The sequence below is a fragment of the Micromonospora sp. NPDC049240 genome (assembly GCF_040647835.1).
Lineage (GTDB): Bacteria > Actinomycetota > Actinomycetes > Mycobacteriales > Micromonosporaceae > Micromonospora.
The window spans coordinates 1-115,343 of the sequence record NZ_JBEZCX010000021.1; the positions used below are offsets into that span (position 1 = coordinate 1).

The following is a 115,343-nucleotide window of genomic DNA, read 5'->3' on the forward strand; positions in this document are numbered from 1 at the left end:
GCTGAAGTTCATCGAGCCCCACGACGAGCCGAAGTCGTGCGTGGTCGCGTACACCAGGTGCTTGCCCTGGTAAGGGGCGACGGTGAAGTCCTTCAACGACGCCCAGCCGGACTTCGGCTGCGCCAGCGCGCCGGTCGACGACCACCGGTACGTCGACGGGAGGTTGCAGGTGCCGCTCGGCGGCGGCGTCGTGGTGGGCGGCGGGGTGGGCGAGCTGGTCGGCGACGTGGTGGGCGACGACGTGGGCGGCGTGGTGGGGGCGGTGCCGCCGGTGCAGGTGACGCCGTTCAGCGCGAAGCTGGTGGGGGCGGGGTTGCTGCTGGTCCACGCGCCGTTGAAGCCGAACGAGGTGGTGCCGTTGGTGGGGATGGCGCCGTTGTAGTCGACGTTCCTGGCGGTGACGTTCGCGCCGCTCTGGGTGACGGTGGCGTTCCAGGCCTGGGTGACGGTCTGGCCGGCACCGTAGGACCAGGTCAGCGTCCAGTTGTTGAGGGGGTCGCCGAGGTTGGTGATGGCGACCTCGGCGCCGAAGCCGCCGCCCCACTGCGACGACACGGTGTATTTCACCGAACAACCGGCGGCCGCCGCGCCGGCCGGCAGTGCCGCGACGACACCGGCCGAGGCCAGCAACGCGACACCGGCCGAGACCAGGCCGACATGGGCCGCTCTGGATCTGGACATGGGGCTTCCTCCTGTGGTGGTGGCGGCTCGCGCATTCGCGGGGGCGATTGTGATGTGAGCGTTAACAGCCGCGTCAGGTATGTTACGGGAGCGCTCCCATGACCTCAACGATAGAAATATGTGAATGATCCCCGGAGGGTCAGGACGTGGTGCAGGGGGTGCCGTCGGCGGCGCAGGACTCCGGGGCGTCGTGCAGCGGGTCCGGGTCCCGGACGTCGAAGCGGATGGTGGTGGAGCCCTCGGGCGGCAGCTCGGGGCCGGTGAACGTGACCACGACGCCGTCCTGCGCCGCCTCCGCACCGTTGACCGAGCCCACGCTTGCCCCGTCGCCGAGCGTCACGGTCACCGTCCACTCCGGCCGGGGGGCCGGTCCGGGATTGCGTAGCACCACCTCGCCCCGGTAGCCGAAGACCCGGTCGGTGACGGTCTGGTACGTCGCGGTCAGCCCGACGGCGGCCACCGACGGCGTCGGACTCGGCGTACGGCTGGGGGAGCGCGACGGCGACGGCGAGGGGGAGGCGCTGCGGCGGCTGGCGCTCGGCGTGGGCCGGGCGGTGGTGGGCCGCGGCGACGCGGCGGGCGCGGTGGTGGGCAGGACCAGCGCCGGTGACGACGGCGGCGGGGCGGCCGGCGACGGCGGGGTGTCCCGGGTCGCCCACAGCGACGCCCCGGCCGCGCCGGCGAGCAGCGTCACCGCGCCCGCGGCCAGCAGGACCCGCCGTCGGGGGCGACCGCGCTCGTCACCGAGCAGGCGGATCACCGGCAGCTCCGCGGTCAGCCCGCCCTCGGCGCGGCGCAGGTCCACCTCCTGGAACGCGAGCCAGTCGAGGATGGCCGGCAGTCGTCCGGTCAGCGCCCGCTCGTGCTGCTCGGCACGCGCGTCGGCGTCCCAGTCGCCCTCCTCCAGCACCTCGCGGACGGAGAGCCGGGTGCCGTGCCCGCTGGGGGTGAGGTCGCAGGCCAGCCGGGTGGCCCGGTCGCCCTCCCGGCACCGCACCACCAGCCGTCGGGGCGCGCGCAGCTCGACCAGCTCCACCTCGGTGTCGGCGTCGTAGCCGGGCAGCGCCGCGGTCGCCAGTGTCCAGTGGTCGTCCCGCGGTGTGCTGTCGGCGAACCACTTGGCCAGCAGCGCCCGCTCGGTCAACGCCCGCCAGATCCGGGCGGGCTGGTGGAACAGGTCGACCTCGGTGGCGATCTCGATCACCCGGAGACTCTACGGCCCGCGTCGAGCGGCGGATCGGCGCGGTCACTCCGACTCGCCGTCGTGCCACCGGGCCCGCCAGGCGGCCTCGTTTTCCTCGGCGCTGGCCCGCTCCTGGTGTACCGCCCGGCGCAGCGCCACGCGGGCGTCCGCGAAGATCACCAGCTCGACCGCGACCAGCGCCAGGCAGATCGCGGTGAGCAGGCCGAGCGCGCCGAGCGCGGACAGGTGACGGCCGATCGGCAGCGTGACCGCCAGCACGACAAGCGTGCCGAGCCGGGTCCACGACAGCGTCCGCAGCGTGCGCCACTGGAACGCCATGTTGGCGGCCAGGTAGACCATCACGCCGACGAAGAGCAGCGGCACCGCCGGCCCGTGGCCCCGCTCCGCCGCGCCGCCCACCGGGTCGGTGACGGTCCGGACCAGCTCCTCCGCGCCGAGCGCGAACAGGATCACCCCGGCGATCATGGGCAGGTAGAGATAGGCGTACGCGTCGCGCGCCATCGCCACCCGTGGGTGGCCTTGGGCGGCGTGCAACGCGATCCGGGCGGCCGGCCCGACCATGTCGAAGTGGGCCCACCAGAGCGCGGCGGTGAACAGGATGCCGAAGATCGCCGCCGGGATGGCCGGCCAGGTCACCGGCTTGCCGAGCAGGTTGCCGCCGACGCCGACCGAGATGACCGACTCGCCCAGCGCGATGATCAGGATCAGGTCGTAGCGTTCGGTCCAGTGCTCCGCCGAGGTGATCTTCCAGCCGTCGGTGCCGGCCAGCAGCCCGCTGCTGTACTGGATCGCCACCACGGCGATCCAGAGCGCGTCGCGCAGCCACGGCCCGGTCTCCGGGTCCACCTGCGGCGGCAGCAACGCGGCCACCAGCAGCAGGCAGGTGGAGAGCAGCACCTCGGGCAGGAACAGCCACATCTTGCGCTGGGCCGCAGGGTCGTCGCGGGTGGCGTACCAGTAGAGCGACGTGTGTACGACCCGGATGACCACGTAGCTGACCGTGACCAGGATCGGCCCGGCGGTGCCCTGGCGCAGGTCGCCGAACGCCTGCGGCAGGGCCAGCGCGAACGTGAACAACGCGACCATGCCGACCACCATGAGGATCGGCACGAAGCCCTCGCCCAGCCGCAGCCGGGCGGCCACCGCGCTGTGCACCACCCAGCACCACCAGAGCACGGCGAGCGCCAGCAGCGCGTGCAGCAGCTCCCGTCCGGTCACGTTGGCGGCGGTGGCCCGCGTGATGATGAAGAACGACACCACGAAGACGAGGTCGAAGAAGATCTCGAACTTGTCGACCCGGGTAGCCGGGGCGACCCGCGCCGAGGGCCCGAGCCCCTTGCGCCACCGGTCGCCGCCCACCGGCCGAGTGTGTCAGCCCAGCTCAGCCGCCATGCGGGTTTCATCGGGCAGTCCCCCGGCCACGGGGGTGGCGTGGGCGAGCACGTCGCGCAGCACGTCGCGCAGCGGCGCGTCCGGATGCTCGATCCACTGCTGGGCGGCGACGCGGAGCGTGGCCAGGAACGTGGCGGCCAGCACCCGCGCCCGCAGCGGCGCGTCGGCGCCGGTGAGCCGGCGGGTGATCTCGGCGGACAGCTCCCGCTCGATCGCCGTGTACGCCCCGACCTGGTGGGCCGCCAGGCTCGGGTGGCCGTGCAGCCGGCGGCGCCGGCTCAGCCACGGCTCGGCCGGGTCGTCGTACCCCTCGTCGGCCTGGGCCAGGGCGGCCCGGGTCAGCGCGGCCCAGGGCGGCAGCTCGGTGGGCTGCGCCGCGACCAGTTCCAGCATCCGACGCAGCCGCATCGTGTCGCCGTGGAAGAGTGCCTCCTCCTTGCCGGCGAAGTAGTTGGAGAACGTGCGCCGGGAGACGTTGGCGGCGTCGGCGATGGCCTCCACGGTGACCCGGTCCGGGCCGTGCTCGACGGCCAGCCGCAGGGCCGCCTCGTGCAGCGCCAGGCGGGTGGCCGCCTTCTTCCGCTCCCGCAGGCCGGTGCACTCGTCCATGCCGGCCAGCGTACGTGATCCTTTTCTCAACGGGCAAAGTTGCCTGATGGGCAACATTTGTTGATGATTGCTTGAGGCAACCAAGAGGCGACCTATCCGACACACCTGGAGGACCGCGCGATGAGCGCACCCACCGCGACGGCCGAGGCCGTGCCCATGAGCCGGCGGCAGACGCTGGAGGCACTCAGCGGGCTGCTGCTCGTGCTCTTCGTGGCCATGCTGAGCAGCACCGTCGTCTCGACGGCCCTGCCGAAGATCATCGGCGCGCTCAACGGCTCGCAGACGCAGTACACCTGGGTGGTCACCGCCACCCTGCTCACCGCCACGGCCACCACCCCGATCTGGGGCAAGCTGGCCGACCTGTTCAGCAAGAAGCTGCTGATCCAGGTCGCCATCGTGGTCTTCCTGGTCGGCTCCGTGGCGGCCGGCTTCTCGCAGAGCGCCGGCCAGCTCATCGCCGCCCGGGCCTTCCAGGGCATCGGCGTCGGCGGCCTCCAGGCGTTGGTCCAGGTGGCCATCGCGGCGATGATCCCGCCGCGCGAACGCGGGCGGTACAACGGCTACCTGGGCGGCGTCATGGCGCTGGCCACGGTCGGCGGCCCGCTGCTCGGCGGCCTCATCGTCGACACCTCCTGGCTCGGCTGGCGCTGGTGCTTCTTCGTCGGCGTGCCGGTCGCGATCATCGCGCTGTTCCTGCTCCAGATCACGCTGAACCTGCCCACCGTGCGCCGGCAGAACGTCAAGATCGACTACCTGGGCGCCACGCTGATCGCGGCCGGCGTCAGCGTGCTGCTGATCTGGATCTCCTTCGTCGACGACTCGTTCGCCTGGCTCTCCTGGCAGACCGCCGCCATGGTCGGCGGCGCGGCGCTGCTGCTGGCGCTCGCCGTCCGGGTCGAGGCGCGGGCCGCCGAGCCGGTGGTGCCGCTGCACATCGTCCGCGAGCGCACCACCGCGCTCGCCATCCTGGGCAGCCTCGCGGTCGGCATGGCCATGTTCGGCGGCGCGGTCTTCCTCGGCCAGTACTTCCAGATCGGCCGCGGCTACAGCCCGACCGAGGCCGGCCTGCTCACCATCCCGATGATGGCCGGCGTGCTGATCTCCTCGATCGTGGCCGGCCGGATGATCACCACCAGCGGGAAGATAAAGCCGTACATCGTGTTCGGGGCGATCGTGCTGGTGGCCGGATTCGCCCTGCTCGGCACCATCGACCACGAGACCTCGCTGGTCATCGTCGGGGTGGCCATGTTCGTCGTCGGCGTCGGCGTCGGCATGACCATGCAGAACCTGGTGCTCGCGGTGCAGAACACGGTGGCGCTCAAGGACATCGGCGCGGCCAGCGCCAGCGTGGCCTTCTTCCGGTCGCTCGGCGGCACCATCGGTGTCTCGGTGCTCGGCGCGGTCCTGGCCCGGCAGGTCACCGACCGGATCACCCACGACCTCGCCGCGGCCGGCATCCCCACCACCGGCGGTGGCGGCAGCACACTCAACCTGGACGCGCTGCCCGAGCCGGTACGCCAGATCGTCCGTGCCGCGTACGGGGACGCGACCGGGCACATCTTCCTCATCTCGGCCGCGATCGCGGTGGTCGGTGTCGTGGCGGCGCTCTTGCTGCGCCCGGTTACCCTGCGCTCCAGCCTCGACCTGCCGGACCCCGGCCGTGCGGTGGCGGTGGGTGCCGACGCGGTCGACGCAGCGCCCGCGTTCGACGGGGTGGACGCCGACCCGGCCGGCCGGGAGGAACACGCCCGCCGCTGAGCCGGTAACCCCAGGGCCGTCGCCGACCCCGGCGGCGGCCCTGGTCCGTGCCGGCCGGCCGGGCGGACCCAGGCGAAGGAGGAGCATGGACAGCAGGCGAGGCGCGTCCCGGCCCGGTGGCGCGCTGCGCCGGGCGGCCCGTGAACTGACGCTTGTCGCGGTGCTCTTCCTCGCCTACAAGGCGGGTCGGCAACTGGTCGCCGGACGGGCCGGCACCGCGCTGGCCAACGGGGAACGGATCTGGTGGCTGGAACGACTGCTGCACCTGCCCGACGAGGCGCTCGTGCAGGCCCCGCTGCTGGCGCACGAGCTGCCGGTACGGCTGGCCAACAGCTACTACGCGTACGTGCACTTCCCGGCCACCGTGCTCTGCCTGGTCTGGCTCTACCTGCGCCGGCCGGCCCACTACCTGCGGCTGCGGCGGGCGCTCGCGGCGCTCACCGGCGCGGCGATGGTGCTGCACGTCTGCGTCCCGCTCGCGCCGCCGCGACTGACCGCGCTCACCGGCCTGATCGACACCGGCCGCCGGTACGGCCCCAGCGTCTACGGGCCGCCCGACGCCGACCAGCTCAGCAACCAGTACGCGGCCATGCCCTCGCTGCACGTGGGTTGGGCGCTGGCGGTGGCGCTGGCCCTGGTGGCGGTCACCGCCGGGCGGTGGCGCTGGCTCTGGCTGGCGCACCCGCTGGTCACCATGGTCGTGGTCGTCGGCACCGGCAACCACTACTGGCTCGACGGGGTCGTCGCGGTGGCGCTGCTCGGACTGATCCTGGCCGCGCTGCCCCGACCGGCCACGGTGGACCGCCGGCCCGTCCCGCCGGTGGTGGGGCCATCCCGCCCGCACGTGGTGCCGCCGCCGCGCCGCGCCGGCCGCCGCCGGACCACGAAGGTCCCGACGGCGGCCGACGTCCGACTCCGCCCACCCGGCCGGGGCTGACCCCCGGCTCAGGGAGCGGCCCGCCGGCTCAGGGCCGGACGGTGCAGACCGTGCCGTTGAGCCGGAACACGCCGGGCGGCACGTTCGGCCCGCTGTACGACCCGACGAACCCGACGCTGGTGCTCCCACCGTCGGCGGCCAGCCGGCGGTTGTCGGCGGTCGGGGTCACCCGGACCTCCGTGCCGGTCTGCGTCCAGGTGCCGTTCCAGCCGCTGCTCACCTGCTGCCAGCCGGTGGGCCAGGTCCAGGTCAGCGTCCAACCGTCGACCGGGTCCGGACCGGTGTTGACCACCTCGACGGTCGCCACGTAGCCGTTGCCCCAGTCGGTGTCGTTGTGGAAGCGGACCGCGCAGCCGCTGTCGGCCGGGCTGCCGGTGGCGAACGTCAGCGGCGGGGACGACCAGGACACCCGGCCGGCGGTGTCCCGGGCCAGCACGTTGACCGTGTAGCGGGTGCCCGGTTCGAGGTTGCGCACCGTGAACGAGGTGCCGGCGGTCTCGCCGAGCTGCTCGCTGACGGCGCCGTACTGCCGGTACACCTCGTACTTCGCGATCGGCGCGGCGCCCACGGCGGCGGCCGGCCAGGAGAGGGTCGCGGCGCGGTCGGTCACCGCGCCCGCGGTCGGCCGGCCCGGCGCGCCCGGCCGCCCGGCGGAGCTGCCGGCCGGTCGGAGCACGAGCGTGGTCAGCGAGTACGGCGGCAGCGTCCGGGTGGTGGCGCTGCCGGAGCGGTCGGTGGTCACGCCGCTCGCGCCGTTGGTCAGCGTGTGCACGGTCGGCGCCTCGTCCGCCGGGGTGAAGCCGGCGTAGTCGACCGCCACCGGGTACGCGGTGTCCGGGTCCTTGTTGAGCAGCAGCACCGCGAGGCTGCCGTCCGGCCGACGCACCGCGTGCGCGCTGACCAGCGGCTGGTCGGTGCCGGCGCGGACGAACTGGTCACCGGGGCGGGCGAACGTGTTCATCATGGACAGCGCGTGGTACGGCGCGAACGGCGTGTTGAACGGTGGCTCGCACACCTCGCCGCCGTTGGCGCAGCCGCCGCTGGAGAGCAGCCCGAAGTCGCCGTAGTCGGTCTGGCCGGCGACCTCGGAGACGGTGCCGATGCCGTTGTGCACGTTCCACCACTGCACGGTGAAGACACCCTGCTCCAGCAGGCCGCTGTAGGCGTCGGCGAGGAACAGCGCGCCGGGTTGGGTGGTGCGGCCGGCGTCGACGTTCAGCTCGGTGAGGCTGATCCCGATCCGGTCGGCGTTCGCGCCGGCGTACCTGTCGATCTGCTGACGCAGCAGCCAGGTGGCGTCGGAGATCTGGTTGGTCCGGGTCAGCGACTCGGCGGCGGTGCCGCCCGGGTACCAGTGCACGTCCACGAAGTCGATCTTCGGGCCGGCGAGCGAGAGCACGGTCCGGTTCCACGGGCCCGGGTCGCCGCCAGCGGTGATGCCGTCCGGCCAGTTGCCGGGCATGGTGAGCACCGCGCCGACCTTGACGCTCGGGTCGACCGCCTTCATCGCGTCGGCGTACTCGATCACCAGCTTGGCGTACTGGGTGGCGCTCTTGTCGGCGTGGTCGTCGGCCTCCCAGGCAGAACCGTAGAGGCCGTTGCCGTAGTTCTCGTTGCCGACGGTCCACCACTTCGCGCCGTAGCCCTTGGTGACGTTGGCGTACCGCACCCAGTCGGCAGCCTCGGCCGGCGTGCCGGTGCCGTAGTTGGCGATGATCATCGGTTGCGCGCCGACCCGACGGGCCGCCGCCATGAACGTGTCGAAGTCGGTGTCCGGCGCGACGTAGCCGCCGGGCGCGGTGTGCGTCTTCCAGTGGTAGATGTCGGCGTACGAGCCGCCGGGGTAGCGCAGCATCCGCACGCCGGCGGCCTTGAGCAGGTCGGACGTCTCGGGGCTGCCGAGCTTCGCGTCCCAGATGGCGTGGTTGACGCCGAGCGCGGTGTCCGGCACGGTGGCCAGCCCGGCGCGGGCGTTCACGGTCACCGCGACCGGGTCGGCGGCGGCCTCGGCGGCGGGTGGTCCGACGGTGGCGAGCGCGGTGGTGACGAGCAGCAGGCTCGCCGCGTACGCGGTCCACCGGCGTGGGCGGGGCAGGGATCTCCTCATGCGGGTGTCCTTCGAGAGGCGGGTTCTCCCGGATCGGTGCCGCCGTCCTCCCGGATGCCTGCCGGCGTCCGGGTGCCCAGGGACGACGATCGGCTCCGCGCGCTGATCAGAATTCCACGCGTGGCGCGCTCGGCTCAAGGCTTAATTTATAGATAGGAGTCTTTACTGTTAACAAGGTTTAATTTATGTTCGTGACATCTCCCGTTCCCCCGAAGGAGTTGCCACGATGCGCCGAAGAATCACACTTCCGCTGCTCAGCGCCGGTGCCGTCACCGCGGCCCTGGCGCTCGCCGCGCCCGCCCAGGCCCACGGCTACGTCTCCTCGCCGCCCAGCCGGCAGGCGCTCTGCGCGCAGAACCGGGTGCCCGACTGCGGCCAGATCCGTTACGAGCCGCAGAGCGTCGAGGGGCCCAAGGGCCTGAAGAGCTGCCACGCCGGCATCGCCCAGTTCGCGGTGCTCAACGACGACAGCCGCAACTGGCCGGCCACCACGGTCGGCAGCACCGCCACGTTCACCTGGGTCAACACCGCCCGGCACGCCACCGCCAACTGGGAGTACTGGATCGGCAACACCCGGGTCGCGGTGGTCGACGGCGGTGGCCGGCAACCCGACGCCACCGTGTCGCACACCGTCAACCTGGGCGGCTTCTCCGGCCGGCAGAAGCTGCTCGCGGTCTGGAACATCGCCGACACCGCGAACGCGTTCTACGCCTGCGTGGACCTCCAGATCGGCGGCGGGGGCGGCAATCCGACCCCCACCCCGTCGCCGACCCCCTCGCCGACCCGCACCGCGACCCCGTCGCCCACGCCCGCCCCGACCGGCTCGCCGGTGCCGGGCGGCACGTGGACCGCCGGCCGCGCGTACCAGGTCGGCGACACGGTCACCTACGACGGCCGCAGCTACCGCTGCCGCCAGGCGCACACCGCGATCGCCGGCTGGGAACCCCCCAACGTCCCCGCCCTCTGGCAGCAGCTCTGACCCCGCTCACCCCCACCCCGCTCCCGGCTCGCACCTTCTCGGAAAGAGTGGCCATGCCCCGCGAAATGGCCACCCTTCCCGTGAATCAGCGGGGTGGGGGGAGAGGGCGTCTCGATTGGAGGAATGGATGCGTCGAGGTGTGGTGATGGTGGTGGTGCTGGTCGGGGTGCTCGGTGTGGGCGGGTGTGGTGGTGGGGCGGTGGCGCCCGTGGCATCCCGGCCCGCGCCGGTCGTCGACGACACTGCCAGCGGCATCGACGCGCTCTTCCTGGCCATGATGGTGGCGCACACCGGGCAGACGCTGGAGATCGTCGGCGTCGGCCTCGACCGGGCCACCGACCCGCGGGTGCGGACGTTGATCGCCGCGATCCGGGCCACCGAGACCGACGAGCTGGCCACCATGCGCCGCTGGCTGCGCGAGGCCGGCCCGTCGGCCGTGGCCGCCGCCACGCGGCACGACCACTCCGGGCACAGCGACGCCGCCGCCGGGCTGACCCGGCTGCGGGCCGCCCGGGCCGCCGACGTCGACCGGGTGCTGCTCGACGTGCTCACCCGGCACCAGCGCACCGCCGCCGCGCTGGCCCACGCCCAGGTCACGGCCGGCACCAGTGAACGGGTACGCGACCTCGCCACCCGCATCGACCGCTCCCGCACGGCCGAGATCGCCCTGATGGCGGACCTGTCCCCGGCGTGACGCGGCCGTCGACAGTGGAGCGCCGGCACCGCGCACCGGCCCCGCGGGAGCGGCCCGGTGTGCCGGTGCCGCAGCCGGCAAGGTGGCACGCCGCTGTCCCGGCGTCGGAACTCCGACATCGGATCCGCATCGACGCCGCGCCGTAAACATGACGTTCGTCACGGTGATGGACGGGTCCCGGACCGGTGGAAGGGCGTCGACGCGGGCGACGAATCCGGGCGTAGGGGTGGTTACGGTGCGGCTTCTCGGCAGCGAGAGGGCGGAACCCGGACGGCGTCCTGGGTGACGGGCGGGTGTCCGGAAGCACGGCCGTTCGCCTCTTGGCAAAACCGGCCGCACGATGTCGCACTCCGTGACTAGGCTTCCGTGCCGGGCGTCGCCCACCGCACGTCCGCCCGCGAGCCCCACGGCGCGCGGCATCGCCACCGCATCGAGCCGAACCGGAACCAGGAGACTGTCTGTGACCCAGCAATCCGTAGCGACATCGAACAAACTCGACGCCGCGGTGCTCAAGGTGGCCGGTGTCGTCGTGCTCGGCGCCGTCATGTCGATCCTCGACGTGACCGTCGTCAGCGTGGCCATCCCCACGTTCCAGCGCGAGTTCGACGCCTCCTACGCGCGCGTCGCCTGGACCATGACCGCCTACACCCTCGCCCTTGCCACGGTGATCCCGCTCAGCGGCTGGGCCGCGGACCGGTTCGGCACCAAACGGCTCTACATGGTGGCGCTGGCGCTGTTCACCATCGGCTCCGGGCTCTGCGCCACCGCCGACTCCATCGGCGAGCTGATCGCCTGGCGGGTGGTCCAGGGCCTCGGCGGCGGCATGCTCATGCCGCTCGGCATGACGATCATGACCCGGGCCGCGGGTCCGCACCGGATCGGCCGGTTGATGGCGGTGCTCGGCATCCCGATGCTGCTCGGCCCGATCGGTGGCCCAATCCTCGGCGGCTGGCTGATCGACACCGCGAGCTGGCACTGGATCTTCCTGATCAACGTGCCGATCGGCGTGGTCGCGCTCGTCTACGCCCAGCTCGCCCTGCCGAAGGACGCCCCCGAGCCCTCGGAGTCCTTCGACTTCCTCGGCATGCTGATGCTCTCGCCGGGCCTGGCCCTGTTCCTCTACGGCGTCTCCTCGCTGCCGGAGGCCGGCACGGTCACCGATCCCGAGGTCTGGCTGCCCATGGCGGCCGGCGCCGCGCTCGTGGTCGCGTTCGTCCGCTACTCGTTCCGGCCCCAGCACCCGCTGCTCGACCTGCGGCTGTTCCGCAACCGCAACCTGACCATCGCCGCGCTGACCCTGGTCGTCTTCATCATCGCGTTCATGGGCGCGGGCCTGCTGTTCCCGAGCTACTTCCTCCAGATCCGGGGCGAGAGCACGCTCAACGCCGGCCTGCTGATGGCACCGCAGGGCATCGGCGCGATGCTCACCATGCCGATCGGTGGCATGCTCGCCGACCGGGTGCCGATCGGCCGGACGGCGCCCTTCTCGCTGGTGCTCATCGCGGCCGGGTTCTTCACCTTCACCCAGGTCGGCACCGACACGTCCTACCTGCTGCTCTGCGGCTCGCTGTTCGTGATGGGCCTCGGCATGGGCGGCACCATGATGCCGATCATGACCTCGGCGCTGAAGACGCTGAACGCGGCCGAGGTGGCCCGCGGCTCGACGCTCGTCAACATCCTCCAGCAGATCGCCGGGTCGGTGGGCGCCGCGACGATGTCGGTGATCCTCACCAGCGAGCTGAACGGCTCCCGGCCGATCCCCGGCGTGACCGATCCGGGCACCGGCGCACCGGTCACCGAGGCCCAGCTCGCCATCGCGGTGCAGCAGCAGCCCGAGCTGGCGCAGCAGTTCCCGGTGCCGCCGTCGCTGATCGAGCGCGGGCTCGACTTCGCGGCCAACTCGTTCGCCACCACGTTCTGGGTCGCCTTCGGGCTGGCGGTGCTCACCTTCGTCCCGGCCGCCTTCCTGCCGCGCCGGCGGGAGCCGTCGCACCTGCTGGACGGCGAGTCGGGCGAGGAGCAGCGCCCGACGCCGGTACCGATGCACTGATCCGCCCTGTCCCGTGGGGGCCGACCGCCGACGGCGGCCGGCCCCCACGGTGTTTCCGGCGGCGATCCCGATTCCCGTCGGCGGCCGGCAGCGCGGACGGCGCTTCCGGCGGCCGATGCCGGATCCCCCACCGGCGGGCCGGGCAGCACCTAGGCTCGAACCGGGGGAGCCGGGGGAGAGGCGGGCGGGGTGAGCGCAGGCGGCGGGGGCCGGTCGGCGCGGCGGCGTACGCGGCTGCTGCTGGCGGGCCTGCTGGCCGTGGTCGGGCTGATCCTGCTGCTGCTCGGCCTCACCGTCGCCAACGGCACGGTCGCCGGGGTCGAGGTGGTGCTCGCGCTGGCGCTCCTGGTGGCCAGCTACGCCATCCAGCGCGTCGCCCGCCGGGAGATCATCTACCGCGACGAGCGGCGGCGCTGACCGGCGCGCCGGTCCGACCCCGCTAGGCTGGCCGACGTGGATCAGGAAGACCGAATCGCGCTGTTCCTCGACTACGAGAACCTGGCGCTGGGCGTACGAGACCATCACGGCGGTCGGCCGTTCGACCTTCGTCCGATCGCCGACGCCCTGGCCGAACGCGGCCGGGTGGTGGTGCGCCGGGCGTACGCCGACTGGTCGTACTTCGACGAGGACCGGCGGATGCTGACCCGGTCGCACGTCGAGCTGATCGAGATCCCGCAGCGGATGGGCTTCTCCCGCAAGAACGCCGCCGACATCAAGATGGCCGTGGACGCGGTCGAGTTGGCCTTCGAGCGGGGCTACATCTCGACGTTCGTGATCTGCACCGGGGACAGCGACTTCACCCCGCTCGTGCACAAGTTGCGGGAGCTGAACAAGCGGGTGATCGGCGTCGGGGTGGAGAAGTCGACCTCCGCGTTGCTGCCGCCGGCCTGCGACGAGTTCCTCTACTACGACCGCCTCGAAGGGGTGGACGTGCCGCCGCCCGCCGCCCGCCGCGCGCGCCCGAACCGGTCGGGCGGGCCGACGGTGGCGGAGCCGCCGCCCGAACCGGTGGTGGAGACCGCGCCGGGTGAGGAGGAGTCGCCGCGCGACGTCGACACGCTCGCCGTCCTGCTGGTGCAGACCGTGGCCGGCATGCAGGGCAGCGGCGGTGGCGAGGTGACCGCGTCCGGCCTGAAACGCGCGCTGCTCCGCAAGGACCCGACGTTCAGCGAGTCCAACTACGGCTTCCGCACGTTCGGGGAACTGCTGCGGCACCTGGCCGGGTCGAACGTGGTGGAGTTGGCCGCCGGCCCGGCCAAGGGCGACCCGGAGGTGTCACTGCCCGAGCGGGGCGACCGGGAGGTCACGTTCGGGCTGCTCCGCGCCGTGGTGGCGGACCTCGCCGGCGAGGGCGGCGCGGTGGCGCTCTCCGGCCTGAAGGACCAGCTCCGGCGCGCCCGGCCGGACTTCAGCGAGAAGAAGCTCGGGTACCGCAGCTTCCTCCAGTTCTGCAAGGCGGCTGCGACCGACGGCGTGGTGGAGCTGCGGTGGAGCCCGGACGACGGCGACTACCTGCTCACCCCGCAGTCCTCCTGAGCGCGGTCGTCGCCGTGCCGCACATCGTCCAGTTGCTGGCCTCGCCGGTGCACCGCTACGTGGGCCGGCCGGCGGACGGGCCGGCTCCGGCGCCGCCCGGTGAGCTGGTCGACCAGGTGCGGCTCCGCGCCGGGCTGGGCATCGTGGGGGACCGCTACTTCGGTCGGCCGGCGCACCGCGCCGCCAGCGTCACGCTGATCGCGCAGGAGTCGCTGCCGGCCGGCGCCGATCTCACCCAGCTCCGGCGCAACGTGCTGACCAGCGGCATCGCGGTGGACGAGCTGGTCGGGCGGGTGCTCACGCTGGACTCCGGCGACGGGCCGGTCAGCCTGCGGGTGCACCGGGCCGCACCGCCGTGCGCCTGGCTGGACGTGGTGGTCGCGCCCGGCACATGGAAGGCGCTGCGCGGCCGGGGCGGTGTCCGCTGCGCCCCGCTGACCGATGGCGTCCTGCGGGTCGGCCCGGTCGCGGTCTCCCTCGCCGACTGACCGCCGGCGCTCGGGAACTTTTCCCGTCCTCCGGCCGACCAATATCGGGCCACCCCGATCGTCGCGGTCGGTGGCCAGGTGACGGAGAGGACGCCAGGGATGAACCGAGCGAGCCCCGCATCCGTACCGTCCGGCATGACCGGGCCGGGCCGGCGGATGGGTTCGGGATGAGCCCGGACGCCGACGACGATCAGGTGACCCGGTGGGCGCACCGGGCCGGCCGGGGTGACCAGCAGGCCGCCGCCGCGTTCGTCCGCGCGCTCCAGGGACCGGTGTGGCGGTTCCTGGTCCACCTGGCCGGGCCGGCCGACGCCGAGGACCTCGCCCAGGAGACGTTCCTGCGCGCGCTGCGCAGCCTGCCCGGGTTCGCCGGCCGCTCCTCGGCCCGGACCTGGATCTTCACCATCGCCCGCCGGGTGGCCGTGGACCACGTACGGGCCGCGACCGCCCGCCCCCGGGTGGCCGCGCTGCCCGACTGGCAGACCGCCGCCGAGGCGGCCGGGGCGGTGACCGCCGGCGGGGACGACGGGGTGGCGCTGCGCGGACTCATCGCCGGGCTCGCCCCGGACCGCCGGGAGGCGTTCGTCGCCACCCAGGTGCTCGGCCTCTCCTACGCCGAGGCGGCCGAGGTGTGCGGCTGCCCGGTCGGCACCATCCGGTCGCGGGTCGCCCGCGCCCGCGAGGACCTGGTCGCCGCCTGGGCCGGGGACACCCGCGGTCGCCGCGCCCGCTGAGCCACCCGGGCGACGACAGGCCGAACGCGGTGGCGCCGGCCGGCCCGGGTGACCGGCCGGGCGCGCGCCGGCCGGTGCGGGGTACGGCGGGCCGCTCGCGGGTCAGGCGGCGCGGCGGTCGCGGGCCTGCGCGGGGTACGGGCCGGGCGGCACCAGCCGCAGCGGCGTCGGCGCGGCCGGCTCCTCGGCACGCAGCGTCCAGCGCGAGCCGGTCGACCGACCCCGTCCGGGCGGCGTGTCCCCGGGACGCCACCAGGGCCGGGACAGCACCAGCATCACCGCCCAGCCGACCAGCAGGAAGCCGTGACTGACCAGCCGGGTCATCGCCACCTGCCCGGTGATCAGGTCGTTCACCGACAGCAGCACCAGCGTGGCGACGAACGCGCTGAGCATCGGCAACAGGCCGGACGGGGTGGACCGGCGCACCGCCACGTAGAGGAAACCGGCGCCCACCGCCACGTTCCACGCCGCCGACTCGTGCCACAGGTGCTGGCCGGAGGCGTGCGCGTGGGCGACCACCGCCTCCCGGCCGATCTGCGCCAGGCCCAGCACCAACTGCACCGCGCCGAGCAGACCGAGCGCCGCGCGGAGCCCGAGCGCCACCCGCCGGCGTCGGCTCGGCCGGGGCGGCGGCGCGGCGGCCAGCACGGACGCCACCAGATCGGGCACCTGCGGGGCGAGCTGGGTACGGGCCCGGCGGGTGACCGCCGCCGCGGAGTCGAACCAGCCCCGGCAGCCGGCGCAGCCGGCCAGGTGCGCCTCGGCCGCCTCGCTCTCCGACCGGGACGCCTCACCGTCCAGCTCGGCCGACAGGATCTCCCGCCACTGCTCACACGCCATGTAGGGATAGTCGTCCGGGTCGCCCGCCTGGTTCCCGGCGGGGTGCCGATCACGTGGTTGACCACCCGAGCTGGGCGCGGGTCAGCGGCCCGGGCCATGGGGCAGGGGAGGAGCTAGCCTGAGCCGGTGACCTTCGACGGCACGCTCACCCGCATCAACGATGGCGTGCAGTTGCACCATCAGCACGGCCGGCGGGAGGTCGCCCGCGACCTGTTCGAGCAGGTTTGGCACGAGATCGGTGAGGAGCGGGGCGACGGTAACCCGGCCGCCGCACGGAGATCGTGACGCCGCGTACAGGAACCCGCCCAAGATCCGCCGTGGGTGGAACACCATGGCTGTCTCCGACCCGGTATGACAGCCATGGTGTTCCACCGGCCGCTTTCCCGGTCACCGGCAGCGATGAGTTCGGCGAGGGGCACCGGTCTACCTCCCCGACCGAGATGACCAGACGACCGGAGCACGCGCCATGGGACTGATCCACATCGAGTTGTTCGCCACCCTCGACCTCGTCGGGCAGTCGCCGGGCGGTCCGGAGGAGGACCCGGTGGGGTTCCCGTTCGGCGGCTGGCAGGCGCCGCTGCTGGACGAGACCACCGGCGCGCAGGTGACGGCCGCGTACCAGGGCACGGACGCGCTGTTGCTCGGCCGGCGGACGTACGACATCTTCGCCGCCTACTGGCCGCACCAGGAGGGCGGCGAGGACAACGAGATCGCCACGCTGTTCAACCGCGTCCCGAAGTACGTGGCCTCCCGTGGCCGGCCCGACCTGTCGTGGCAGGGATCCACGGTGCTCGGCCCGGACCTGGCGACGGCGGTACGCGAGGTCCGGGACCGGCACGAGCACGTGAAGGTCGTGGGCAGCCTGAACCTGGTGCAGACGCTGCTGCGCGAGAAGCTGTTCGACCGGATCGACCTCTGGGTGCACCCGATCGTGCTGGGCGTCGGCAAGAAGGTGTTCGACGGTGGCGCGGTGCCCACCAACGTCACGCTCCTCGAACCGCCGGTCGCCAACCGGAAGGGCACCGTCTATCTGCGCTACGGGCTCGCCGACGGCACACCGGGCACGGGCGACATGACCGCGCCCGGCCGCGACGACTGATCCCGGGTCGACGGCGGCCGGCCAGGGTGGCACCCACCACGGAGATCACCCCGAGCAGTTGCGGCCCGGCCAGCAGTTCGCCGAGGAACAGCGCGCCCCCGTCCGGGGAAACGGGTTGAAGTCCGGTGCGGTCGTGCGGAAGGCTGGCGCACATGGTTTCGGTTCTCCAGAACGTGGCGATCGACTGTGCGGACGCCTACGCGCTGGCCCGGTTCTGGAGCGACGTGACCGGCCGTCCGCTGCATCCGGAGTCCCGGCCGGGTGACCCGGAGACCCAGGTGCTGCTGGCCGAGGGTCCGGTCCTGCACTTCAACCAGGTGCCCGAGCCCAAGCGGGGCAAGAACCGCCTTCATCTGTGCCTGCGTCCGGAGACGTCGCGCGACGAGGAGGTGGCCCGGCTGCTGGCGCTCGGCGCCACCTTCGTCGCCGACCACCGGAATCCGGACGGTTCCGGCTGGGCGGTCCTCGCCGACCCGGAGGGCAACGAGTTCTGCGTGCTGCGCAGCGCGTCCGACCGGGCCGCGACGGGTGCGGGGGAGTAGGTTGCGATCATGGCCTGTCGGATCAGCGAACTCGTGCTCGACTGCCGTGACCCCGAGGCGCTGGCGCGGTTCTGGTGCGAGGTCCTCGACTTCGTGGTGCTCGACCGCGAGGGCGACGGGAGCATCGAGATCGGGCCGCGCGACGGGTTCGGCGGCCCGCAGCCGACGATCATCCTCAGCCCCACGGCCGAGCCGGAGCGGGCGAAACCCCGGCTGCACATCGACGTCAACGCCACCGACCGCGACCAGGACGCCGAACTCGACCGCCTGCTGAAGCTCGGCGCCCGTCCGGCCGACGTCGGCCAGACCGGCGAGGAGTCCTGGCACGTGCTCGCCGACCCCGAGGGCAACGAGTTCTGCCTGCTCAAAAGGCGTCTCGCGCCGCTGTGACTCAGAGGCCGAAGAAGTCGAGGTAGCCGTCGATCTGGTGGGTCAGCATGGGCTCACCGGGATGCGCGGACAGGCCCCGGTCGCGGGCGGCGCGCAGCAGCGTCGTCTCCGCCGGGGTCATGATGATGTCCGCGACCACCGCCCGCGCCGGCAGCTCCGACACCGGGAACGGCGGCGGGTCGGTCGGGCGCAGCCCCACCGGCGTCGCGTTGACCGCGAGGTCGGCGTCGGCCAGTCGCGGCCGGGACGCCGCATCGACCCGGCCGGGGTACGCGGCCGACAGCCGCCCGCCGAGCGCGGCCAGCCGGGCCGGGTCGGTGTCGGCCAGGTGCAGCGCGGCCACCCCGGCGTCGAGCAGCGCCACCGCGATGGCGCTGCCCGCGCCGCCGGCGCCCACCACGCAGACCCGCCGGCCGCGCGGGTCGTGTCCGGCCGCGACCAGTCCGCGGACGAACCCGTCGCCGTCGAACGTGTCCGCCGACCAGGTGCCGTCCGCCTCGCGGCGCAACGCGTTGACGCTGCCGGCCCGCCGGGCCCGGTCGGTGGCCCGGTCGGCGAGGTCGAGCAGGGCCGCCTTGTGCGGCACGGTCACCAGCATGCCGTGCAGGTTGGCCACCTGCCGCAGCCCGGCCACCACCTCCGGCAGCGCGGCGGCGGGCACGTGCACCGGCACCAGCACCGCGTCCGCGCCGCGCCGGGCCAGCACCGGGTTGAGCAGGCCGGGCGCGCGCACCTGCGCGATCGGGTCGCCGAGCAGCGCGTAGAGGCGGGTGGCGCCGCCGATCGCGATCATCGCACCGGTTGCGGGCGGCGCAGCGTCCGCAGCGCGCCCGCCCACGCCACCACCTCGTCGAGCATGGTGCCGACCGCCTCCCGCTGGTGCGGGCCGGGGCGGAAGTCGCGGAACGCCACGAAGTCGGTGTGCAGGGAGAGCGCCACCTGGGAGCGGACCACCGGCACCGACACCTGCCCGAGCACCAGCCGTAGGTGCTCGGCGGCCCGGGTGCCGCCGTGCGCCCCGTAGCCGACCAGCCCGGCCGGCTTGTGGTGCCACTCCTGGTAGAGCACGTCGATCGCGTCCTTGAGCACGCCCGGGATCGAGTGGTTGTACTCCGGGGTGACGAAGACGAACGCGTCCAGCGCGCCGACGACCGCGCCCCACCGGCGGATCGCCGGACGGCTCGACGGCGCCATCGACGGGGGCAGCGGCTCGGCGAAGTGGGGCAGCGGATGGTCCGCCAGGTCGACGAGTTCCGCGTCGACGTCCGCCCGCGCGGCGGCGATGTCGCACACCCAGCGCGCCACCGCGTCGGCCTTGCGGCCCGGGCGGGTGCTGCCGGCGACGACCCCGATCCTGATCATTGGCTGTTCTCCCTTGGTCGAGCCCCGGTCCCGGGCGGGACCGGGACGCCCGCGAGGTCGCGGGCGAGGTGGAGCGCGCCGTGCAGCGAGGAGAGCCCGCCGAGCGCGGCGGCGACGACGCGGGGGGCGGGCCGCCCCGGACGGCCGACGGTGAGGTGCCCGACCAGCGGCACGAAACCGGGCAGGCCGGTGGCGAACCCGCCGCCGACGATCGCCAGGTCGGCGGCGAGCAGCTCGCCGAGGCTCACCACCGCGGCGGCCAGCGCGGCGCAGGCCGGCTCGATCGCCGCCACCGCCCACGGCCGGCCGTCGTCCAGCCCGGCGCGCAGCCGGTGGTGGTCGACCGGCCCGCCGCGTAGCCGGGCGGCGCGGCGCAGCGTGGCCGGCCCGGACGCGACCGCCTGGAGGCAGCCGGACCGGCCACAGTCGCACCGGTCCCCACCCAGGTCGACCACCATGTGCCCGACCTCGGCGGACGCGCCGGCCGGGGCGTTGCGCCCGCCGAGCACGATCCCGCCGCCGACACCGGTGCCGACCCCGAGATAGAGCACGTCGGCGCGGCCCGCGTGCCGGGCCTCGGCCAGCGCCGCCAGGTCGCCGTCGTCGGCGTACCCGGTCGGGGTGCCGGGGAACAGGCCACGCAGCGCGCCGGCCAGGTCCAGGCCGACCCAGCTCGGCCGGCCGGGCCAGGCCACGACCGCGCCGGCCCGGTCGACGGTCGCCGGCATGGCCACGCCGACCGCGTCGACCGGGCCGAAGCCGGCGCGCAGCGCGGCCACCTCGGCGGCCAGCACGGCCAGGTCGGCGGCCGGGTCCGCGCCGGCCGGCCAGGTGACGATCCGTTCGTACGCGGGCCGGCCGGCCGCCTCGGCGCGCAGCGCGACCTTGGTGCCCCCGACGTCGACGCCCAGCAGCGTGGCGTCCGGCCCGCCCGTCACGCCGGCCTCAGTGCGCCAGCAGGTGCAGGAACGCCAGCGCGGCCGAGGCGAACGCGAAGAACAGCGGCACCATGATGACCTTGCCGTCGTCCTTGGCGCGCAGGTGGTAGGCCACGGCGGCGATCAGCAGCACGGTGATCGCCACCGCGGCGACCACGCCGAGCTGCCAGAACTTCAGGCCCAGCAGCAGCCCGGCGACGCCGGCCAGCTCCAGCAGGCCGATGACGCGGGTCAGCCCGGCGGAGACGCCGAGGTGCGACATCCGCTCGCGCATCTGCGCGTTGCCGGTGAGCTTCTGCACGGCCAGCGGAATCAGGATGATGGCCAGCAGGATGGTGAGAACGATGATCGCGACGGTCACGGGGTTCCTCGGGGGTCGGGTCGCCGCGGCGGACGACCGGTACGGGTGCGACGGGGTGGACGGTCAGGGCACGGTCGCGACGAGCGCGCGGGCCGCCAGCCGGTAGCCGAGCGCACCGAGGCCCACGATCACCCCCGAGGCCAGCGGGGCGAGCACCGAGTCGTGCCGGAAACTCTCCCGGGCCCACACGTTGGACAGGTGGACCTCCAGCCACGGATGGGGATAGTTGGCCAGCGCGTCGCGCAGGCTCCAACCGGCGATCATCAACGCTCCCGGGTTCACGATCGCGCCCACCGTCTCATAACTGTCCTGGATGGTACGGATCATCTCGCCCTCGCAGTCGTGCTGCCTCGCGACGACCCGCCACCCCCGTCCGGCGACCTCCTCGCCGACCGCCCGCTCGATGTCCGCCACCGTGTCGGTGCCGTAGATCTCCGGTTCCCGTTTGCCGAGGATGCCCAGGTTCGGGCCGTTGAGCAGGAGCACCTCGGGCACGTTGCACCTCACCGGAATCGGACGACGACAGGTCCTCGGAGTATCGACCCCGTCCCCGGTGCGGACCCCCGCCGGCAGGGGGCGGTTAGGGGCGGCTAGGGGCCGTTAGGGGAGGTCAGCGCCGTGCCGGCTCGGTTAGCGTCCTGCCGGGCCGTTCCAATCTGGATCAGGGAGTGGGACATCATGAGTGATCTGTCGGCACCGGAGTTCCCCGAGTGGCCGCAGTTCGGCGACGAGGAACGGACCGGCCTCATCCGGGCCCTGGAGCAGGGCCAGTGGTGGCGTGTCGGAGGCAACGAGGTCGACACGTTCGAGGCCGAGTTCGCCGCGTACCACGGGTCGTCGCACGCGCTGGCCGTCACCAACGGCACGCACGCGCTGGAGGTGGCGCTGGAGGTCCTGGGCGTCGGACCGGGCACCGAGGTGATCGTCCCGGCCTTCACGTTCATCTCGTCGTCGCTTGCCGCGCAGCGCCTCGGCGCGGTGGCCGTGCCGGTCGACGTGGACCTGGACACCTACTGTGTCGACCCGGACGCGGTGGCCGCCGCGATCACCGACCGGACCCGCGTGGTGATGCCGGTGCACATGGCCGGGCAGTTCGCCGACATGGACGCGCTCGACAAGATCACCTCCGACGCCGGCGTCGCGTTGCTCCAGGACGCCGCGCACGCGCACGGCGCGCAGTGGCAGGGCAGGCGGGTCGGTGAACTCGGCTCCGTCGCCGCGTTCAGCTTCCAGAACGGCAAGCTGATGACCGCCGGCGAGGGCGGCGCGGTGCTCTTCCCCGACGAGGAGAGCTACGAGAAGGCGTTCCTGGTGCACAGCTGCGGCCGGCCCCGCACCGACCGGGACTACCTGCACCGCACCACCGGCTCGAACTACCGGATGAACGAGTTCAGCGCCGCCGTGCTGCGTGCCCAACTGTCCCGGCTGGACGGTCAGATCGCGGTGCGCGAGCAGCGCTGGCCGCTGCTGGCTAGCCTGCTCGCCGAGATCCCCGGCGTGGTGCCGCAGGGACGCGACCCGCGCGGTGACCGCAACCCGCACTACATGGCCATGTTCCGGATCCCCGGCATCACGTCGGAACGCCGCCGGGTCGTGGTCGACGAGCTGATCGCCCGGGGCATCCCGGCGTTCGTCGCGTTCCGCGCCATCTACCGCTGCGACGGCTTCTGGTTGGCCGGCGCGCCGGACGAGACCGTCGAGCAGATCGCCGAGCGGTGCCCGAACGTCGAGCAGATCCACGCCGACTGCGTCTGGCTGCACCACCGCACGCTGCTCGGCACCGAGGAGCAGATGCACCAGATCGCCGCCGTGCTCGCCGACGTGCTGGCCGGATGACCGGGCCGCAGCCGGCCGCCGCGCCGGGGCGTACCGTCCGGGTCGCGGTGGCCGGTCTCGGCTGGGCCGGGCGGCAGATCTGGCTGCCCCGGCTCGCCGCGCACCAGCGGTTCACGGTGACCGCCGTGGTCGACCCGGACGCCGCCGCCCGAGACCGGGCCCGCGCGGCGCACGGCGTGCCCGACGCGTACGCCGACGTGGCCGACCTACCCACCGACGCCGCCGACCTGGTGGTGGTGGCGGTCCCCAACCACCTGCACGCCGCCGTGGCGGCCCGGCTGCTGCGCCGGGGCGTACCGGTGTTCCTGGAGAAGCCGGTCTGCCTCACCTCCGCCGAGGCCGACGAGCTGGCCGACGCCGAACGCGCCGGTGGCGCGGTGCTGCTGGCCGGCAGCGCCGCCCGTTACCGCGCCGACGTGCGGGCCCTGCTGCGGGCCGTGGTCGACCTCGGACCGGTCCGGCACGTCGACGTCGCCTGGGTACGCGCCCGGGGCGTGCCCGACGCCGGCGGCTGGTTCACCCGGCGGGACCTCTCCGGCGGCGGCGCGCTCGTCGACCTGGGCTGGCACCTGCTCGACACGGTGCTGCCGCTGCTCGGCCCGGCGCCGATCGCGCACGCGGTGGGCAGCGTCTCCGACGACTTCGTCAACGACGGCGCCGCCCAGGCCGCCTGGCGCGGCACCGCCGGGCCCGGTGGACGCGGCGACGTCGAGGACACCGCCCGCGCGTTCCTGCTCACCGCCGACGGCGCGTCCGCCGCGCTGCACGCCTGCTGGGCGTCGCACGAGGCGACGGACCGCACCACCATCTCCGTGCACGGCACCCACGGCTCGGCGACGCTGCGCTGCACGTTCGGGTTCAGCCCGAACCGGGTCGACGCGCCGGAACTGACCCGTACCCGCGACGGCGAGACCGTCGCGCTGCCGCTGGCCGCCGAGACCATCGGCGCCGAGTACGACCGGCAGCTCGACGCGCTGCCCGGCCTGCTCGCCGACGAGGCCAGCCGGGGCGTGGCCGCCGCCGACGCCCGCCGCACCATCGACGCCATCGAACGCGTCTACCGCTGCGCCCGGCCCACCCCGCCGGTGCCCGCGCTGGCGGGAGCGCGCGACCGGTGAGAACCACCGGGCGACCTCACCTTCGGGAGCAGCCATGAGCCAGCCGCCGTCGACCGTCGGCGCCACCGTCCTCGCCTGGCGTACGGGTCCGATCCGCGCGGTCGTGTTCGACCTCGACGGGGTCGTGGTCGACAGCTCGGCGGTGATGCGTGAGGCGTTCAGCGTCGCGTACGCCGAGGTGGTGGGCGGCGGACCGGCGCCGTTCGAGGAGTACAACAAGCACATGGGACGGTACTTCCCGGACATCATGCGGCTGATGGGGCTGCCGCTGGAGATGGAGGCGCCGTTCGTCCGGGAGAGCTACCGGCTGGCGCACCGGGTGCCGCTGTTCCCCGGCGTCCGCGAGACGCTGGAGGCGCTGCACGAGCGCGGCGTCCGGATGGCGGTCGCCACCGGCAAGAGCGGTCCCCGCGCCCGGTCCCTGCTGGACCTGCTCGGCGTGCTCGCGCTCTTCGACCACGTGATCGGCTCGGACGAGGTGCCGCGGCCGAAGCCGGCGCCGGACATCGTGCTGCGCGCGTTGGAACTGCTCGACATGCCGCCGGGCGTGGCCATGATGGTCGGTGACGCGATCACGGACCTGACCAGCGGCCGGGAGGCCGGCGTGACCACGGTGGCCACCACCTGGCACGGCGGTGACGTGACCGCGCTGCTGGCCGCCGGCCCCGACCTGGTCGCGCACAAGCCTGAGGAGCTGTTGACGCACTGCCCGGCGGTGCGCTGAGGCACGACCCGGCGATGGTGAGGGTTGGCGCGGTCCACCCGAGTGTCACGGTGCGTGAGGGCCACCAGGAGATGTCAGCGACGAACGATATGCCTTCAGGTCATAATTATGACCAGCGGTCATATTGCCCTTGAGTAATCTCCTTCCTCGTCGCCGACACGCCCGAGTGCCTGGCCTCGACCTACCTACGTCGCGGATCGCCCCTGAGTCCCGTACCGCCTACATCTCGGCCAGGGCGGCGCGGACCTCGGTCTCTGGCACGTCGGCGACCAGTTCCGGGCCGCTCGCGCCGTCCAGCACGAAGGTCAGGCCGGCGGTGGACTTCTTGTCGCGGCGCATGAACGCGATCAGCTCGTCGTGCGTCACCCCCGGCGGCAGGGCCGTCTCCAGGCCGTAGCCGGCCACCACCTCGTGGTGCTCGGCCACCCGGGCGGGAGTGATCCGACCGAGCCGCCCGGCCAGCCGCCCGGCGAACACCGTGCCCACGCCGACCGCCTCGCCGTGCCGCAGCCGGAAGTCGGTGGCCCGCTCCAACGCGTGACCGAGCGTGTGACCGTAGTTGAGGATGTGCCGCAGCCCGGCGTCGCGCTCGTCCGCGGCGACCACCCGGGCCTTGAGCGCCACGCACGCGGTGATCTGCTCGGTCACCGTCCGGCCGCGCAGGTCGCCGGCGCCGATGAAGTGCGCGCGGGCGATCTCGCCGTAGCCGTTGCGCCGCTCCACCTCCGGCAGCGTGCCCAGGTAGTCGGTGTCGCAGAGCACCGCGCGCGGCTGCCAGTAGACGCCGACCAGGTTCTTGCCCTCCGGCAGGTTCACCGCCGTCTTGCCGCCCACGCTGGCGTCCACCTGGGCCAGCAGCGACGTCGGCAGGTGGAGCACCGCCACGCCCCGGTGGTAGAGGCCGGCGGCCAGGCCGACCACGTCGGTGGTGGTGCCGCCGCCGCAGGAGACCACCGCGTCGGCGCGGGTCAACCCGAACTCGGCGAACGCCCGGCACAACGCCTCCACGGTGGCCAGCGTCTTGTCGTGCTCGCCGTCGCGGGCCGGCACCACCCGGTGCGCCACGCCCGGGTCGGGCGTCCACTCCGGCGGCCGGGCCGACACCACCACGACCCGGCGGGCCCCGATCCGCGCCACCTCCGCGGCCAGTCGGTGCCGCACGCCCGGGCCCACCAGCACCGGGTACGCGCGGTCGCCCAGTGCCACGTCGACCCGTTCCACGACGGTCATCCGACTCTCCCCTGTGGTGCGGCGACGGTGTGCCCGGCCAGCCGCAACGCCAGCGCGGCCAGCGAGTCGACGGCCGGGTCGATGCCCCAGCGACGGTGGCTGAGCTGGGCGTGTTCGGCGATCAGGAAACCGCGCGGCGCGGCCGGATGGTCCTCGGCCACCAGCTCGGTGACCCGGTCCAGGTAGCGCCGCCAGGCCGCCGACACCGGGTCGTCGGCGAGCGGCAGGTCGGCGGCGGCCAGCACGATCTTGTCGGCGCCGGCGTGCGCCTGCGCGGCGAGGTCCCGGCGCTGCGCCCCGGTCAGCTCGCGACTGCGGTCCTGCCAGTGCAGGAACAGGAAGGCCGCCCGGTCGCCGGCCGGCAACAGCCCGCACAGGTGCCGCAGGTGCGCCACCGCGAGCGGCAGCTCCAACCCGGCCAGCCACGGCGGCTCACCGCCGAGCAGGCCCAGCGCCACCTCGCTGCCGGCGTGGGCGAGCGGTCCGCCCCGGGCCGGGTCGCGCACCGCGTACGCCGGGGGCGCCGGCCGGGCCGACGGGCCGAGCCGGTCCCGCGCCAGGTCCAGCGCGGCGGGCCCGGCGTGCAGGCCCAGCCGCAGCCGGGTCGGGCCGGGGGAGTCGAGCCGGTCGAAGAACCAGCAGCCGCCCGGGTCGGCGGCGCGCAGCTCGGACACCAGCCCCGCCAGCACCGTGCCGACCAGCTCGGCCGCCCGCGCGTCGACGCATCCCCCACCGGGCACGGCGAGGTCGGCGAACAACCAGGAGCGTTCCATGGCACCTCGACTGTCGGCGGTGGTACGCGGCGTCCTCGGGGCGTGCCCATCATCACCGCGCCGGCCCGCCGGAGGGCCCGCACGCGGCCGGGAACCGGGGTCCGGTTAGGGGGCGACAGGGGTAGGTCACCGCCGGGCCGCTGGCCAGACTTGGGCCGTTACGGCGAAGGACGGATGTGCTGACATGCTTCGGAGTGACCTGGTCCAGCCGTTGCCCGAACTGCTCCGGGCCCACGCCGGCCGGCTGCCGGACCAGGTGGCGTTCCGCGACGCGGACCGGGCGGTGTCCTGGGCCGCGCTGGAGGCGGTCACCGCCCGGCTGGCCGGCCACCTGGTCGACGCGGGCGTCGGCCGGGGCGAGCGGGTCGCGTTCTGCCTGGGCAACCGGGTGGAGACGGTGGAGACCTGGCTGGCCGTGACCCGGGCCGCGGCGGTCGGCGTACCGCTGAACCCGCGCAGCACGGACGCCGAACTGGCCCACCTGCTCGACGACTCCGGCGCGGTGCTGGTGGTCACCGACCCGCAGCACCTCGACCAGTTCCTGCGGCTGCGCGCGGACCGGCCCGACCTGCGGATCTGGGTGACCGGCGACGGGCCGTACCCGGACCCGGCGACGGCCTGGCCGGCGCTCGTCGACGCGGCGCCGGCCGCCGACGCCCGTGACGACCTCGGCCTGGACGAGGTCGCCTGGATGCTCTACACCTCCGGCACCACCGGCCGGCCCAAGGGCGTGCTCTCCACCCAGCGCACCTGCCTCTGGTCGGTGGCCGCCTGCTACGTGCCGGTGCCCGACCTGACCGCCGCCGACCGGGTGGTCTGGCCGCTGCCCTTGTTCCACAGTCTCTCCCACATCGGCTGCGTGCTGAGCGTGACCGCGGTCGGCGCGAGCGCCCGCCTGGTCGACGGCTTCGCCGCCGCCGACGTGCTGCGCGCGGTCGCCGAGGACGAGGCGACCGTGCTGGCCGGCGTGCCCGCCATGTACCACCACCTGGTCGACGCGGCCCGCGCCGACGGGTTCCGCGCGCCCGCGCTGCGGGTGTGCCTGGTCGGCGGCGCGATCACCACCGGGGAGCTGCGCCGCGCGTTCGAGGAGGTCTTCGACGCGCCGCTGCTCGACGCGTACGGCAGCACCGAGACGTGCGGCTCGATCGCGGTGACCCGGCCGGACGAGCCCCGGGCCGAGGGTTCCTGCGGCCGGGCCGTGGACGGCGTGCAGGTGCGCCTGGTCAGCCCGGACACCGGCCGCGACGTGCCGACCGGTGACGAGGGCGAGGTGTGGGTCCGCGGCCCGGGCGTCATGCTCGGCTACCACGGGCTGCCCGAGGCCACCGCGGCGGCGCTGCGCGACGGCTGGTACCGCACCGGGGACCTGGCCCGCAGCGACGCCGACGGGAACCTCTTCGTCACCGGCCGGCACCGGGAACTGATCATCCGGGGCGGCGAGAAGGTGCACCCGGTCGAGGTGGAGGACGTGCTGCGCGCGGTGCCCGGCGTGGCCGACGTGGCGGTCACCGGCCGCCCGCACGAGGTGCTCGGCGAGGTGCCGGTCGCGTACGTGGTGCCCGCGCCGGAGGGTTTCGCGCCGGCCGCCGCGTACGCCGCCTGCCGCGAGCGGCTCGCGTACCACAAGGTGCCGCAGGAGCTGTACGAGATCGACGCGGTGCCGCGGACCGCCTCCGGGAAGGTCACCCGGCGGCTGCTGGCGGAGACGCCGGCCCGGCTGCGCGCGGTCAACGGCACGCACCACGAGGCGCTGACCCGGCTCACCTGGCGTCCGCTGGCACCTGTCGACCGCGCGCCCGGCCGGCGCTGGGCGGTCGTCGGGCCGCACGCCGGTGCGGTCGCCGACGCGCTGACCGCCGAGGGCGAGGACGTCCACACCGGCGCCCACTCCACCGACACCGACGCGGACGTGCTGGTGCTGGCCGGCGTCGACCCGGCGGCGCTGCCCGGCTGGCTCGACGACGCGCGCTACGCGACCGCCCGGGTGGTGGTGCTGACCAGCGGCGCGGTGGACGCGTCCACCGCCGACACGCCCGACGACCCCGACCTGGTCCCGGCCGCCGCCGTCGCCTGGGCGCAGGCGCGCTGTCGGCAGGCCGCCCGGCCGGACCGGATCGTGCTCGTCGACGCCGATCCCGCCTCGGCGGCGTTGCTGCCGTCCGTGGTGGACGCCGGCGCCGCCCAGGTCGCGCTGCGCGCCGGCGCCGCCCGGTACGCGGCGCCCGCGCCGGCCGCCGCGCCGGCCCCGGAACACGCCGCCACGGTGCTCGACCCGGCCGTGCCGGCGGTGCTGGCCGGCGCGGACACCGCCGAGCGGGCGGCGCTGGCCCGACACCTGACCGGCGCGTACGGTGCCCGGTCGCTGCGGCTGCTGCCGGTCGACGGCCCCACCACCGACCTCGCGACCCGGGACGGGGAACCGGTCGGGGCGGCCGTGCTGCGGGTCCGCGACGCCGACCTGACCGACCACGACCGGAGCGCCCGGCTGCTCGACCTGGCCGGCCGGCTGGACCGGGACACCCGGCACGCCGCCGCCACCGCGTACACCGTGCTGGTCCCCGCCGGCGTGCTGCTCGGCGCCGCCGGACGGGAACCGGCGGCGGGCGCGGTCGCCGCGCTGCACGCGCTCGTCGCCCGGCGGCACGCGGCCGGACTGCCGGCCCGGCTGATCGGGGTGACCGGACCGGCGTGGGCCGAGACCGCCGCGTTCGACGTCGCGCACGACGGCGACGACCTGGTGCTGGTGGCCGGCCCGGCCGAGCGGGTGGCCGCCCACCCGGCCTGGCGCGGCCCGACCCGGCCCGACGACGACGCGGACACGCTGCGCCGCCGGTTCGCGGCGCTCACCACCGCCGACGGCGACCGCCTCCTGGCCGACCTGGTCCGTGCCGCCACCGCGGAGGTCGCCGGGCTGCCCGGCGCGGGCGCGGTCCGGCCCGGCCGGGCGTTCACCGAACTCGGGTTCACCTCGGTCCGCGCGGTCGCGCTGCGCGACCGGCTGAACCGGGCCACCGGCGCCCGGCTCTCCGCCACCGCCGCGTTCGACCACCCGACACCCGCCGCGCTCACCCGGCACCTGGCCACGCTGCTGCGCGGCGCCGGCCCGACCGGCCCCGCCGCCCGCGCCGCGGACGCCGCCGCCGGGACCGGCCCGGTCGCCGCCGACGACCCGGTGGCGATCGTCGCCATGGCCTGCCGGCTGCCCGGCGGCGTCACCGGCCCCGACGAGTTGTGGGAACTGCTCGAATCCGGCGGCGAGGGGCTCACCGGGTTCCCCACCGACCGGGGCTGGGACCTGGCGCACCTGTTCGCCGACGACCCCGACCGGGCCGGCACCTCGTACGTGCGGGTGGGCGGGTTCCTGGCCGGCGCCGGGGACTTCGACGCCACCCTGTTCGCGATCAGCCCGCGCGAGGCGCTCGCCATGGACCCGCAGCAGCGACTGCTGCTGGAGACGTCCTGGGAGCTGTTCGAGCGCGCCGGGATCGACCCGACCGGGCTGCGCGGCAGCGCCACCGGCGTGTTCACCGGCGTGATGCACCACGACTACGCGGCCAACGTCGGCCAGGCGCCCCCCGGCACCGAGGGCTACCTCGGCGTCGGCACCGCCGGCAGCGTGGTCTCCGGGCGGGTCGCGTACGCGCTGGGCCTGGAAGGGCCCGCGGTGACCGTGGACACCGCCTGCTCGTCGTCGCTCGTCGCGCTGCACCTGGCCGCGCAGGCGCTGCGCGCCGGGGACTGCGCGCTCGCGGTGGCCGGCGGCGTCGCGGTGATGGGCACCCCGCAGGCGTTCGTCGAGTTCAGCCGCCAACGCGGACTCGCGCCGGACGGCCGGTGCAAGGCGTTCGCCGAGGCCGCCGACGGCACCGGCTGGTCCGAGGGCGCCGCCGTGCTGCTGCTGGAACGGCTCAGCGACGCCCGCCGCCACGGCCACCCGGTGCTGGCGCTGCTGCGCGCCAGCGCGGTCAACCAGGACGGGGCGTCCAACGGGCTCACCGCCCCGAACGGGCCGGCCCAGGAACGGGTCATCCGGCGGGCGCTGGCCACCGCCGGCCTCGGACCGGGCGACGTGGACGCCGTCGAGGCGCACGGCACCGGCACCCGGCTCGGCGACCCGATCGAGGCGCAGGCGCTGCTCGCCACGTACGGGCAGGGCCGGCCGGCGGACCGTCCGCTGCTGCTCGGCTCGCTCAAGTCGAACCTCGGGCACACCCAGGCGGCGGCCGGCGCGGCCGGGGTGATGAAGATGGTGCTCGCGCTGCACCACGGCACGCTGCCGCGCACGCTGCACGTCGACGCGCCGACCCGCGAGGTCGACTGGTCGGCCGGCGCGGTCGAGCTGCTCACCGACGCCCGGCCGTGGCCCGACGTGGACCGGCCCCGCCGCGCCGGGATCTCCTCGTTCGGCATCAGCGGCACCAACGCCCACGTCGTCGTCGAGGCGGCCCCCGCCACGCCCACCCCGCCGCCGGTCACCCGGCAGCACCCGGCCGGCGTCGTGCCGTGGCTGCTCTCCGCGGCCAGCCGCGAGGGCCTGCGGGACCAGGCGGCCCGGCTGCTGAGCCGGCTCGACCGGATCGACGCCGACCCGGCCGACGTGGCGTACGCGCTGGCCACCACGCGGGCGGCGCTGGACCACCGGGCGGCGCTGCTGGTCGGCGACCCGGCCGACGCCCGCGCCGCGCTGACGGCGCTGAGCCGTGGCGACACCGACCCGGCCGGCGTGCTCACCGGCCGGGTCTCCGACGGCCGGCTCGCCGTCCTCTTCGGCGGGCAGGGCGGGCAACGCGCCGGCATGGGCCGGGAGCTGCGCGCGGCGTACCCGGTCTACGCGGAGGCGTTCGACGCCGCCTGCGCCGAACTGGACCGGCACGTCACCGGGCAGTCGGTCGCCGACGTGGTCCTCGCCCCGGACGGCGACACGCGGGCCGCGCTGCTGCACGAGACCCGCTACACCCAGCCGGCGCTGTTCGCCGTCGAGGTGGCGCTGCACCGGCTGCTCGAATCCTGGGGCGTCCGCCCGGACCTGCTGCTCGGCCACTCGATCGGCGAGATCGCCGCCGCGCACGTGGCCGGCGTGCTCACGCTCGCCGACGCCGCCGCGCTGGTCGCCGCGCGGGGCCGGCTCATGCAGGCGTTGCCGGCCGGCGGCGCGATGGTCGCGGTGGAGGCCGACGAGACCGAGGTGCTGCCGCACCTGACCGACCGGGTCGGGCTGGCCGCCGTGAACGGGCCGACCGCCGTGGTGCTCTCCGGCGACGCCGACGCGGTCGAGGCGGTCGCCGCCACGCTGCGCGCCGCCGGCCGCCGCACCAGCCGGCTGCGCGTGTCGCACGCGTTCCACTCGCCGCGCATGACGCCGATGCTGGACGCGTTCCGGGAGGTCGCCGCCGGGCTGACCTACCGCGCGCCGCAACTGCCGGTGGTGTCCACGTTGACCGGTGCGCCGGTCGACGCGGCCCGGCTCACCTCGCCCGAGCACTGGGTGGCGCACGTCCGCGACACCGTGCGCTTCGCCGACGGCGTCCGCGCCCTGCACGCCGAAGGCGCCACCACGTTCCTGGAGATCGGCCCCGGCGGCGTGCTCGCCGCGCTGGCCGCCGAGTGCCTCGCCGACGCGGGCGACGACCTGGCGTTCGTGCCCACGCTGCGGGCCGGCACACCCGAACCGGCGGCGCTGCTCACCGCCGCCGCCCGGCTGCACGTGCGCGGCGTGCCGGTGGACCGGGCCGCGCTGGCCGGCCCCGGCCCGCACCCGCCCGTCGCGCTGCCCACCTACGCGTTCCGGCACCGGCACTACTGGCTGCCCGCCACCCCCGGCGCACCCACCGGCGACGCCGGGCACCCGCTGCTCGCCGCCGTGCTACCGGTCGCCGGCACCGGCCAGGTGCTCGCCACCGGCCGGTTCACCGCCACCCGGCCGGCCACCCCGGACGGCGCCGCGCCGCTGCTGCCCGCCACCGTGCTGCTCGACGCGCTCGGCCACCTCGGCGAACGACTCGACACCCCGGTCCTGGCCGACCTGCGGATGCCGGAACCGGCGCCGCTGCCCGCCGGCCTCGCGGTCGACCTCCAGTTCGACGTCGCCGGCCCGGACGCCGCCGGCCGACGCGCCGCCCGCTGCCACGTCCGCGCCGGCGAGCACGAGCCGTGGCGGGCGGTCGCCGACGCGGTGCTCGCCCCGGCCGACCCGCTCACCGCGCCCGGCGTACCGGCCCCGGCCTGGCCGCCGGCCGGCGCCCGCCCGGTCGAGGCGGCGCATCCGCTGCTGCGGGCCGCCTGGACCGCCGGGGACCGGCTGCACCTCGACGTACGGCTGCCCGACGACGCCGCCGACCCGGACGCCGAGCGGTACGGCGTGCACCCGGACGTGCTCGACGCCGCGCTGGACCTGCTTCCGCTGGCCGGGTTCGCCCCGCCGGCCGGGCCGGGGGAGCGGATCGTGCCCACCGACTGGACCGGCGTGCGCCGGCACGCCACCGGCGCGTACGCGCTGCGGGTCAGTCTTGCCCCGGCCGGCGCGGACGCGGTCACGCTCGACGCCGTCGACGACGCCGGCCGGCCGGTGCTCGACGTCGACCGGATCGCGCTGCGCGCCGTGACGCTGCCGTCCGCCGCCGCCCCGGCGCCGGAGACCGGCCCGGCCGGCCTGTACACGGTGGACTGGCTGCCCGCCCCGACCGGCCCGGTGCCCACCTGGACGCTCGCCGACGCCGTCCCGCCGACCGGACCGCTGCCGCCGGTGCTGGTGCTGCGCCTGCCCGACGGCGACCCGGACAGCACCGTCGCGCAGCGCGCCGACGCGATCGGCCTGGAGCTGCTCGGCGTGCTGCACCGCTGGCTCGACGACCCGCGCGCCGTCGACACCCGGCTCGCGGTGGCGGTGCGCGACGGCGACCCGGCGCACGCCCCGGCCGCCGGCCTGCTCCGGGTGGCCCGCGCCGAGCACCCCGACCGGTTCCTGCTGCTGCACCTGGACACCGTCGACGACACCACCGTCCGCGCCGCGCTGGCCGCCGCCGACGACGAATCCGAGGTCGCGGTCCGCGACGGCCGTGCGTTGCTGCCCCGGCTCCGCCCGGCCACCGAGCCCGACGCCGCCGCGCGGCCCGCGCTGGCCGGCGGCGCGGTGCTGCTCACCGGCGGCACCGGCGGCCTCGGCCGGCATGTCGCGGTCCACCTCGCGCAGGCGTACGACGTGCGGGAGCTGGTGCTGCTCAGCCGCACCGGCCGGCCCGCCCCCTGGGCCGACGAGCTGGCGGCGACCGGCGTCGACGTCCGGGTGGTCGCCGCCGACGTGGCCGACCGGGACGCGCTCGCCGCCGTGCTGGCCCCGCTCGCCGACCGGCTGGTGGCCGTGGTGCACGCCGCCGGCGCCACCGACGACGCGCTGCTCACCGACCTCGACCCGGACCGCTGGGCCGGCGCCCTGCGGGCCAAGGTGCACGGCGCCTGGCACCTGCACGAGCTGACCGCCGGCCTCGACCTGGCCGCGTTCGTGCTGTTCTCCTCCGCCTCGGCCACGTTCGGCAGCCCCGGCCAGGGCAACTACGCCGCCGGCAACGCGTTCCTCGACGCGCTCGCCGCGCACCGCCGCGCCCACGGGCTGCCCGGCACCGCGCTCGCCTGGGGCCTGTGGGCCGAGACCGACGGGATGGCCGGCCGACTCACCGCCGCCGACCTGGCCCGGCTCGCCCGCACCGGCACCCGTCCGCTGGACGCCGCCGCCGGGCTGGCGCTGTTCGACGCCGCGCTGCGCGCCGAACCGGCAACGCTGGTGCCGATCGGACTGGACCTGGCCGCCGTGCGCGCCACCGGGGAGGTGCCGGCGCTGCTGCGGGCACTGCTGCCGCCGGCCCCGCGCCGGGCCGTCGTCGCCGAGCCCGGCACCAGCACCGGAACCGGCTTCGCCGACCGCCTGGCCGGCCTCGGCGAGCCGGAACGGGCCACGCTCCTGCTCGACCTGGTCCGCGCCCGCTGCGCCACGGTCGTCGGGCACGCCGGGCCGGACCAGGTCGAACCGCGCCGGCCGTTCAAGGAACTCGGCTTCGACTCGCTGATGGCGGTGGAGCTGAGCAACCGGCTCTCCGCCGCCACCGGCGTCCGGCTCGCCCCGCACGCCGTGTTCAACCACCCCACCCCGGAACTACTCGCCGCGCACCTGCACGCCCGGCTGCTCGGCACCGCCGCCACCGAGGTCGCCGACGCCACCACCGTCGCGCTGGACGAGCCGGTCGCGGTCGTCGCGATGGCCTGCCGGTTCCCCGGCGGCATCGGCTCCCCCGAGGAGCTGTGGCGGCTGCTCGACGCCGGCGGCGAGGTGATCGGCGACCTGCCCACCGACCGGGGCTGGCCGCTTGCCGACCTGTACGACCCGGAGCCCGGCACGCCCGGCCGCACCTACACCCGCGCCGGTGGCTTCCTCACCGGGCTCGCCGACTTCGACGCCGCGTTCTTCGGCATCAGCCCCCGCGAGGCGCTCGCCATGGACCCGCAGCACCGGCTGCTGCTGGAGACCTCCTGGGAGGCGCTGGAACGGGCCGGCATCGACCCGGACACGCTGCGCGGCAGCCGTACCGGCGTGTTCGCCGGCACCCACGGCCAGGACTACGCCGACCGGATCACCCCCGGCGCCACCGCCGACGACGGCGAGACCGTCGCCGACGAGGGACACCTGCTCACCGGCACCGCCGCCAGCGTGCTCTCCGGGCGGGTCGCGTACGCGCTGGGGCTGGAAGGGCCGGCGGTCACCGTGGACACCGCCTGCTCCGCCTCGCTGGTGGCGCTGCACCTGGCCGCGCAGGCGCTGCGTCAGGGCGACTGCGACCTGGCGCTCGCCGGGGGCGTGTCGGTGCTGTCCGGCCCGGCCGGGCTGACCGGGTTCAGCCGCCAGCGCGGCCTCGCCCCGGACGGCCGGTGCAAGGCGTTCGCCGAGGACGCCGACGGGTTCGGCATGTCCGAGGGCGTCGGCGTGCTGGTGGTGGAACGGCTCTCCGACGCCCGCCGACGCGGCCACCCGGTGCTGGCCGTGGTGCGCGGCTCGGCGGTCAACTCCGACGGCGCGTCCAACGGCCTCACCGCCCCCAACGGGCCGTCCCAGGAACGCGTGATCCGGGCCGCGCTGGCCGCCGCCGGGCTCGACCCGGCCGACGTGGACGCGGTCGAGGCGCACGGCACCGGCACGCCGCTCGGCGACCCGATCGAGGCCGAGGCGATCCTCGCCACCTACGGCCGCCGGCCCGACGGCGTCCCACCGCTGCTGCTCGGCTCCGTGAAGTCCAACCTCGGCCACACCCAGGCCGCGGCCGGCGTCGCCGGGATGCTCAAGGTCGTCCTCGCCATGCGGCACGGCCGACTGCCCCGCACGCTGCACGCCGAGCACCGCACCAGCCGCGTCGACTGGGCGGCCGGCGCGGTCGACCTGCTCACCGAGGCCCGGCCGTGGCCGCGTACCGACCGGCCGGCCCGCGCCGGCGTCTCCTCGTTCGGCATCAGCGGCACCAACGCCCACGTGGTACTCGAGGCCGTGCCGGACGAGCCGGCCGTCGACGCCGAGCCGCCGGCCGGGCCGGTGGCGCTGCCGTGGCTGCTCTCCGCGCGTACCCCGGAGGCGCTGGCCGGGCAGGCCCGCCGGCTGCGCGACCACCTCGCCGACCGGCCCGACCAGCGACCGCTGGACGTGGCCTGGTCGCTGGCCACCACCCGGGCCGGCTTCGGCCACCGGGCCGTGCTGGTCGGCGGCCCGGCGGAGATCACCGCCGGCCTGGACGCGCTCGCCGCCGGCGAGCCCGCCACCGACCTGGTACGGGGCGACGTCACCGCCACCGGCAAGCTGGTGTTCGTCTTCCCCGGCCAGGGCTCCCAGTGGGCCGGCATGGCGCTGGACCTGCTCGACGAGGCGCCCGTGTTCGCCGAGCGGATGGCCGCCTGCGACGCCGCGCTGCGGCCCTGGCTGGGCCATCCGCTGCGGGACCTGCTGCGCCAGGCGCCCGGCACCCCGGACTTCGAACGGGCGGACGTGGTGCAGCCGCTGCTGTTCGCGGTGATGGTGTCGCTGGCCGAGCTGTGGCGCTCGTACGGCGTGCAGCCCGCCGCCGTGGTCGGCCACTCGCAGGGCGAGATCGCCGCCGCCTGCGTGGCCGGCGTGCTGTCGCTGACCGACGCCGCCCGGCTGGTGGCGCTGCGCGCCCGCGCGCTGCGCAAGCTGGCCGGCGCCGGGGTGATGGCCGCCGTGCCGCTCCCGGTCGAGGTGGTCCGCGAGCGGGTCGCCCGGTACGGCGACCGGCTGGCCGTGGGCGCGGTCAACGGGCCGGCGAACGTGGTGGTCTCCGGCGAACCGGACGCGGTGGACGCGTTCGCCGCCGAGCTGGACGCCGACCGGGTACGGCTGCGCCGCCTCGCGATCGACTACGCCTCCCACTCCGCGCAGGTGGAGCGGATCCGCGCCGAGCTGGCCGAGGCGGTCGCCGGCGTCACGCCCGGACCGGCGGCGGTGCCGATCTACTCCACCACCGACCTGTGCTGGCTCGGCGGCGAGGAGATGGACGCCGACTACTGGTACCGCAACCTGCGCCAGCCGGTCGAACTGGCGGACGCGGTACGCGCGCTGACCGCCGAGGGCCACCACACGTACGTCGAGTGCAGCCCGCACCCGGTGCTCACGCCGGGCATCGAGCAGACGCGCCAGGAGCACGAGCACCCGGCGGTGGTGGTCGGCTCGGTGCAGCGCGGCCGGGGCGACCGGGCCCGGTTCCTGCTCTCCGTGGCCGCGCTGCACGTGCGCGGCGTACCCGTCGACTGGCAGCCGGTGCTGGCCGGCGGACGCCGGGTCGACCTGCCCACCTACGCGTTCGCGCACCGCCGCTACTGGCCCCGCCCGGTCACCGGCGCCGCCGACGTCGGCGCGGCCGGGCTGGCCGCCGTCGGGCATCCGCTGCTCGGCGCGTCGGTGCCACTGGCCGACGGACGGGGGCACCTGTTCACCGGCCGGCTCGCGGTCGCCGAGCAGCCCTGGCTGGCCGACCACCGGGTCGCCGGCCGGGTGCTGGTGCCCGGCACCGGGCTGGTCGAGCTGTGCCTGCGTGCCGGCGACGAGGTCGGCTGCCCCGCCCTCGACGAGCTGGTCATCGAGGCGCCGCTCACGTTGCCCGAGGACGCGGCCACCCAGGTGCAGGTCGCGGTCGGTCCGCCCGCCGACGACGGCCGCCGCCCGGTCACCGTGCACTCCCGGCCCGCCGCCGGCCCGCCCGACGCGCCGTGGACCCGGCACGGCAGCGGCACGCTCTCCGCCGCCGAAGCCACCCCGGCGACGCCGGCCGGGCCGCCGCCGGACGCCCACGCCGTCGACCTGACCGGCTTCTACGACCGCCTGGTCGACGAGGGGTACGGCTACGGCCCGGCGTTCCAGGGCCTGCGCGCGGTCCGGACCGGCGACGACGAGGTGTACGCCGAGGTGGAGCTGCCGGCCGGCCCGCGCGCCGACGCCGACCGGTACGCGCTGCACCCGGCGCTGCTCGACGCCGCGCTGCACGCCGCGCACTTCGGTGGTCTCGCCGACGCCGGCGGCGAGAAGATCCTGCTGCCGTTCGCCTGGAACGGGCTCACCGTGCACGCCACCGGCGCCACCACGCTGCGGGTCCGGCTGCGGCGGGTCGGCCCGCACGCGTTCGCGCTGTCCGCCACCGACCCGGCCGGCGCGTCGGTGGTCGAGGCGGCGTCGCTGGCCATGCGCCCGATCTCCCGCGCCGAGCTGGGCGCCCGCGACGACGCGGTCACCGACGCGCTGTTCCACCTCACCTGGCAGCCGCTGCCGACGCCCACCGCGCCGACCCCGGCCCGGATCGCCGTGCTCGCCGCCCCGACCACCGACCCCGCCGACCCGGCCGCGCACGTGTCGACTGTCGACCCGGCCGGCCCGGCCTCCGGGACCGACCTGCCCGACCCGGCCGACCTGTCGCGCCACGCCGACCTGTCCGCGCTGGCCGCGGCGATCGACGCCGGTGCCACGTCGCCGGACGCGGTGCTCGCGCCGCTCACCGCCGGGACCGGCGCGCACCGGACGATGACCCGCACCGACCCCGCCGCCCCGGACCGGGCGCGACGGCTCGCCGGGGACGCGCTCGCGCTGGTGCAGCGCTGGCTGGCCGAGCCGCGCTGGGCCGAGACCCGGCTGGTGCTGCTCACCCGCGGCGCGGTCGGCGTGCACGGGCCCGGTGAGGTCGACGACCCGGCCGCCGCCGCCGCGTGGGGCCTGGTCCGCTCCGCCCAGTCCGAGAATCCGGACCGGTTCGTGCTGCTCGACGCCGACACCGAGCCCGACGCGGCCACCCTGACCGCCGTGCTCGCCGCCGACGAGCCGCAGGTGGCGCTGCGCGACGGCGGCGCGTACGCGCCCCGGCTGGCCCGACGCGCCGACGCGCCGACGCTCGCCCCGCCCGCCGACGCGACCGCCTGGCGGCTGGACGTGCCCCGCCGGGGCAGCCTCGACCACCTGGCGCTGGTGCCCACCGACGCGGCCGACGCGCCGCTCGGCCCGTACGACGTGCGGGTCCGGGTCCGCGCCGCCGGCCTGAACTTCCGCGACGTGCTCAACGCGCTCGGCCTCTACCCGGGCGATCCCGGCCCGCCCGGCGGGGAGGCCGCCGGCGTCGTCGCCGAGGTCGGCGCCGCGGTCACCGACCTGCGCCCCGGCGACCGGGTGCTCGGCGTGTTCACCGGCTGCTTCGGCCCGGTCGCGGTCACCGACCGGCGACTGCTCGCGCCGATGCCGGACGGCTGGACGTTCGCGCAGGCCGCGACCGTGCCGGTGGTGTTCCTCACCGCCTGGCGCGGGCTGGTCGGGCTGGGCCGGCTGCGGGCCGGGGAGTCCGTGCTGGTGCACGCCGGCGCCGGCGGCGTCGGCATGGCGGCGGTGCAGATCGCCCGCCACCTCGGCGCGGACGTCTTCGCCACCGCCAGCGAAGGCAAGTGGCCCGCGCTGCGGGAGCTGGGCGTGCCCGCCGACCACCTGGCGTCGTCCCGGACGCTCGACTTCGAGGCACGCTTCCTCGACGCCACCGGCGGCCGGGGCGTGGACGTGGTGCTCGACTCGCTGGCCCGCGAGTTCGTCGACGCGTCGCTGCGGCTACTGCCGCGCGGCGGCCGGTTCCTGGAGATGGGCAAGACCGACCTGCGCGACCCGGCCCGGGTCGCCGCCGACCACCCCGGCGTCGACTACCAGGCGTACGACCTGACGCAGGTCGAGCCGGACGAGATCCAGCGGATGCTCACCGAGCTGCTGGCGCTGTTCGCCACCGGCGCGTTGCGCCCGCTGCCGGTGCGCGCCTGGGACGTCCGGCAGGCCCCGGACGCGTTCCGCTACGTCAGCCAGGCCCGGCACGTCGGCAAGGTGGTGCTCACCATGCCCGAGACGTGGGACCCGGACGGCACGGTGCTGCTCACCGGCGGCACCGGCCTGCTGGGCGGGCTGGTGGCCCGCCGGCTGGTCACCGGGCACGGCGTCCGGCACCTGCTGCTGGCCAGCCGGGGCGGCCCGGACGCGCCCGGCGCGGCCGAGCTGACCGCCGAGCTGACCGCGCTCGGCGCCACCGTCACCGTGGCCGCCGCCGACGTCGCCGACCGGGACGCGGTGGCGGGGCTGCTCACCGCCGTGCCGGCGGCGCATCCGCTCACCGCCGTGGTGCACCTGGCCGGCGTGCTCGACGACGGCGTGGTCACCGCGCTCACCCCGGAACGCCTCGACACCGTGTTCCGCCCCAAGGTGGACGCCGCCCGCCACCTCGACGAGCTGACCCGCCCCCTCGACCTCGCCGGGTTCGTGCTGTTCTCCTCCGGGGCCGGCGTGTTCGGCGTGCCCGGCCAGGGCAACTACGCCGCCGCCAACGCCTGGCTGGACGCGCTCGCCCGGCGGCGACGCGGTGTCGGACTGCCCGCCCGCGCGTACGCCTGGGGGCTGTGGGCGCAGGCCAGCACGCTGACCGCCGGCGTGGACCGGGCCGGCACCACCCGCGACGGGCAGCTCGCGATCCCGTCCGACCTGGGCATGGCGCTGTTCGACGCCGGCCTGGCCGCGCCGGAGGAACACCTGGTGCCGACCCGCGTCGACCGGGCCGCGCTGGCCGGCCGGCCGCACGTGCCGGCGCTGATGCGCGGCCTGGTCCGCGTCGACCGGCCGAAGGCCCGCGCCGCCACCACCGGCGGCGGCGACCTGGCCGGGCGGCTGCGCGCGCTCACCGGCGCGGAACAGTCCGCGCTCCTGCTCGACCTGGTCCGGGCCACCGCCGCGGCGGTGCTCGGCCACGGCAGCCCGGACGCCATCCGGGAGGGCCAGGCGTTCCACGAGCTGGGCTTCGACTCGCTGACCGCGGTCGAGCTGCGCAACCGGCTCACCGAGGCGACCGGGGAACGACTGCCGGCCACCGCCGTCTTCGACTACCCGGACCCGGCGGCGCTGGCCGGCTACCTGCGCTCCCGGCTGGTGCCCGACGGCGCGCAGGCCGCCCCGGCGGTGCTCGCCGAGCTGGAACGCCTGGAACGGGCGCTCGCCGAGACCACCGTCGAGGCGGACCTGCACACCCAGGTGGCGGCGCGGCTGGAGGTGCTGGTCGCCAAGTGGCGGACCATGCGCGGCGCCTCCGCCACCGACGACGACCTGGACCTCGACCGGGCCAGCGACGACGAGATCTTCAGCCTGATCGACACGGAACTCGGGCTGTGACGGCCCAGGCGGACGAACGAGGGACGGCGATGACCGACGTACTGATCGTGGGCTACGGCCCGGTGGGCCAGGTGGCCGCGATCCTGCTGGCGCAGCGCGGCTTCACGGTGCGGGTGCTGGAGAAGTGGACCACCCCGTACAGCATGCCGCGCGCGGTCTCCTACGACGGCGAGGCCAGCCGGATCCTCGCCGCCTGCGGCGTGGCCGACCGGCTCGGCGACGTGACCGAACTGTCCGGCGAGTACACCTGGAAGAACGGCTTCGGGCGGACGCTGCTGCACGTGCGCGCCGCGCCGGACGGCCCGTCCGGGTGGCCCGACTCCACGTCGTTCTACCAGCCCGGGGTGGAGGAACGACTCGCCGAACGCGGGGCGGAACTGCCCGGCGTGCAGGTGCAGCGGGGCGTCGAGGTGACCGGCCTGACCGACCATAGCGACCGGGTCGAGGTGACCGCCGTGGACGGCGACGGCGGCCCGCACACCTACACCGCGTCCTGGGTGCTCGGCTGCGACGGCGCGAACAGCTTCGTCCGGGGGTGGCTCGGCGCCGGCGTCACCGACCTGGACTTCACCCACGACTGGCTGGTCTGCGACGTGGTGCTGCACACGCCGCGCGAGTTCACCCCGAACAACCTCCAGATCTGCGACCCGGCCCGCCCGCGTACCGCCGTCTCCGCCGGGCCGAACCACCGGCGGTGGGAGTTCATGCGGGTGCCGGGGGAGACCCTGGAGGAGTTCCGCACCGAGGCCAGCGCGTGGCGGCTGCTCGGCCTGTTCGACATCACCCCGGACAACGCCCGGCTGGACCGGTACGGCGTCTACACCACCCAGGCCTGCTCCGCCGACGTGTGGCGGCGCGGCCGGGTGTTCCTGGCCGGCGACGCCGCGCACGTCATGCCGCCGTTCCTCGGGCAGGGCATGAGTTCCGGCTTCCGCGACGTGGTCAACCTGGCGTGGAAGCTCGACCTGGTGCGCCGCGGCCGGGCCGGGGAGGCGCTGCTCGACACGTACCAGGTGGAACGACGCGCGCACGTGCAGCACGCGATCCGGATGTCGATGGACTCCGGGGCGGTGATCTGCGAGACCGACCCCAAGAAGGCCGCCGGCCGGGACTCGGTGATGCTGGCCGCGCTGCGCCGGCGTACCCAGCAGCGGCATGTCCGCTCGCTGCGCGAGGCGATCGTCGACGGGGTGCTGCACCGCGCCGACGACGGCACGCCCACCCCGCGCGCCGGTGAACCCGCGCCGCAGGGCCGGGTGACCGTCGACGGGCGCACCGGCGGCTTCGACGACGTGGTGGGCGTCGGCTTCACGCTGCTCACCCGGGAACCCGCCACGCTCGACGACGACGCGGTCGCGTTCCTCGACGACCTCGGCGCGTACCGGCTGGTCGTGCGGCCGGCCGACGACGGCGCGGCGGCCGGCGACCTGGCCGACCTCGACGGCGTCTACTCGACCTGGCTGGGCGGCGCGGACGCCGCGCTGATCCGGCCGGACTTCTATCTCTTCGGCGTGGCCGCCGGCCCCGACGCCGCCGCCACCCTGGTGGCCGACCTGCGCCGGCAGGTCGCCGCGCCCGCCCTGCATCCCTGACCAACCCCCGCACAGCCCTGAGGAGCTGACATGCTGGAGAACCTCCGCACCCTCGGCCGGGTCATCCGGACCCTGGCCACCAAGGACCCGGTGACCCGGGTCCGCCGGTTCTACGAGATCCAGTCGCCGGACGTCGAGTTCGCGGCCCGCACCTCCCGCTACATGAACGTCGGCTACTGGGAGGAGGGCGTCACCAGCATCGACGTGGCCGGCCAGGCGCTTGCCGACAAGCTCGCCGACGCCGCCGGGTTCAAGCCCGACGACACCGTCGTCGACGTCGGCTTCGGCTACGGCGACCAGGACTTCGCCTGGCTGCGGGACCGCCGGGTGGCGAAGGTGCACGGCATCAACGTGACCCCCCGGCACGTCGAGCACGCCCAGGAGCGGGCCCGCCGCGAGGGCCTCGCCGACCGGGCCGACTTCCAGCTCGGCACCGCCACCGCGCTGCCGTTCCCGGACGCCAGCGTGGACCGCGTGGTGGCGCTGGAGTCGGCGTTCCACTTCCACCCGCGCAGCGCGTTCTTCGCCGAGGCGTTCCGGGTGCTGCGGCCGGGCGGCACCATCGCCACCGCCGACATCATCCCGCTGAGCAACGACACCGCGCGCATGTCGATCAGCTCGGGCCCGCTCAGCTTCGTCAAGTTCAGCCTGCCGGACGAGAACTGGCACGACCGCAGGACCTACGGCGAGCAGCTCGCCGCCGCCGGCTTCGGCGCCGTCGAGGTGCACTCCATCGCGGACCGCACCTGGGAGGGCTGGCGCCGGTTCCAGTCCGTCCGCCCGTCCGACCCGGCGTTCCGGGCCGCCGCCGACGGCAGCGCGGTCAAGGGGATGGCCAACCACTGGCGCGACACCGAGCTGATCAAGAAGGAGCTGGGTCTGCTCGACTACGTCATCGCGGTGGCGCAGAAGCCGTGAACCGCCACGGTCCCCGCCGCCCGGACCGGGCGGCGGGGACCGGCGTGCCGAATCAGCGGACCGCCGCGCCGGTCAACGCCGCCGAGAGGGTACGCAGGATCGCCGGCTGGTGGGACGCCAGGAAGAAGTGCCCGCCCGGGAAGACGTGCAGGTCGAACGCGCCGGTGGTGTGCTCCGACCACGCCCTCGCCTCGTCCACCGTGGTCTTCGGGTCGGCGTCCCCGGTGAACACCGTGACCGGGCAGCTCAGCTTCGGCCCCGGCGCGTACGTGTACGTCTCCGCCGCCCGGTAGTCGCTGCGGATCGCCGGCAACGCGGCACGCAGCATGTCCGGGTCGCCGAGCACCGCCGAGTTGGGGCCGCTGAGCTTCTTCACGTCGGCCAGCAGCCCCTCGTCGTCGAGCAGGTGCACCGTCTCGTGCCGGTGACACGACGGCGCCCGACGGCCGGACGGGAACAGGTGCGCCACCGCTCCACCCTCGGCCTCGACCAGCCGCGCCACCTCGAAGCCCAGCGTCGCACCCATGCTGTGCCCGAAGAACGCCAACGGCCGGTCCCGCCAGGGCCGCAGCACGTCGGCCACCTGCCGGGCCAGCTCACCGATGCTCGGCACGCACGGCTCGTGCCGGCGGTCCTGGCGGCCCGGGTACTGGACGCTGAGCACCTCCACGGCCGGTGACAGCGCCCGGGACACCGGGAAGAAGAAGCTCGCGGAGCCCCCGGCGTGCGGCAGGCACACCAGCCGCGGGGCGCCGTCCGGGGCCGGATGGAACCGGCGAACCCAGAGGCCGTTGTCGTGGTCGGTCATCGTCACGCGGTCCTTCCGGCGGTGGCGCCCGCGACCCGGGCGCCAGGGCGGTCCACCGGACGCTAACCGGGCCGCCGCCGGTCCGGCCACCCCCCCTAGCCCACCGGGCGTACGGGTTAGGGGTTGTCGCAGCTCAGCGCGACGCCATAGCTTCCCCGCAAAGGGGACCCGTGGCTCCCGGATGACGCGTGCGCGCCGGACGACGGCAGGTCCCCGCCGACCGAGGGTCAGGTTGATGGACACCGAAGAGAAGCTCCGGGAGTACCTGAAGAGGGTCACCACCGACCTGCGGCGGACCCGGCAACGGCTCCGCGACGTGGAGGACTCCGCCCGCCAGCCGATCGCCGTGGTCGGCATGGCGTGCCGTTTCCCCGGCGGGATCACCTCGCCGGACGCGCTGTGGGACCTGGTGGCGGCCGGCGGGGACGCGATCGGCCCGTTCCCCGACGACCGGGGCTGGGACCTCGCCACGCTCTACGACCCGCAGCGGGAACGCCCCGGCACGTCCTGCGTCCGCGACGGCGGCTTTCTGACCGACGCCGCCGGCTTCGACCCGGCGTTCTTCGGCGTCTCGCCCCGCGAGGCGCTCGCCATGGACCCGCAGCAGCGGCTGCTGCTGGAGGTGTCCTGGGAGGCGTTCGAAACCGCCGGCGTCGACCCGACCGGGCTGCGCGGCGCACGCGTCGGCGTGTTCGCCGGCCTGACCCACGCCGACTACGCGGCCGGCGCCGCCGACGTGCCCGACGGGGTCGCCGACTACCTGGGGCTGGGCAGCGCCGGCAGCGTCAGCTCCGGCCGGGTGTCGTACGCGTTCGGGTTCGAGGGACCGGCCGTCACCGTCGACACCGCCTGCTCGTCGTCGCTCGTCGCGCTGCACCTGGCCGTGCAGTCGCTGCGCGCCGGCGAATCCGACCTGGCCCTGGCCGGCGGCGTGACAGTGCTGCCGACCCCGTCGATCTTCGTGGACTTCACCCGGCAGAACAACCTGTCCCGGGGCGCCCGCTGCCGGGCGTTCGCCGACGCCGCCGACGGCACCGCGCTCGGCGAGGGCATCGGCGTGCTCCTGGTCGAGCGTCTCGCCGACGCCCAGCGGCTCGGCCACCGGGTCCTCGCCGTGGTGCGCGGGTCGGCGGTGAACCAGGACGGGGCGTCGAACGGGCTGACCGCGCCGAACGGGCCGTCGCAGCAGCGGGTGATCCGGGCCGCGCTCGCCGACGCCCGGTTGTCCGCCGCCGAGGTGGACGTGGTGGAGGCGCACGGCACCGGCACCACGTTGGGTGACCCGATCGAGGCGCAGGCGTTGCTGGCCACGTACGGGCAGGAGCGGGAGACGCCGCTGCTGCTCGGGTCCATCAAGTCGAACATCGGCCACACCCAGACCGCCGCCGGCGTGGCCGGCGTGATCAAGATGGTGCAGGCGATGCGGCACGGCACGGTACCGGCCACGCTGCACGTGGACGCGCCGTCGACCAAGGTGGACTGGACGGCCGGCGCGGTCGAGCTGGCCACGTCCGCGCGCCCCTGGCCGTCCGCCGACCGCCCCCGCCGCGCCGCGGTGTCGTCGTTCAGCATCTCCGGCACCAACGCCCACGTGATCCTGGAAGCGCCCACCCCGGCCGAGGACGAGCCGCCGGCCCTCCTCGACGCGGCGGCGTTGCCGGTGCTGCCGTGGCTGGTGTCGGGGCGGTCGTCGGACGCGCTGGCGGGTCAGGCGGCGCGGCTGCTCGACCACCTGCGCGCGAACGCCGACCTGCCGCCGGCCGACGTCAGCTTCTCGTCGGCGACCACGAGGGCCGCGTTGGCGCACCGGGCGGTGGTGGTCGGCGCGGACCGCGACACGCTGCTGGCCGGCCTGGCCGCGCTGGCCGAGCGCGGTGCGGCTCCCGGTCTGGTGACCGGCGAGGCGTCGTCGGGCCGTCGGGCGGTGGTGTTCACCGGTCAGGGTGCGCAGCGGGCCGGTATGGGTCGGGAGTTGTACGGGGCGTTCCCGGTGTTCGCGGACGCGTTCGATCGGGTGTGCGCGTCGTTCGCGGGCCGGCTGGAGCGGCCGTTGCGGGAGGTGGTGTTCGACGGCGGTGACCTGGTGCACCAGACCGTCTACACGCAGGCGGGCCTGTTCGCGGTGGAGGTGGCGTTGTGGGAGTTGCTGTCGTCGTGGGGCGTGACCGCCGACTACCTGGCGGGGCATTCGATCGGTGAGGTGACCGCCGCCCACGTGGCGGGGGTGTTGTCGCTTGCGGACGCGTGTGCTCTGGTGGCGGCGCGTGGGTCGTTGATGCAGGCGTTGCCGGTCGGTGGCGGGATGTTGGCGGTGGGTGCGTCGGAGGCGCAGGTCCGGGCGTTGGCGGCCGGTGTGGATGTGGCGGCGGTGAACGGTCCGTCGTCGGTGGTGCTGTCCGGCGTGGTCGAGGAGCTGGACCGGGTCGCGGGGGAGTGCACCGCCGCGGGTTGGCGGGTGAAGCGGTTGACTGTCAGTCACGCGTTCCACTCGCGGTTGATGGAGCCGATGCTGGAGGGGTTCCGGGCCGCGATCGCCGGCTTGGACTGGCAGGCCCCGCGTCTGCCGATCGTGTCGAATCTGACCGGCCGGCTTGCCGACCCGGTGGAGATCGCCGGTCCGGACTACTGGGTGCGGCACGTCCGGGAGGCGGTGCGGTTCGCCCACGGGGTGGCCACGCTTCACGAACTGGGTGTGTCCACGTTCCTGGAGGTCGGTCCGGACGCGACGTTGACGGCGATGGCCGCGGACACCCCGGTCGACCGGCCGGTGCACCACATTCCCGCGTTGCGGCGCGACCAGGACGAGGTCACCGCGCTGACCACGGCGGTGGCTCGGTTGCACGTGGTCGGGACGTCGGTGGACTGGGTGGCCTGGTTCACCCGCGACGGGCGCCGTCCGGCCACCGTCGACCTGCCCACCTACGCGTTCCAACACCAGCGGTACTGGATCGACGCCCGCACCGCCGGCCACGACGCCGCCGGCCTGGGCGCCCGCGCCGCCGGTCACCCGCTGCTCGACACCGCGCTCGCCACCGCCGCCGGTGACGTCCGCGTCCACGGCGGCCGGCTGTCCGCGCGTACCCAGCCGTGGCTCGCCGACCACGTCGTGCGCGGCCGGATCGTCGTCCCCGGCACCGCGCTGGTCGAGTTGGCGCTGCACGTCGGCGCGCAGGCCGGCTGCGACACCGTCGAGGAGCTGACGCTCGCCGCGCCGCTCGTCCTGCCCGACGACGGCGCCCGCACGCTCCAACTCCAGCTCGCCGCGCCCGACGAGCACGGCCGACGCCGGATCACCGTCCACTCCCGGCCCGCCGACGACCCGCACGCCGACTGGACCGCCCACGCCGACGGTGTCCTCGCCCCCGGCGCGGGCGAGCCCGCCGAGCCGCTGACCGCCTGGCCACCGCCCGGCGGCGTCGCCGTGCCGGTCGAACCGATCTACACCCGGCTCCGCGAACTCGGCGTCGCCCACGGGCCCACGTTCCGCGGGCTGCGCGCCGCCTGGCGTACGCCCGACGGGGTCTTCGCGGAGGTGGAACTGCCCGACGGCACCGCCACCACCGGATACGCGCTGCACCCGGCGCTGCTCGACGCCGCGCTGCACGTCGTCGGCCTCGCCGACGACCCGGCCGCCGACGACGCCGGCGCCCGGCTGCCCTGGGCCTGGAGCGGCGTCACGCTCACCGCCGAGGGCGCCACCCACCTGCGGGTACGGCTCACCCGCAGCGGCCCGGCCAGCACGCTCACCCTCGCCGACGCGGCCGGCGCACCGGTGGCCCGCATCGACGCCCTGGTGTCCCGACCGCTCGCCGCCGACCAACTCGACCCCGGCACCGCCGACCTGCCCCTCTACGACCTGCGCTGGAACCCGGTGCCGCTGCCGGCCCGACCGGCCACCGGAATCGCGCCGCTCGACCCGGGGACCGGCCTCGCCGGGACCGCCGACGACACCCGGCTGGTGCTCGTCCCCGCCCGCGACACCGCGCCGGACGACCCGCTCGCCGACACCCGCGCCCGGCTCGCCGGCACGCTCACGCTGATCCAGGACTGGCTGGCCGACGACCGGCACGCCGACCGGCGGCTCGTCGTGCTCACCCGGGGCGCGGTACCCGCCGCCGGTGACGTCACCGACCTGGCCGGCGCTGCCGTCTGGGGGCTGGTCCGCGCGGCGCAACTCGAACACCCCGGCCGGTTCGTCCTCGCCGACCTGGCCGGTGACGACGACGCCGACCTGCTCGCCCGCGCGCTCGCCGCCGACGAACCCCAGCTCGCGCTCCGCGACGGCCGGCTGCTCGTCCCGCGCCTCGCCCCGGCCGAACCCGACCCGACCGGGGCCGTGGACCTCGTCCCCGACGGCACCGTGCTGATCACCGGCGCGACCGGCGCGCTCGGCGGCGTCGTCGCCCGGCACCTCGTCACCCACCACAAGATCCGGCACCTGCTGCTGGTCAGCCGACACGGCGCCGACGCCCCCGGCGCGGCCGACCTGCTCGCCGACCTCACCCGCCTCGGCGCGCGGGCCAGCCTCACCGCCGCCGACGTGGCCGACCGCGACCAGCTCGCCGCGCTGCTCGCCGCCGTGCCCGCCGAACATCCGCTCGCCGGCGTGGTGCACGCCGCCGGCGCGCTCGACGACGCCGTGGTCACCGCGCTCACCCCGGACCGCACCGAGACGGCGCTGCGCCCCAAGGCCGACGCCGCCTGGCACCTGCACGACCTCACCCGCCACCTCGACCTGCCCATGTTCGTGTTGTTCTCCTCGATCGCCGGACCGCTCGGCGCACCCGGGCAGGGCAACTACGCGGCGGCCAACGCGTTCCTCGACGGCCTCGCCCACCACCGCCGCGCCACCGGGCTCGCCGCCACGTCACTGGCCTGGGGACCCTGGGCGGAAACCGGCGGCATGACCCGCGACCTGGGCGCCGCCGGCCGGGACCGCCTCACCCGCCAGGGCATCGTCCCGCTCACCACCGACCGGGCGCTGGCGCTGTTCGACGCCAGCCGGCGCGGCCGGCAGCCGCTGCTGCTCCCCGTCCACCTCGACCTGGCGGCGCTGCGGACCCGCACCGGCCGCGACGAGCTGCCGGCACCGCTGCACGGCCTCGCCGGTGGACCCGCGCGCCGCGCCGCCGCGACGACCACCGGCGGCCTCGCCGACCGGCTCGCCGGGGCGTCCGCCGAGGACCGGGCCCGCCTGGTCGCCGAGCTGGTCGCCGGCCAGGTCGCCGACGTGCTCGGGTACGCGTCACCGGCCGCCGTCGGACCCGACCGCTCCTTCACCGAACTCGGCTTCGACTCGCTCACCGCCGTCGACCTGCGCAACCGGCTCACCGCCCGGACCGGGCTCACCCTGCCGGCGACGATGGTCTTCGACCATCCCACCCCGGCGGCGCTGACCGGGCACCTGCTGGGCCGACTCGGACCGGCCGCGACCGCGCCCACCGTCCTCGACGAGCTGGACCGCCTCGAAGCCGCGTTCGCCGCCACTGGAGCCGACGCGCTCGCCGAACTGACCGCCGACGACGAGACCCGTACCGCCGTCGCGGCCCGGCTCCGCGCCCTGCTCGCCCGCTGGGACGGCGACGGCGGCGAGGTGGCCGCCAGCCTCGACGACGCCAGTGACGACGAACTGTTCGACTTCATCGACAGCCGCTTCGGCCGGTCCTGACCCGCGACAGGTGAATACCCGATGGCGAACGAAGCCAAGCTCCGTGAGTACCTCAAGCGCGTCACCGCCGACCTGCACGAGACCAGCGAACGGCTGAGGGCGGCCGACGCCAAGGACCACGAACCGATCGCCATCATCGGGATGAGCTGCCGCTACCCGGGCGGCGTCCGCACCCCCGAGCAGTTGTGGGAGCTGGTCGCCGCCGGCGGCGACGGCATCACCGGCTTCCCCACCGACCGGGGCTGGGACACCGAGCGGGCGTACGACCCGACCGGGGAACGGCGGGGCAGCACGTACGCCCGGGAAGGCGGCTTCCTGCACGACGCCGGGAACTTCGACCCGGAGCTGTTCACCATCTCCCCGTACGAGGCGCTGGCCATGGACCCGCAGCAGCGGCTCATGCTGGAGGCGTCCTGGACGGCGATCGAGGACGCCCGGATCGACCCGCTGTCGCTGCGCGGCAACCGGGTCGGCGTGTTCGCCGGCATGATGTACCACAACTACGCGGCCGGGCTCGACGAGGTGCCCGACACGGTCGACGGGTTCATCGGCGGCGGCACCGCCAGCAGCGTGCTCTCCGGCCGGGTCGCCTACACGCTCGGCCTGGAGGGCCCGGCGCTCACCGTCGACACCGCCTGCTCGTCGTCGCTCGTCGCGCTGCACCTGGCCGTGCAGTCGCTGCGCTCCGGCGAATCCGCGCTGGCCCTCGCGGGCGGCGTCACCGTGATGACCACGCTGGAGACGTTCGTCGACTTCAGCCGGCAACGCGGCCTCGCCCCGGACGGCCGGTGCAAGTCGTTCGCCGACAGCGCCGACGGCACCGGCTGGTCCGAGGGCGTCGGCGTGCTGCTGCTGGAACGCCTCTCCGACGCCCGCCGCCACGGCCACCGCGTCCTCGCCGTGGTACGCGGATCGGCGGTGAACCAGGACGGCGCGTCGAACGGTTTGACCGCGCCGAACGGGCCGGCCCAGCAGCGGGTGATCCGGGCGGCCCTCGCCTCGGCGCGCCTGTCACCGGTCGAGGTGGACGTGGTGGAGGCACACGGCACCGGCACCAAACTGGGTGACCCGATCGAGGCGCAGGCGCTGCTGGCCACGTACGGGCAGGAGCGGGCCGAGCCGTTGCTGCTCGGGTCGGTGAAGTCGAACCTGGGCCACACCCAGGCCGCCGCCGGGGTCGCCGGGATCATCAAGATGGTCCTCGCCATGCGGCACGGACTCGTGCCGCAGACCATCCACGTCGACGCCCCCTCCTCCCACGTCGACTGGTCGGCCGGCGCGGTGGAGCTCGTCACGTCGGCGCGTCAGTGGCCGGCGGTGGACCGGCCGCGTCGGGCGGCGGTGTCGTCGTTCGGCATCTCCGGCACCAACGCCCACGTCATCATCGAGGCCCCGGAACCCGAGCCGTCGCCGGAGACGCCGCCGGCCGGGTTGCCACCGACCACCCCGTGGGTGCTGTCAGCGCGGTCGACGGCGGCCCTCGCCGGCCAGGCCGCACGGCTGGCCGACCACCTGCGGGCGCACGCCGAGCTGCCCCCGGCCGAGGTGGGCTGGTCGCTCGCGACGACCCGCGCCGCCCTGGAACACCGCGCGGTGGTGCTCGGCCCGGACCGCGCGTCGTTGCTCACCGGCCTGTCCGCGCTCGCCAACGGTGCGGCGGCGGCCGGCGTGGTGACCGGCGAGGCGTCGCCGGGCCGGCGGGCCGTGCTGTTCACCGGTCAGGGCGCGCAGCGCGCCGGCATGGGCCGGGAGTTGTACGAGGCGTTTCCGGTCTTCGCGGACGCGTTCGATCGGGTGTGCGCCGGTTTCGAGGGTCGCTTGGGCCGGCCGTTGCGGGACGTGGTGTTCGACGGCGGTGACCTGCTCGATCAGACGGTTCACACGCAGGCGGGCCTGTTCGCGGTGGAGGTGGCGTTGTGGGAGCTGCTCTCCTCGTGGGGCGTGACGGCCGACTTCCTCGGCGGGCATTCGATCGGTGAGGTGACCGCCGCGCATGTGGCGGGTGTGCTGTCGTTGGCGGACGCGTGTGCTCTGGTGGCCGCGCGGGGTGCGTTGATGCAGGCGTTGCCGGCCGGCGGCGGGATGTTGGCGGTGGGCGCGTCGGAACCGCAGGTCCGGGCGTTGGCGTCCGGCGTCGACGTGGCGGCGGTGAACGGGCCGTCGTCGGTGGTGCTCTCCGGCGCGGTCGAGGATCTGGATCGGATCGCGGGGGAGTGCGCCGCCAGGGGTTGGCGGGTGAAGCGGCTCACGGTCAGTCACGCGTTCCATTCGCGGTTGATGGAGCCGATGCTGGACGGGTTCCGGGCCGCGATCAGTGGTGTGGACTGGCAGGCCCCGCGTCTGCCGATCGTGTCGAACCTGACCGGCCGGCTCGCCGACCCCGCCGAGATCGCGGCACCGGACTACTGGGTGCGGCACGTGCGGGAGGCGGTGCGGTTCGCCGACGGGGTGGCCACGTTGCACGAGTTGGGTGTGTCCACGTTCCTGGAGGTGGGCCCGGACGCGACGTTGACGGCGATGGCCGCGGACACCCCGGTCGACCGGCCGATGCACCACATCCCCGCGTTGCGGCGCGACCAGGACGAGGTCACCGCGCTGACCACGGCGGTGGCTCGGTTGCACGTGACCGGCACGTCGGTGGACTGGGCGGCCTGGTTCACCCGCGACGGGCGACGTCCGGCCACCGTCGACCTGCCCACCTACGCGTTCCAACACCAGCGCTACTGGCTCGACGCCCGCACCCGCCACCACGGCGGCGACCCCGGCGACGACACGGCGTTCTGGCAGGTGATCGAGAACGAGGACGTGGACGGCCTCGCCGCCGCGCTCGCCGTCGACCCCGACACGCCGCTCGCCGACGTGCTGCCCGCGCTCTCCGCGTGGCGACGCCGCCGGGAGAGCGAAGCCACGCTCGACTCCTGGCACTACCGGGTCACCTGGCAGCCACTGCCGGACCCCACCGGGCCCGACGCCGGTGACCTGCTTCTCGTCGTACCGGCCGAGGTGGACGAGGCGGGCCGGCGGTGGGTCGACACGCTGACCGGGCCGGGCGTCCGGCTCCTGACCGTGCCGGCCGGTCACGGTCGCGCCGACCTGGCCCGGGAACTCACCGCCTCGCCGCCGGCCGGGACCGTGCTGTCGCTGCTCGGCCTGGCCACCGGCACCCACCCGGACAGCGTCTCCGTGCCCGCCGGGCTCGCCGGCACGGTCACGCTCGCCCAGGCGCTCGGCGACGCCGGCAGCACCGCCCGGCTCTGGGTCGCCACCCGCGACGCCGTCGCCGTCGACCCCACCGACCCGGCCGTCGACCCCGACCAGGCGCTGCTCTGGGGACTCGGCGGCGCACTGCGCGCCGAACACCCGTACCGCTGGGGTGGCCTCGTCGACCTGCCGCCGACGCCCGACCCGCGCGCCGTACCCCGGTTGCGCCGGCTGCTCGGCGGCGAGCCGGCCGAGGACCAGGTGGCGGTACGCGCGGCCGGCGCGTACACCCGACGGCTGGTCCGGGACACCCGACCCGCCGCCGCGCCGCGGAGCTGGACCCCGCGCGGCACCGCGCTCGTCACCGGCGGCACCGGCGCGCTCGGCGCGCACGTCGCCCGGGCCCTCGCCGCCGCCGGCGTCGCGCACCTGCTGCTGATCAGCCGGCGCGGTCCCGACGCGCCCGGCGCGGCCGAGCTGCGCGACGAACTGACCGCCCAGGGCGCCCGCGTCACGATCGCGGCCTGCGACGCCGCCGACCGGGACGCGCTGCGCGACCTCCTCGCCGCCGTCCCCGCCGACGCGCCGCTGCGCACCGTCGTGCACACCGCCGCCGCCCTCGACGACACCGTCACCGACGCGCTCACCGTCGACCGGATGGCCACCGCGCTGCGCGCCAAGGTCGACGCGGCCCGCCACCTCGACGAGCTGACCCGCGACCACGACGTCACCGCGTTCGTGCTCTTCTCCTCCCTCGCCGGCACCATGGCCGGCCCCGGCCAGGGCAACTACGCGCCCGGAAACGCCTGGCTCGACGCGCTCGCCCACCGCCGCCGCGCCGAAGGGCTGCCCGCCACCGCCGTCGCCTGGGGGCTCTGGGCCGACGGCGGCGTCAGCGCCGGCGAGTTCGAACGCCGGATGGCCCGTGGCGGCGTCCGCGCGATGGACCCCGACCGCGCGATCCGCGCGTTCCACCGGGCGCTCGACCGCGACGAGACCCACCTCGTCGTCGCCGACGTCGACTGGGACCGGATCGCCGCCGCCCCCGGCCAGCGACCCGACTCGCTGCTCCGCGACCTGCTCACCACCACCCCCGCCGCCGCCGAGGAGGACCGTTCCGCCGCGCTGCGGCGTCGGCTCGCCGGCCGCACCCCGGCCGAACAGCAGGACGCCCTCGGCGAGCTGGTCCGCAGCGAGATCGCCGCCGTCCTCGGACACGGCGGCGCCGACCAGGTGCCGCACCGGCGCGCGTTCCGGGACCTCGGCTTCACCTCCCTCACCGCCGTCGAGCTGCGCAACCGGCTCGACGCCGCGACCGGACTCACGCTGCCCGCCACGCTGGCGTTCGACCATCCCAACCCCGAGGCCCTCGCCGCCCACCTGCGCGCCGAGCTGGCCGGCGGGCCCGCCGGGACCACCACCACGGCGGTACGCCCGGTCGACGACGACCCGATCGTCATCGTCGGCATGGGCTGCCGCTTCCCCGCCGGGGCCGCCTCCCCGGCGGAGTTCTGGCGGATGCTCGCCGACGGCGTCGACGCCATGACCGACCTGCCGCGCGACCGGCACTGGGACCTGGCCGCGCTGCCGCCGGACGTCACCCGGGGCGCGTTCCTGGACGACGCCAGCGCGTTCGACGCACAGTTCTTCGGCATCTCGCCCCGCGAGGCCGTCGCCATGGACCCGCAGCAGCGGCTGCTGCTGGAAACGTCCTGGGCGGCGATCGAGGACGCCCGGATCGACCCGTCCTCGTTGCGCGGCAGCCGGGTCGGCGTCTTCGCCGGCACCAACGGACAGGACTTCGACCACCTCATCCGGTACGGCGGCGAACACCTCGCCGGTTACGGCGCGACCGGCGCCTCCGCCAGCGTGCTCTCCGGCCGCGTGTCGTACGCGCTCGGCCTCGAAGGGCCGGCGCTGACCGTGGACACCGCCTGCTCGTCGTCGCTGGTCGCGCTGCACCTCGCCGCCCAGTCGCTGCGCGCCGGCGAATGCGACCTGGCGCTCGCCGGTGGGGTGACCGTGATGGCCACCCCCGGCGCGTTCGTCGAGTTCTCCCGGCAGGGCGGGCTCGCCGCCGACGGGCGGTGCCGGTCGTTCGCCGAGGGCGCCGACGGCACCGGCTGGGGTGAGGGCGTCGGTGTGCTGCTGGTGCAACGACTCTCCGACGCCCAGCGGGACGGCCGACGGGTCCTCGCCGTGCTGCGGGGTTCGGCGGTGAACCAGGACGGCGCGTCCAACGGGTTGACCGCCCCCAACGGGCCCGCCCAACAGCGGGTCATCCGGGCCGCGCTCGCCGACGCCCGACTGTCCGCCGCCGAGGTGGACGTGGTGGAGGCGCACGGCACCGGCACGACGCTGGGTGACCCGATCGAGGCGCAGGCGCTGCTGGCCACGTACGGGCAGGAGCGGGCCGAGCCGTTGCTGCTGGGGTCGGTGAAGTCGAACCTGGGACACACCCAGGCCGCTGCCGGCGTCGCCGGGATCATCAAGGCGGTCCTGGCCATGCGGCACGGCGTGGTGCCGGCCACGCTGCACGTGGACGCACCCTCGTCCAAGGTGGACTGGTCGGCCGGGGCGGTGGACCTCGTCACGTCGGCGCGTCCCTGGCCGGTGGTGGACCGGCCGCGCCGCGCGGCGGTGTCCTCGTTCGGCATCTCCGGCACCAACGCCCACGTGATCCTGGAAGCGCCCACGCCGGTCGACGACGCACCCACGCCGGACGCGGTCGCCCCGCTGCCGGTCACGCCGTGGCTGCTGTCGGCCCGTTCGGCCCCGGCGCTCGCCGGGCAGGCGGCCCGGCTGCTCGACCACCTGCGCGAGCACGCCGAGGTGACACCGACCGAGGTCGGCTGGTCGCTGGTCGCCACGCGCGCCGTGTTGGAGCATCGGGCGGCCGTCGTCGCTCCGGACCGGGAGTCGCTGCTCACCGGCCTGTCCGCGGTGGCCGACGGGCATGCCGCCCCGGGTGTGGTGACCGGGGAGGAGCTGTCGGGCCGTCGGGCGGTGTTGTTCACCGGTCAGGGTGCGCAGCGCGCCGGTATGGGTCGGGAGTTGTATGCGGCGTTTCCGGTGTTCGCGGACGCGTTCGATCGGGTGTGCGCCGGGTTCGAGGGTCGCTTGGACCGGCCGGTGCGGGAGGTGGTGTTCGACGGCGGTGAGCTGGTGCACCAGACCGTCTACGCGCAGGCGGGTCTGTTCGCGGTCGAGGTGGCGTTGTGGGAGCTGCTGTCGTCGTGGGGTGTGACGGTTGACCTCCTCGCCGGGCATTCGATCGGTGAGGTGACCGCCGCCCATGTGGCGGGGGTGTTGTCGCTTGCGGACGCGTGTGTGTTGGTGGCGGCGCGTGGGTCGTTGATGCAGGCGTTGCCGACCGGTGGCGGAATGCTGGCGGTGGGCGCGTCGGAGGCCCAGGTCCGGGCGTTGGTGGCCGGTGTGGATGTGGCGGCGGTGAATGGTCCGTCGTCGGTGGTGCTGTCCGGGCCGGTGGAGGATCTGGATCGGGTCGCGGGGGAGTGCGCCGCCGAGGGTTGGCGGGTGAAGCGGTTGACGGTCAGTCACGCGTTCCATTCGCGGTTGATGGAGCCGATGCTGGACGGGTTCCGGGCCGCGATCAGTGGTTTGGACTGGCAGGCCCCGCGTCTGCCGGTCGTGTCGAATCTGACCGGTCGGCTCGCCGATCCGGTGGAGATCGCCGGTCCGGACTACTGGGTGCGGCACGTCCGGGACGCGGTGCGGTTCGCCGACGGCATCTCCATGCTCCACGAGTTGGGTGTGGGCACGTTCCTGGAGGTCGGCCCGGACGCCACGCTGACGGCGATGGCCGCGGACACCCCGGTCGACCGGCCGGTGCACCACATTCCCGCGTTGCGGCGCGACCAGGACGAGGTCACCGCGCTCACCACGGCGGTGGCCCGACTGCACGTGGCCGGGACGTCGGTGGACTGGGCGGCCTGGTTCACCCGCGACGGGCGCCGTCCGGCCACCGTCGACCTGCCCACCTACGCGTTCCAGCGCACCCGGTACTGGCCGGAGACCGCGCCCATCACGCGGACCGGCGGTGGCGACCTCGACGACCGGTTCTGGGCGGCGGTGGAACGGGAGGACCTCACCGGCCTGGGCGACGAGCTACGGCTCAGCGCCGACCAGCCGCTGCGGGACCTGCTGCCGGCGTTGGCCCGTTGGCGGCGGGCAGGACGGGACCGCGCCACCGTCGACTCCTGGCGCTACCGGGTGGAGTGGCGGCCACTGGCCTCCGTACCCCCGACCGGCCTGACCGGGACGTGGCTGGTGTTGACCACGGCCGACCAGGTCGATCACCCGCTGGTCGCCGGCCTGGCCACGCACGGCGCCCACGTCGTGCCGGTGGTGCTCGACGCGCCCACCGATCGGCGGGAGACGGCCGACCGGCTCCGCGCCGCCGCCACCGGCGGCGACGTCGCCGGGGTGCTGACGCTGCTCGACCCGCAGCCCGGGGCGGCACTGGCCACGGTGCAGGCGTTCGCCGACAGCGACGTCACCGGCCGGCTGTGGTGGCTGACCCGGGGCGCGGTCGCGGTGAGCGCCACGGACACCGAAACCGATCCGATCGCGGCGGGGGCCTGGGGGCTCGGCCGCGTGGCGGGGTTGGAGGTGCCGGGCCGTTGGGGTGGTCTGGTGGATCTGCCGGTTGTGCTGGATGACCGGGCGGTGCGGCGGGTGTGTGGCGTGTTGGCCGGTGGTGGTGAGGATCAGGTGGCGGTGCGGTCGTCGGGGGTGTTCGCCCGGCGGTTGGTGCGGGCCACGGATGATCCGGTGCGGCGGGAGTTCCGGTTCTCCGGGACGGTGTTGGTGACCGGTGGTACGGGTGCGTTGGGTGCGCGGGTCGCGCAGTGGGCGGCCGGTACCGGTGCCGAGCATGTGGTGTTGACGAGCCGGCGTGGGCCGGACGCGCCGGGTGCGGCGGAGTTGGTCGAGCGTCTGGGTGCCGGTGGGGTACGGGTGACGGTGGCGGCGTGTGACGTGGCCGACCGGGCCGCGCTGGCCGGGCTGCTCGACGGCCTGGCCGCCGAGCCGGTTCGCGCCGTCGTGCACGCCGCCGGCGCACCGCAGTTCACCCCGCTTGTCGACGTCACCGCCGACGAGCTGCGCGACGTGCTGCGCGCCAAGGTCGACGGCGCGGCGAACCTGGACGCGTTGCTGCCGGACGTGGACGCGTTCGTGGTGTTCTCCTCCATCGCCGGGGTGTGGGGCTCCGCCGGGCAGGCCGGCTACGCCGCCGCGAACGCGTATCTCGACGGGCTCGTCGCCCGGCGACGTGCTCGTGGCGCGGCCGGCACCGCCGTGGCGTGGGGACCGTGGGCCGGTGGCGGCATGGCGGAAGGCGGCGAGGCGCGGGAGCACCTGGCCCGACGCGGCCTGCCCGCGCTCGACCCGGACCTGGCGGTGACCGCCCTTCAGGCCGCGCTCGACCGGGACGACAGCGCGGTGGTCGTCGCCGACGTCGACTGGGAGCGGTTCGCCGCCGCGTTCACCGCGCTGCGCCCCAGCCCGCTGCTCGACGAACTCCCCGAGGCCCGGCCCGCCCAGGCCACCCCCGGCGAGGGCCCGTCCCCGCTCGCCCGCCGGCTCGCCACGCTCACCCCCGCCGAACGCGCCGGCCACCTGCTCGACCTGGTCCGGACCCAGGCCGCGGCGGTGCTCGGCCATCCGGCCGCCGACGCGGTGGCCGCGGACCGGGCGTTCCAGCAGCAGGGCTTCGACTCGCTCACCGCCGTCGAGCTGCGGAACCGGCTCACCGCCGAGACCGGCCTGACGCTGCCGAGCACGCTCGTCTTCGACCAGCCGACCCCGGCCGCCCTGGCCGCGTACCTGGCCGCCACGCTGACCGGGGAGCCGGCGGACACCGAGACGCCCGGCGCCACCGTCGCGGTCGACGGTGACCCGATCGTCGTCGTCGGCATGGCGTGCCGCCTCCCCGGCGGCGTGACCGGCCCGGACGAACTGTGGGAGCTGCTCGCCGCCGGACGGGACGGCATCGCCGACTTCCCGCTCGACCGGGGCTGGGACCGGTTCCTCGCCGGCCGCCTCTCCGACACCTCGTTCCCCCGGCAGGGCGGGTTCGTCTACGACGCGGCGGCGTTCGACGCCGACTTCTTCGGCATCTCCCCCCGCGAGGCCCTCGCGATGGACCCCCAGCAGCGGCTGCTGCTGGAGACGTCGTGGGAGGCGGTCGAGTCGGCCGGCATCGACCCGGCCCGGCTGCGCGGGGAACGCGTCGGCGTCTTCGCCGGCGCCAGCTTCCAGGGGTACGCCTCGACCGCGATGGGCCGCGACCAGGACGTCGGCGGGCACCTGCTCACCGGCACCGCCACCAGCGTGCTGTCCGGCCGGGTGGCGTACGCGCTCGGCCTCGAAGGCCCGGCGGTGACCGTGGACTCGGCCTGCTCGTCGTCGCTTGTCGCGCTGCACCTGGCCGCCCAGTCGCTGCGCAGCGGGGAGTGCACGCTGGCGCTGGCCGGCGGCGTGACCGTGATGGCCTCGCCGGCCACCTTCGTCGAGTTCTCCCGGCAGGGCGGGCTCGCCCCGGACGGGCGGTGCCGGTCGTTCGCCGAGGGCGCCGACGGCACCGGCTGGGGTGAGGGCGTCGGCGTGCTGCTGGTGCAACGACTCTCCGACGCCCAGCGCGACGGCCGACGGATCCTCGCCGTGCTGCGCGGCTCGGCGGTCAACTCCGACGGCGCCTCGAACGGGCTCACCGCGCCGAACGGGCCCGCCCAGCAGCGCGTCATCCGGGCCGCGCTCGCCTCGGCGCGCCTCACCACCGCCGACGTGGACATGGTGGAGGCGCACGGCACCGGCACCACGCTCGGCGACCCGATCGAGGCGCAGGCGTTGCTCGCCACGTACGGGCAGGACCGCACCGAACCACTGCTGTTGGGCTCGATCAAGTCCAACATCGGGCACATCCAGGCGGCGGCCGGCGCGGCAAGCGTCATCAAGGCGGTCCTCGCCCTGCGGCACGGCGTGGTGCCGGCCACGCTGCACGTCGACCGACCGTCGTCGAAGGTGGACTGGTCGGCCGGTGCGGTGGACCTCGTCACGTCGGCGCGTCAGTGGCCGGCGGTGGCCCGGCCGCGCCGCGCGGCGGTGTCGTCGTTCGGCATCTCCGGCACCAACGCGCACGTGATCCTTGAGGAGCCACCGTCGGTCGAGGCCGAGCAGGCTCGTGCCACCGTCGCGGTGCCGGTCGTGCCGTGGCTGGTGTCGGGCCGCTCGGCGGAGGCCCTGACGGGCCAGGCGGTCCGATTGCGCGACCACCTGCGGCGGCACCCCGAGGTGTCGCCGGTCGAGGTCGGCTTCTCGTTGGCGACCGCACGGGCCGGGTTGACGCACCGGGCGGCGGTGGTCGGTGCGGACCGGGACGCGCTGCTGGCCGGCCTGTCGGCCGTCGCGGAGGATGCGTCCGCGCCCGGCGTGGCGACCGGCGAGGCGTCGTCCGGGCGTCGGGCGGTGTTGTTCACCGGTCAGGGTGCGCAGCGGGCCGGTATGGGTCGGGAGTTGTACGGGGCGTTTCCGGTGTTCGCGGATGCGTTCGATCGGGTGTGTGGCGGGTTCGAGGGTCGGCTGGATCGGCCGGTGCGGGAGATTGTGTTCGACGGCGGTGAGCTGTTGCACCAGACGGTCTACACGCAGGCCGGGTTGTTCGCGGTGGAGGTGGCGTTGTGGGAGCTGCTGTCGTCGTGGGGGGTGGCCGCCGACTACGTGGCGGGGCATTCGATCGGTGAGGTGACGGCCGCTCATGTGGCGGGTGTGTTGTCGTTGGCGGATGCGTGTGTGTTGGTGGCGGCGCGTGGGTCGTTGATGCAGGGATTGCCGGCCGGTGGCGGGATGTTGGCGGTGGGCGCGTCGGAGTCCCAGATCCGGAAGCTGCTGGCGTCCGGCGGCGGCGGTGCGGAGTCGGGAGTCGGCCTGGGGGCGGTTCCTGGTTTCGGTGTGGATGTGGCGGCGGTGAACGGGCCGTCGTCGGTGGTCCTCTCCGGCGCGGTCGAGGATCTGGACCGGGTCGCGGGGGAGTGCGCCGCCAGGGGTTGGCGGGTGAAGCGGCTCACGGTCAGTCACGCGTTCCACTCGCGGTTGATGGAGCCGATGCTGGACGGGTTCCGGGCCGCGATCAGTGGTGTGGACTGGCAGGCCCCGCGTCTGCCGATCGTGTCGAACCTGACCGGCCGGCTCGCCGACCCCGCCGAGATCGCGGGTCCGGACTACTGGGTGCGGCACGTCCGGGAGGCGGTGCGGTTCGCCGACGGGGTGGCCACGCTCCACGAACTGGGCGTGTCCACGTTCCTGGAGGTGGGTCCGGACGCGACGTTGACGGCGATGGCCGCCGACACCCCGGTCGACCGGCCGGTCCATCACATCCCCGCACTGCGGCGGGACCAGGACGAGGTCACCGCGCTGACCACGGCGGTGGCTCGGCTGCACGTGGCCGGCACACCTGTGGACTGGGCGGCCTGGTTCACCCGCGACGGGCGGCGTCCGGCCATCGTCGACCTGCCCACCTACGCGTTCCAGCGCACCCGGTACTGGCTCTCCGAGGAAGACACCCCGCAACCGTCGCCGGGCGGAAGCGGCGAGACGGACGCCGAGTTCTGGGCCGCCGTCGAACAGGCCGACCTCACCGCCCTCGACCCGGAGTTCCGCACCGAGCGGCCGGTCGCCGAACTGCTGCCGGCACTCGCCCGGTGGCGGACCGCCGGCCGGCGACGCGCCACCGCCGACTCGTGGCGCTACCGGGTCGACTGGTCGGGCGTACCCGAGCCGACCGCGACGCTGACCGGGACGTGGCTGCTGCTGATGCCGTACGCCGGCATCGACGACGCGCTGGTCGCGGCCCTGACCGACGGGATGACCTCGGCCGGCGCGAGCGTACGGCCGGTCCGGCTGGACGGGCCGGACGACGACCGGGAACTGCTCGCCAAGGCGCTGCGCGACGCCGACCCGGCCGCCGGGATGGTGTCGCTGCTCGCGCTCGGCGGCGCCGGTGCCGGCGCGGCACTGGCCACCGTGCAGGCCGCCACGGAGGCCGGCTTCTCCGGTCCGGTGTGGTGGGTGACGCGGGGTGCGGTGGCGGTGGGTGCCACGGACGGGCCGGTTGATCCGGTCGCGGCGGGGACCTGGGGGCTCGGCCGGGTGGCGGGGTTGGAGGAGCCGGGCCGTTGGGGTGGTCTGGTGGATCTGCCGGCTGTGCTGGATGACCGGGCGGTGCGTCGGGTGTGTGGCGTGTTGGCCGGTGGTGGTGAGGATCAGGTGGCGGTGCGGTCGTCGGGAGTCTTTGCCCGGCGGTTGGTGCGGGCTTCTGGTGATGCGGTGCGGCGGGAGTTCCGGTTCTCCGGGACGGTGTTGGTGACCGGTGGTACGGGTGCGTTGGGTGCGCGGGTCGCGCAGTGGGCGGCCGGCAGCGGTGCGGAGCATGTGGTGTTGACGAGCCGGCGTGGGCCGGACGCGCCGGGTGCGGCGGAGTTGGTCGAGCGTCTGGGTGCCGGTGGGGTGCGGGTGACGGTGGTGGCGTGTGACGTGGCCGACCGGGCCGGGCTGGCCGGACTGCTCGACGGGCTGGCCGCCGAACCGGTCCGCGCCGTCGTGCACGCCGCCGGCGCCGCCCAGGCCACCCCGCTCGCCGCGATGACCGGCGCGGAACTCGCCGACGTGCTGCGCGCCAAGGTCGACGGCGCGGCGAACCTGGACGCGCTGCTGCCGGACGTGGACGCGTTCGTGGTGTTCTCCTCCATCGCCGGCGTGTGGGGCTCCGCCGGGCAGGCCGGCTACGCCGCCGCGAACGCGTACCTCGACGGGCTCGTCGCCCGGCGACGTGCCCGCGGCGCGGCCGGCACCGCCGTGGCCTGGGGACCGTGGGCCGGCGCCGGCATGGCCCAGGGCGAACAGCGGGACCAGCTCGCCCGACGCGGCCTGCCCGCGCTCGACCCGGACCTCGCGGTGACCGCCCTCCAGGGCGCGCTCGACCGGGACGACACCGCCGTGGTCGTCGCCGACGTCGACTGGGAGCGGTTCGCCGCCTCGTTCACCGCCCGCCGGCCCAGCCCGCTGCTCACCGGCATTCCGGAGGCCACCGCCGACCGCGCCGGCACCCCGGCGACCGACGCGGACGCCCCGGCGGCGCTGCGCGACCGCCTCGCCGCCGCCGGCCCGACCGAACGGGACCGGATCCTGCTCGACCTGGTACGCGCCGAAGCCGCCACCGTGCTCGGACACCGCACCCCGGCCACGGTCCGGGCCGGACGCGGTTTCCTGGACCTCGGCTTCGACTCGCTCACCGCGGTCGAGCTGCGCAACCGGCTCACCGCCGCAACCGGCCTGGCGCTGCCCACCACGCTGGTCTTCGACCACCCCACCCCGGCCGCGCTCGCCGAGCACCTGGGCCGGGAACTGCGGCCCGGGGCGGACGGCGTCACCGCCGAGATCGACCGCCTGGCACGGCTGCTCGACGCGGTGCCGGACGAGCGGCGTGACGCGCAGGTCACCCAGCGGCTGGAGGAGCTGCTGTCCCGCTGGCGGGGTGACGCCGCGCCGCCGGCCGCCGCCCCGGTCGCCGACGACCTGGCCGACGCCGGTGAGGACGACATCTTCGCCATCATCCAGCGAGAGTTCGGCAAGTCGTGACCGGTGCCGGAGCTAGGGGTGCGGACAGGGCTAGGGGTGGCCGGCTGCTCGCCATCAGCGACCTGCACGTCGGGTACGCCGAGAACCGTGAGCTGGTCGAGCGGCTGCGCCCCGACGGCGACGACGACTGGCTGATCGTCGCCGGGGACGTCGGCGAGTACCTGCACGACGTCGAATGGGCGCTCGGCCTGCTCGCCCGGCGCTTCGCCCGGGTGGTGTGGGCGCCCGGCAACCACGAGCTGTGGACGCCCCGCGACGACCCGGTGCAGTTGCGCGGCGAGGCCCGCTACCGGCACCTGGTGGCGCTGTGCCGGCGGCTCGGCGTGCTCACGCCCGAGGATCCCTACCCGGTGTGGGACGCCGACGGCGACCCGGTGCTGGTGGTGCCGCTGTTCGTCGGGTACGACCACTCGTGGCGGCCACCGGGCACCTACAACCGGGCCCAGGCGCTGGCGTTGGCGTACGAGACCGGGGTGGTGTGCACGGACGAGATCCTGCTGCACCCGGACCCGTACCCGAGCCGGGACGCGTGGTGCCGGGCCCGGGTCATCCGCACCGAACGGCGGCTGGACGCCGAGCGCAACGGCCTGCCCACCGTGCTGGTCAACCACTACCCGCTGGTCCGCGAGCCGACCCGGATCCTGCGCCACCCCGAGTTCGCCCAGTGGTGCGGCACCGACCTCACCGCCGACTGGCACCTGCACTACGACGCCCGCGTCGCCGTCTACGGGCACCTGCACATTCCGCGCAGCACCCGCTACGACGGCGTCCGCTTCGAGGAGGTGTCCGTCGGCTATCCCCGCGAGTGGCGTCGCCGCGCCACCCCGGCGGGCCGGCCCCGGGCCATCCTCCCGGCGCTCGCCGGGCAGCTCCGCTGACGGTCCGTCGGCCCGGCTCGGACACCTGCCGGGGACGGTGAATGAGGGGTCCGTAGGGGTTGGGTCGCAGGTCAGCGCTCAGTAGCGTCCACTCACGGTGACGGGCCGGGTGCCGGCGTACCCCCGTGTGCCGCACCGGCGGCTACCTCGGTGTTCGACGGAATCGATCGGCAGCAACTGCGGGCGGGTGGATCATGGCGGACGAAGAGAAGCTTCTCGAACACCTCAAGTGGGTGACCACCGAGCTCCGTCAGGCGCACCGGCGCCTGCGGGAGCTGGAGGAGCCCGAGCCGATCGCCGTGGTGGCCATGGCCTGCCGGTTCCCCGGCGGCGTGAGCTCCCCGGAGCAGCTCTGGGACCTGGTCGCCGCCGGCACCGACGCGACCGGGCCGTTCCCCACCGACCGCGGCTGGGACCTGGCGGGCCTGTACGACCCGGACCCGGACCACCAGGGCACCTCGTACAGCGACCGGGGCGGTTTCCTCACCGAGGCCGGGCACTTCGACCCCACCCCGTTCGGCATCAGCCCGCGCGAGGCGCTCGCCATGGACCCGCAGCAGCGACTGCTGCTGGAGACCACCTGGGAGGTGTTCGAACGGGCCGGCATCGACGCCGGCACGCTGCGCGGCAGCCGCACCGGCGTGTTCGTGGGCACCGCCGGGCAGGACTACGCGTCCGTGCTGCGCCGGCTGCCCGCCGGCGTCGAGGGGTACGTGCTGACCGGCACCGCCGCCAGCGTCATCTCCGGCCGCCTCGCCTACACGTTCGGCCTGGAAGGGCCGGCCGTCACCATCGACACCGCCTGCTCGTCGTCGCTCGTCGCGCTGCACCTGGCCGCGCAGGCGCTGCGCGACGGCGAGTGCACCCTGGCCGTTGCCGGTGGGGCCAGCGTGATGGCCACCCCGGGCGGCTTCGTCGAGTTCTCCCGCCAGCGCGGCCTGGCCGCCGACGGCCGGTGCAAGGCGTTCTCCGCCGCCGCCGACGGCACCGGCTGGGCCGAGGGCGCCGGCCTGGTGCTCGTCGAACGGCTCAGCGACGCCCGCCGGCTCGGTCACCCGGTGCTGGCCGTGATCCGCGGCAGCGCGGTCAACTCCGACGGCGCCAGCAGCGGGCTCACCGCCCCCAACGGCCCCGCCCAGCAACGCGTCATCCGGGAGGCCCTGGACAACGCCGGGCTCACCCCGGCCGACGTCGACGTGGTCGAGGCGCACGGCACCGGCACCACGCTCGGCGACCCGATCGAGGCGCAGGCGCTGCTCGCCACGTACGGCCGGGACCGGCCCGCCGACCGGCCGCTGCGGCTCGGCTCGCTGAAGTCGAACCTCGGCCACACCCAGGCCGCCGCCGGCGTCGCCGGCGTGATGAAGATGGTGCTGGCGCTGCGCCACGGCCTGCTCCCCGCCACGCTGCACGCCGACGAGCCCACCCCGCACGTCGACTGGTCGGCCGGCGCGGTCGCGCTGCTCACCGAGCCCCGACCCTGGCCGGCCGACCCGGACCGGGTCCGCCGGGCCGCCGTCTCCTCGTTCGGCATGAGCGGCACCAACGCCCACCTGGTCATCGAGGAGGCCCCGGCGGTCGAGCCGGCACCCGAGCCGACCGCCACCGTGGACCGGCCGGTCGTGCCGGTGCTGCTCTCCGCCGCCGACCCGGCCGCGCTCGCCGCGCAGGCCGGCCGCTGGGCGTCCCGGCTGGACGCCGACCCCGCGCCCCGGCCGGTGGACGTCGCGTACGCGTCGGTCACCACCCGGACCACGCTGGACCGGCGGGCCGTGCTCGCCGCCGCCGACCCGGACGGCCTGCGGGCCGCGCTGCGGGCACTGGCCGCCGGTGAACCGGCCGGCGCGTTGGTCACCGGCGAGGCGACCGACCGCGGCCCCACCGCGGTGCTCTTCTCCGGGCAGGGCGCGCAACGCGCCGGCATGGGCCGCGAGCTGTACGCGCAGTTCCCGGTGTTCGCCGCCGCGCTGGACGCGGTGTGCGCGCACCTGGACCGGGCGTTGCCCCGGCCGCTGAAAGAGGTGCTGTTCGCCGCCGAGGGCACGCCCGAGGCGACGCTGCTGGACGAGACCGCGTTCACCCAGGCCGGTCTGTTCGCGGTCGAGGTGGCGCTGTTCCGCCTCGTCGAGTCGTTCGGCGTCACCCCGGACCTGCTGGCCGGCCACTCGATCGGCGAGGTCACCGCCGCATACCTGGCCGGGGTGCTGTCGCTGAGGGACGCCTGCCTGCTGGTGGCGGCCCGGGGCGCGCTGATGCAGGCGCTGCCCGCCGGCGGCGGCATGCTCGCCGTCGCCGCCACCGAGGAACAGGTCCGCGCCGACCTGGCCGGACACGCCGACCGGGTCGGGATCGCCGCGGTCAACGGCCCGTCGTCGGTGGTGGTCTCCGGCGCGGTCGACGCGCTTGACGAGCTGGCCGCGCGCTGGACCGGGCAGGGCGTCCGGGTGCGGCGGCTCGCCGTGTCGCACGCGTTCCACAGCCCGCTGATGACGCCGATGCTGGACCGCTTCCGCGCGGTGCTGGCGCGGCTGGACTTCGCCGCCCCGACCGTGCCGGTGGTGTCCAACCTGACCGGTGCGCTCGCCGAGGGCGACGACCTGTGCACCCCCGACTACTGGGTGCGGCACGTCCGCGAGGCGGTCCGCTACGCCGACGGCGTGGCCGCGCTGCGCGCCGCCGGCGCGGACACCTTCCTGGAGATCGGCCCGCGCAGCGTGCTCACCGCGCTGACCGCCGAGGCGCTGCCCGACGCGGACGGCGTGCTCGCCGTCGCCGCCCAGCGACGCGACCGGCCGGAGACCGAGGCGCTGCTCGCGGCGCTCGCCGAACTGCACGTGCACGGCGTGCCCGTCGACTGGACGCCCTGGTTCGCCGACACCGGCGCCCGCCCGGCCGACCTGCCCACGTACGCGTTCCAACGGGAGCGGTTCTGGCCGGACGCGCCGGCCTGGCAGGCCGGGGACGTGTCCGGGGCCGGGCTCGGCGTGGCCGGGCACCCGCTGCTCGGCGCCGCCGTCCGGCTCGCCGGCGACGACGAGGTGGTGCTCACCGGGCGGCTGTCCGTGTCCACCCACCCGTGGCTGGCCGACCACGTGGTCGCCGGCGCGGTGGTCGTGCCCGGCACCGCGCTGCTGGAGCTGGTGGTGCGTGCCGGCGACGAGGCCGACGCCGGCCGGATCCGCGAGCTGACCGTGGCCACCCCGCTCACCCTGCCGGCCGCCGGCGCGGTCCGGGTGCAGGTGCGGGTCGGCGCCGCCGACGACACCGGCGGTCGACCGGTGACCGTGCACGCCCAGCCCGACGACGACCCGGACGCCGAGTGGGTGCGGCACGCCGAGGGACTGCTGGAACCGGCCGCCGCCGGGGAACCCACGGTCGGCGCGTGGCCGCCCGCCGGGGCGTCCGAGGTGGACGTCACCGACTGGTACGACGCGTTCGCCGCGCACGGCCTGGCGTACGGGCCGGTGTTCCGGGGCGTCCGTCGGGTCTTCTCCGGCCCGGACGAGGCGTACGCCGAGGTGACGCTCCCCGACGGGGCCGACCCGACCGGCTTCGGCGTGCACCCGGCGCTGCTCGACGCGGCGCTGCACCCGATCGGCCTGCTCGACGCCGGCTCCGGCGACGGTCCCCGGGTCCCGTTCGCGTTCGAGGGCGTGCAGGTGCATGCCGCCGGCGCCCGGGTGCTGCGGGTGCGGCTGACCCGCGCCGGCTCGTCGGTGCGGCTGGTCGCGGTGGACGCCACCGGCGCGCCGGTGGTCTCGGTGGACGCGCTCACCCTGCGGGAGCTGGGCGGGTCCGCGCCGGCCACCGCCGCCGACCGGTCCCTGTACGCGCTGACCTGGCCGGTCGAGCCGGTCACCGCGCCGGCCACCGTGCCGGTGTGGGCGGCGCTGCGGACGACCGACGGGGACACGGCCGGCCCTGCCGGGTCCGGCTCGTCCGCGTCCGACAACGGTGACGTGGCGGAGTATCCGGACGTGGCGGCGCTCGTCGCCGCCGTGACGGCCGGTGGCCCGGCCCCGGAGGCGGTGCTGCTGAGACTGCCCGCCGGCCCGGCCGACAGTCGGCCCACCGATGATTGGTCCGCCGCCGGCCCGACCGGCGACACGGGCACGACGGCAGCCGCGGCCGGTGCCGGCACCGGCCTGCCGGACCGGGTCCGGTCCGTGACCACCGCCGTGCTGGCGACGCTCCAGGACTGGCTGGCCGCGGACACGCTCGCCGACTCGCGCCTGGTGGTGCTCACCCGGGGCGCGGTCGCGGCCACCGACGACGACCGGATCACCGACCTGGCCGGCGCGGCGGTGTGGGGGCTGCTGCGCTCGGCGCAGTCGGAGCACCCGGGCCGCATCGTGCTTGTCGACCTGGACCGGGAGCCGGACGCCGAGGCGCTGTCGGCGCTGGCCGGAGTGGTCGCCGACCCGACGGCGACCGGCGGTCAGGTGGCGCTGCGCGGTGACGCGGTGCGCGTACCCCGGTTGGCGCGCCCGGCCGACGACGAGCTGAACCCGCCGGACGGCCGATGGCATCTCGCGGCGGTCGCGCCCGGCACGCTGGACGGCGTCGCGCCAGTGCCGGCGTCGGTCGCCGAGCCGGGCCCCGGCCAGGTCCGCATCGCGGTGCGGGCCACCGGCGTGAACTTCCGCGACGTGCTCATCGCGCTCGGCATGTACCCGGATCCGGCCGCCCGGATGGGCAGCGAGGGCGCCGGCGTGGTCCTGGCCGTCGGCCCGGACGTCACCGACCTGACCCCCGGCGACCGGGTGCTGGGCATGTTCGAGCCCGGCTTCGGGCCGGAGGCGCTCGCCGCCCGCGAGCGGGTGGCCCGCATCCCGGCCGGCTGGACATTCACCGAGGCGGCGTCCGTGCCGCTGGTGTTCCTGACCGCCTGGTACGCGCTGCGGGACCTGGCCGACCTGCGGTCCGGCGAGTCGGTGCTGATCCACTCCGGTGCCGGCGGCGTGGGCATGGCGGCGATCCAGATCGCCCACCACCTCGGCGCGACGGTGTACGCGACGGCCAGCCCCGGTAAGTGGGAGACCTTGCGTGGGCTGGGTGTCGCGGACGAGCGGATCGCGTCGTCGCGGACCACCGAGTTCGAGCAGTCGTTCGCGGCGGCGTCAGGTGGTGCCGGGGTGGACGTGGTGCTGGACGCGCTGGCCGGTGAGTTCGTGGACGCGTCGTTGCGGTTGTTGCCGCGCGGCGGCCGGTTCGTGGAGATGGGCAAGACGGACCTGCGGGATCCGGCGGTGGTGGCGCGGGAACATCCGGGCGTCGGCTACCGGTCGTTCGACCTCAACGACGCGGGCGGGGCGCGGATCGGGGAGATGCTTGCCGAGCTGCTGGCGCTGTTCGAGCGCGGTGTGCTGTCGCCGCTGCCGGTGCGGGCCTGGGACGTGCGGCAGGCGCGGACCGCGTTGCGGCACCTGAGTCAGGCCCGGCACGTCGGCAAGGTGGTGCTCACCGTGCCGGCGCCGGTCGACCCGGACCGGGTCACGCTGGTGACCGGCGCGTCCGGCGCCCTCGCGGGGATCGTCGCCCGGCACCTCGTCGCTTCCGGCCAGTCACGCAATCTGCTGCTGGCCGCCCGTCGCGCGCCGGCCGACGACCCGGCCTACGCGGCGCTCGTCGACGAGTTGACCGAGGCCGGTGCGACCGTCCGGGCCGTCGCGGTGGACCTCGGCGACCCGGCGCAGGTGACCGCGCTGCTGACCGGTGTGGACCTGACCGCCGTCCACCACTGCGCGGGTCTGGTCGCCGACGCGACGATCGCGTCGCTGGACGCCGACGCCGTCGACCGGGTGCTGCGGCCCAAGGTGGACGCCGCCTGGGCGCTGCACCGGGCCACCGCCGGCCACGACCTGGCGGAGTTCGTGCTGTTCTCCTCGTTCGCGGCGACACTCGGCTCACCCGGGCAGGGCAACTACTCCGCCGCGAACGCGTTCCTCGACGCGCTCGCCGCCCACCGCCACGCGACCGGACTGCCCGCCACCAGCATCGGCTGGGGCATGTGGGCCACCAGCAGCGCCATGACCGCCCACCTCGACCGGGACGACGCGCGTCGGCTGCGCCGCCTCGGCATGACCCCGCTCACCGCCACCGAGGGCGCCGCCCTGCTCGACGCCGCCACCCGCCGCGCCCGGCCCGTCGTCGCGGCGGCCCGGCTGCGGCTCACCGGCGACGCCGACCGCTACCCGGCGATCCTGCGCGGGCTGGCCCGCACCGGCACCCGCCGCGCCGCCGCGCAGGCCACCGGCGGCGGCGAGAGCGGCTGGGCCGAGCGGCTCGCCGGCCTGGCCCCGGACGAGGCGACCGCGTTGCTCGTCGAGTTGGTCCGGGCGCAGGCCGCGGCGGTGCTCGGGCACGCGTCCGCGCAGGCGGTGCCCGGCACGCGGGCGTTCAAGGACCTCGGGTTCGACTCGCTGACCTCGGTGGAGCTGCGCAACCGGCTCGCGTCGGCCACCGGGCTGCGGCTGCCCGCCACGCTGGTCTTCGACCACCCCACCCCGGAACGCGTCGCCGGCCTGCTGCGTGGGCAGCTCGCCGCCGCCGCGCCCGCCGCGCCGGCCACCCGTGCCGCCGGGCCCGCCCGCGCCGACGAACCGCTCGCCATCATCGGCATGGCCTGCCGCTACCCGGGCGGCATCGCCACCCCCGAGCAGCTCTGGGACCTGGTCGCCGCCGGCGGGGACGCGATCGGCGGGTTCCCCGCCGACCGGGGCTGGGACCTCGACGCGCTCTACGACCCGGACGCCGACCGGGCCGGCACGTCCACCACCCGGCACGGCGGGTTCCTCGCCGACGCCGGCGACTTCGACCCGGCGTTCTTCGGCATCAGCCCGCGTGAGGCCCTGGCCATGGACCCGCAGCAGCGGCTGCTGCTCGAGACCGCGTGGGAGGCGTTCGAGTCCGCCGGCCTCGACCCGGCCACCCGCGCCGGCACCGCCACCGGCGTCTTCGTCGGCGCCGCCTCCTCCGGGTACGCCGCCGACGGCGCCGAAGGGCTCGAAGGCCACCTGCTCACCGGCACCGCCGGCAGCGTCGCCTCCGGCCGGCTCGCCTACACGTTCGGCCTGGAAGGGCCGGCCGTCACCGTCGACACCGCCTGCTCGTCGTCGCTTGTCGCCCTGCACCTGGCCGCGCAGGCGCTGCGCTCCGGCGAGTGCGACCTGGCGCTCGCCGGCGGTGTGGCGCTGATGGCCACGCCCGGCATGTTCTCCGAGTTCTCCCGGCAGGGCGGCCTGGCCCCGGACGGCCGGTGCAAGGCGTTCGCCGCCGGCGCGGACGGCACCGGCTGGGGCGAGGGCGTCGGCATCCTGCTGGTGCAGCGCCTCGCCGACGCGCGCCGCGACGGACGCCACGTCCTCGCCGTGGTACGCGGCACCGCCGTCAACTCCGACGGCGCGTCCAACGGCCTGACCGCGCCGAACGGCCCGTCGCAGCAACGCGTCATCCGCGCCGCGCTGGCCAACGCCCGGCTGTCCCCGGCCGACGTGGACGTGGTCGAGGCGCACGGCACCGGCACCACGCTCGGCGACCCGATCGAGGCGCAGGCGCTGCTCGCCACGTACGGGCAGGAGCGGGAGACGCCGCTGCTGCTCGGGTCGATCAAGTCGAACATCGGCCACACCCAGGCCGCCGCCGGCGTCGCCGGCATCATCAAGATGGTCCTCGCCATGCGGCACGGCGTGGTGCCGCCGACGCTGCACGTGGACGCGCCCTCGTCGCACATCGACTGGACCGCCGGCGCGGTCACCCTGGTCACGGACGCCGCGCCCTGGCCGGCCGTCGACCGGCCCCGCCGCGCCGCCGTCTCCTCGTTCGGCATCTCCGGCACCAACGCGCACGCCGTCATCGAGGCGGCCCCCGCCGCGCCGCCGGCCGGCCCCGCGCCCGCCGCCGGCCCCGGCCTGGTCGCCGCCGACGCCGTGCCGCTGCTGCTGTCCGCCCGCAGCGCCCGCGCGCTGCCCGCTCAGGCCGCCCGGCTGCGCGACCACCTCGACGCCCACCCCGACCTGGACCTCGCCGACGTCGGCTGGTCCCTGGCCACCGGCCGCGCCCACCACCCGTACCGGCAGGTCACCGTCGCCGCCGGCCGGGACGACGCGCTCGCCGCGCTCGCCGCCGCCGCGCCGCCGACCGCCCCCGCCGACGGTCCGCCGAAGGTCGTCTTCGTCTTCCCCGGGCAGGGCTCCCAGTGGCCCGGCATGGCACTCGACCTGCTCGACAGCTCCCCGGCCTTCCGGGACCGGATGCGCGAGTGCGCCGCCGAGCTGGCCGGGCTCGTCGACTGGACGCCCGAGGACGTGCTGCGCGGCGCACCCGACGCCCCGCCGCTGGACCGGGTCGACGTGGTCCAGCCGCTGCTGTTCGCCGTGATGGTGTCCCTCGCGGAGGTGTGGCGCTCCTGCGGCGTACGCCCCGACGCGGTGATCGGCCACTCGCAAGGCGAGATCGCCGCCGCCTGCGTGGCCGGCGCGCTCACCCTGCCCGACGCGATGCGGCTCGTGGTGGCCCGCAGCCGGGCGCTGCTCGCCCTCTCCGGCCGCGGCGGCATGGTCTCCGTGCCGCTGTCCGCCGCCGACACCGCCGACCTCGTCGCGCCCTGGGGCGACCGGCTCGGCGTCGCCGCGCTCAACGGCGCTACCGTCACCGTCGTCTCCGGCGACGCCGACGCCGTCGACGAGCTGCTCGCCGTCGCCGCCGACCGTGACCTGCGGGCCCGGCGGATCGCCGTCGACTACGCCTCGCACTGCGCGCACGTCGACGCGGTCCGCGACGACCTGGCCGCCGCGCTCGGCACGCTCACGCCGCGCCCGAGCCGGGTGGTGTTCCACTCCACCGTCACCGGTGAGCCGATCGACACCACCGAACTGGACGCCGACTACTGGTTCCGCAACCTGCGCGAACCGGTCCGCCTCGCGCCGGTCGTGGACGCGCTGATCGACACCGGACACCGGGCGTTCGTCGAGATCAGCCCGCACCCGGTGCTCAAGGTCGTGGTGCAGGACGCGCTCGACCGGACGCCCGCCGGGACGCCCGGCGTCGTCGTCGGCTCGCTGCGCCGCGACGAGCACGGCCCCCGCCAGCTCCTCACCGCGCTCGGCGGCCTGCACACCGCCGGCGTACCGGTCGACTGGGCGGCCGTCTTCGCCGGCTCCGGAGCCACCCGGGTCGACCTGCCCCCGTACGCGTTCCAGCGGGAACGGTTCTGGCCCGAACCGGGCGCGACGCACGGCGGCGACGTCACCGGCGCCGGCCTCGGCGCCGCCGGGCACCCGCTGCTCGGCGCCGCGGTCCGGCTGGCCGACGCGGACGAGGTGGTGCTGACCGGACGGCTCTCGCTCGCGGCGCAGCCGTGGCTGGCCGACCACGCGGTCGCCGGCACCGTGCTGCTGCCCGGCACCGCGCTCGTCGAGCTGGCGGTCCGGGCCGGCGACGAGGTCGGCGCCGCCCGGGTCCGTGAACTGACGCTCGTCGCCCCGCTTGCCCTGCCGGACACCGGCGGCGTCCGGGTGCAGGTACGCGTCGGCGCGCCCGACGACGCCGGCACCCGCCCGGTGACCGTGCACGCCCAACCCGACGGGACCACCGACGACGGGTGGACCCGGCACGCCGAGGGTGTGCTGGAGCCGGCCACCGGCGACGAGTCGACGCTCGACGCCTGGCCCCCCGCCGGTGCCGCCGAGGTGGACCTCACCGGCTGGTACGACACGCTCGCCGGGCACGGCCTGGCGTACGGGCCGGCGTTCCGGGGCCTGCGCCGGGCCTGGACCGTCGACGGCACGGTCTGCGCCGAGGTCGCCCTGCCGGACGGGCCGGCCGACCGCGCCGGCCGGTTCGAGGTGCACCCGGCGCTGCTCGACGCCGCGCTGCACGCGATCGGCCTGCTGCCCGGCGGGGACGCGACGCCCGGACCGCGGGTGCCGTTCACGTTCGGTGGCGTGCAGGTGCACGCGGCCGGCGCGGCGGTGCTGCGGGTGCGGCTGTCCCGTGCCGGCGACGCGGTGCGGCTGGTCGCCGCCGACGAGACCGGCGCGCCGGTGGTGTCGGTGGACGAGCTGCTCCTCAAGGAGCTGGGCGCGTCCGTCGTACCGGCCGCCGCCGACCGGTCCGTCCTCGAGGTGACCTGGACGGCGCGGGACGTCACGCCGGCGGACCGGCCGACGGCCTGGGCGACGCTGGCCGGCGTCGACGGCGCGGAGTACCCCGACATGGACGCGCTGGTGGCCGCCGTCGCGACCGGCACGCCGGCCCCCGAGGCGGTGCTGCTGCCGGTCGGGGGCGGTCAAGAGACCGTCGACGGCGCGGCCGGCGACGGCCGGAATGGCACGACCGGCGGGGACCTGCCGGACCGGGTGCGGTCGGTGACGCTCGCGGTGCTGGCGGCGGTGCGGAGCTGGCTGGCCGCCGACGACCTGGCCGACTCGCGACTGGTGGTGACCACCAGGGGCGCGGTGGCGGCCCGGGACGGCGACCGGATCGCCGACCTGGCCGGCGCGGCGGCGTGGGGGCTGCTGCGGTCCGCGCAGTCCGAGCACCCGGACCGGATCGTGCTGGCCGACCTGGACCGGACGCCCGACGCCGGCGTGCTGGCGCTGCTCGCCGCCGCGCCGGCCGGCGGGCAGGTCGCGCTGCGCGACGGCGACGTGCTCGTCCCGCGCGTGGTCCGCCCGGCCGGTGACCGGCTCGTCCCGTCGACCGAACGCTGGCACGTGGCGGCCGTCGAGCCCGGCACCATCGACGGCGTCGCCCTGCGGCCGACCGACACGCCGCCGCTCGCGGCCGGTGAGGTGCGGGTGGCGGTGCGGGCGGCCGGGGTGAACTTCCGGGACGTGTTGATCGCGTTGGGGATGTATCCGGATGCGTCGGCGGTGATGGGCAGTGAGGGTGCCGGCGTGGTGGTGGAGGTCGGTCCGGGGGTGTCCGGGTTGGCCGTGGGGGATCGGGTGTTCGGGTTGTTCGAGCCCGGGTTCGGTCCGGTGGTGGTGGCGCGGCGGGATCGGATCGCCAGGGTGCCGGCGGGATGGTCGTTCGTTGAGGCGGCGTCGGTGCCGGTGGTGTTCCTGACGGCGTGGTACGCGTTGCGGGATCTGGCGAACCTGCGTTCGGGTGAGTCGGTGTTGATCCACTCTGGTGCTGGTGGGGTGGGGATGGCGGCGATTCAGATCGCCCGGCATCTCGGTGCGACGGTGTACGCGACGGCGAGTCCTGGTAAGTGGGGCACGTTGCGGGGTCTCGGGGTGGCGGCGGAGCGGATCGCGTCGTCGCGGACCACGGAGTTCGAGGCCGCGTTCCTGGCCGCCAGTGGTGGTGCCGGGGTGGACGTGGTGTTGGACGCCCTCGCCGGTGAGTTCGTGGACGCGTCGTTGCGGTTGCTGCCGCGCGGCGGCCGGTTCGTCGAGATGGGCAAGACCGACCTCCGCGACCCGGACCAGGTCGCCGCCCAGCACCCCGGCGTCACGTACCGGGCGTTCGAACTCAACGGGGCCGGCGGCGAACGCCTCGGCCAGATGCTCACCGAACTGCTCGACCTGTTCGAGACGGGCGCGCTGACGCCGCTGCCCACCCGGACCTGGGACGTCCGGCAGGCCCGCACCGCGCTGCGGCACCTCAGCCAGGCCCGGCACGTCGGCAAGGTCGTGCTCACCGTGCCCGCGCCCGCCGAACCGGACCGCGTCACGCTCGTCACCGGCGCGTCCGGCACCCTCGCCGGCCTGGTCGCCCGCCACCTCGTCGCCACCGGCCAGACCCGCAACCTGCTCCTCGCAGCCCGCCGGTCCCCGGCCGACGACCCGGCGTACGCGGCGCTCGTCGACGCGCTGACCGACGCCGGGGCCACGGTCCGCGCCGTCCCCGTCGACCTGACCGAACCCGGCCGGGCCGCCGAGCTGGTGGCCGGCGTGGACCTGACCGCCGTGTACCACTGCGCCGGCGCCATCGCCGACGCCACCGTCACCTCCCTGGACGCCGACGCCATCGACCGGGTGCTGCGGCCCAAGGTGGACGCCGCCTGGGCGCTGCACGAGGCCACCGCCGGCCGGGACCTGACCGCGTTCGTGCTGTTCTCGTCGATCGCCGCCACGCTCGGCTCGCCCGGGCAGGGCAACTACGCCGCCGCGAACGCCTTCCTCGACGCGCTCGCCGCCCACCGCCGGGCGACCGGACTGCCGGCGGCCAGCCTCGCCTGGGGACTCTGGGCCACCACCAGCACCATGACCGCCCACCTCGACGACGGCGAGCACCGCCGCGCCATCCGCGCCGGCAGCGCGCCGCTCACCGACGCCCAGGGGCTCGCGCTGCTCGACGCCGCCCAGCGGCACGGCGGCGCGCACACCGTGCTCATGAACGTGCCGACCAGCCCCGACCCGGCCCGCGTGCCGGAGCTGCTGCGCGAGCTGATCCGGCCGGCCCGGCGGCGGGCCGCCGCGCGTCCCGGAGGGGAGCTGTCGCTGGCCGACCGGCTCGCGGCGCTCCACCCCACCGCCCGGCACAACCAGCTCCTCGACCTGGTCGCCGGCAGCGTCGCCGCGGTGCTCGGCCACCGCTCCGCCGACGGCGTCGACCCGCAACGCCCGTTCAAGGAACTCGGCTTCGACTCGCTGACCTCGGTGGAGCTGCGCAACCGGCTCGCCGCCGCCACCGGGCTGCGACTGCCCGCCACCGTGGCGTTCGACCACCCCACCCCGGTCGTGCTCGCCGCGCACCTCGACCGGGAGATCGGCGGCCGGGCCGCACCGGCCGCCACGCCGGCCGGCACCGCGACCACCGCCGTCGACGAGCCGATCGCCGTCGTCGGCATGGCCTGCCGGTTCCCCGGCGACGTCCGCAGCCCCGAGGACCTGTGGAACCTGGTCACCGCCGGCGCGGACGTGATCGCGCCGTTCCCCACCGACCGGGGCTGGGACCTGGCCGGGCTGCTGAACGACGGCGACGACCGGCCCGCGCCCCGACACGGCGGCTTCCTCTACGACGCCGCCGACTTCGACGCCGCGTTCTTCGGCATCAACCCGCGCGAGGCGCTCGCCATGGACCCGCAGCAGCGGCTGCTGCTGGAGACGTCGTGGGAGGCGCTGGAACGTGCCGGCCTCGACCCGGCCACCGTGCGCGGCAGCAGCACCGGCGTCTACGTCGGCCTGATCTACCACGACTACGCCGGCACCGCCGTCGGCGCCGACGACGAACTCGACGGGTACGTGGGCAACGGCAGCGCCGGCAGCGTCGCCTCCGGCCGCATCTCCTACCTGCTCGGCCTGGAAGGCCCGGCGGTCACCGTCGACACCGCCTGCTCGTCGTCGCTCGTCGCGCTGCACCTGGCCGCCCAGGCGCTGCGCCAGCAGGAGTGCGGCCTGGCCCTGGCCGGCGGCGTCACGGTCATGTCCAGCCCCGGCATGCTCGCCGAGTTCTCCCGCCAGCGCGGCCTGTCCCCGGACGGGCGGTGCAAGGCGTTCGGCGCCGACGCCGACGGCACCGGCTTCGCCGAGGGCGTCGGCATGCTGCTGCTGGAACGCCTCTCCGACGCCCGCCGCAACAATCGCCGGATCCTCGCCGTGCTGCGCGGCAGCGCGGTCAACCAGGACGGCGCCAGCAGCGGCCTCACCGCCCCCAACGGCCCCTCGCAGCAGCGGGTCATCCGGGCCGCGCTCGCCAACGCCCGGCTGTCCCCGGCCGACGTGGACGTGGTCGAGGCGCACGGCACCGGCACTGCGCTCGGTGACCCGATCGAGGCGCAGGCGCTGCTCGCCACGTACGGGCAGGACCGGTCCACGCCGCTGCTGCTCGGCTCCGTCAAGTCGAACATCGGCCACACCCAGGCCGCCGCCGGCGTCGCCGGCATCATCAAGATGGTCCTCGCCATGCGGCACGGCGTGGTGCCGCCGACGCTGCACGCCGACGAGCCGTCCCCGCACGTCGACTGGACCGCCGGCGCGGTCACGCTCGCCACCGAGGCGACGCCCTGGCCGGCCGTCGAGCGGCCCCGCCGCGCCGCCGTCTCCTCGTTCGGCATCTCCGGCACCAACGTGCACGCCATCCTGGAACAGGCCCCCGAACCGACAGCCGCCCCCACCACGCCACCGACCGTCACCGGCGACCTCGGCACCCCGTGCGTGCTCTCCGCCCGAACCCCGGACGCGCTGCGCGCCCAGGCCGACCGGCTGGCCGCCTGGATCGAGGCGAACCTGGCGGTGCCGCTGACCGACCTCGCACACGCGCTCGCCACCGGACGGTCCGCGTTCGAACACCGGGCCGTGCTGCTGCCCCGCGACCGGTCCGGCCTGCTCGCCGGCCTGGCCGCCGTCGCCGCCGACGAACCGTCGTCCACAGTGGTACGCGGCACCGCCGGCACCGGCCGGCTCGCCGTCCTCTTCTCCGGTCAGGGCGCCCAACGCCCCGGCATGGGCCGCGAGGCGTACCGGGCGTTCCCGGTCTTCGCCGCCGCGCTGGACGAGGTGTGCCGGCACCTCGACCCGTTGCTGCCGCAGCCGCTGCGCCCGGTGCTCTTCGCGCCCGAAGGGGCTCCGGAAGCGGCGCTGCTGGACCGCACCGAGTTCACCCAGCCGGCGCTGTTCGCCGTCGAGGTGGCGCTGTTCCGCCTGGTCGAGTCGTTCGGCATCACCCCCGACGTGGTCGGCGGGCACTCCGTCGGCGAGATCACCGCCGCGTACGTGGCCGGGGTGCTCTCCCTGCCCGACGCCGCCACGCTGGTCGCCGCGCGCGGCCGGCTCATGCAGGCGCTGCCCGACGGCGGTGGCATGCTCGCCGTCGCCGCGCCCGAGGACGAGGTGACCGCCGCGCTCGCCGGGTACGCCGACCGGGTCGGTGTCGCCGCCGTCAACGGCCCGTCGGCCGTGGTCGTCTCCGGCGCCCTCGACGCCCTCGACGAACTGGAACGCGCCTGGCGGGAGCGCGGGCTGCGGACCCGCCGGCTGCGCGTCAGCCACGCGTTCCACAGCCCGCTGATGACGCCGATGCTGGACGAGTTCCGGGCCGTCGTCGACGGGCTCACCCTCGACCCGCCGCGCCTGCCGGTGCTGTCGAACCTGACCGGCGGCGTCGCCGAGCCGGACGCGCTGCGCGATCCCGACTACTGGGTGCGGCACGTCCGCGACGCGGTCCGCTTCGCCGACGGCATCGCCGACCTGCGGCAGCGCCACGTCGGCACGTACCTGGAGGTCGGGCCGGACGGGGTGCTCGCCGGCATGATCCGCGACTGCCTCGGCGACGACGCGACGCCGGTGGTGGTGCCGACGCTGCGCGCCGGGCGTACCGAAGGGCCCGCGCTGCTCACCGCGCTCGCCGAGGCGTACGCCGGTGGCGTGCCGGTGGACTGGACGCCGCTGACCGGCGGCGGGGCACCGCTCGACCTGCCCACGTACCCGTTCCAGCGGCGGCGCTTCTGGCCCGACGCCACCGGCTGGCGGGCCGGTGACCTGACCGGCGCCGGGCTGGCCGCGCCCGGCCACCCGCTGCTCGGCGCCGCGGTGCGGCTGGCCGGCGCGGACGAGACGGTGCTGACCGGCCGGCTCGCGGTGTCCGCGCAGCCCTGGCTGGCCGAGCACGTCGTGGCCGGCGCGGTGCTGCTGCCCGGCACTGCGCTGGTGGAGCTGGTGGTGCGCGCCGGCGACGAGGTCGGCGCGCCCCGGGTACGCGACCTCACCGTCACCGCGCCGCTGGTGCTGCCCGCCACCGGCGGTGTCCGGGTGCAGGTGCGCGTCGGCGCCGCCGACGACACCGGCGGCCGGGACGCCGCCGTGTACGCCCAGCCGGACGACGACCCGGACGCGGAGTGGACCCGGCACGCCGAGGCGGTGCTGGAGCCGGCCGCCGCCGCCGAACCCGGCCTCGCCGCCTGGCCGCCGTCGGGCGTCACCGAGACGGACCTGACCGGCTGGTACGAGACGCTCGTCGGCCACGGCCTGACCTACGGGCCGACGTTCCAGGGCCTGCGCCGGGCCTGGACCGGCCGCGACGAGGTGTACGCCGAGGTGGCGCTCCCGGACACCACGGTGGCCGGGTTCGCGGTGCACCCGGCGCTGCTGGACGCCGCGCTGCACCCGATCGGCCTGCTGCCGGGCGGGACCGGGACGACCGGGCCGCGCGTGCCGTTCGCGTTCGAGGGCGTCCAGGTGCACGCCGCCGGCGCCCGGCTGCTGCGGGTCCGGCTGACCCGCGCCGGTGCCGGGGTACGCCTGGTGGCGGTCGACGAGACCGGCGCGCCGGTGGTGTCGGTCGACTCGCTGGTGCTGCGCGAACTGGCCGGCGCCCCGGCCCCCGGCGCGGGCTCCCGCTCGCTGTACGCGGTGACCTGGCCCGTCGAGGAGATCCGGCCGGCCGAGGCGGACCTGACCTGGGCCGCGCTCGCCCCGGCCCGGCCGGCCGACGCCGGCACGTCCCCGGACCGGCCGGCCGACGCCAGCACGTCCCCGGACCGGCCGGCCCGGGGCCGGAAGGCGGCCGGGCGCGGCGCGGCGCGGAACAACGGCCGGATCGCTGCCGGCTCCCCGGACACCGGCTGGTTCGACGCGATCGAGGCGCCGGCGGAGTTCCCGGACGTCGCGGCGCTCGCGGCGGCCGTGGCGGCCGGCACGCCCGCCCCGGAGGCGATCCTGCTGCCGGTCGGCCTCGCGCCTGGCGCGGTCGGGGCCGGGATCGGCGCGGCGGACGCCAGGGACGCGGTGACCGGCGGCACGGCGCTCGCGTCGGCCGGAGGGCCCGGCGTCGACGGTGACCTGCCGGGCCGGGCGCGGTCGCTGACGGCGGCGGTGCTGGCGGCCGTGCAGGCGTGGCTGGCCGCCGACGTGCTCGCGGACTCGCGGCTGGTGGCGGTGACCCGGAACGCGGTGACCACCGGCGACGACCGGGCCGTCGACCCGGCCGCCGCGGCGGTGTGGGGACTGCTGCGCTCGGCGCAGTCCGAACACCCGGACCGGATCGTGCTCGTGGACGCCGACGCCGCCCTCGACCGCCACGCGCTCGGCGTGCTGGCCGCCGTGGTGGCGGACCCCGCCGCCGTGGGCGGTCAGCTCGCGTTGCGCGGCGACCGGGTGCGCGTACCCCGGTTGACGCGGCCGGTGGGTGCGGAGTTGGCGCCGCCGGCGGCGGGTGGCTGGCACGTCGCCGCCGCCCGGCCCGGCACGCTCGACGGCGTCGAGATCGTGCCGGCCACGCCGGCCCCGCTCGCGGCCGGTGAGGTGCGGGTGGCGGTGCGGGCGGCCGGGGTGAACTTCCGGGACGTGTTGATCGCGTTGGGGATGTATCCGGACTCGTCGGCGGTGATGGGTAGCGAGGGCGCGGGCGTGGTCCTGGAGGTTGGTCCGGGGGTGTCCGGGTTGGCCGTGGGTGATCGGGTGTTCGGGTTGTTCGAGCCCGGGTTCGGTCCGGTGGTGGTGGCGCGGCGGGATCGGATCGCGCGGGTGCCGGTGGGGTGGTCGTTCGTCGAGGCGGCGTCGGTGCCGGTGGTGTTCCTGACGGCCTGGTACGCGTTGCGGGATCTGGCGAACCTGCGTTCGGGTGAGTCGGTGTTGATCCACTCCGGTGCTGGTGGGGTGGGGATGGCGGCGATTCAGATCGCCCGGCATCTCGGTGCGACGGTGTACGCGACGGCGAGTCCCGGTAAGTGGGGTACGTTGCGGGGCCTGGGGGTGGCGGACGAGCGGATCGCGTCGTCTCGGACCACGGAGTTCGAGGCCGCGTTCCTGACCGCCAGTGGTGGTGCCGGTGTGGACGTGGTGTTGGACGCCCTCGCCGGTGAGTTCGTGGACGCGTCGTTGCGGTTGCTGCCGCGCGGCGGCCGGTTCGTCGAGATGGGCAAGACCGACCTCCGCGACCCGGCGGTGGTGGCGCGGGAACATCCGGGCGTCACGTACCGGTCGTTCGACCTGAACGAGGCCGGCGGCGAGCGCATCGGCCAGATGCTGGGCGAGCTGCTCGCGCTCTTCACCAGCGGCGCGTTGCGGCCCCTGCCGGTCCGGACCTGGGACGTGCGGCAGGCGCGGACCGCGCTGCGGCACCTGAGTCAGGCCCGGCACGTCGGCAAGGTGGTGCTCACCGTGCCGGCGCCGGTCGACCCGGACCGGGTCACGCTGGTTACCGGCGCGTCCGGCGCCCTCGCGGGGATCGTCGCCCGGCACCTCGTCGCCAGTGGCCGGTCCCGGAACCTGCTCCTCGCGGCCCGCCGCGCGCCGGCCGACGACCCGACCTACGCTGCCCTTGTCGACGAGCTGGAGACGGCCGGCGCGACCGTCCGGGTCGCCACCGTCGACGTGGCGGACGACACCCAGGTCACCGCGCTGCTGGCCGGTGTGGACCTGACCGCCGTCCACCACTGCGCCGGCGTCATCGCCGACGCCACGATCGCGTCGCTGGACGCCGACGCCGTCGACCGGGTGCTGCGGCCCAAGGTGGACGCCGCCTGGGCGCTGCACCGGGCCACCGCCGGTCACGACCTGGCGGAGTTCGTGCTGTTCTCGTCCATCGCGGCGACGCTCGGCTCACCCGGGCAGGGCAACTACTCCGCCGCGAACGCGTTCCTCGACGCGCTCGCCACCCACCGCCACGCGACCGGACTGCCCGCCACCAGCATCGGCTGGGGCGCGTGGGCCACCGGCGGCATGGCCGGGCGGCTCGACGCCGGCGACCGGCAGCGACTCGGCCGGATCGGCATGACCGGGCTCAGCGCCGCCGAGGGGGCGAGCCTGCTCGACGCCGCCGCCGCGCAACCGCTGCCCGCCGTGGTCGCCGCCCGGCTGCGCATCACCGGCGACCGGACGCAGCTCCCGCCGCTGCTGCGGCTGCTGGCCCCCACCGGCGTACGCCGGCAGGCCCGCACCGTGGACACGCACACCACCGGCTGGGCCGAGCGGCTCGCCGGCCTGGCCCCGGACGAGGCGACTGCGTCACTCGTCGAGTTGGTCCGGGCGCAGGCCGCGGCGGTGCTCGGGCACGCGTCCGCGCAGGCGGTGCCCGGTGCGCGGGCGTTCAAGGACCTCGGGTTCGACTCGCTGACCTCGGTGGAGCTGCGCAACCGGCTCGCGTCGGCCACCGGGCTGCGGCTGCCCGCCACGCTGGTCTTCGACCACCCCACCCCGGAACGCCTCGCCGAACACCTGCACGAACGACTCGGCCACCGGCCGGCCGCCGTCGCCGCCGCGACCCGGGCCACCGCCGCCGAGGACGACGACCCCATCGCCATCATCGGCATGGCGTGCCGGCTCCCCGGCGGCGTCACCAACCCGGACCAACTGTGGGACCTGGTCTCCACCGGCGGCGACGGGATCGCCGAGTTCCCCGCCGACCGGGGCTGGGACCTCGACGCGCTCTACGACCCGGACGCCGACCGCGCCGGCACGTCCACCACCCGGTACGGCGGGTTCCTCGCCGACGCGGCCGACTTCGACCCGGCGTTCTTCGGCATCAGCCCCCGCGAGGCCCTCGCCATGGACCCGCAGCAGCGGCTGCTGCTGGAAACCTCGTGGGAGGCGTTCGAATCCGCCGGCCTCGACCCGCACGACCGCACCACGACCACCGGCGTCTTCGCCGGACTGATCCACCACGACTACGCCGGCCGGCTCGACGCCTCCGCGGAACTGGAGGGCTACCTCGTCAACGGCACCGCCGGCAGCGTCGCCTCCGGCCGCGTCGCGTACGTCTTCGGGCTGGAAGGGCCGGCCGTCACGGTGGACACCGCGTGTTCGTCGTCGCTTGTCGCGCTGCACCTGGCCGCCCAGGCGCTGCGGGCCGGGGAATGCGACCTGGCCCTCGCGGGCGGCGTGACCGTGATGGCCACGCCCAGCGCGTTCGTCGGCTTCTCCCGCCAGCGTGGACTGGCCCCCGACGGGCGGTGCAAGTCGTTCGCCGCCGGCGCCGACGGCACGAGTTGGGGCGAGGGCGTCGGCATGCTGCTCGTCGAGCGGCTCAGCGACGCCCGCCGTCGCGGCCACCGGGTCCTCGCGGTGGTGCGGGGCACGGCCGTGAACCAGGACGGCGCGTCGAACGGCCTGACCGCGCCGAACGGTCCGTCGCAGCAGCGGGTGATCCGGCAGGCCCTCGCCAACGCGCGGCTGGGCACCGCCGACGTGGACGCGGTCGAGGCGCACGGCACCGGCACCACGCTCGGCGATCCGATCGAGGCGCAGGCGGTGTTGGCGACGTACGGGCAGGAGCGGTCGACGCCGCTGCTGCTCGGGTCGGTGAAGTCGAACATCGGCCACACCCAGGCCGCCGCCGGCGTCGCCGGGATCATCAAGATGGTCCTCGCCATGCGGCACGGGATCATGCCGCCGACGCTGCACGTGGACGAGCCGTCGCCGCACATCGACTGGACGGCCGGGGCGGTGACGCTGGCGACGGCGCCGACGCCGTGGCCGGCGGTGGACCGGCCGCGTCGGGCGGCGGTGTCGTCGTTCGGGATCTCCGGCACCAACGCCCACGTCATCCTGGAACAACCACCTGCCGGCGAACCGGCCGGTCCGACGGCCGACGGTGACGTGACCGGAGCCGGCGACGCCCGGCCCGAAGGCGCGGACCGGACCGGCGAGGCGCTTCCTGGCCGGACCGGCGACGTGACCGCGGGCGGGTCGGTGCCGGTGCTGCTGTCGGCGCGTACCGACGCGGCGCTCGCCGCGCAGGCCGACCGTTGGGCGCGCTGGCTCGCCGCCGACGAGACGCTCCGCCCGGTCGACGTCGGATGGTCGGCGCTCACCACCCGGCCGACGCTGGAGCAGCGGGCCGTACTCGGCGTCACCGACCGGGACGAGCTGCTGGCCGCGCTGCGCGCGCTGGCCGGTGGCACGTCCTCCGGCGCGGTGACCACCGGCCCGGCCGGCCCGCGTGGGCGACTGGCGGTGCTGTTCTCCGGGCAGGGCGCGCAGCGTGCCGGCATGGGTCGGGAGTTGTCCGAGGCGTTCGGAGTGTTCGCGTCCGCGTTGGATGAGGTCTGTACGCGGCTCGACCCGTTGCTGCCGCAGCCGCTGAAGCCGGTGTTGTTCGGCGACGCCGATCTGTTGGACCAGACGCGGTTCACGCAGGCGGGCCTGTTCGCGGTCGAGGTGGCGTTGTTCCGCCTGGTCGAGTCGTTCGGGGTGACGCCGGACTTCGTGGGTGGGCACTCGATCGGCGAGGTCACCGCCGCCCACGTCGCGGGCGTGCTGTCCCTGGCCGACGCGTGCGCGCTGGTCGCCGCGCGGGGTCGCCTGATGCAGGCGTTGCCGGCGGGTGGTGGGATGTTGGCGGTCGCGGCGCCGGAGGCGGAGGTGGCCGCGTCGGTCGCGGACCGCGCGGAGTTGGGGGTCGCGGCGGTGAACGGGCCGTCGTCGACCGTGGTGTCCGGTCCGGTCGACGCGCTGGACGAGATCGAGCGCGTTTGGCGGGACCGAGGAACCCGGGTCCGCCGGTTGGCGGTGTCGCACGCGTTCCACAGTCCGTTGATGGAGCCGATGCTTGCCGAGTTCCGCTCGGTGCTGGACGGGTTGACGTTTGCCGCGCCGCTGCTGCCGGTCGTGTCCAACGTGACCGGCGCGCTCGCGGGAGATGAGATCGCCACTGCCGACTACTGGGTGCGGCACGTGCGGGAGGCGGTGCGTTACGCCGACGGGGTCGCCGCGTTGCGTGATGCCGGGGTGGACACGTTCCTGGAGGTCGGTCCGCAGAGTGTGCTCACCGCGCTGACCGCCGAGATCCTGCCGGACGAGGAGACCGTGGTCGCGGTGGCGGTGCAGCGCCGGGACCGGGACGAGACCGGGGCGTTGCTGGCCGGCCTGGCGGAGCTGCACGTGCACGGCGTGCGCGTCGACTGGGCGCCGTGGTTCGCCGGCGCCGGCGCGACCCGCGTCGACCTGCCCACCTACGCGTTCCAGCACGAGCGGTTCTGGCCGGACACGCCGACCCGGACCGACGCCTCCGACGCCGAGTTCTGGGCCGCCGTGGAGAGCGGCGACCTCACCGCGCTCGCCGGTCACCTCGCCGACGACGCCCTCGACACGCTCGCCCCGGCGCTGCCCGCGCTCACCACGTGGCGGCGGGCCCGCACCCGGCGTACCCCGGCCGACCGGTGGGCGTACCAGGTCATCTGGAAGCGGCTCGACCTCGACGAGCGGCCCGCCAGCGGCGGCGCCTGGCTGGTCGTCGCCCCGGCCGGCGAACCCGCCACCGCCGACCTCGCCGCCGCGCTGGCCGGCGCGGAGCTGCGCCCGGTCACCGTCGACCCGACCAGCACCACCCGGGCCGACCTCGCCGCCGCGCTCGGCAAGGCGCTCGCGGACGGGCCGGTCGACGGCGTGGTCTCGCTGCTCGGCCTGCACGACGCGCCGCACCCGGACCATCCGGCGCTGCCCGCCGGCACCGCCGCCACGCTGCTGCTGATCCAGGCGCTGCACGACACCGGCGACACGCCGCCGCTGTGGTGCCTCACCCGGGACGCGGTCGCCACCGACGGCGGCGACCCGGTGCACGGCGTCGCCCAGGGCGGCCTGTGGGGCCTGGCCCGGGTCGCCGGGCTGGAGCTGCCCCGGCTGCGCGTCAACCTGCTCGACCTGCCCGCCGGCGACACCGACCCGGCCCGGCTCGCCGCCGCGCTCACCAGCGACGGCGACGAGGACCAGTTCGCGCTGCGTGGCGGCGGCCTCTACGCGCGCCGCCTGGTCCGCGCCACCCCGGCCGCGCCGGCCGCCGCCGACCGGTGGCAGCCCACCGGCACGGTGCTGGTCACCGGCGGCACCGGCGCGCTCGGCGCGCACGTCGCCCGCTGGGCGGCCGGCGCCGGCGCGGACCACCTGGTGCTCACTAGCCGACGCGGCGACGCCGCCCCCGGCGCGGCCGAGCTGCGCGACGAGCTGACCGCAACCGGCGTACGCGTCACGATCGCCGCCTGCGACGTGGCCGACCGGGACGCGGTCGCCGCGCTGCTGACCCGCCTCGACGCCGACCCGGCGCCGCTGACCGCCGTGGTGCACGCCGCCGGGCTCAACGACGTGGCGCCGCTGCTCGACACCGACCCGGACCGGCTGGCCGGGGTGCTGACCGGCAAGACCGCCGGCGCGGTGCACCTCGACGAGATGCTCGGCGACCGGCCGCTCGACGCGTTCGTGCTGTTCGCGTCCATCGCCGGGGTGTGGGGCAGCGGCGGGCAGGCCGGTTACGCGGCCGGCAACGCCCACCTCGACGCGCTGGCCGCCCGGCGGCACGCCCGCGGCCTCGCCGCCACCTCGGTGGCCTGGGGACCGTGGGCCGACGGCGGCATGGCCACCGACGACGCGCAGCGGGAACTGGCCCGACGCGGACTGCGGACGATGGCCCCGGCCGACGCGGTGCACGCCATGCGCGTCGCGGTCGGGCGCGGCGACGCCACCCTCACCGTGGTCGACGTGGACTGGGCGACGTTCGCCCCCGCGTACGCGTCGAGCCGACCCCGGCCGTTCCTGGCCGACCTGCCCGAGGCCCGGCAGGCGATCCGCGCCGCCGCGGAGGTCCCCGCCGACGGTGGCGCTCCGCTGCGCGACCAGCTCCGCGACCTGTCCGTCGAGGACCGGGACCGGCGTCTCGTCGAACTGGTCCGCGCCGAGGCGGCGGCCGTGCTCGGCCACGGCGGCCCGGAGCGGGTCAAGCCCCGGCGGGCGTTCAAGGACCTCGGCTTCGACTCGCTGACCGCGGTCGAGCTGCGTAACCGGCTCAACCGGGCCACCGGCCTGTCACTGCCCACCACGCTGGTCTTCGACCACCCCGACCCGGCCGCGCTCGCCGACCACCTGCGCGCCACGCTGCTGCCCGACGCGTCGACCACGCCGACGGCGGACCCGGCCGAGACCGCGGTACGCGAGGCGCTGGCCACCGTCCCGCTCGCCCGCATCCGCGAGGCCGGGCTGCTGGAGCTGCTGCTCGGCCTCGCCGACGGCGAGGGCCCCGCGCCCGAGCCGGCCGGCGCGGAGGTCGACCTCGACGACCTCGACACCGACACCCTGATCCGGCTGGCCCTCGACGGCTCCGAGTCCTGACGCCCACGTACGGAGTAGATGATGTCCACGTCCGCAGACAAGGTCGTCGAGGCGCTTCGGGCCTCCCTCAAGGAGACCGGCCGGCTCAAGCAGCTCAACCAGCAGCTCACCGCCGCTGCCCGGGAGCCGATCGCGATCGTCGCGATGTCCTGCCGCTACCCGGGCGGGGTGTCCACCCCGGAGCAGTTGTGGGAGCTGGTGGACGCCGGCGGCGACGCGATCGCCGGCTTCCCCACCGACCGGGGCTGGGACCTGGCCAACCTCTACGACCCGTCCGCCGACCGGGTCGGCCGCTCCACCACCCAGCAGGGCGGCTTCCTCTACGACGCGGCCGGCTTCGACGCCGAGTTCTTCGGCATCAGCCCGCGTGAGGCGCTCGCCATGGACCCCCAGCAGCGGCTGCTGCTGGAAACCTCGTGGGAGGCGTTCGAGACCGCCGGCATCGCCCCCTCGTCGGTACGCGGGCAGAAGGTCGGCGTGTTCGTCGGCACCGCCGCCAACGGCTACGGCGTCGCCGCCGACGGCGGCGCGACCGACGCCGACGAGGGCTACCTGCTCACCGGCACCGTCACCAGCGTCGTCTCCGGGCGGATCGCGTACGCGCTGGGCCTGGAAGGGCCCGCCGTCACCGTGGACACCGCCTGCTCGTCGTCGCTTGTCGCGCTGCACCTGGCCGCGCAGGCGCTGCGGGCCGGCGAGTTCGACCTGGCGCTCGCCGGCGGCGTGACGGTGATGGCCAGCCCCAGCGCGTTCGTCGGCTTCTCCCGCCAGCGGGGTCTCGCCTCCGACGGGCGGTGCAAGTCGTTCGCCGCCGCCGCCGACGGCACCGGCTGGGCCGAGGGCGTCGGCCTGCTGCTCGTCGAACGGCTCGCCGACGCCCGCCGCAACGGCCACCCGGTGCTGGCGGTGCTGCGCGGCAGCGCCGTCAACCAGGACGGCGCGTCCAACGGGCTCACCGCCCCCAACGGCCCCTCCCAGCAGCGGGTCATCCGGCAGGCGCTCAGCAACGCCCGGCTGGACACCGGCGACGTGGACGCGGTCGAGGCGCACGGCACCGGCACCACGCTCGGCGACCCGATCGAGGCGCAGGCGCTGCTGGCCACGTACGGGCAGGACCGCGACGGCCGGGACCCGCTCTGGCTGGGCTCGATCAAGTCGAACCTGGGCCACAGCCAGTCCGCCGCCGGCGTCGCCGGCGTGATCAAGATGGTGCAGGCCATCCGGCACGGCCGGCTGCCCGCCACGCTGCACGTCGACACGCCGTCGCCGCACATCGACTGGTCCGCCGGCGCGGTGGAACTGCTCACCGAGGCCCGGAGCTGGCCGGCGGTGGACCGGCCGCGCCGCGCCGCGATCTCCTCGTTCGGCATCAGCGGCACCAACGCCCACGTCATCCTGGAACAGGTCGACCCGACGCCCGCCCCGGCGCCCGACACCGACCGGCCGCCCCTGGTCGCCGGCGCCGCCACCGTGTGGCCGCTCTCCGCCCGGTCCGCCGACGCGCTGCGCGAGCAGGCCGCCCGACTGGCCCGCCACGTCCGCGCGCACGCCGACCTCGACCCGGAGCGGCTGGCCTGGTCGCTGGTCACCACCCGGTCGGTGTTCGAGCACCGGGCCGCCGTGGTGGCCGCCGACCCCGAGCAGCTCCTCGCCGGCCTGGACGCGGTCGCCGCCGGCACCCCCGCCGCCACGGTCGTCACCGGCCAGGCCGGCGAGCCGGGGGAGGGACCGGTCTGGGTGTTCCCCGGCCAGGGCGCGCAGCACGCCGCCATGGCCGCCGAGCTGATCGGCGCCGCGCCGGTCTTCGACGAGGCGCTCGCCGAGTGCCAGGCCGAACTGGACCGCTGGCTCGACGTCGACGTGGTCGCCGTGCTCACCGGCGGCGACGACTCGTGGCTGACCCGCTCCGAGATCGCCCAGCCGGCGCTGTTCGCGGTCGGCGTGGCGCTGGCCCGGCTGTGGCGGCACGCCGGGATGAGCCCGCGCGCCGTGATCGGCCACTCCCAGGGCGAGATCGTCGCCGCCCACGTGGCCGGCGCGCTCACCCTCGCCGACGCGGCCCGGGTGCTGGCGCTGCGCCTGCGGGCGCTGGCCGACGTCGCCGGCACCGGCACCATGGCCGCCGTCGACCTGCCCGCCGCCGAACTCGCCGCCCGCCTGCCCGAGGGCGTCACCGTCTCGGTGGTCAACGGCCCCGCCACCACCGCCGTCGCCGGACCGCCGCAGGCCATCGCCGACCTGATCGCCACGCTTGTCGCCGACGGCGTACGGGCCCGGCCGGTGGCCGTCGACTACGCCTCGCACTCGCCGGCCGTGGCGCCGGTCGCCGACCGGCTCCGCACCGAACTGGCCGGCCTGACGCCGCGCCCCGGCGACGTGCCGATCATCTCCACGGTCACCGGCGACCGGCTCGACGGCACCCGCTTCGACGCCGACCACTGGGCCGACAACCTGCGCCTGCCGGTGCTGTTCGACACCGCCGTGCGGACCGCGATCGACGCCGGGCACACCGACTTCGTCGAGGTGTCCCCGCATCCGGTGCTCACCATGTCGGTCGCGGCCATCCTGGACGACACCGGCACCACCGGCCGCGCGCTGTCCACGCTGCGTCGCGGCGACGACGCCCGGCTGCGGCTGCTGACCAGCATCGCCCACGCCCACGCGCACGGCCTGCCGGTGGACCTGGCCCGGGTCCTCGCTCCCGCGCCGGTGCTCACCGGCCTGCCCACGTACGCGTTCCAGCGGCGGCGCTACTGGCCGGAGCGGATGGCGGCGACCGCCGCCGGTCCGGTCGGCCCGGACGTCGTCGACGTGGAGTTCTGGTCGGCTGTGGAACGCGCCGACGTCGCCGCGCTCACCGCCGGCGACGCCGACCCGGAGGTGCTCGCCCCGGCGCTGCCGCTGCTGTCGTCCTGGCGTCGCGCCCGGCTCCAGCGGGCCGTGCTGGACGGCTGGTCGTACCGGGTGGTGTGGCAGCCGGCCACCGCCGTCGCCACCCCGGCCGCCGCCGACCTGCTGGTGGTGTCGCCGGCCGGCGACGAGCGGGCGGACACCTGGCTGGCCGCGCTCGCCGCCGCGCTGCCCGACGGGTCGACGCTGCGTACGCTGCCCGTCGACCCGGTCCACGCCACCCGCGCCGAGCTGGCCGCGTCGCTCACCGACGAACCGACCGCGATCGTGTCGCTGCTCGGGCTCGCCGACGCCGACCACCCGGGCCACCCCGGCATCTCCACCGGCCTGGTCGCCACCACCCGGCTGGTGCAGGCCACCCAGGACGCCGACCGCACCGCCCCACTGTGGTGCGTCACCCAGGGCGGCGTGGGCACCGGCCCGGCCGAGCCGGTCACCAGCGCCGCCCAGGCCGCGCTCTGGGGCCTGGCCCGGGTGATCGGCCTGGAACACCCCCGGCAGTGGGGCGGCGTGCTCGACCTGCCCGCCGCGCCCGACGCCGCGACCTGGGCCGAGGTGGCCCGCGTCCTCACCGGCGGCGGTGACGAGGACCAGTACGCGGTCCGCCCGTACGGCACGTTCGTCCGCCGGCTGGCCCGCACCACCGCCCGCACCGCCGGGCAGCTCGCCGACTGGCAGCCGCGCGGCACCGTGCTGATCACCGGCGGCACCGGCGCGATCGGCGCCCAGGCCGCCCGCTGGCTGGCCGCCAACGGCGCCGAGCACCTGGTGCTCACCAGCCGCCGGGGGCTCGACGCCGCCGGGGCCCGCGAGCTGGCCGACGAGCTGACCGCCGACGGGGTACGGGTCAGCGTGGTCGCCTGCGACCTGGCCGACCGGGAGCAGGTCGCCGCGCTGGTCACCGGCCTGGACGACGTCGCGCCGCTGACCGCCGTGCTGCACGCCGCCGGCATCACCCGGCTCACCGCGCTCGTCGACACCGACCTGGACGTGTTCGACCACGTGATGGCCGGCAAGGTCGCCGGCGCCGCGTACCTCGACGAGCTGCTCGGCGACCGGCCGCTCGACGCGTTCGTGCTGTTCGCGTCCATCTCCGGCGTGTGGGGCAGCGGCGGCCAGGGCGCGTACGCGGCGGCGAACGCCTACCTGGACGCGCTCGCCGAGCAGCGCCGCGCCCGGGGACTGACCGCCACCTCGATCTCCTGGGGCGCCTGGGCCGAGGGCGGCATGGCCACCACCGAGGAGGCGCAGCGGCTGCTCAGCCGGCGCGGCCTCAACCCGATGCAGCCGGCCGCCGCACTGCTGGCCCTGCGCCGGGCCGTCGAGCACGGCGAGACCACGCTGGTCGTGGCCGACGTCGACTGGGCCCAGTTCGCGCCCGCGTACGCGTCCGCCCGGCCCCGGCCGCTGCTCGCCGACATCCCGGAGGCCCGGGACGCGCTGACCGAGCGGCCCGCCACCGCCGACGTCGACGACCGGGCCGGCGGACTGCGCCGGCAACTGCTCGACCTGCCCCGCGCCGACCGGGAACGCCGCCTCACCGACCTGGTCCGTGACCACGCCGCCGCGGTGCTCGGCCACGCCGGCAGCGACGCGGTACGCCCCCGGCGCGCGTTCCGCGACCTCGGCTTCGACTCGCTGACCGCGGTGGAGCTGCGTAACCAGCTCACCGCCGCCACCGGCCTGTCGCTGCCCACCACCGTCATCTTCGACTACCCCAGCCCGGCCGTGCTGGCCGGTCAGCTCGCCACGCTGCTGCGGCTGCCCGAAGCCGGCGACGCCCCCGCCGACGCCCCCGCCGGCCCGGCGACCGCCGACGAGTCGATCGCGATCGTCGGCATGAGCTGCCGCTACCCGGGCGGCGTCGCCGACCCGGACGGGCTGTGGGAGCTGGTCGCCGAGGGTCGCGACGGCATCACCGAGTTCCGCACCGACCGGGACTGGGACCTCGACCGGCTCTACGCCGACGACCCGGACGCCCCGGGCCGCTCGTTCACCCGCCACGGCGGGTTCATCGACCGGGCCACCGAGTTCGACCCGGACTTCTTCGGCATCAGCCCGCGCGAGGCGCTCGCCATGGACCCGCAGCAGCGGCTGCTGCTGGAAGCCACCTGGGCGGCGTTCGAGCAGGCGGCGCTCAACCCGGACACGCTGCACGGCACCGCCACCGGCGTGTTCGTGGGCGCGTCCCCGTCCGGCTACGGCGCCGGCGACGAGACCCGCGACCTGGACGGCTACCGGCTCACCGGTGGCGCGCACAGCGTCATCTCCGGCCGGGTCGCCTACACGTTCGGGCTGGAGGGCCCGGCGGTCACCGTGGACACCGCCTGCTCGTCGTCGCTCGTCGCGCTGCACCTGGCCGTGCAGTCGCTGCGCCAGGGCGAATGCGACCTGGCCCTGGCCGGCGGCGTGAACGTGCTGGTGACCCCCGGCGCGTTCGTCGAGTTCACCCGCCAGGGCGGGCTGGCCGCCGACGGCCGCTGCCGGTCGTTCGCCGCCGCCGCCGACGGCACCGGCTGGTCCGAGGGCGTGGGCGTGCTGGTGGTGGAGCGGCTCTCCGACGCCCGCCGCAACGGCCACCGGGTGCTCGCCGTCGTCCGGGGCTCCGCCGTCAACCAGGACGGCGCGTCGAACGGCCTCACCGCCCCGAACGGGCCGTCCCAGCAGCGCGTCATCCGGGCCGCGCTCACCGCCGCCGGGCTGACCACCGCCGACGTGGACGCCGTCGAGGCGCACGGCACCGCCACCACGCTCGGCGACCCGATCGAGGCGCAGGCGCTGCTGGCCACGTACGGGCAGGAGCGGGCCGGCGAGCCGCTGTGGCTGGGCTCGATCAAGTCGAACATCGGGCACAGCCAGGCCGCGGCCGGCGTCGCCGGGGTGATCAAGATGGTGCAGGCGCTACGGCACGGCGTGCTGCCCCGCACGCTGCACGTGGACGCGCCGACCCCGCACGTCGACTGGTCGGCCGGCGCGGTCGAGCTGCTCACCGAGGCCCGGCCGTGGCCGGCGGTGGACCGGCCCCGCCGGGCCGCGGTCTCCTCGTTCGGCGTCAGCGGCACCAACGCCCACGTCATCATCGAGCAACCGCCGGCCGTCGAGCCCGAGGTGACCGAACGGCCCGCGCCGCCGCCGCTGGTGCCGGTGCTGGTGTCGGCGCGCGGCGACGGCGGGCTGGCCCGGCAGGCCGCCCGCTGGGCCGACGCGTTCGCCGCGCCGGACCGCCCCGACCTGGCCGACGTGGGCCGCACGTCGCTGACCGCGCGGACCGCGCTGGAGCACCGGGCGGTGCTGCTCGCCGCCGACCACGACGAGCTGACCGCCGGGCTGCGCGCGCTCGCCGCCGGCACGGCGGCCGACAACCTGGTCACCGGCCGCGCCACCGACCGGGGCCCGGTCGCGGTGCTGTTCTCCGGGCAGGGCGCGCAGCGTGCCGGCATGGGTCGGGAGTTGTCCGAGGCGTTTCCGGTGTTCGCGTCCGCGTTGGACGAGGTGTGCGCGCAGCTTGATCCGCTGCTGCCGCAGCCGCTGAAGCCGGTGCTGTTCGGCGACGGTGATCTGCTGGACCAGACCCAGTTCACCCAGGCCGGGCTGTTCGCGGTCGAGGTGGCCCTGTTCCGGCTCGTCGAGTCGTTCGGGGTCACCCCGGACTTCGTGGGTGGGCACTCGATCGGTGAGGTGACCGCCGCGTATGTGGCGGGTGTGTTGTCGCTGCCGGACGCGTGCGCGCTGGTGGCGGCGCGGGGTCGGCTGATGCAGGCGCTGCCGGCCGGCGGCGGGATGCTGGCGGTCGCCGCGCCGGAGGTCGAGGTGGCCGCGTCGATCGGGGCGCACCCCGCGCTGGGGATCGCCGCGGTGAACGGGCCGTCGGCAACGGTGGTGTCCGGTGACCTCGTCGCGCTGGACGAGCTGGAACACGCCTGGCGGGAACGGGGTGTGCGGGTCCGCCGGTTGACGGTGTCGCACGCGTTCCACAGCCCGCTGATGGAGCCGATGCTTGCCGAGTTCCGCACGGTCCTCGACGGGTTGACGTTCGCCGCGCCGCTGCTTCCGGTCGTGTCGAACCTGACCGGTGCGCTGGCCGACCCGACCGAGATCACCACCGCCGACTACTGGGTGCGGCACGTGCGGGAGGCGGTCCGGTTCGCCGACGGCGTGAGCGCGCTGCGCGCCGCCGGGGTGGACACCTTCCTGGAGATCGGCCCGCGCAGCGTCCTCACCGCGCTGATCCGCGACACCGCCGACGACCCGACCGGGCTGGCCGTCGCCACCCAGCGCGCCGACCGGCCCGAGCCCCGCGCGCTGCTCACCGCGCTGGCGGAACTCTTCGCCGGCGGCGCGCACGTCGACTGGACCCCGCTGTTCGCCGGTGGCCCGGCCACCGCCGCCGACCTGCCCACCTACGCGTTCGGCGGCGACCGCTACTGGCTGCGCCCGGCCGGGCCCGCCGCCGACGTCACCGGCGCCGGCCTCGGTGCCGCCGGCCACCCGCTGCTCACCGCCGCCGTCCGGCTGGCCGGCGAGGACGCCGCCGTGCTCACCGGCCGGCTGTCCCTGTCGACCCAGCCGTGGCTCGCCGACCACGAGGTCGCCGGCGCGGTCCTCGTCCCCGGCACCGCGCTCGTCGAACTCGTGCTGCGCGCCGGCGAGGAGTTCGGCCCCTGCCGGGTCCGGGAGCTGACCGTCGCCGCGCCGCTGGTGCTGCCCGCCCGGGGCGGGGTGCGGGTGCAGGTCCGGGTCGGCCCCCGCGACCACGCCGGCTGGCGCACCGTCGCGGTGCACTCGCAGCCCGACGACGACCCCGACGGCGACTGGATCCGGCACGCCGAGGGCCTGCTCACCGCCGCCGCCCCCACCGACGGGGCCGGGCTCGGCGCGTGGCCCCCGCCGCACGCGGTCGAGACCGACCTCACCGGCTGGTACGACGCGCTCGCCGGCCACGGCATGACCTACGGGCCGGCGTTCCAGGGCCTGCGGCGGGCCTGGACGACCGGCGACGACACCGTCTACGCCGAGGTGACGCTGCCGTCCGCCGGTCCCGACCAGGTCGGCGGGTTCGGCGTGCACCCCGCGCTGCTCGACGCCGCGCTGCACCCCACCGCGCTGCTGCCCGGCGACGGCACCACCGGCCCGAAGGCGCCGTTCGCGTTCACCGGCGTCCAGGTGCACGCCGTCGGCGCCCAGACGCTGCGGGTCCGGCTCACCCGGGCCGGCACGGCGGTGCGGCTGCTCGCCGTCGACCCCACCGACCGGCCCGTCGTCACCGTCGACGCGCTGGTGCTGCGCGAGCTGACCGGCGTCACGCCGCCGGCCGCCACCCGCGCCGCCCGGTCGCTGTTCCGGGTCGCCTGGGCGGCCGAGGCGCTCACCCCGGCCACCCCGCCCGCCACGGCGGTGCTCGGCGCGCCGCTGCCCGCCCTGCCCGACGCCGCCGCCCACCCGGACGTGGCCGCGCTGGTCGCCGCCGGTGGCGTACCCCCGCTGGTGGTGCTGCCGGTGCCGCCGGCCGGGCCGACGCCGGACGCGGTCCGCGCCGCCACCACCGGCGTGCTCGCCGCGCTGCGCGCCTGGCTGACCGCCGACGCGACCGCCGACGCGCGGCTCGTCGTGACCACCCGCGACGCGATGCCGGCCACGCCCGACGACAGCGCCGCCGACCTGGCCGGCGCCGCCGTCTGGGGCCTGGTCCGCTCCGCCCAGTCCGAGCACCCCGGCCGGATCGTCCTGGCCGACCTGGACCGCGACCTCGACGCCGGCGTGCTGGCGCTGCTCGCGGCCGCCGCCGGTGACCCGGCCGCGGCGCAGCTCGCGGTCCGCGGCGACACCACCCACACCCCCCGACTGGTACGCGCCGACGCCCCACCCGCGACCGCCCCGGCCACCTACGACGGCACCGTCCTGGTCACCGGCGGCACCGGCGCGCTCGGCGCGGTGCTCGCCCGGCACCTGGTCACCGACCGGGGCGTCGACTCGCTGGCCCTGGTCAGCCGGCGCGGACCCGACGCCGACGGCGCGGCCGACCTGGTCGACGAGCTGACCGCGCTCGGCGCGCACGTCCGCGTGCTGGCCTGCGACGTCACCGACCGCGACGCGGTCGACCGGCTGGTCGCCGACCTCACCGGCGCCGGCCGGCTCGCCGGGGTGGTGCACACCGCCGGCGTGCTCGACGACGCCGTGATCACCGGCACCGACGCCGACCGGCTGGCCCGGGTGCTCGCCCCCAAGGTGGACGCCGCCTGGCACCTGCACGAGGCCACCGCCGGCCTCGACCTCGACCTGTTCGTCACCTACTCGTCGATCGCCGGCGTGCTCGGTTCCCCCGGCCAGGGCGCGTACGCCGCCGCGAACGCCTACCTCGACGCGCTCGCGGTCCACCGCCGTGCCCAGGGCCGGCCCGGGCACGCGCTGGCCTGGGGCATGTGGGACACCGACGGGATGGCCGCCGGCCTCGACGGCGCCGACCGTTCCCGGGTGGCCCGCGCCGGGCTCGGCGTGATCACCGAGGCGGTCGGCGTCGCGCTCTTCGACACCGCCGTCGCCTCCGACACCGCCGCGCTCGTGCCGGCCGTGCTGGACCTGCCGGCGCTGCGCGCCGCCGCCGGCGTACCCCCGATGTTGCGTGCCCTGGCCGGCGCGCCCGCCCGGCGGCAGGCCGGCGCGGCGGCCGACGGCTGGGCCGACCGGCTCGCCCGACTCACCGACGACGAGGCCCGCGCCGAGGTGGGCCTGCTGGTCCGGGGTCTGGTCGCGCAGGTGCTCGGCCACGGTGGCGCGGACGCGGTGCCGGCCGACCGGGCGTTCCAGGAACTGGGCTTCGACTCGCTGACCGCGGTGGACCTGCGCAACCGGGTCAACGCCGCCACCGGGCTGCGGCTGGCGTCCACGCTGGTTTTCGACTACCCGACCCCGGCCGCGCTCGCCGCGCACGTGCACGAGCAGCTCACCGGCGCCACCGCCGTGACCCGCGCCGACGCGGCGGCGGTCACCGGCGTGGACGAGCCGATCGCGATCGTCGGCATGGCCTGCCGCTATCCGGGCGGCATCGACAGCCCCGAGGCGCTGTGGGAGCTGCTGGCCGCCGACGGCGACGGCATCGGCGCGTTCCCCACCGACCGGGGCTGGGACCTGGACACGCTGTTCCACGACGATCCCGACCACCCGGGCACCTCGTACGCCCGGGAGGGCGGCTTCCTCGCCGGCGCGGCCGACTTCGACCCGGGCTTCTTCGGCATCAGCCCGCGTGAGGCGCTCGCCATGGACCCGCAGCAGCGGCTGCTGCTGGAGGCGTCCTGGGAGACGTTCGAGTCCGCCGGGGTCGACCCGGCCCGGCTGCGTGGCTCCCGCACCGGCGTGTTCGCCGGCCTGATGTACCACGACTACGCCGCCGGGTTGGGGGAGCTGCCGGAGGGCGTGGAGGGCTACCTCGGCACCGGCAACTCCGGCAGCGTCGTCTCCGGGCGGGTCGCCTACACGTTCGGGCTGGAGGGCCCGGCGGTCACCGTGGACACCGCCTGCTCGTCGTCGCTGGTCGCGCTGCACCTGGCGGTGCAGGCGCTGCGCTCGGGCGAGTGCGACCTGGCCCTGGCCGGCGGTGTGACGGTGATGGCCAACCCGGGCACGTTCATCGAGTTCTCCCGGCAGCGCGGTCTCGCCGCCGACGGCCGCTGCAAGTCGTTCGCCGCGTCGGCGGACGGCACCGGCTGGTCCGAGGGCGTCGGCGTGCTGCTGGTGCAGCGCCTGGCCGACGCCCGCCGCGACGGGCGGCGCATCCTCGCCGTGGTGGCCGGCACCGCCGTCAACCAGGACGGCGCGTCCAACGGCCTGACCGCGCCGAACGGCCCGTCGCAGCAACGCGTCATCCGGCAGGCCCTCGCGAACGCGCGGCTGACCACCGCCGACGTGGACGCGGTCGAGGCGCACGGCACCGGCACCACGCTCGGTGACCCGATCGAGGCGCAGGCGCTGCTCGCCACGTACGGGCAGGACCGGGCCGGCGAACCGCTCTGGCTGGGCTCGGTCAAGTCGAACCTGGGCCACACCCAGGCCGCGGCCGGCGCGGCCGGCATCATCAAGATGATCATGGCGATGCGGCACGGCGTGCTGCCCCGCACGCTGCACGTGGACGCGCCCTCCCCGCACATCGACTGGGACGCCGGCAACGTCTCCCTGCTCACCGAGGCCCGATCCTGGCCGCGGTCGCACCGGCCCCGCCGCGCCGCGGTCTCCTCGTTCGGGGTGAGCGGCACCAACGCGCACGTCATCATCGAGGCGCCGCCCGCCGAGCCGGCCCCCGTCGCCGCCGAGCCGCCCCGCGGACCCGCGCCGGTGCTGCTCTCCGCCCGCGACCCGGAGGCCCTCGCCGCGCAGGCCGAGCGCTGGGCCCGCCGGCTGGCCGCCGACACCGCCGTCCGGCCGGTCGACGTCGGCTGGTCGTCGGTCACCGGCCGGGCCGCCCTGGACCACCGCGCCGTCGTCGTCGCCACCGACCGCGACGACCTGCTCGCCGGGCTGCACGCGCTCGCCGCCGGCACGCCGGCCGGCACCGTGCACACCGGTACGGCGACCACCCGGGGCCGGCTCGCGATCCTCTTCTCCGGGCAGGGCGCGCAGCGCGCCGGCATGGGCCGCGAGCTGTCCGACGCGTTCGGTGTGTTCGCCGCCGCGCTGGACGAGGTGTGCGCGCAGCTCGACCCGCTGCTGCCGCAGCCGCTGAAGCCGGTGCTGTTCGACGCCGGGGATCTGCTGGACCAGACCCAGTTCACGCAGGCCGGGCTGTTCGCGGTCGAGGTGGCGTTGTTCCGGCTCGTCGAGTCGTTCGGCGTCACCCCGGACTTCGTCGGTGGCCACTCGATCGGCGAGGTCACCGCCGCGTACGTGGCGGGTGTGTTGTCGCTGCCGGACGCGTGCGCGCTTGTCGCCGCGCGGGGCCGGCTCATGCAGGCGCTGCCGGCCGGCGGCGGGATGCTGGCCGTCGCCGCGCCGGAGCGGGACGTCCTGGCGTCCCTCGACGGCACCCCCGAGCTGGGCGTCGCCGCCGTCAACGGGCCGTCGTCGGTGGTGGTGTCCGGGCCGCTCGACGCGCTGGACGAGGTCGAGCGCGGCTGGCGGGAACGGGGCGTCCGCACCCGCCGGCTGACCGTGTCGCACGCGTTCCACAGCCCGCTGATGGAACCGATGCTCGCCGAGTTCCGGGCCGTGCTCGACCGGTTGAGCTTCTCCGCGCCGCTGCTGCCGGTGGTGTCCAACCTGACCGGCGCGCTCGCCGACCCGGCCGACCTGACCCGCGCCGACTACTGGGTGCGGCACGTCCGCGACGCGGTCCGCTACGCCGACGGGATCACCGCGCTGCGCGACGCCGGCGCGGACACGTTCCTGGAGATCGGCCCGCAGAGCGTGCTCACGGCGCTGACCGGCGACATCCTGCCCGACGCGCTCGCGGTCGCCGGCCAACGACGGGACCGCGACGAGACCGCCGCCCTGCTGGCCGCGCTGGCCGACCTGCACGTGCACGGCGTCCCGGTCTCCTTCCCGCAGTGGTTCGCCGGCACCGGCGCGACCCGCGTCGACCTGCCCACGTACGCGTTCCGGCACCAGCGCTACTGGCTGCCCAGCGGCCGCCCCCGCGGCGGCGACGTCAGCGGCGCCGGGCTCGGCGACGCCGCCCACCCGCTGCTCGGCGCCGCCGTCACCGTGGCCGGCGCGGACCTGGTGGTGCTGACCGGCCGGCTGTCGCCGGCCACCCACCCGTGGCTCGCCGACCACGTGGTGGCCGGCGCCGTCCTGGTGCCCGGCACCGCGCTCACCGAACTGGCCGTCCGAGCCGGCGACGAGGCCGGCACCCCCCGGGTACGCGACCTCACGCTCACCGCGCCGCTGGTGCTGCCGGCGACCGGCGGCGTGCGGGTGCAGGTCAGCGTCGGCGCTCCCGACACCACCGGCGGCCGTCCCGTGGCCATCCACTCCCAGCCCGACGGCGACGTCGAGTGGACCGCGCACGCCGACGGCGTGCTGGAACCCGCGTCCACCGTCGAACCCACCGTCGATGCCTGGCCGCCCGCCGGGCTGACCGAGGTGGACCTCACCGACTGGTACCCGGCGCTGGCCGGACACGGCCTCACCTACGGGCCGGTGTTCCAGGGCCTGCGCCGGCTCTGGACCGGCGACGGCGAGGCGTACGCCGAGGTCTCGCTCGGCGACGACGCGGCCGGTGAGGCGTCCCGGTTCGGCGTCCACCCGGCGCTGCTGGACGCCGCGCTGCACCCGGTCGGGCTGCTGCTCGCCGGCGACGGCCCGCGCGTGCCGTTCACCGTCGAGGGCCTCCAGGTGCACGCCACCGGAGCCCGCGCCCTGCGGGTGCGGCTCACCCGCACCGGCACCACCGTCCGCCTGGTCGCCGTGGACACCGCCGGCGCGCCCGTGGTGTCGATCGACACGCTGGCGCTGCGGGAGCTGACCGGCACGGTCGTCCCGAACGTCGCGGCCCGGTCCCTGTACGCGCTCCACTGGCAGCCCGAGGACGTCACCCCGGCCGACTCGCCGTCCGGCTGGGCCGTACTCAGCACCGGTGCCGACCCGGCCGGGTCCGACATCGGGTTGCCGGCGTACCCGGGCGTCGCCGCGGCGGTCGAGGCGGACTCGCCGCCCTCGGCCCTGGTCCTGCCGCTGCCCGCCGCCGACCTGCCGACTCCGGACGCGGTGCGTGCGGTCACCACCGACGTGCTCGGCACCGTGCGGTCCTGGCTGGCCGCCGACGCGCTCGCCGGCACCCCGCTCGTGGTCCTCACCCGGGGCGCGGTCTCCGTCGGCGACGACGACCCGGTGACCGATCTGGCCGGTGCCGCCGTGTGGGGTCTGCTGCGCTCCGCGCAGTCCGAACACCCCGGCCGGATCGTGCTGGCCGACCTCGACGCCGATCCGGACGACCGGACGCTCGCCGTGCTCGCGTACGCGGTCACCGACCCGACCGGCGGTCAACTCGCGGTACGGGACGGCCGGGTGTTCGTGCCCCGCCTGGTCCGCGCCGCCTCGACGCCTGGCGATCCGGCCCCGGCCGACCCGGCGTCGGACGGTGCCGAGCGGGTGGTGCGGGACGGCACGGTGCTGGTGACCGGTGGCACCGGCGCGTTGGGCGCCCTGGTGGCGGAGCGCCTGGTGACCGGGCACGGGGTGCGGTCGCTGGTGTTGGTGTCGCGGCAGGGTCCGGCTGCGCCGGGCGCGGACGCGCTTGTCGAGCGGTTGTCGGGCCTGGGTGCGTCGGTGTCGGTGGTGGCGTGTGACGTGACCGATCGGGATCAGGTGTTCCGGTTGGTGTCGGGTGTGCCGGGCCGGTTGGCCGGGGTGGTGCACACCGCCGGCGTGCTGGACGACGGGGTGGTGTCGTCGATCAGCCCGGAGCGGCTGGCGGCGGTGCTGGCGCCGAAGGCCACGGCGGCGTGGTGGCTGCACGAGGCGACCCGCGACCGTGAGCTGGACCTGTTCGTGTTGTTCTCGTCCGTTGCCGGGGTGCTCGGCTCGCCGGGGCAGGCGGCCTACGCGGCGGGCAACGCGTTCCTGGACGCGCTGGCGGCGCGACGCCGGCAGGACGGACTGCCCGGAATCAGCCTGGCGTGGGGAATGTGGGACACCGCCGGGATGGCGGCGTCGTTGTCGGAGGGGGAACGGCAGCGGTCGGCGCGGGCCGGGTTGACGCCGATGAGCGTGGAGACCGGTCTGGACCTGTTCGACGCCGCGCTCGCCGAAGGCCGTCCGGTGCTCGTGCCGGCCGTCGTCGACGTACCGGCGCTGCGGTCCGCGCTCGGCGCCGGCCCGGTGCCGGCGGTGCTGCGTACCCTGGTCGGTCCGACCGCCACCCGACGGCAGGCCGGCGCGGGCGGCGACTGGGCCGACCGGCTCGCCGGCCTCGACCCGCAGGACGCCCGCGCCGAGGTGGACCTGCTGGTCCGGGGCCTGGTCGCGCAGGTTCTCGGCCACGCCGGGGCCGGCGCGGTGCCGGCCGACCGGGCGTTCCGGGAACTCGGGTTCGACTCGCTGACCGCGGTGGACCTGCGCAACCGGGTCAACGCGGCCACCGGGCTGCGGCTGCCGTCCACGCTGGTCTTCGACCACCCCAGCCCGGCGGCGCTCGCCGAGCACCTCTACGAGCAGGTCTCCGGCCGGATCAGCGCCCGCCGCGCGGCGGTGCGGGCGGTCGACACCGACGAGCCGATCGCCATCGTCGGCATGGCCTGCCGCTATCCCGGCGGCGTCGACAACCCGGAGCAGCTCTGGCAGCTCCTGTCCTCGGGGCGGGACGGCATCGTCGAGTTCCCCGCCGACCGGGGCTGGGACCTCGACACGCTCTACGACCCGGACCCCGACCACGCCGGCACCTCGTACGCCCGGCACGGCGGCTTCCTCGCCGGCGCCGCCGACTTCGACCCCGACTTCTTCGGCATCTCGCCCCGCGAGGCGGTCGCCATGGACCCGCAGCAGCGGCTGCTGCTGGAGGCGTCCTGGGAGAGCTTCGAGTCCGCCGGGGTGGACCCGGCCGGGTTGCGCGGCTCGCGTACCGGCGTGTTCGCCGGGGTCATGTACCACGACTACGCCTCCCGGCTGGCCGACCTGCCGCCGGACGCCGAGGGCTACGTCGGCACCGGCACCTCCGGCAGCGTGCTGTCCGGCCGGGTCGCGTACACGTTCGGGCTGGAGGGCCCGGCCGTCACCGTGGACACCGCGTGCTCGTCGTCGCTCGTCGCGCTGCACCTGGCCGGACAGGCGCTGCGCTCGGGCGAGTGCGACCTGGCGCTCGCCGGTGGCGTGACGGTGATGGCGACGCCGGGCACGTTCATCGAGTTCTCCCGCCAGCGTGGTCTGTCCCCGGACGGTCGCTGCAAGTCGTTCGCCGCGTCCGCCGACGGCACCGGCTGGTCCGAGGGCGTCGGTGTGCTGCTGGTGCAGCGGCTCGCCGACGCGCGCCGTGCGGGTCGGCGGATTCTGGCGGTGGTGCGGGGTACGGCGGTGAACCAGGACGGCGCGTCGAACGGGTTGACCGCGCCGAATGGTCCGTCGCAGCAGCGGGTGATCCGGCAGGCTCTGGCGAACGCGCGGTTGACCACGTCGGATGTGGACGCGGTGGAGGCGCACGGCACCGGCACCACGCTCGGTGACCCGATCGAGGCGCAGGCGTTGCTGGCCACGTACGGGCAGGACCGGGAGACGCCGTTGCTGCTCGGCTCGGTGAAGTCGAACCTGGGTCACACCCAGGCGGCGGCCGGGGTCGCCGGGATCATCAAGATGGTCCTCGCGATGCGGCACGGGGTGGTGCCGCCGACGCTGCACGTGGACGAGCCGTCGCCGCACGTCGACTGGTCGGCCGGGGCGGTGAGCCTGGCGACGGAGGCGACGCCGTGGCCGGTGGTGGACCGGCCGCGTCGGGCGGCGGTGTCGTCGTTCGGGATCTCCGGCACCAACGCGCACGTCATCCTGGAGCAGCCCATCGACGTCGTCGAGCCGGCGGGCGTCGGGGAGTCGACCGGTGGGCCGGTGCCGGTGCTGCTGTCGGCGCGTACCGACGCGGCGCTCGCCGCGCAGGCCGGCCGTTGGTCGGCCTGGTTGGCCGGCGACGAGACGCTCCGTCCGGTCGACGTCGGATGGTCGTCCGCCACCACCCGTACCCCGCTGGAGCAGCGCGCCGTGGTCACCGCCGCCGACCGGGACGGCCTGCTGGCCGGGCTGCGGGCGTTGGCGGCCGGTGAGCCGTCCGGCGCGGTGGTCGTCGGTGGTCGGGAGCGGCGGGATCGGCTGGCGGTGCTGTTCTCCGGGCAGGGCGCGCAGCGTGCCGGCATGGGTCGGGACCTGTACGACGCGTTCCCGGTGTTCGCCGCCGCGTTGGACGAGGTGTGCGCGCAGCTTGATCCGCTGTTGCCGCAGCCGTTGAAGCCGGTGCTGTTCGGTGACGCCGAGCTGTTGGACCAGACGCGGTTCACGCAGGCGGGCCTGTTCGCGGTCGAGGTGGCGTTGTTCCGCCTGGTCGAGTCGTTCGGCGTGATTCCGGACTTCGTGGGTGGGCACTCGATCGGTGAGGTGACCGCCGCGTACGTGGCGGGTGTGTTGTCGCTGGCGGACGCGTGTGCGCTGGTGGCGGCGCGGGGCCGGTTGATGCAGGCGTTGCCGGCCGGCGGCGGGATGCTGGCGGTCGCCGCCCCCGAGTCCGAGGTGGCCGCGTCGATCGCGGACCACACCGCTCTGGGGATCGCGGCCGTCAACGGCCCGTCGTCGACAGTGGTCTCCGGTGACCTGGACGCGCTCGACGAGGTCGACCGGGCGTGGCGGGACCGGGGGGTGCGGACGCGCCGGCTGACGGTGTCGCACGCGTTCCACAGCCCGCTGATGGAGCCGATGCTTGCCGAGTTCCGCACGGTCCTCGACGGGTTGACGTTCGCCGCGCCCCTGCTGCCGGTCGTGTCCAACGTGACAGGCGCGCTGGCGGCGGGCGACGACCTGCGCACGCCCGACTACTGGGTGCGGCACGTGCGGGAGGCGGTGCGGTTCGCCGACGGCGTGACCACGCTGCGGGCGGCCGGGGTGGACACGTTCCTGGAGATCGGCCCGCAGAGCGTGCTCACCGCGATGACCGCCGAGATCCTGCCGGACGACGAGACCGTGGTCGCGACCGCGGTGCAGCGCCGGGACCGGGACGAGGCGGACGCGTTGCTGGCCGGGCTGGCCGAGCTGCACGTGCACGGCGTCCGCGTCGACTGGACGCCCTGGTTCGCAGACACCGGCGCCACCCGCGTCGACCTGCCCACCTACGCGTTCGCGCACCGGCGCTACTGGCCGACGACCGGCCGCCGCCGGGGCGACGTGTCCGGGGCCGGGCTGAGCGACGCCGCGCACCCGCTGCTCGGCGCCACCGTCGACCTGGCCGGCGACGGCGAGGTGGTCCTCACCGGCCAGCTCTCCCTCGCCACCCACCCCTGGCTGGCCGACCACGCGGTGGCCGGCACCACGCTGCTGCCCGGCGCGGCGCTCGTCGAACTCGCCGTCCGGGCCGGCGACGAGGCCGGCGTGTCCCGGCTCCGCGAACTCACCGTCGCCACGCCGCTGGTCCTGCCGGACACCGGCCGCCTGCGCATCCAGGTACGCGTCGACGGCGTCGGCACCCGCCGCGCCGTCACCGTCCACTCCCGCCCCGACGACGACCCCGAGGCAGGCTGGACCCGGCACGCCGACGGCATCCTCGAACCGCCCACCGCCGACGAACCGGCCGTCGGGGCCTGGCCGCCGGTCGACACGACCGAGGTCGACCTGACCGGCTGGTACGACACGCTCGCCGCGCACGGCCTGGCGTACGGGCCGGCTTTCCGGGGCCTGCGACGGGCCTGGACCGGCGACGGCGAGGCGTACGCCGAGATCGCCCTGCCGGACGACATGACCGGCGACGCGGCCCGGTTCGGGCTCCACCCCGCGCTGCTGGACGCCGCCCTGCACCCGATCGGGCTGCTGCCGGACGGCGGGACCGGCGGCCCCCGGGTGCCGTTCGCGTTCGAGGGCGTCCAGGTGCACGCCACCGGCGCCACCCTGCTGCGGGTCCGACTGTCCCGCACCGGAGACGCGGTCCGGCTGGTCGCCGCCGACGAGAGCGGCGCACCTGTCGTGTCGGTGGACTCCCTGGTCCTGCGCGAGATGACCGGCCTGCCCACGTCCGGCACGGCGGCCCGGTCCCTGTACGAGGTGCGCTGGCAGTCCGCGGAGACGCCCACCGGACAGGCGGACGGCTGGGCGGTGCTCGGCGCGTCCGTCGACGGGCTGCCGTCGTTCCCGGACGTGTCGGCCGTGGTCGACGCGGGGGAGGGTGTGTCGCGCACACTGGTGCTGCCGGTGGTCGTGCGGTCCGGGTTGGACGTGCCCGACGCGGTGCGGGTGATCACCTCGGACGTGCTGGCGGTGGTGCAGGCGTGGCTGGCGGCCGAGTCTCTGGCCGAGTCGCGGTTGGTGGTGACGACCCGGGGTGCGGTGGCGGCGGCGGACGCGGATCGGGTGACCGATCTGGCGGGCGCGGCGGTGTGGGGATTGTTGCGGTCGGCGCAGTCGGAGCATCCGGAGCGGATCGTGTTGGCCGATCTGGATCGGGACGTCGATGCCGGGGTGGTGTCGGTGCTGGCCGGGGTGGTGGCGGACCTGCCGGGCACGGGCGGCCAGGTGGCGGTGCGCGGCGACGTCGTGTTGACGCCGCGCCTGGTCCGCGCCGCGCCCGCCACCTCGGGTGCCGGGTCAGCACCGGCGGCCGGTGGCCGGGCCGCCACCGACGAAGCGTCGGTGCCGGACCACGTCGGGCGCGAGATCGGTGCCGGCACGGTGCTGGTCACCGGTGGCACCGGCGAGTTGGGCGCGTTGGTGGCGGAGCGCCTGGTCACCGGGCACGGGGTGCGGTCGCTGGTGTTGGTGTCGCGGCAGGGTCCGGCTGCGCCGGGTGCGGACGCGCTTGTCGAGCGGTTGTCGGGCCTGGGTGCGTCGGTGTCGGTGGTGGCGTGTGACGTGACCGATCGGGATCAGGTGTTCCGGTTGGTGTCGGGTGTGCCGGGCCGGTTGGCCGGGGTGGTGCACACCGCGGGGGTGTTGGACGACGGGGTGGTGTCGTCGATCAGCGGGGAGCGGTTGGCGAACGTGCTGGCGCCGAAGGCCACGGCGGCGTGGTGGCTGCACGAGGCCACCCGGCATCTCGACCTGGACCTGTTCGTGTTGTTCTCGTCCGTCGCCGGGGTGCTCGGCTCGCCGGGTCAGGCCGCCTACGCGGCGGGCAACGCGTTCCTGGACGGGTTGGCGGTGTGGCGTCGGCACGAGGGTCTGCCGTCGGTGTCGTTGGCGTGGGGAATGTGGGACACCGCCGGGATGGCGGCGTCGTTGTCGGAGGGGGAACGGCAGCGGTCGGCGCGGGCCGGGTTGACGCCGATGAGCGTGGAGACCGGTCTGGGCCTGTTCGACGCCGCGCTCGCCACCGGTCGACCGCAACTCGTGCCCACCGTGATCGACGTGCCGGCGCTGCGCGCGGCGATCGCCGGCGCACCCGTACCCGCGATGCTGGCCACGCTCGTCGGCCGCCCCGCCGGCCGGCGCCTCGCCGGCACCGGTGGCTGGGCCGACCGGCTCGCCCGACTCACCGACGACGAGGCCCGCGCCGAGGTGGACCTGCTGGTCCGGGGCCTGGTCGCGCAGGTGCTCGGCCACGCCGGGGCCGGCGCGGTGCCGTCCGACCGGGCGTTCCAGGAACTCGGGTTCGACTCGCTGACCGCGGTGGACCTGCGCAACCGGGTCAACGCGGCCACCGGGCTGCGGTTGCCGTCCACGCTGGTCTTCGACTACCCGACGCCGGCCGCGCTCGCCGGACAGGTGTGGTCCGAGCTGGCCGGAAGCCGGCCGGACCCGGCAACCGCGCGGGCCGCCGTCCCGACCGGCCTGGACGAGCCGGTGGCGATCGTCGGCATGGCGTGCCGCTATCCCGGCGGGGTGGAGAACCCGGAGCAGCTCTGGGAGTTGCTGGCCGCCGGCGGCGACGGCATCTCCGAGTTCCCCGCTGATCGCGGCTGGGACCTCGGGTCGCTGTTCGACAGCGACCCGGACCGCAGCGGCACGTCGTACGCGACGCAGGGCGGCTTCCTCTACGACGCCGCCGACTTCGACCCCGGCTTCTTCGGCATCAGCCCGCGTGAGGCCCTCGCCATGGACCCGCAGCAGCGGCTGCTGCTGGAGACGTCGTGGGAGGCGTTCGAGTCGGCCGGGGTGGACCCGGCGGCGTTGCGCGGCTCGCGGACCGGCGTGTTCGCCGGGGTCATGTACCACGACTACGCCACGCGGCTGGTGGCACTGCCGGCCGAGGTCGAGGGCTACGTGGGCGTCGGCACGTCGGGCAGCGTGCTGTCCGGTCGGGTGGCGTACTCGTTCGGGCTGGAGGGTCCGGCGGTGACCGTGGACACCGCGTGTTCGTCTTCGCTGGTGGCGTTGCACCTGGCGGTGCAGGCGCTGCGGTCCGGGGAGTGTGACCTGGCCCTGGCCGGCGGCGTGACGGTGATGGCGACGCCGGGCACGTTCATCGAGTTCTCCCGGCAGCGTGGTCTGTCCCCGGACGGCCGCTGCAAGTCGTTCGCGGCCGCTGCCGACGGCACCGGCTGGGGCGAAGGTTCCGGCGTGTTGCTGGTGCAGCGGCTCTCCGACGCGCGCCGTGAGGGTCGGCGGATTCTGGCGGTGGTGCGGGGTACGGCGGTGAACCAGGACGGCGCGTCGAACGGGTTGACCGCGCCGAACGGTCCGTCGCAGCAGCGGGTGATCCGGCAGGCTCTGGCGAACGCGCGGTTGACCACGTCGGACGTGGACGCGGTGGAGGCGCACGGCACCGGCACCACGCTCGGGGACCCGATCGAGGCGCAGGCGCTGCTGGCCACGTACGGGCAGGACCGCGACCAGCCGTTGCTGCTCGGCTCGGTGAAGTCGAACATCGGGCACACCCAGGCCGCCGCCGGGGTCGCCGGGATCATCAAGATGGTCCTCGCCATGCGGCACGGCATCGTGCCGCCGACGTTGCACGTGGACGAGCCGTCCCCGCACGTCGACTGGACCGCCGGCGCGATCACCCTCGCCACCGCCCCGACGCCGTGGCCCGACCGGGACCGGCCCCGCCGCGCGGCGGTGTCGTCGTTCGGGATCTCCGGCACCAACGCCCACGTCATCCTGGAACAGCCCACCGACGTCGTCGAGCCGGCGGGCGTCGGGGAGTCGACCGGTGGGCCGGTGCCGGTGCTGCTGTCGGCGCGTACCGACGCGGCGCTCGCCGCGCAGGCCGGCCGTTGGGCGGCCTGGTTGGCCGGCGACGAGACGCTCCGTCCGGTCGACGTCGGATGGTCGTCCGCCACCACCCGTACCCCGCTGGAGCAGCGCGCCGTGCTCGCCGCCGCCGACCGGGACGGCCTGCTGGCCGGGCTGCGGGCGTTGGCGGCCGGTGAGCCGTCCGGCGCGGTGGTCGTCGGTGGTCGGGAGCGGCGGGAGCGGCTGGCGGTGCTGTTCTCCGGGCAGGGCGCGCAGCGCGCCGGCATGGGCCGGGAGTTGTCCGAGGCGTTCGGTGTGTTCGCCGCCGCGTTGGACGAGGTCTGTACGCAGCTTGATCCGTTGCTGCCGCAGCCGCTGAAGCCGGTGCTGTTCGGCGACGCCGATCTGTTGGACCAGACGCGGTTCACCCAGGCCGGGCTGTTCGCGGTCGAGGTGGCGTTGTTCCGCCTGATCGAGTCGTTCGGGGTCACCCCGGACTTCGTGGGTGGGCACTCGATCGGTGAGGTGACCGCCGCGTACGTGGCGGGTGTGTTGTCGCTGGCGGACGCGTGTGCGCTGGTGGCGGCGCGGGGGCGGTTGATGCAGGCGTTGCCGGCCGGTGGTGGGATGTTGGCGGTCGCGGCGCCGGAGGCCGAGGTGGCCGCGTCGATCGAGGCGCACACGCAGGTCGGGATCGCGGCGGTCAACGGGCCGACGGCGGTCGTGGTGTCCGGACCGCTCGACGCGCTCGACGCGCTCACGCGCCACTGGCAGGAGCGCGGCGTGCGCACCCGGCGGCTGACCGTCAGCCACGCGTTCCACAGCCCGCTGATGGAACCCATGCTGGCCGAGTTCAGCTCAGTGCTGGACGGGCTGACGTTCGCCGCGCCGCTGCTGCCGATCGTGTCCAACGTGACCGGCGCGCTGGCGGCGGGCGACGACCTGCGCACGCCCGACTACTGGGTGCGGCACGTGCGGGAGGCGGTGCGGTTCGCCGACGGCGTGACCGCGCTGCGCGCCGCCGGAACGGACACGTTCCTGGAGATCGGCCCGCGCAGTGTGCTCACCGCGCTGATCCCCGACCAGGCCGACGGCGTACGGGCGGTCGCCACCCAGCGCCACGACCGCGACGAGCGCCAGGCGCTGCTGGCCGCGCTTGCCGAACTGCACGTGCACGGGGTGCCCGTCGACTGGACGCCCTGGTTCGCCGGCACCGGCGCGACCCGCGTCGACCTGCCCACGTACGCGTTCCAACGGCAACGGTTCTGGCCCGACACGCCCGCCCGGACCGACGGGCCGGACGCCGAGTTCTGGGCCGCCGTCGAACACGGCGACCCGGCCGCGCTCGCCGCGCACCTCGGCGACGACACCGCCGCCGACGCGCTCAGCGCCGCGCTGCCGGTCCTGGCCGACTGGCGCCGGGCGCGGACCCGGGGCGCCGGCTCGGCGTACCGGATCGGGTGGGAGCCGGTGCGCCCCGCCGCCGCGTCCGGACTGACCGGCCGGTGGCTGGTCACCACCGTCGGCGGCGGCGCCGACGCGGGCGTCGCGAAGACGCTCGCCGCGGCCGGCGCCCAGGTGGACACGCTCACCCTCCCCGCCGGCATCGGCCGGTCCGAGCTGGGCGAGCGGCTGCGGCGGCTCGGCGACCAGGGCTGGACCGGCGTGCTCTGCGTCCTGCCCCGCCAGGACCGGCCGACCCCCGACGAGCCGGCCGTCCCGGCCGGCACCGCCGCGCTGCTCACGCTCGTCCAGGCGCTCACCGACACCGGCCTGCCCGGCCGGGTGTGGGCGCTCAGCCGGGCCGCGCTGCCCGTGACCTCCGGTGACCGGGGCGGCGACGTCCGCGCCGCAGCCGCGTGGGGCCTCGGCCGGGTCGTGGCGCTGGAACGGCCCGACCGGTGGGGTGGCCTGATCGACCTGCCCGGCCGCGCCGACCGCACCACCCGCGCCGCGCTCGTCGCGGTGCTCGCCGACGGCGACCACGACCAGGTGGCCGTACGCCGCACCGGCGTCCTCGCCCGACGCCTCCTCCCGGCGGCGCCACCGGCCGGCGGCGGCTGGCAGCCGCGGGGCACCGTGCTGGTCACCGGCGGCACCGGCGCGCTCGGCCGGCACGTGGCCCGATGGCTGCTGGCCAACGGCGCCGACGAGGTGGTGCTGGCCTCCCGGCGGGGCCCGGACGCCCCGGGCGCCGCCGACCTGGCCGCCACGCTCGGCGCGGTACGGGTGGTCGCCTGCGACGTCAGCGACCCGGTCGCCGTCACCGACCTGGTCGACGACCTGCCGGCGTTGACCGCCGTCGTGCACACCGCCGGCGTGGCCGGCGACCCCGCCGCCGTGACCGACCTGACCACCGACGCCCTGGCCGGCACGCTGTCCGGCAAGGCGCTCGGCGCGATCCACCTGGACGCCGCCTGCCAGGGCCGCGACCTGGACGCGTTCGTGGTGTTCTCCTCCGTCGCCGGCGTGTGGGGCGGCGGCGGGCAGGCCGGCTACGCCGCCGGCAACGCCCTGCTCGACGCGCTGGTCGCGGCCCGCCGCGCCGCCGGCCGGCCGGCCACCGCGCTCGCCTACGGGCCGTGGGCCGCCGACGGCATGGCCGCCGGCGAGACCGCGGACGGGCTGCGTCGGCGCGGCCTCGACCCGCTGCCGCCCGCCGCCGCCGTCGCCGCGCTGGGCCGCTGGGTCAACGCCCCCGAGCCGGCCCCGGTGATCGCCGGCGTGGACTGGTCCCGGTTCGTGGCCGCGTACACCGCGGCGCGGCCCAGCCACCTGTTCGACCGGGTCGCCCCGGCCGTCGCCGTCGACCGGACGCAGCCGGAAACCGCCGACGGTGGCCTCCGCGCCCGGCTGGCCACGCTGCCCGCCGCCGGGCAGGAGACACTCCTGCTCGACCTGGTACGCGCCGAGGCCGCCGCGGTGCTCGGGCACACCTCCACCGACCAGGTGCCCGCCGGCCGGGCGTTCCGCGAACTCGGCTTCGACTCACTGGCCGCCGTGCAACTGCGCGACCGGCTGGGCCGGGCCACCGGCGCCACGCTGCCCTCGACAGTGGTCTTCGACCACCCGTCGGCGGCCGAGCTGGCGCGCTTCCTGCGTACCGAGATGGTGGCCGGCGCGGACGCCCCGGCCGAGGCCGCCCGGGTGATCCGGCCGGCCGCCGACGAACCCATCGCCATCGTCTCGATGGCCTGCCGCTTCCCCGGCGGGGTGTCCTCCCCGCAGGAACTGTGGCGGCTGCTCGCCGAGGGCGGGGACGCGGTCACGCCGATGCCCACCGACCGGGGCTGGGACCTCGACGGCCTGTTCGACAGCGACCCGGAACGCGTCGGCACCAGCTACACCCGCAGCGGCGGCTTCCTGGCCGACGTGGCCGGCTTCGACGCCGCGTTCTTCGGCATCAACCCGCGCGAGGCGCTCGCCATGGACCCGCAGCAGCGGCTGCTGCTGCACACCACCTGGGAGGCGTTCGAGCACGCCGGCCTGGACCCGCAGCGGGTACGCGGCTCCGCCACCGGCGTGTTCATGGGCACCAACGGGCAGGACTACGCCACGTTGCTGCTCGGCGCCCGGTCCGAGGTGGAGGGCTACCAGGCCACCGGCAACGGCGCGTCAGTGGTCTCCGGCCGGCTGGCGTACGCGTTCGGCCTGCACGGACCCGCCGTCACCGTCGACACGGCCTGCTCGTCGTCGCTGGTGGCGCTGCACCTGGCCGCGCAGGCGCTGCGCTCCGGCGAATGCGACCTGGCCCTCGCCGGCGGCGTCACCGTGATGTCCACGCCCGGCGCGTTCCTGGAGTTCTCCCGGCAGCGTGGGCTCGCCGAGGACGGCCGGGTCAAGGCGTTCGCCGCCGCCGCGGACGGCACCGGCTGGGGCGAGGGCGTCGGCGTGCTGCTGCTGCAACGCCTCTCCGACGCGGAACGCGACGGCCGGCGGATCCTCGCCGTGGTCCGCGGCAGCGCGGTCAACCAGGACGGCGCGTCCAACGGGCTGACCGCCCCGAACGGGCCGGCGCAGCAGCGCGTCATCCGGGCCGCCCTGGCCAACGCCGGCCTGACCCCGGCCGACATCGACGCGATCGAGGCGCACGGCACCGGCACCACGCTCGGCGACCCGATCGAGGCGCAGGCGCTCGCCGCCGCGTACGGGCCGGACCGGCCGGCCGACCGGCCGCTCTGGCTCGGCTCGGTCAAGTCGAACCTGGGCCACACCCAGGCCGCCGCCGGCGCGGCCAGCCTGATCAAGATGGTGCTGGCGCTGCGCCACGCGACGCTCCCGGCCACGCTGCACGTCGACGCGCCCACCCCGCACGTGGACTGGGCGTCCGGCCCGCTGGCGCTGCTCACCGAGGCCCGCCCGTGGACGCCCGGTGACGCGCCGCGCCGGGCCGGCGTCTCGTCGTTCGGCATCAGCGGCACCAACGCCCACGTGATCCTCGAGGAGGCGCCGACCACCGGTGCCGCCGACGACCGCCCCGCCACCGGGGCGACGGACCACACCCCGGACGTGGGCGACACCGGGCAGGGACGGGCGAACACGGACCCGACCGAAACGCCGCGCGCCGACGTGGCGCTGCCGTGGCCGGTCAGCGCCGCGACCGCGGTCGGCCTGCGGGACCAGGCTGACCGGCTGGCCCGGCGGCTCGCCGACCCGGCCGCCGCCGACCCGGCGGAACCGGCCCGCCCGCTGGCTGCTGTCGACCCCGGCGCGGTCGCGTGGGCGCTGGTGGAGGGCCGGGCGCACCTGGCCCACCGGGCCGTCGTGGTCGCCGCCGACCCGGCGACCCGGCTGGCCGCGCTGACCGCGCTCGCCGCCGGCGACACCCACCCGGCGCTCGTCCC

At 76.0% G+C, this 115,343-nt stretch carries 38 protein-coding genes (1 of these 38 running past the window's edge); 24 read left to right on the top strand and 14 right to left on the bottom strand.

The features are described from left to right. From AB0B02_RS26555 to AB0B02_RS26570, 4 genes are all read right to left on the bottom strand, one after another. Positions 1-681: non-reducing end alpha-L-arabinofuranosidase family hydrolase (locus tag AB0B02_RS26555; RefSeq protein WP_357304661.1), on the bottom strand; the 681-nt coding region annotated here is incomplete at its 3' end. A gap of 139 nt (positions 682-820) precedes the next feature. Continuing rightward, the gene (locus AB0B02_RS26560) at positions 821-1,885 is read right to left on the bottom strand and encodes an SRPBCC domain-containing protein (protein ID WP_357304664.1); all 1,065 of its coding nucleotides are present in this window, start codon (positions 1,883-1,885) and stop codon (positions 821-823) included. Between the two features lie 42 nt (positions 1,886-1,927). Next, positions 1,928-3,244 (bottom strand): low temperature requirement protein A, encoded by a 1,317-nt coding sequence (locus AB0B02_RS26565; RefSeq protein ID WP_357304667.1) that lies wholly within the window; start codon positions 3,242-3,244, stop codon positions 1,928-1,930. Positions 3,245-3,256: 12 nt separating this feature from the next. After that, the gene (locus AB0B02_RS26570; protein WP_357304670.1) at positions 3,257-3,886 is read right to left on the bottom strand and encodes a TetR family transcriptional regulator; all 630 of its coding nucleotides are present in this window, start codon (positions 3,884-3,886) and stop codon (positions 3,257-3,259) included. A 120-nt stretch (positions 3,887-4,006) separates the two neighbouring features. Between AB0B02_RS26570 and AB0B02_RS26575 the strand changes: the two genes are divergently transcribed. Continuing rightward, entirely contained in the window at positions 4,007-5,644 is a 1,638-nt protein-coding gene (locus tag AB0B02_RS26575) for an MDR family MFS transporter (RefSeq protein WP_357304673.1), read from the top strand. A gap of 85 nt (positions 5,645-5,729) precedes the next feature. Continuing rightward, complete coding sequence (locus AB0B02_RS26580) at positions 5,730-6,581, top strand: phosphatase PAP2 family protein (RefSeq protein WP_357304676.1); 852 nt, start codon at positions 5,730-5,732, stop codon at positions 6,579-6,581. Between the two features lie 28 nt (positions 6,582-6,609). Here AB0B02_RS26580 and AB0B02_RS26585 read toward each other — a convergent pair whose 3' ends face one another. Next, positions 6,610-8,688 carry a cellulose binding domain-containing protein gene (locus AB0B02_RS26585; RefSeq protein WP_357304679.1) on the bottom strand — a complete coding sequence of 693 codons (2,079 nt, stop codon included), beginning with the start codon at positions 8,686-8,688 and terminating at the stop codon, positions 6,610-6,612. A 226-nt stretch (positions 8,689-8,914) separates the two neighbouring features. On the opposite strand from AB0B02_RS26585, the gene AB0B02_RS26590 reads away from it, so the two are divergent. From AB0B02_RS26590 to AB0B02_RS26620, 7 genes are all read left to right on the top strand, one after another. Then, positions 8,915-9,667 (top strand): lytic polysaccharide monooxygenase, encoded by a 753-nt coding sequence (locus tag AB0B02_RS26590; RefSeq protein WP_281940874.1) that lies wholly within the window; start codon positions 8,915-8,917, stop codon positions 9,665-9,667. Positions 9,668-9,794: 127 nt separating this feature from the next. Next, positions 9,795-10,361 (top strand): DUF305 domain-containing protein, encoded by a 567-nt coding sequence (locus AB0B02_RS26595; RefSeq protein WP_357304684.1) that lies wholly within the window; start codon positions 9,795-9,797, stop codon positions 10,359-10,361. A 460-nt stretch (positions 10,362-10,821) separates the two neighbouring features. After that, positions 10,822-12,411: a DHA2 family efflux MFS transporter permease subunit gene (locus AB0B02_RS26600; RefSeq protein WP_357304687.1), complete on the top strand. Its 1,590-nt coding sequence runs from the start codon at positions 10,822-10,824 to the stop codon at positions 12,409-12,411. A 189-nt stretch (positions 12,412-12,600) separates the two neighbouring features. Next, positions 12,601-12,828, top strand: a complete 228-nt coding sequence (locus AB0B02_RS26605; RefSeq protein ID WP_357304690.1) for a hypothetical protein — start codon at positions 12,601-12,603, stop codon at positions 12,826-12,828. 36 nt (positions 12,829-12,864) lie between these two features. Then, positions 12,865-13,947 (top strand): NYN domain-containing protein, encoded by a 1,083-nt coding sequence (locus AB0B02_RS26610; protein WP_281940907.1) that lies wholly within the window; start codon positions 12,865-12,867, stop codon positions 13,945-13,947. A gap of 14 nt (positions 13,948-13,961) precedes the next feature. Further along, positions 13,962-14,435, top strand: coding sequence for a molybdenum cofactor biosysynthesis protein (locus AB0B02_RS26615; RefSeq protein WP_281940909.1), 474 nt, complete (start codon positions 13,962-13,964; stop codon positions 14,433-14,435). A gap of 167 nt (positions 14,436-14,602) precedes the next feature. Continuing rightward, a complete protein-coding gene (locus AB0B02_RS26620; RefSeq protein WP_281940911.1) occupies positions 14,603-15,169 on the top strand; it encodes a sigma-70 family RNA polymerase sigma factor in 567 nt (188 codons plus the stop codon). Positions 15,170-15,271: 102 nt separating this feature from the next. On the opposite strand, the gene AB0B02_RS26625 is transcribed toward AB0B02_RS26620, so the two are convergent. Then, positions 15,272-16,009, bottom strand: coding sequence for a zf-HC2 domain-containing protein (locus AB0B02_RS26625; RefSeq protein ID WP_281940913.1), 738 nt, complete (start codon positions 16,007-16,009; stop codon positions 15,272-15,274). 126 nt (positions 16,010-16,135) lie between these two features. Between AB0B02_RS26625 and AB0B02_RS26630 the strand changes: the two genes are divergently transcribed. The 4 genes from AB0B02_RS26630 (at position 16,136) to AB0B02_RS26645 (ending at position 18,040) form a co-directional block, all read left to right on the top strand. Next, complete coding sequence (locus tag AB0B02_RS26630; RefSeq protein ID WP_357304696.1) at positions 16,136-16,294, top strand: hypothetical protein; 159 nt, start codon at positions 16,136-16,138, stop codon at positions 16,292-16,294. A gap of 181 nt (positions 16,295-16,475) precedes the next feature. Beyond that, positions 16,476-17,108: a dihydrofolate reductase family protein gene (locus AB0B02_RS26635; RefSeq protein WP_281940926.1), complete on the top strand. Its 633-nt coding sequence runs from the start codon at positions 16,476-16,478 to the stop codon at positions 17,106-17,108. A gap of 152 nt (positions 17,109-17,260) precedes the next feature. Continuing rightward, positions 17,261-17,650: a VOC family protein gene (locus tag AB0B02_RS26640; RefSeq protein ID WP_357304700.1), complete on the top strand. Its 390-nt coding sequence runs from the start codon at positions 17,261-17,263 to the stop codon at positions 17,648-17,650. 9 nt (positions 17,651-17,659) lie between these two features. After that, positions 17,660-18,040: a VOC family protein gene (locus AB0B02_RS26645; RefSeq protein WP_281940930.1), complete on the top strand. Its 381-nt coding sequence runs from the start codon at positions 17,660-17,662 to the stop codon at positions 18,038-18,040. A 1-nt stretch (position 18,041) separates the two neighbouring features. Here the strand turns inward: AB0B02_RS26645 and AB0B02_RS26650 are convergent, their stop codons facing one another. The 5 genes from AB0B02_RS26650 to AB0B02_RS26670 all read right to left on the bottom strand — a co-directional run bounded on the left by AB0B02_RS26650 (position 18,042) and on the right by AB0B02_RS26670 (position 21,196). Beyond that, a complete protein-coding gene (locus AB0B02_RS26650; protein ID WP_357304704.1) occupies positions 18,042-18,833 on the bottom strand; it encodes a shikimate dehydrogenase in 792 nt (263 codons plus the stop codon). After that, positions 18,830-19,402 carry an NAD(P)H-dependent oxidoreductase gene (locus tag AB0B02_RS26655; RefSeq protein ID WP_357304707.1) on the bottom strand — a complete coding sequence of 191 codons (573 nt, stop codon included), beginning with the start codon at positions 19,400-19,402 and terminating at the stop codon, positions 18,830-18,832. The genes AB0B02_RS26650 and AB0B02_RS26655 overlap by 4 nt, the downstream gene beginning before the upstream one ends. Continuing rightward, positions 19,399-20,340 (bottom strand): ROK family protein, encoded by a 942-nt coding sequence (locus AB0B02_RS26660; RefSeq protein WP_357304710.1) that lies wholly within the window; start codon positions 20,338-20,340, stop codon positions 19,399-19,401. Before AB0B02_RS26660 ends, AB0B02_RS26655 begins: the two co-directional genes overlap by 4 nt. Before the next feature lie 7 nt (positions 20,341-20,347). After that, positions 20,348-20,701, bottom strand: a complete 354-nt coding sequence (locus AB0B02_RS26665) for a DoxX family protein (RefSeq protein ID WP_281940938.1) — start codon at positions 20,699-20,701, stop codon at positions 20,348-20,350. Positions 20,702-20,764: 63 nt separating this feature from the next. Further along, positions 20,765-21,196, bottom strand: coding sequence for a type II 3-dehydroquinate dehydratase (locus AB0B02_RS26670; RefSeq protein WP_107161134.1), 432 nt, complete (start codon positions 21,194-21,196; stop codon positions 20,765-20,767). Positions 21,197-21,379: 183 nt separating this feature from the next. Here AB0B02_RS26670 and AB0B02_RS26675 point away from each other — a divergent pair, with 183 nt between their 5' ends. Genes AB0B02_RS26675 through AB0B02_RS26685 form a run of 3 tightly spaced genes read left to right on the top strand, consistent with a single transcriptional unit; the run spans position 21,380 to position 24,379 of the window. After that, the gene (locus tag AB0B02_RS26675; RefSeq protein WP_357304714.1) at positions 21,380-22,537 is read left to right on the top strand and encodes a DegT/DnrJ/EryC1/StrS family aminotransferase; all 1,158 of its coding nucleotides are present in this window, start codon (positions 21,380-21,382) and stop codon (positions 22,535-22,537) included. Then, on the top strand, positions 22,534-23,655 hold the full coding sequence (locus AB0B02_RS26680; RefSeq protein WP_281940943.1) for a Gfo/Idh/MocA family oxidoreductase: 1,122 nt from the start codon (positions 22,534-22,536) through the stop codon (positions 23,653-23,655). Before AB0B02_RS26675 ends, AB0B02_RS26680 begins: the two co-directional genes overlap by 4 nt. Before the next feature lie 34 nt (positions 23,656-23,689). After that, a complete protein-coding gene (locus tag AB0B02_RS26685) occupies positions 23,690-24,379 on the top strand; it encodes an HAD-IA family hydrolase (protein WP_357304717.1) in 690 nt (229 codons plus the stop codon). A gap of 219 nt (positions 24,380-24,598) precedes the next feature. Here the strand turns inward: AB0B02_RS26685 and AB0B02_RS26690 are convergent, their stop codons facing one another. Together AB0B02_RS26690 and AB0B02_RS26695 are read right to left on the bottom strand one after the other, a co-directional pair. Next, entirely contained in the window at positions 24,599-25,609 is a 1,011-nt protein-coding gene (locus AB0B02_RS26690; RefSeq protein ID WP_357304720.1) for a 3-dehydroquinate synthase family protein, read from the bottom strand. Then, a complete protein-coding gene (locus tag AB0B02_RS26695) occupies positions 25,606-26,382 on the bottom strand; it encodes a hypothetical protein (RefSeq protein ID WP_281940949.1) in 777 nt (258 codons plus the stop codon). The genes AB0B02_RS26690 and AB0B02_RS26695 overlap by 4 nt, the downstream gene beginning before the upstream one ends. 184 nt (positions 26,383-26,566) lie before the next feature. Between AB0B02_RS26695 and AB0B02_RS26700 the strand changes: the two genes are divergently transcribed. Genes AB0B02_RS26700 through AB0B02_RS26710 form a run of 3 tightly spaced genes read left to right on the top strand, consistent with a single transcriptional unit; the run spans position 26,567 to position 43,611 of the window. Then, the gene (locus AB0B02_RS26700; protein WP_357304723.1) at positions 26,567-41,101 is read left to right on the top strand and encodes an SDR family NAD(P)-dependent oxidoreductase; all 14,535 of its coding nucleotides are present in this window, start codon (positions 26,567-26,569) and stop codon (positions 41,099-41,101) included. 29 nt (positions 41,102-41,130) lie between these two features. Further along, the gene (locus AB0B02_RS26705) at positions 41,131-42,693 is read left to right on the top strand and encodes a bifunctional 3-(3-hydroxy-phenyl)propionate/3-hydroxycinnamic acid hydroxylase (RefSeq protein ID WP_357304726.1); all 1,563 of its coding nucleotides are present in this window, start codon (positions 41,131-41,133) and stop codon (positions 42,691-42,693) included. A gap of 30 nt (positions 42,694-42,723) precedes the next feature. Further along, positions 42,724-43,611 (top strand): methyltransferase domain-containing protein, encoded by an 888-nt coding sequence (locus AB0B02_RS26710; RefSeq protein ID WP_357304729.1) that lies wholly within the window; start codon positions 42,724-42,726, stop codon positions 43,609-43,611. Between the two features lie 52 nt (positions 43,612-43,663). Here AB0B02_RS26710 and AB0B02_RS26715 read toward each other — a convergent pair whose 3' ends face one another. Further along, positions 43,664-44,419 carry an alpha/beta fold hydrolase gene (locus AB0B02_RS26715; RefSeq protein ID WP_281940956.1) on the bottom strand — a complete coding sequence of 252 codons (756 nt, stop codon included), beginning with the start codon at positions 44,417-44,419 and terminating at the stop codon, positions 43,664-43,666. A gap of 235 nt (positions 44,420-44,654) precedes the next feature. On the opposite strand from AB0B02_RS26715, the gene AB0B02_RS26720 reads away from it, so the two are divergent. The 5 genes from AB0B02_RS26720 to AB0B02_RS26740 form a co-directional block, all read left to right on the top strand. Next, a complete protein-coding gene (locus tag AB0B02_RS26720; RefSeq protein WP_357304733.1) occupies positions 44,655-50,087 on the top strand; it encodes an SDR family NAD(P)-dependent oxidoreductase in 5,433 nt (1,810 codons plus the stop codon). A gap of 21 nt (positions 50,088-50,108) precedes the next feature. Further along, positions 50,109-63,947 carry a type I polyketide synthase gene (locus tag AB0B02_RS26725; RefSeq protein ID WP_357304736.1) on the top strand — a complete coding sequence of 4,613 codons (13,839 nt, stop codon included), beginning with the start codon at positions 50,109-50,111 and terminating at the stop codon, positions 63,945-63,947. Then, a complete protein-coding gene (locus AB0B02_RS26730; RefSeq protein WP_281940961.1) occupies positions 63,944-64,825 on the top strand; it encodes a metallophosphoesterase in 882 nt (293 codons plus the stop codon). Before AB0B02_RS26725 ends, AB0B02_RS26730 begins: the two co-directional genes overlap by 4 nt. A gap of 194 nt (positions 64,826-65,019) precedes the next feature. After that, positions 65,020-88,812, top strand: coding sequence for a type I polyketide synthase (locus AB0B02_RS26735; protein WP_357304739.1), 23,793 nt, complete (start codon positions 65,020-65,022; stop codon positions 88,810-88,812). A 21-nt stretch (positions 88,813-88,833) separates the two neighbouring features. Then, positions 88,834-115,343, top strand: partial view of a type I polyketide synthase gene (locus AB0B02_RS26740; RefSeq protein WP_357304743.1) — the 5' portion only. It continues 3,124 nt past the right edge of the window; only the first 26,510 of its 29,634 coding nucleotides appear in the window; the start codon lies at positions 88,834-88,836; the stop codon falls past the right edge of the window.

Bases quoted from the DNA above. Each gene is read 5' to 3' on its own strand.
- AB0B02_RS26570 (WP_357304670.1), bottom strand. From the start codon at position 3,886: ATGGACGAGTGCACCGGCCTGCGGGAGCGGAAGAAGGCGGCCACCCGC.
- AB0B02_RS26575 (WP_357304673.1), top strand. From the start codon at position 4,007: ATGAGCGCACCCACCGCGACGGCCGAGGCCGTGCCCATGAGCCGGCGG.
- AB0B02_RS26580 (WP_357304676.1), top strand. From the start codon at position 5,730: ATGGACAGCAGGCGAGGCGCGTCCCGGCCCGGTGGCGCGCTGCGCCGG.
- AB0B02_RS26585 (WP_357304679.1), bottom strand. From the start codon at position 8,688: ATGAGGAGATCCCTGCCCCGCCCACGCCGGTGGACCGCGTACGCGGCG.
- AB0B02_RS26590 (WP_281940874.1), top strand. From the start codon at position 8,915: ATGCGCCGAAGAATCACACTTCCGCTGCTCAGCGCCGGTGCCGTCACC.
- AB0B02_RS26595 (WP_357304684.1), top strand. From the start codon at position 9,795: ATGCGTCGAGGTGTGGTGATGGTGGTGGTGCTGGTCGGGGTGCTCGGT.
- AB0B02_RS26620 (WP_281940911.1), top strand. From the start codon at position 14,603: ATGAGCCCGGACGCCGACGACGATCAGGTGACCCGGTGGGCGCACCGG.
- AB0B02_RS26625 (WP_281940913.1), bottom strand. From the start codon at position 16,009: ATGGCGTGTGAGCAGTGGCGGGAGATCCTGTCGGCCGAGCTGGACGGT.
- AB0B02_RS26635 (WP_281940926.1), top strand. From the start codon at position 16,476: ATGGGACTGATCCACATCGAGTTGTTCGCCACCCTCGACCTCGTCGGG.
- AB0B02_RS26640 (WP_357304700.1), top strand. From the start codon at position 17,261: ATGGTTTCGGTTCTCCAGAACGTGGCGATCGACTGTGCGGACGCCTAC.
- AB0B02_RS26645 (WP_281940930.1), top strand. From the start codon at position 17,660: ATGGCCTGTCGGATCAGCGAACTCGTGCTCGACTGCCGTGACCCCGAG.
- AB0B02_RS26650 (WP_357304704.1), bottom strand. From the start codon at position 18,833: ATGATCGCGATCGGCGGCGCCACCCGCCTCTACGCGCTGCTCGGCGAC.
- AB0B02_RS26655 (WP_357304707.1), bottom strand. From the start codon at position 19,402: ATGATCAGGATCGGGGTCGTCGCCGGCAGCACCCGCCCGGGCCGCAAG.
- AB0B02_RS26675 (WP_357304714.1), top strand. From the start codon at position 21,380: ATGAGTGATCTGTCGGCACCGGAGTTCCCCGAGTGGCCGCAGTTCGGC.
- AB0B02_RS26680 (WP_281940943.1), top strand. From the start codon at position 22,534: ATGACCGGGCCGCAGCCGGCCGCCGCGCCGGGGCGTACCGTCCGGGTC.
- AB0B02_RS26685 (WP_357304717.1), top strand. From the start codon at position 23,690: ATGAGCCAGCCGCCGTCGACCGTCGGCGCCACCGTCCTCGCCTGGCGT.
- AB0B02_RS26690 (WP_357304720.1), bottom strand. From the start codon at position 25,609: ATGACCGTCGTGGAACGGGTCGACGTGGCACTGGGCGACCGCGCGTAC.
- AB0B02_RS26695 (WP_281940949.1), bottom strand. From the start codon at position 26,382: ATGGAACGCTCCTGGTTGTTCGCCGACCTCGCCGTGCCCGGTGGGGGA.
- AB0B02_RS26700 (WP_357304723.1), top strand. From the start codon at position 26,567: ATGCTTCGGAGTGACCTGGTCCAGCCGTTGCCCGAACTGCTCCGGGCC.
- AB0B02_RS26705 (WP_357304726.1), top strand. From the start codon at position 41,131: ATGACCGACGTACTGATCGTGGGCTACGGCCCGGTGGGCCAGGTGGCC.
- AB0B02_RS26710 (WP_357304729.1), top strand. From the start codon at position 42,724: ATGCTGGAGAACCTCCGCACCCTCGGCCGGGTCATCCGGACCCTGGCC.
- AB0B02_RS26715 (WP_281940956.1), bottom strand. From the start codon at position 44,419: ATGACCGACCACGACAACGGCCTCTGGGTTCGCCGGTTCCATCCGGCC.
- AB0B02_RS26720 (WP_357304733.1), top strand. From the start codon at position 44,655: ATGGACACCGAAGAGAAGCTCCGGGAGTACCTGAAGAGGGTCACCACC.
- AB0B02_RS26725 (WP_357304736.1), top strand. From the start codon at position 50,109: ATGGCGAACGAAGCCAAGCTCCGTGAGTACCTCAAGCGCGTCACCGCC.
- AB0B02_RS26735 (WP_357304739.1), top strand. From the start codon at position 65,020: ATGGCGGACGAAGAGAAGCTTCTCGAACACCTCAAGTGGGTGACCACC.